88 protein-coding genes, 3 tRNA genes, 1 other RNA gene and 1 riboswitch are annotated in these 95,298 nt (G+C 55.8%); of the genes, 50 read left to right on the forward strand and 42 right to left on the reverse strand.

The window, feature by feature from the left end:
* On the reverse strand, positions 1 to 1,151 hold a 1,151-nt coding region (locus tag C2U68_RS17110), incomplete at its 3' end, for a glutathione S-transferase family protein (RefSeq protein ID WP_140913684.1).
* 376 nt (positions 1,152 to 1,527) lie between these two features.
* Here C2U68_RS17110 and C2U68_RS17115 point away from each other — a divergent pair.
* The 7 genes from C2U68_RS17115 (at position 1,528) to C2U68_RS17145 (ending at position 8,698) form a co-directional block, all read left to right on the forward strand.
* Positions 1,528 to 3,117: an alkaline phosphatase D family protein gene (locus C2U68_RS17115; protein ID WP_140913685.1), complete on the forward strand. Its 1,590-nt coding sequence runs from the start codon at positions 1,528 to 1,530 to the stop codon at positions 3,115 to 3,117.
* Between the two features lie 75 nt (positions 3,118 to 3,192).
* Positions 3,193 to 4,434 (forward strand): glycerophosphodiester phosphodiesterase, encoded by a 1,242-nt coding sequence (locus C2U68_RS17120; protein ID WP_140913686.1) that lies wholly within the window; start codon positions 3,193 to 3,195, stop codon positions 4,432 to 4,434.
* Between the two features lie 209 nt (positions 4,435 to 4,643).
* Entirely contained in the window at positions 4,644 to 5,897 is a 1,254-nt protein-coding gene (locus C2U68_RS17125; protein WP_140913687.1) for an RNA polymerase sigma factor, read from the forward strand.
* A gap of 119 nt (positions 5,898 to 6,016) precedes the next feature.
* The gene (gene parC / locus C2U68_RS17130; protein ID WP_140913688.1) at positions 6,017 to 8,254 is read left to right on the forward strand and encodes a DNA topoisomerase IV subunit A; all 2,238 of its coding nucleotides are present in this window, start codon (positions 6,017 to 6,019) and stop codon (positions 8,252 to 8,254) included.
* 188 nt (positions 8,255 to 8,442) lie between these two features.
* Positions 8,443 to 8,519, forward strand: a tRNA-Pro gene (locus C2U68_RS17135).
* Positions 8,520 to 8,525: 6 nt separating this feature from the next.
* Positions 8,526 to 8,602: transfer RNA gene (locus C2U68_RS17140), tRNA-Arg, on the forward strand.
* A gap of 20 nt (positions 8,603 to 8,622) precedes the next feature.
* Positions 8,623 to 8,698 (forward strand) — tRNA-His (locus tag C2U68_RS17145).
* A 687-nt stretch (positions 8,699 to 9,385) separates the two neighbouring features.
* Here C2U68_RS17145 and xerC read toward each other — a convergent pair.
* From xerC to C2U68_RS17230, 17 genes are all read right to left on the reverse strand, one after another.
* A complete protein-coding gene (xerC, locus tag C2U68_RS17150) occupies positions 9,386 to 10,513 on the reverse strand; it encodes a tyrosine recombinase XerC (protein WP_140913689.1) in 1,128 nt (375 codons plus the stop codon).
* Positions 10,510 to 10,767 carry a hypothetical protein gene (locus C2U68_RS17155; protein ID WP_140913690.1) on the reverse strand — a complete coding sequence of 86 codons (258 nt, stop codon included), beginning with the start codon at positions 10,765 to 10,767 and terminating at the stop codon, positions 10,510 to 10,512. Before C2U68_RS17155 ends, xerC begins: the two co-directional genes overlap by 4 nt.
* A gap of 3 nt (positions 10,768 to 10,770) precedes the next feature.
* Positions 10,771 to 10,974, reverse strand: a complete 204-nt coding sequence (locus C2U68_RS17160; protein WP_140913691.1) for a hypothetical protein — start codon at positions 10,972 to 10,974, stop codon at positions 10,771 to 10,773.
* A 194-nt stretch (positions 10,975 to 11,168) separates the two neighbouring features.
* Positions 11,169 to 12,233, reverse strand: coding sequence for a DUF5131 family protein (locus C2U68_RS17165; protein WP_140913692.1), 1,065 nt, complete (start codon positions 12,231 to 12,233; stop codon positions 11,169 to 11,171).
* A 3-nt stretch (positions 12,234 to 12,236) separates the two neighbouring features.
* Positions 12,237 to 12,431: a hypothetical protein gene (locus C2U68_RS17170; RefSeq protein ID WP_140913693.1), complete on the reverse strand. Its 195-nt coding sequence runs from the start codon at positions 12,429 to 12,431 to the stop codon at positions 12,237 to 12,239.
* Between the two features lie 2 nt (positions 12,432 to 12,433).
* Positions 12,434 to 13,108: a hypothetical protein gene (locus tag C2U68_RS17175; RefSeq protein ID WP_140913694.1), complete on the reverse strand. Its 675-nt coding sequence runs from the start codon at positions 13,106 to 13,108 to the stop codon at positions 12,434 to 12,436.
* Between the two features lie 37 nt (positions 13,109 to 13,145).
* Entirely contained in the window at positions 13,146 to 13,721 is a 576-nt protein-coding gene (locus C2U68_RS17180; RefSeq protein ID WP_140913695.1) for a 3'-5' exonuclease, read from the reverse strand.
* On the reverse strand, positions 13,721 to 14,311 hold the full coding sequence (locus tag C2U68_RS17185) for a helix-turn-helix domain-containing protein (RefSeq protein ID WP_140913696.1): 591 nt from the start codon (positions 14,309 to 14,311) through the stop codon (positions 13,721 to 13,723). The genes C2U68_RS17180 and C2U68_RS17185 overlap by 1 nt, the downstream gene beginning before the upstream one ends.
* A complete protein-coding gene (locus C2U68_RS17190) occupies positions 14,312 to 14,896 on the reverse strand; it encodes a hypothetical protein (protein WP_140913697.1) in 585 nt (194 codons plus the stop codon). It abuts the gene before it with no gap.
* A 115-nt stretch (positions 14,897 to 15,011) separates the two neighbouring features.
* Positions 15,012 to 15,830 (reverse strand): DUF2303 family protein, encoded by an 819-nt coding sequence (locus tag C2U68_RS17195; RefSeq protein WP_140913698.1) that lies wholly within the window; start codon positions 15,828 to 15,830, stop codon positions 15,012 to 15,014.
* Between the two features lie 32 nt (positions 15,831 to 15,862).
* Positions 15,863 to 16,228, reverse strand: a complete 366-nt coding sequence (locus C2U68_RS17200; protein ID WP_140913699.1) for a hypothetical protein — start codon at positions 16,226 to 16,228, stop codon at positions 15,863 to 15,865.
* 10 nt (positions 16,229 to 16,238) lie between these two features.
* The gene (locus tag C2U68_RS17205) at positions 16,239 to 16,529 is read right to left on the reverse strand and encodes a hypothetical protein (RefSeq protein ID WP_140913700.1); all 291 of its coding nucleotides are present in this window, start codon (positions 16,527 to 16,529) and stop codon (positions 16,239 to 16,241) included.
* A 9-nt stretch (positions 16,530 to 16,538) separates the two neighbouring features.
* Positions 16,539 to 16,724, reverse strand: a complete 186-nt coding sequence (locus C2U68_RS17210) for a hypothetical protein (RefSeq protein WP_140913701.1) — start codon at positions 16,722 to 16,724, stop codon at positions 16,539 to 16,541.
* A gap of 67 nt (positions 16,725 to 16,791) precedes the next feature.
* Positions 16,792 to 17,076 (reverse strand): hypothetical protein, encoded by a 285-nt coding sequence (locus C2U68_RS17215; RefSeq protein ID WP_140913702.1) that lies wholly within the window; start codon positions 17,074 to 17,076, stop codon positions 16,792 to 16,794.
* A 185-nt stretch (positions 17,077 to 17,261) separates the two neighbouring features.
* Positions 17,262 to 17,693 (reverse strand): hypothetical protein, encoded by a 432-nt coding sequence (locus tag C2U68_RS17220; protein WP_140913703.1) that lies wholly within the window; start codon positions 17,691 to 17,693, stop codon positions 17,262 to 17,264.
* A complete protein-coding gene (locus C2U68_RS17225; protein WP_222101927.1) occupies positions 17,686 to 18,237 on the reverse strand; it encodes a helix-turn-helix domain-containing protein in 552 nt (183 codons plus the stop codon). The genes C2U68_RS17220 and C2U68_RS17225 overlap by 8 nt, the downstream gene beginning before the upstream one ends.
* Positions 18,238 to 18,887: 650 nt before the next feature.
* Positions 18,888 to 19,649 (reverse strand): XRE family transcriptional regulator, encoded by a 762-nt coding sequence (locus tag C2U68_RS17230; protein WP_140913704.1) that lies wholly within the window; start codon positions 19,647 to 19,649, stop codon positions 18,888 to 18,890.
* 104 nt (positions 19,650 to 19,753) lie between these two features.
* Here C2U68_RS17230 and C2U68_RS17235 point away from each other — a divergent pair, with 104 nt between their 5' ends.
* From C2U68_RS17235 to C2U68_RS17400, 34 genes are all read left to right on the forward strand, one after another.
* Positions 19,754 to 19,954 carry a transcriptional regulator gene (locus tag C2U68_RS17235; RefSeq protein ID WP_140913705.1) on the forward strand — a complete coding sequence of 67 codons (201 nt, stop codon included), beginning with the start codon at positions 19,754 to 19,756 and terminating at the stop codon, positions 19,952 to 19,954.
* Positions 19,955 to 20,172: 218 nt separating this feature from the next.
* Entirely contained in the window at positions 20,173 to 20,421 is a 249-nt protein-coding gene (locus C2U68_RS17240) for a hypothetical protein (protein ID WP_140913706.1), read from the forward strand.
* Position 20,422: 1 nt separating this feature from the next.
* A complete protein-coding gene (locus C2U68_RS21295; RefSeq protein ID WP_186289652.1) occupies positions 20,423 to 20,593 on the forward strand; it encodes a hypothetical protein in 171 nt (56 codons plus the stop codon).
* Positions 20,590 to 21,138: a dephospho-CoA kinase gene (locus C2U68_RS17245; RefSeq protein ID WP_140913707.1), complete on the forward strand. Its 549-nt coding sequence runs from the start codon at positions 20,590 to 20,592 to the stop codon at positions 21,136 to 21,138. Before C2U68_RS21295 ends, C2U68_RS17245 begins: the two co-directional genes overlap by 4 nt.
* Positions 21,139 to 21,154: 16 nt before the next feature.
* The gene (locus tag C2U68_RS17250) at positions 21,155 to 23,626 is read left to right on the forward strand and encodes a VapE domain-containing protein (RefSeq protein WP_140913708.1); all 2,472 of its coding nucleotides are present in this window, start codon (positions 21,155 to 21,157) and stop codon (positions 23,624 to 23,626) included.
* Positions 23,619 to 23,903 (forward strand): hypothetical protein, encoded by a 285-nt coding sequence (locus tag C2U68_RS17255; protein WP_140913709.1) that lies wholly within the window; start codon positions 23,619 to 23,621, stop codon positions 23,901 to 23,903. Before C2U68_RS17250 ends, C2U68_RS17255 begins: the two co-directional genes overlap by 8 nt.
* 82 nt (positions 23,904 to 23,985) lie before the next feature.
* On the forward strand, positions 23,986 to 24,258 hold the full coding sequence (locus tag C2U68_RS17260) for a hypothetical protein (RefSeq protein WP_140913710.1): 273 nt from the start codon (positions 23,986 to 23,988) through the stop codon (positions 24,256 to 24,258).
* 11 nt (positions 24,259 to 24,269) lie between these two features.
* Positions 24,270 to 24,866 (forward strand): hypothetical protein, encoded by a 597-nt coding sequence (locus tag C2U68_RS17265; RefSeq protein ID WP_140913711.1) that lies wholly within the window; start codon positions 24,270 to 24,272, stop codon positions 24,864 to 24,866.
* 245 nt (positions 24,867 to 25,111) lie between these two features.
* Positions 25,112 to 25,678: a terminase small subunit gene (locus C2U68_RS17270; RefSeq protein WP_140913712.1), complete on the forward strand. Its 567-nt coding sequence runs from the start codon at positions 25,112 to 25,114 to the stop codon at positions 25,676 to 25,678.
* Complete coding sequence (locus C2U68_RS17275) at positions 25,659 to 27,146, forward strand: terminase (RefSeq protein WP_140913713.1); 1,488 nt, start codon at positions 25,659 to 25,661, stop codon at positions 27,144 to 27,146. The genes C2U68_RS17270 and C2U68_RS17275 overlap by 20 nt, the downstream gene beginning before the upstream one ends.
* Positions 27,143 to 27,424: a hypothetical protein gene (locus C2U68_RS21300; RefSeq protein ID WP_186289653.1), complete on the forward strand. Its 282-nt coding sequence runs from the start codon at positions 27,143 to 27,145 to the stop codon at positions 27,422 to 27,424. Before C2U68_RS17275 ends, C2U68_RS21300 begins: the two co-directional genes overlap by 4 nt.
* Positions 27,424 to 29,073 carry a portal protein gene (locus tag C2U68_RS17285; protein WP_140913715.1) on the forward strand — a complete coding sequence of 550 codons (1,650 nt, stop codon included), beginning with the start codon at positions 27,424 to 27,426 and terminating at the stop codon, positions 29,071 to 29,073. The genes C2U68_RS21300 and C2U68_RS17285 overlap by 1 nt, the downstream gene beginning before the upstream one ends.
* Complete coding sequence (locus tag C2U68_RS17290; RefSeq protein ID WP_140913716.1) at positions 29,070 to 29,384, forward strand: hypothetical protein; 315 nt, start codon at positions 29,070 to 29,072, stop codon at positions 29,382 to 29,384. Before C2U68_RS17285 ends, C2U68_RS17290 begins: the two co-directional genes overlap by 4 nt.
* A complete protein-coding gene (locus C2U68_RS17295; protein ID WP_140913717.1) occupies positions 29,368 to 30,054 on the forward strand; it encodes a hypothetical protein in 687 nt (228 codons plus the stop codon). The genes C2U68_RS17290 and C2U68_RS17295 overlap by 17 nt, the downstream gene beginning before the upstream one ends.
* Before the next feature lie 9 nt (positions 30,055 to 30,063).
* Positions 30,064 to 31,083, forward strand: coding sequence for a major capsid protein (locus C2U68_RS17300; protein WP_140913718.1), 1,020 nt, complete (start codon positions 30,064 to 30,066; stop codon positions 31,081 to 31,083).
* 30 nt (positions 31,084 to 31,113) lie between these two features.
* Positions 31,114 to 31,566, forward strand: a complete 453-nt coding sequence (locus tag C2U68_RS17305; RefSeq protein WP_140913719.1) for a Bbp16 family capsid cement protein — start codon at positions 31,114 to 31,116, stop codon at positions 31,564 to 31,566.
* Between the two features lie 10 nt (positions 31,567 to 31,576).
* Positions 31,577 to 31,882 (forward strand): hypothetical protein, encoded by a 306-nt coding sequence (locus C2U68_RS17310; protein ID WP_140913720.1) that lies wholly within the window; start codon positions 31,577 to 31,579, stop codon positions 31,880 to 31,882.
* Positions 31,883 to 31,960: 78 nt separating this feature from the next.
* The gene (locus C2U68_RS17315) at positions 31,961 to 33,439 is read left to right on the forward strand and encodes a hypothetical protein (protein ID WP_140913721.1); all 1,479 of its coding nucleotides are present in this window, start codon (positions 31,961 to 31,963) and stop codon (positions 33,437 to 33,439) included.
* A complete protein-coding gene (locus C2U68_RS17320; protein WP_140913722.1) occupies positions 33,439 to 33,693 on the forward strand; it encodes a hypothetical protein in 255 nt (84 codons plus the stop codon). Before C2U68_RS17315 ends, C2U68_RS17320 begins: the two co-directional genes overlap by 1 nt.
* A complete protein-coding gene (locus tag C2U68_RS17325) occupies positions 33,690 to 34,286 on the forward strand; it encodes a hypothetical protein (protein ID WP_140913723.1) in 597 nt (198 codons plus the stop codon). Before C2U68_RS17320 ends, C2U68_RS17325 begins: the two co-directional genes overlap by 4 nt.
* Position 34,287: 1 nt before the next feature.
* Positions 34,288 to 36,345: a hypothetical protein gene (locus C2U68_RS17330; RefSeq protein WP_140913724.1), complete on the forward strand. Its 2,058-nt coding sequence runs from the start codon at positions 34,288 to 34,290 to the stop codon at positions 36,343 to 36,345.
* Positions 36,335 to 36,799, forward strand: a complete 465-nt coding sequence (locus C2U68_RS17335) for a hypothetical protein (RefSeq protein ID WP_140913725.1) — start codon at positions 36,335 to 36,337, stop codon at positions 36,797 to 36,799. Before C2U68_RS17330 ends, C2U68_RS17335 begins: the two co-directional genes overlap by 11 nt.
* Positions 36,800 to 36,801: 2 nt before the next feature.
* A complete protein-coding gene (locus C2U68_RS17345; protein WP_186289654.1) occupies positions 36,802 to 37,473 on the forward strand; it encodes a hypothetical protein in 672 nt (223 codons plus the stop codon).
* Positions 37,473 to 39,893: a transglycosylase SLT domain-containing protein gene (locus C2U68_RS21415; RefSeq protein ID WP_222101928.1), complete on the forward strand. Its 2,421-nt coding sequence runs from the start codon at positions 37,473 to 37,475 to the stop codon at positions 39,891 to 39,893. The genes C2U68_RS17345 and C2U68_RS21415 overlap by 1 nt, the downstream gene beginning before the upstream one ends.
* Positions 39,894 to 39,923: 30 nt before the next feature.
* The gene (locus C2U68_RS17355) at positions 39,924 to 40,124 is read left to right on the forward strand and encodes a hypothetical protein (RefSeq protein ID WP_140913727.1); all 201 of its coding nucleotides are present in this window, start codon (positions 39,924 to 39,926) and stop codon (positions 40,122 to 40,124) included.
* On the forward strand, positions 40,111 to 40,476 hold the full coding sequence (locus tag C2U68_RS17360; RefSeq protein WP_140913728.1) for a Gp49 family protein: 366 nt from the start codon (positions 40,111 to 40,113) through the stop codon (positions 40,474 to 40,476). The genes C2U68_RS17355 and C2U68_RS17360 overlap by 14 nt, the downstream gene beginning before the upstream one ends.
* Before the next feature lie 8 nt (positions 40,477 to 40,484).
* Positions 40,485 to 40,721 carry a hypothetical protein gene (locus C2U68_RS17365; RefSeq protein WP_140913729.1) on the forward strand — a complete coding sequence of 79 codons (237 nt, stop codon included), beginning with the start codon at positions 40,485 to 40,487 and terminating at the stop codon, positions 40,719 to 40,721.
* A 2-nt stretch (positions 40,722 to 40,723) separates the two neighbouring features.
* The gene (locus tag C2U68_RS17370) at positions 40,724 to 46,714 is read left to right on the forward strand and encodes a hypothetical protein (RefSeq protein ID WP_140913730.1); all 5,991 of its coding nucleotides are present in this window, start codon (positions 40,724 to 40,726) and stop codon (positions 46,712 to 46,714) included.
* Positions 46,715 to 46,773: 59 nt separating this feature from the next.
* A complete protein-coding gene (locus tag C2U68_RS17375; RefSeq protein WP_140913731.1) occupies positions 46,774 to 48,213 on the forward strand; it encodes a hypothetical protein in 1,440 nt (479 codons plus the stop codon).
* A complete protein-coding gene (locus C2U68_RS17380; protein ID WP_140913732.1) occupies positions 48,210 to 48,554 on the forward strand; it encodes a hypothetical protein in 345 nt (114 codons plus the stop codon). Before C2U68_RS17375 ends, C2U68_RS17380 begins: the two co-directional genes overlap by 4 nt.
* A gap of 13 nt (positions 48,555 to 48,567) precedes the next feature.
* A complete protein-coding gene (locus C2U68_RS17385) occupies positions 48,568 to 48,759 on the forward strand; it encodes a hypothetical protein (RefSeq protein ID WP_140913733.1) in 192 nt (63 codons plus the stop codon).
* A gap of 117 nt (positions 48,760 to 48,876) precedes the next feature.
* Positions 48,877 to 49,401: a glycoside hydrolase family 19 protein gene (locus tag C2U68_RS17390; protein ID WP_140913734.1), complete on the forward strand. Its 525-nt coding sequence runs from the start codon at positions 48,877 to 48,879 to the stop codon at positions 49,399 to 49,401.
* A complete protein-coding gene (locus C2U68_RS17395) occupies positions 49,398 to 49,892 on the forward strand; it encodes a hypothetical protein (protein WP_140913735.1) in 495 nt (164 codons plus the stop codon). Before C2U68_RS17390 ends, C2U68_RS17395 begins: the two co-directional genes overlap by 4 nt.
* Entirely contained in the window at positions 49,882 to 50,229 is a 348-nt protein-coding gene (locus tag C2U68_RS17400; protein ID WP_140913736.1) for a hypothetical protein, read from the forward strand. The genes C2U68_RS17395 and C2U68_RS17400 overlap by 11 nt, the downstream gene beginning before the upstream one ends.
* Here C2U68_RS17400 and C2U68_RS17405 read toward each other — a convergent pair.
* The 6 genes from C2U68_RS17405 to cysD all read right to left on the reverse strand — a co-directional run bounded on the left by C2U68_RS17405 (position 50,213) and on the right by cysD (position 56,239).
* Positions 50,213 to 50,464: a hypothetical protein gene (locus tag C2U68_RS17405; RefSeq protein ID WP_140913737.1), complete on the reverse strand. Its 252-nt coding sequence runs from the start codon at positions 50,462 to 50,464 to the stop codon at positions 50,213 to 50,215. The genes C2U68_RS17400 and C2U68_RS17405 overlap by 17 nt on opposite strands.
* 368 nt (positions 50,465 to 50,832) lie before the next feature.
* The gene (locus tag C2U68_RS17410; protein ID WP_140913738.1) at positions 50,833 to 52,425 is read right to left on the reverse strand and encodes a tetratricopeptide repeat protein; all 1,593 of its coding nucleotides are present in this window, start codon (positions 52,423 to 52,425) and stop codon (positions 50,833 to 50,835) included.
* 94 nt (positions 52,426 to 52,519) lie between these two features.
* Positions 52,520 to 54,145 (reverse strand): sulfate adenylyltransferase subunit CysN, encoded by a 1,626-nt coding sequence (cysN, locus tag C2U68_RS17415; protein ID WP_140913739.1) that lies wholly within the window; start codon positions 54,143 to 54,145, stop codon positions 52,520 to 52,522.
* Positions 54,146 to 54,207: 62 nt separating this feature from the next.
* Positions 54,208 to 54,549, reverse strand: a complete 342-nt coding sequence (locus tag C2U68_RS17420) for a four helix bundle protein (protein WP_140913740.1) — start codon at positions 54,547 to 54,549, stop codon at positions 54,208 to 54,210.
* 8 nt (positions 54,550 to 54,557) lie between these two features.
* Entirely contained in the window at positions 54,558 to 55,283 is a 726-nt protein-coding gene (locus C2U68_RS17425; RefSeq protein ID WP_140913741.1) for a hypothetical protein, read from the reverse strand.
* 47 nt (positions 55,284 to 55,330) lie between these two features.
* A complete protein-coding gene (cysD, locus tag C2U68_RS17430) occupies positions 55,331 to 56,239 on the reverse strand; it encodes a sulfate adenylyltransferase subunit CysD (protein ID WP_140913742.1) in 909 nt (302 codons plus the stop codon).
* Between the two features lie 89 nt (positions 56,240 to 56,328).
* On the opposite strand from cysD, the gene C2U68_RS17435 reads away from it, so the two are divergent.
* Positions 56,329 to 56,739 carry a hypothetical protein gene (locus C2U68_RS17435; protein ID WP_140913743.1) on the forward strand — a complete coding sequence of 137 codons (411 nt, stop codon included), beginning with the start codon at positions 56,329 to 56,331 and terminating at the stop codon, positions 56,737 to 56,739.
* Positions 56,740 to 56,748: 9 nt separating this feature from the next.
* On the opposite strand, the gene trxC is transcribed toward C2U68_RS17435, so the two are convergent.
* The 4 genes from trxC to C2U68_RS17455 all read right to left on the reverse strand — a co-directional run bounded on the left by trxC (position 56,749) and on the right by C2U68_RS17455 (position 59,494).
* Positions 56,749 to 57,183: a thioredoxin TrxC gene (trxC, locus tag C2U68_RS17440; protein ID WP_140913744.1), complete on the reverse strand. Its 435-nt coding sequence runs from the start codon at positions 57,181 to 57,183 to the stop codon at positions 56,749 to 56,751.
* A 98-nt stretch (positions 57,184 to 57,281) separates the two neighbouring features.
* Positions 57,282 to 58,232: a zinc metalloprotease HtpX gene (locus C2U68_RS17445; RefSeq protein ID WP_140913745.1), complete on the reverse strand. Its 951-nt coding sequence runs from the start codon at positions 58,230 to 58,232 to the stop codon at positions 57,282 to 57,284.
* 2 nt (positions 58,233 to 58,234) lie between these two features.
* Positions 58,235 to 58,546: a chaperone modulator CbpM gene (locus C2U68_RS17450; protein WP_140913746.1), complete on the reverse strand. Its 312-nt coding sequence runs from the start codon at positions 58,544 to 58,546 to the stop codon at positions 58,235 to 58,237.
* A gap of 3 nt (positions 58,547 to 58,549) precedes the next feature.
* Positions 58,550 to 59,494, reverse strand: a complete 945-nt coding sequence (locus C2U68_RS17455) for a DnaJ C-terminal domain-containing protein (protein WP_140913747.1) — start codon at positions 59,492 to 59,494, stop codon at positions 58,550 to 58,552.
* Positions 59,495 to 59,739: 245 nt separating this feature from the next.
* On the opposite strand from C2U68_RS17455, the gene ssrA reads away from it, so the two are divergent.
* The 8 genes from ssrA (at position 59,740) to C2U68_RS17500 (ending at position 70,720) form a co-directional block, all read left to right on the forward strand.
* Positions 59,740 to 60,118: a transfer-messenger RNA gene (gene ssrA, locus C2U68_RS17460) on the forward strand.
* Positions 60,119 to 60,474: 356 nt separating this feature from the next.
* Positions 60,475 to 62,913 (forward strand): EcoAI/FtnUII family type I restriction enzme subunit R, encoded by a 2,439-nt coding sequence (hsdR, locus tag C2U68_RS17470; RefSeq protein WP_140913748.1) that lies wholly within the window; start codon positions 60,475 to 60,477, stop codon positions 62,911 to 62,913.
* Between the two features lie 33 nt (positions 62,914 to 62,946).
* Positions 62,947 to 64,734, forward strand: a complete 1,788-nt coding sequence (locus C2U68_RS17475) for an N-6 DNA methylase (protein ID WP_140913749.1) — start codon at positions 62,947 to 62,949, stop codon at positions 64,732 to 64,734.
* On the forward strand, positions 64,727 to 65,776 hold the full coding sequence (locus C2U68_RS17480) for a YhcG family protein (protein WP_140913750.1): 1,050 nt from the start codon (positions 64,727 to 64,729) through the stop codon (positions 65,774 to 65,776). Before C2U68_RS17475 ends, C2U68_RS17480 begins: the two co-directional genes overlap by 8 nt.
* 130 nt (positions 65,777 to 65,906) lie before the next feature.
* Positions 65,907 to 66,101: a hypothetical protein gene (locus tag C2U68_RS17485; protein WP_140913751.1), complete on the forward strand. Its 195-nt coding sequence runs from the start codon at positions 65,907 to 65,909 to the stop codon at positions 66,099 to 66,101.
* Entirely contained in the window at positions 66,101 to 68,113 is a 2,013-nt protein-coding gene (locus C2U68_RS17490) for a restriction endonuclease subunit S (protein WP_140913752.1), read from the forward strand. Before C2U68_RS17485 ends, C2U68_RS17490 begins: the two co-directional genes overlap by 1 nt.
* A 1-nt stretch (position 68,114) precedes the next feature.
* Positions 68,115 to 69,866 carry an AAA family ATPase gene (locus C2U68_RS17495; RefSeq protein WP_140913753.1) on the forward strand — a complete coding sequence of 584 codons (1,752 nt, stop codon included), beginning with the start codon at positions 68,115 to 68,117 and terminating at the stop codon, positions 69,864 to 69,866.
* The gene (locus tag C2U68_RS17500; protein ID WP_140913754.1) at positions 69,863 to 70,720 is read left to right on the forward strand and encodes a hypothetical protein; all 858 of its coding nucleotides are present in this window, start codon (positions 69,863 to 69,865) and stop codon (positions 70,718 to 70,720) included. Before C2U68_RS17495 ends, C2U68_RS17500 begins: the two co-directional genes overlap by 4 nt.
* 240 nt (positions 70,721 to 70,960) lie before the next feature.
* Here the strand turns inward: C2U68_RS17500 and C2U68_RS17505 are convergent, their stop codons facing one another.
* The 14 genes from C2U68_RS17505 to C2U68_RS17565 form a co-directional block, all read right to left on the reverse strand.
* Positions 70,961 to 71,746, reverse strand: coding sequence for a VPLPA-CTERM sorting domain-containing protein (locus tag C2U68_RS17505; protein WP_140913755.1), 786 nt, complete (start codon positions 71,744 to 71,746; stop codon positions 70,961 to 70,963).
* Positions 71,747 to 71,947: 201 nt separating this feature from the next.
* The gene (locus C2U68_RS17510) at positions 71,948 to 72,706 is read right to left on the reverse strand and encodes a hypothetical protein (RefSeq protein ID WP_140913756.1); all 759 of its coding nucleotides are present in this window, start codon (positions 72,704 to 72,706) and stop codon (positions 71,948 to 71,950) included.
* A 99-nt stretch (positions 72,707 to 72,805) separates the two neighbouring features.
* Positions 72,806 to 72,882, reverse strand: a riboswitch (cyclic di-GMP riboswitch).
* 327 nt (positions 72,883 to 73,209) lie between these two features.
* Complete coding sequence (locus C2U68_RS17515; RefSeq protein WP_140913757.1) at positions 73,210 to 74,217, reverse strand: ABC transporter permease; 1,008 nt, start codon at positions 74,215 to 74,217, stop codon at positions 73,210 to 73,212.
* A gap of 1 nt (position 74,218) precedes the next feature.
* Positions 74,219 to 79,231 (reverse strand): non-ribosomal peptide synthetase, encoded by a 5,013-nt coding sequence (locus C2U68_RS17520; protein WP_140913758.1) that lies wholly within the window; start codon positions 79,229 to 79,231, stop codon positions 74,219 to 74,221.
* Positions 79,232 to 79,306: 75 nt separating this feature from the next.
* A complete protein-coding gene (locus C2U68_RS17525; RefSeq protein ID WP_186289655.1) occupies positions 79,307 to 84,421 on the reverse strand; it encodes a non-ribosomal peptide synthetase in 5,115 nt (1,704 codons plus the stop codon).
* Positions 84,422 to 84,546: 125 nt separating this feature from the next.
* A complete protein-coding gene (locus tag C2U68_RS17530) occupies positions 84,547 to 85,092 on the reverse strand; it encodes an FcoT family thioesterase (RefSeq protein WP_140913760.1) in 546 nt (181 codons plus the stop codon).
* Complete coding sequence (locus tag C2U68_RS17535) at positions 85,089 to 85,985, reverse strand: TauD/TfdA dioxygenase family protein (RefSeq protein ID WP_140913761.1); 897 nt, start codon at positions 85,983 to 85,985, stop codon at positions 85,089 to 85,091. Before C2U68_RS17535 ends, C2U68_RS17530 begins: the two co-directional genes overlap by 4 nt.
* A gap of 67 nt (positions 85,986 to 86,052) precedes the next feature.
* Entirely contained in the window at positions 86,053 to 86,949 is an 897-nt protein-coding gene (locus C2U68_RS17540; protein WP_140913762.1) for a TauD/TfdA dioxygenase family protein, read from the reverse strand.
* Positions 86,950 to 87,071: 122 nt separating this feature from the next.
* Entirely contained in the window at positions 87,072 to 88,649 is a 1,578-nt protein-coding gene (locus tag C2U68_RS17545; RefSeq protein WP_140913763.1) for a long-chain-fatty-acid--CoA ligase, read from the reverse strand.
* A 681-nt stretch (positions 88,650 to 89,330) separates the two neighbouring features.
* Positions 89,331 to 90,179, reverse strand: a complete 849-nt coding sequence (locus C2U68_RS17550) for a HEAT repeat domain-containing protein (protein ID WP_186289656.1) — start codon at positions 90,177 to 90,179, stop codon at positions 89,331 to 89,333.
* A gap of 369 nt (positions 90,180 to 90,548) precedes the next feature.
* Positions 90,549 to 91,511 (reverse strand): hypothetical protein, encoded by a 963-nt coding sequence (locus tag C2U68_RS21305; RefSeq protein WP_186289657.1) that lies wholly within the window; start codon positions 91,509 to 91,511, stop codon positions 90,549 to 90,551.
* Positions 91,512 to 91,809: 298 nt separating this feature from the next.
* Positions 91,810 to 92,850 (reverse strand): hypothetical protein, encoded by a 1,041-nt coding sequence (locus C2U68_RS17560; protein ID WP_140913765.1) that lies wholly within the window; start codon positions 92,848 to 92,850, stop codon positions 91,810 to 91,812.
* Between the two features lie 229 nt (positions 92,851 to 93,079).
* A complete protein-coding gene (locus C2U68_RS21310) occupies positions 93,080 to 93,217 on the reverse strand; it encodes a hypothetical protein (protein WP_186289658.1) in 138 nt (45 codons plus the stop codon).
* 812 nt (positions 93,218 to 94,029) lie between these two features.
* The gene (locus C2U68_RS17565) at positions 94,030 to 95,097 is read right to left on the reverse strand and encodes a HEAT repeat domain-containing protein (protein ID WP_140913766.1); all 1,068 of its coding nucleotides are present in this window, start codon (positions 95,095 to 95,097) and stop codon (positions 94,030 to 94,032) included.
* Positions 95,098 to 95,298: the final 201 nt, after the last annotated feature.

The following is a 95,298-nucleotide window of genomic DNA, read 5'->3' on the forward strand; positions in this document are numbered from 1 at the left end:
CGGATCAACTCGGCTTCGTTGGGCTGGATCACCCGCCGCAATGCGCCCTGCTCGCGGCTGTATTGTTCGGACCGGTCCATGCCCAGGAAGAACGGCCCGTTCAGGCGTTGCATGTTCGGCGCGTTGATTTCGGCGATGGTGAATTCGGTATCGCGCGCCAGCGTCTCGCGCACGTCGGCGTCGCGGGTGACGATGCCGTATTTGCCAAGCACCAATACCGGCTTATGCTCACGCAACCAGGCGAACAATGGCCGCTGCACCTTGGCCCCGGTCAATTGAGCGATACCGCGCGCCAAATAGTACGAAAACAGATTCTGCGGCGTGGTGGAGGTCGGGTGGTGATCCAGCTCGGCCTGGCGTGGCGGCCGGTGTTCGCGGTACATCTTCAAAGCCAGTTCGCCGCTGCGGGTAGCGCGCAACTGTCGGCAAAACGCCTGATATTCTTCAGGCAAACTGGCGAAGGCCGGAAACTCGCCGCCGTATTGGTCCGGAAAAATCACCGGCGCCGACAGCGCTGCCAACGCGTAATCGGCAATTCCCGGTTTTGCGCCGGCAAGATAAGCCCGACCGTCGTTCAACAAGGCGTCGAATTCGCCGAATAGCGTTTCGATTTTGGTCCGGCTGGGTTGAATGTGTTCGGCGCCGACCGGCAGATGTTTCTGCATCGCCGCGCGGATATACGGATAGGCCTTTTCCAGAATGGCTTGCTGCCAGCCCGCAATGCCCCGCCGCCAGGCCGGCAGCAAAATCTGCGGGTGCGGCAGCAACATCGAATAGGCGTAATCGCGAGTCGCCAGGCCCAGGGCATCCAGTTTGCTCAGTAATTCAGCGGTGGCTTGCCGCTCCGCGTTACCGGCCGGGAACAGACGCTGATCGGCCGGCAAGCGGGCGTCGACGTATCCGACGATGTCGCGCCAGTTATCCAGCGTCGCCTCGCTGCTGACGAACACCGGCATGGCCTGACCGCCGCCACCGGCCAGTCGAAACGGCAGCAAATGCAATACCGGCGCGCTGCCTTGTTCGCGGTAAGGTACGCCGCCGGATTCCAAGACCCAGCGTACCAACTCGCAAATATGGGATGTCGGAATCGTCAGCAGGCGATTCAATTTTTTGGAACGGGCTCCGCGCCGCGTGTTTCCGGGTCTGATCATGCTTCCTACCTCGTTGTTTATAGTTATTGTGTGCATTCCCTGCTTGGCAGCATATCTCCGCCACTGCCGACAATGGCTAATTCGGCGGCGTTACCGCCGCCAACCATCGCCCGCCGATTTAAGACCGAAATATGATAGATCAATCGTAACTAATTGAAATAAAAAGTGAAAGTGAAAAATTACCATAAGCAACAACCATGCCGTAAGGAGACTTAGTTCACAAAAACCGCCGCCTTCCAGCAAGCGCGGGCCTAACGCGCAGACGCTTGCTCCACGGTCACCACATTGCAATCTTCCTGTAACCGGACCTTAACCGTCCTGTCATCCCGAGCTTCCTATAATCCGCGGCTTATCAAACCGCTTGGGAGCCTTTCGAATGCGACATTTCCGTAAATTCCGCTTTACCCCGCTAGCTTTGGCCTTGAGTCTTGCCGGATTACTACCGGCCCACGCCGAAACCGCCGACGTGCCGCAAATGGCCCAAGGCATACAGATCGGCGATCTGGCGCCAGGCCGTGCCATCATTTGGAGCCGTGCCGACCGCCCGGCGCGGATGTTCGTCGAGTACGCCTACAATCCGCAATTTATCGACTCGGTGCTGATCCGCGGCCCGCATGCGACGGCCGAGTCCGATTTCACCGCGCGCCAGGATTTGACCGGACTGGAGCCCGGTAAGGACGTTTACGTCAGGGTCTGGTTCCAAGACCTGTCCAATGCCCGCAATAAAAGCGAAGCGGTGAACGGCAAATTCCATACCCTGGGTAAACGCGACAACATCCGTTTCGTCTGGGGCGGTGATATCGCCGGCCAAGGCTGGGGCATCAACGAAAGCTTCGGCGGCATGAAAATTTACGAAGCGATGCGCCAGGTGCGGCCACAATTCTTCATCGAAAGCGGCGACAGCGTCTATTCGGACGGGCCAATCCCGGAAAGCCGGGTAGCAGAGAACGGCCAGCTTTGGACCAATCTGGTCACGCCGGAAGTCAGTAAAGTGGCCGAAACCTTGAACGAATTCCGCGGCCGTTACAAGTACAACCTGCTGGACGCGAATGTGCGCCGCTTTAATGCCGAAGTGCCGCAAATCTGGCAATGGGACGACCACGAGGTGGTCAACAACTGGTCCGACGCCAAAGACTTGAGCAATGACGCCCGTTACACCGAGAAAAACATCCCAACCTTGATCGCCAGAGCCACCCAGGCTTTCCACGAGTACGCTCCACTGCGTCCGCACGGCGCCGAAGAGTCCGAGCGGGTTTACCGCAAACTGTCCTACGGTAAATTGCTGGACGTATTTGTGATCGATATGCGCAGCTACCGCGGCCCCAACACCGCCAATCTGCAGACCAGCGAAAGCCTGGACACCGCATTTCTGGGCGAAGAGCAATTGGCCTGGCTGCAAGAGGAACTGACAAACTCGGATGCGACCTGGAAAGTCATTTCCGCCGACATGCCGATCGGCTTGAACATCGGCGACGGCCAGTTACCGGACGGCACGCCGCGCTGGGAAGCGATCGCCAACGGCAACCACGGCCCGGCCGCCGGCCGCGAGCTGGAAATCGCCCGTTTGTTGAAATTCATCAAGTACGCGCGGATCAAAAACATCGTCTGGCTGACCGCCGACGTGCATTACGCCGCCGCCCATTTCTACGACCCCGCCAAAGCCGCCAGCAAAGACTTCCTGCCGTTTTGGGAATTCGTCTCCGGCCCTTTAAATGCCGGCTCGTTTGGCCCCAACAGCACCGACGGCACTTTCGGCCCGCAAGTGGTATTCAGCAAGGCACCGCCGGCCGGCCAAGCCAACCTGTCGCCGTATGCCGGGCTGCAATTCTTCGGCCAAGTCGATATCGATCAACTTAGCCGCGCCATGACCGTACAACTCAAAGACCTGAACGGCGCGGTCGTGTTCAGCAAAACCTTGCCGGCACAAACCGGCCGCGACCGCAAATACGCGTGGGACCGCGACTAACACTGAGGCCGGACGCTGCGTCGTCCGGCCGCTCCAGTTTTAACTCTGTTACCGAATTACTTTAAGGAACCAACCATGCCAAAATCTTACGCATTCCGTCTATTACCGTTGGCCTTAGCCGCCAGTTTTGCCATGCCAGCAATTGCCGATGCCGATTTCAAACATCCCCACCACCAGCCGCGCAAGCAGGCGCCGCTGGTGATCGGTCATCGCGGCGCGTCCGGCTATTTGCCGGAACACACCCTGGAAAGCTACGCCAAAGCCATCGAGTTAGGCGCCGATTTCATCGAACCGGATTTAGTCTTGACCAAGGACGGCAAAATGATCGCCCGCCACGAACCTATGATAGGCGCCACCACCGATGTCGCCAGCCACCCCGAATTCGCCGACCGCAAAAGCAAACGCATGTTGGACGGCGTCGAAGTCGAAGACTGGTTCGCCAGCGACTTTACCCTGGCCGAGATCAAAACCCTGCGCGCCGTGCAGCCCCGCGCCAGCCGCCCGCAGGCATTCAACGGCCTGTATCAAATCCCGACCCTGGACGAAGTCATCGCCCTGGCCAAACGCCAGTCGCGCCTGAGCGGCCGCACCATCGGCATTTATCCGGAAATCAAACATTCCACCTACCACGCCGATTTGCGCAACGCCGGCGGCCGGCGCCAATTCGGCCGCCATTACTTCGAAAATCGGCTGCTTGCCAAATTGCACGTCGAATACGGCAACAGCGAATGCGCACCGGTCTTCATCCAGTCGTTCGAAGTCGGCAATCTGCAATACCTGAGCAAGAAAACCGAAATCAATCTGGTGCAATTGATCGATGCCGACGACGTCAATGCCGACGGCTCGATCTCGTTGGTACCGCCGTACAAACAACCCTACGACTTTGTCAAAGCCGGCGACTCGCGCACCTTTGCCGACCTGTTGAGCGAGGACGGACTGGATTTTGTCAAATCCTACGCCGACGCAATCGGCCCATGGAAGCCGTATCTGGTGAAAACCGTGGCAGATAACGTCGACCGCAACAACGACGGCGTGGTCAACCTCAACGACCGCCGGGTCGACGGCAGCACCGGCGTATTGGAAATGGCCCACGACAAAGGCTTGAAAGTCCATACCTGGACTTTCCGTAACGACGCTAGCGGTTACGGCTTTGCCGATCCGCAAGCGGAAATGACCTATTACTACGACTTGGGCGTGGACGGCTTGTTTACCGACTTTCCGGACACCGGCGTCGCCGCGCGGGATGCGTCGACCAATACCGGCAGCAATATCGAATCTTGCGGCCACCGTGGCCGGCACAACCGCCAACACCGTTGATGTCGTAAGCGCCTCCGGCCGCGATGGCCGGAGGCGCTATTTTTCCGCAACTCCCAATTCCCCCGAGCCAACTTCACCCGGTCCGGACAAAACCGGCCGCGGCCAGATTTTGCCAAATCCACTGACTTGGTTTGGTAGCATGTAGCGCCAATCGCCATACTGCCTACGCCCTTTACAGCCGATATGCGAAATCCGAATCGTCAACAGCCATGAATCCGACCGCCGAAACCGCCGCAGCCGTCCGCGCCCATATCGATGCGCTTTACCGCTCCGAATCGCGACGGGTGTTTGCCACGTTGATTCGGCTGCTCGGCGATTTCGACGTCGCCGAGGAAGCGCTGCACGATGCATTTCGTAGCGCATTGGAGCAATGGCCGAGCGACGGCATTCCGCAAAATCCGCGCGCCTGGCTGGTTTCCGCCGGCCGCTTCAAAGGCATCGATAAACTGCGCCGTCAAAGCCGCTACGACTTACACGCAGACATGGCCGGTATTGCCGAAACCGAATCGGCGCCGCCCGATCCGGATGGCGACGGCCTGGAGGACGACCGGCTGCGGCTGATTTTTACCTGCTGTCACCCGGCGCTGGCAGCCGAAGCCCAGGTCGCGCTGACACTGCGCGAAGTCTGCGGCTTGGCCACCGAGGAAATCGCCCGCGCTTTTTTGTTGCCGACGCCGACCTTGGCGCAACGCATCGTCCGCGCCAAGGCCAAAATCCGCGATGCGAAAATTCCGTACCGGGCACCGGAACCCGAGGAGCTGGCCGAGCGCTTGCCGCCGGTGCTGCAGGTGGTTTATCTGGTATTCAACGAAGGCTATTCGGCGTCGTCCGGCCCGGAACTTAACCGTCCCGACTTGTCGGCGGAAGCGATTCGGCTGGGCCGGCTATTGCTCGAATTATTGCCGGAAGCCGAAGTACAAGGCTTGTTGGCATTGATGCTGTTGCACGAGTCGCGCCGGGCGGCTCGTAGCGGCACCGATGGCGAATTGGTTTTGCTGGAAGACCAGGACCGGCGGTTATGGAATCGCGAATTGATCGCCGAGGGCCTGCGACGTGTGGAACAGGCCTTGCGCCAGCCGGGTTTCGGCGTCTACAGCCTACAAGCCGCTATCGCGGCGGTGCATGCCGGCGCAAGCGAAGCGGCCGCTACCGACTGGCGGCAAATCGCCGCGTTATACGAGGTGTTGCTGAAGCTGGCGCCGTCGCCTGTCGTCGCATTGAACCGCGCGGTTGCCGTTGCAATGCGCGACGGCCCCGCTGCCGGCCTGGCTTTGATCGACGCCATCCTCGCCGCTGGCGATTTGGTCGACTACCATCTGGCCCATGCCGCCCGCGCCGATTTATTGCGTCGGCTGGGTCAAGCCGACTCGGCACTCGGCGCATACCAAAAAGCGCTGGCATTGGCAAAACAAGAGCCGGAACAGCGTTTTCTGCAGCGCAGGATCGTCGAACTTGGCGGTTAATCCCATCCTGCGCATCATGCTGTGGGATTCGATTGCCGGTTCAAAGTAGCGCCGGTGTGGTATGGTAGCGGCCGCAAATTCGCCGTTCCAAGCCTCATTCCAAGGAAAGCCAGCAATTCATGGGTGCACAAGAAAACTTCGAACAACTCCCTTTAAAAGATTTCACCGAAAAAGCCTACCTCGATTACTCGATGTATGTGATTTTGGACCGGGCCCTGCCGCATATCGGCGACGGCCTGAAACCGGTGCAACGCCGCATCGTTTACGCAATGTCCGAGCTGGGCCTGACCGCACTGGCCAAATACAAAAAGTCGGCCCGTACCGTCGGTGACGTGCTGGGTAAATACCATCCGCACGGCGATTCGGCCTGTTACGAAGCGATGGTGTTGATGGCGCAGGATTTTTCCTATCGCTACCCGCTGATCGACGGCCAGGGCAACTGGGGTTCGCCGGACGATCCGAAATCGTTCGCGGCAATGCGTTACACCGAATCGAGGCTGACCGCGTACGCGCAAACCCTGCTCAGCGAGTTGGGCCAGGGCACGGTGGACTGGGTCGACAATTTCGACGGCACCTTGCAGGAACCGGCCTTGCTGCCGGCGCGTCTGCCCAACGTGCTGCTGAACGGCACCACCGGCATCGCCGTCGGCATGGCCACCGACATTCCGCCGCATAATTTGCGCGAAGTCGCTGCCGCCGTACTGCAACTGCTGGACGAACCGGAAACGCCGCTGGAAGGTTTGTTGGCACACATCAAAGGCCCGGATTTCCCGACCGACGCCGAAATCGTCACCCCGGCCGCCGACATTCAACGGCTTTACACCACCGGCAACGGCTCGGTGAAGATGCGGGCCAAATACGAAGTCGAAGACGGCAACATTGTCATCACCGCGCTGCCGCACCAAGTCTCCGGCGCCAAGTTGCTGGAGCAGATAGCCGCGCAGATGCTGGCAAAAAAACTGCCGATGATCGAGGACCTGCGCGACGAATCCGACCACGAGAACCCGACCCGACTGCTGATCATTCCCAAAACCAAGCGTACCGACGTCGACGCGGTGATGTCGCATCTATTCGCCACCACCGACCTGGAGAAAAACTACCGGGTCAATCTGAACATGATCGGCCTGAACGGTAAGCCGCAAGTGAAAAATCTGCGGCAAATCCTGACCGAGTGGATTACCTTCCGGACCGAAACCGTGCGCCGACGTTTGCAATACCGTTTGGACAAGGTGTTGGCGCGCTTGCATATTCTGGAAGGCTTGTTGATCGCCTACCTGAACATCGACGAAGTCATCGCCATCATCCGCCACGAAGACCATCCCAAACCGGTGTTGATGGCGAGGTTCGGGTTGACCGATGTCCAAGCCGAAGCCATTTTGGAGTTGAAGCTACGCCATCTGGCCAAACTGGAGGAAATGAAGATTCGCGGCGAGCAGGACGAACTGGAACAGGAACGCCAGGCGTTGGAGAAAACCCTGGGCTCCGCGCATTTGTTGAATCGGTTGATTAGAAAGGAAATCGAACGCGATGCCGAAAAATACGGCGATGCCCGCCGCTCGCCGATCATCGAGCGCGAGGCAGCACAAGCGCTGGACACCACCGAACTGATCGCCAACGAACCGGTCACCGTGATCCTGTCGCAAAAGGGCTGGATCAGAGCAGCCAAGGGCTACGATATCGAAGCCGAAGGTTTGAGTTACCGCGCCGGCGACGGCTACCTGTCGTCCGCCAAGGGCCGCACCACGCAACCGGCTTACGTGATGGATTCGACCGGCCGGGTCTATACCGTCACGACGCACGATTTACCGTCGGCACGCAGCCAGGGCGAACCGTTGACCGGCCGCCTGAATCCGCCGCCGGGCAGCCTGTTTACCACCGTGTTCACCGGGCAAGCGGAAGACTGGGTCTTGATGTGCAGCAGCGCCGGTTACGGCTTTCGGGTGCAGTTGAAAGAGCTGTACAGTAAAAACAAGGCCGGCAAGGCAGTACTGACGGTCCCGGACAAATCCAAAGTGTTGACCCCGGCTCCGATTCCGCCCGAACGGGACATGTTGGCAATAGCGACGTTGCAGGGCCGGCTGCTGATCTTTCCGGTTCAGGATTTACCGGAATTGGCCAAAGGCAAAGGCAATAAGCTGATTCAGATCCCAACTTCGGATTTGGCGAGCAGCAAGGATGCCGTAGTCGCTGTCACGGCGATTTCGGCGGACGGCGAGCTGAAGGTGGTCTCCGGCAAACGTTTTGTTACATTGAAGAAAATCGATATCGAACAGTATGCCGGCAATCGCGCAAATCGCGGCGCATCTCTGCCGAGAGGATTCCAAAAAGTCGATGCTCTGGAATTTGTAGCCGAATAGCCGATAAAACCATTTATTTCAAAAAGTTACTACTTTTTTCGGCATGAGTTTTTTGCAATATCGCCGAGAATCGGAAACAGGCAAAGCCGGCTTAATTTAAAAAGTGGTTGACGCGCTTCGAATAACAGCCTATGATGGCGATCTTTCTGAAGCGCCAAGGCTCTTCGGGGATAAAAAGAAGGTCAATTCGGGGTATAGCGCAGTCTGGTAGCGCGTCTGCTTTGGGAGCAGAATGTCGGGAGTTCGAATCTCTCTACCCCGACCAAGATTTGCGCTTGTAGCTCAGCCGGATAGAGCATCGGCCTTCTAAGCCGAGGGTCGCAGGTTCGAGTCCTGCCAAGCGTGCCATCGCAAAAATCATCATAATGGTGAGCGTAGCTCAGTTGGTAGAGCCCCGGATTGTGATTCCGGTTGTCGTGGGTTCGAGCCCCATCGTTCACCCCATCAAATTCAATAGCTTGCGTTGTTTTCCCCTTCATTGCTGTATGCTTTGTTGACAAAGGTGTTGACAAGCAAGCCTCTACAGTCCAGCCATATTTAAGCCTTTTTGATATGGTACCCGCCGATATTCCTGTTTGCTTTTCCCAGTCTAAAAGGGTTTTTGTTTGACCGTTCATGGTCAGGAATACGTTGCTTGTACGATTATTGGCCTGCTCCATAGCGGTTGCCCATCTGCAATTTTCTTTGCAGTATCCTTTGGAATTATCAATCCTATCGATTGAATGCTTTTTAGATGGCCTGACTCCCATGTCTTTTAAAAAAGATTCAAACGAGGATTTCCATTCAACGCATACCGTGATCCCCCTACCTCCATATCTTGGATATGACTTGTTGTTTGGATTCAAACAACGATCTTTTATCCCGTTCCATATTGCATACTCGGATTTGTACTTAAATCCGTGACGAGTTAATCGGTTGCGCTTTAATTCACTGGCAAAGCATCCGCACGATGTTGAAGACCCTCTATTAAGAGCCGCCACATCGACAATTGAGACGTTCCCGCAATCACATTCACACCGCCATTTTGCGGTGCCATTTTTTGTTTTCCCAGCATATTCAAAAACGGTTAGTTTTCCAAAACGCTTTCCGAGCAAGTTTTTAAATTTTGGGTGGTGTTTTTTAGGAATTGACTCAAGATTGATTTCCATTGTTTTTACCTGCGGGATCGACTACGGCCAGCTCTAAATCGTAGATATTCATCATTGATGCTGAGCGATGGCCAGACGCTCTTTGTTTGTCGCCTATCGTTTCTGTTACGCCTTTCTTCTTCAAATCATGAAACGTAAAGCGCACGAAGTCGATGCCGCGCTTTGCGGCTTCTTCTTCTGCGGTTTGGCCGATACGGCTTAGGGCCGTTTTTAGGCTGCTGACTTGTATGCGGTCGCCGGTGCGCTCGCTGATGAATAGGTAGCGCTGGTCGGCTTTGATCGGGTGCGGCTGTTTGCGATCGGCCAGGATGCGGTTGCGTTTGGCGGCGGCAGCGTCCCAGATGGCGCGCAAGGCCGGGGTCCATTTGACGATGTTGTCCCGGCTGTTTTTGCGGCGTTTGACCAACAGGCCTTCGGGCAGGTCGTTGGCGTCGGTCAGATCCAGCACTTCGGCCAGGCGCATGCGGCAGCGGTACGCCAATTCCATGCAAACCGGCACGTACCAATACGGCGAGGCGCGGGCGATGTCGAGCATGAAGAAGTAGTCTTTGTCTTCGGCGTAGTGTTGGCGGGGCTTGACCGTCAGTTTTTTTACGCCGTCGGCCGGGTTGAACGCGATTTTTTCGTATTCGTAAGCCCAGGCAAACAGGCGCTTAATGTAGGCCAGTTCTTTGTTGGCGCGGCTGGGGGATTGTTCGCCGCGCGTGTCTCTATACTGGCGCACTACGCCTACTGTCCAAGCGGCAATATTGGCATCGCCTAATAATGCGCCGCTTTTTGTCGTGGTGCCGCAAATTTGAGCATGGCAATCCAGGTAGTCACGCTGGGTAGTAATGGCAAGCCGGCGCCAGATTGGGGTTTGCTGGAACTCGAGCGACAGGCTAGCAAACGTCACGACACGCGGGGCCGGCTTCTGATTTTCTTCCACCGCTCGCCAGATTTGCGGCAGCGTGGCATCCGGGCCGGCAATGCGCTTGGATCGCCATTTGTCGCCGTCTTTGAATTTGAACATCCATTTGCCTTTGCCGGAGGCCGCCCACCACACGCCGGTCGGCAATTGCGCGGCTTTGATATGGGCCGGGATTTTTGCTTTGCGGGGTGGTGGGTTCATGTTTCCTCCGCTGATATTTTTGCTTGAGTCGTCACGCTGGTGGCTAGTGACACTAATAAATTACGACTCATTTCCGGAAAATATTCAGCCATTAATTTTGCCGCCATGATGGCTTTAACCTCTTTTGGAACCGAGTCGATACCGATGCTCCGTAAAATTTCTTTCGCTTCTCTATCGACATCGCGCGATTTCGTTTTAGTGCCCGGGTTGCGCTCATCTGGTTCGCCAAAAATATCAAACTGAGCAACTGTCATGATTTAAAGCTCAATTTTTTCAATTTCGACCTGTTTCTGTTCCAAGCCCATCGCAGCGTGTAAGGCTTGGGCTGTGGTAACCGGGCCATCTTTGCCCTGCAGGAACTTTACACCGTTTTTGGCAAGGCAGCGTTCCAAGTCGGCCGGGCGCTGGTATTTGAACAACGCCCGGAGTTGGTCGGTATCAATCAAAATGGTTTCTGACATGGATTACCTCAAAATATCGTCCGGGTTTTTGCGGTATAGCTGGCATAGGTCTTCCGCCTGTTTTGGCGTGAGGCCAAGATGGCGTTGTATCGCGGCCGAGCGAGTTATTGCGCGATGGCTTCTAGGCGGCTGATTCAAGTAAGCCATGAAGCGCGCAACCAGGTTTTCGGCAGTAAAGTCTTGGCCTGCTAGTTTCATGGTTTAACCTTCCCTTCTGGATACCCATTGTGCTCGATGCCTTCGAGCAGGCGGCCGGCTAATTTCTTTCCGACGCGTTGCATGTATGCGCTATCGCCGCCATCCTCGTTTTCAAGCATGCGACCGTCTGAACCGTTTTCGTTTAACCTAATACACGGCCATTTCGTTGCGCCTGGATCTAGGTCTGCGAAAGAAATTCCGTCTGATAACGTGTGATAACAAGAACTGCGCGGCGCCCACTCACCCCATTGCTTAAACAAAAACGGCACGTCCGCCGCCGAGCATTGATCGCGCAGGCTGCGCGCCCAATCAGGGTGCATCGGCCGCGCGTTCGGTCCGGATTCGCCTCCGACGACTACCCAGTCAATTCCCATATCACTAGATACGCCGGTGTAGTCGCATTTACCGCAGCACTCATATGCACCAGTTTCCGGATCCATCATGGAATTTTCTGAATTTGGGCATGGCAGGAGAGCTGGATAAAGATCAATCGGCCCAAGCAGCGGCTCGGCACTAATCCACCGCACCGATGCAGGCGTTTGCAGCAATAACGGAATGCGCTCGTCGGCGGTGGATTGGTCTTCCACGGATACGCCGAGCCAGACGTTTGGTAGCTCTTTGTTGACGGCGCCAATATCTTCAAAACCCATTTCTTCAATGGCGTGACGAATGCCAATCCTGATACATGATCCATTTCCGCAACGAATGTAATCTCGCATCCGCTTTGGCCGTTTCGTCAAAACTTGAAATGTGTGATGTTCCGCCAATGCCATCACCGCAAATACCTTGTCGATAAACTCGTTCGGCACCGACTCATGAAACAAATCCGACATCGAGTTGACGAAAATCAACCGCGGCTTTTTCCAGCGCAGCGGGATGTTCAGCCGATCTTCGTGGCACGCCACGTCGGTAAATTTGCGGCCTGCGTAGGCCGGTACGTGCTGCATCCGCGCCCAGTCGCGCTCAGCATAGCAATGCTTGCAGCCCTGGCTGACCTTGGCGCAGCCCGTCACCGGGTTCCAGGTTGCTTCGGTCCATTCGATTCCGGTTTTGTCGCTCATCACTCAATCCTTGCAGTTTGGGCAGCTTTTGGTTAACGGGATATAGCTGTCGCATTCGCCGTTGTCATTGACGGCGGTGGTGACGTAGCTGAACGATTCCGGCGGATCGATGCGGATTGTGAGAAATCGGCGGCAGCTTTGGTTTTGGTTGCACAGTTTGCCGTAGCAGCGGGTGATGTCGGCGGGTAGCGGGGTCATGGTTACTCCGTCGTTTTTAACGCCACGCCATGTTCGGCTTTGGCATTTTGTCTGCGTTGCCAATGCTTTTTTGGAAGCTCTGATATCCGCTGAAATTCGGCGCGCTCTTCCTGATCTGCGTTGATGTTTAGGTGTTCTGCCAATGCCAGCAATGCGACACCGACTTGACCAATTTCTTGGGAGACAACACCTGTATTTCTTGAATACACGTAATCGACTAACTCTTTGATATCGCTAGATGTCATATCTACGGCTTGGGCCAATTCGATAGCTTCTTCCATAAAGCGAGCGATTCGTTCTGCTGTGACGGATGCGGTTTCTCTGCCAAACGTGGCGTTGGCCCATTGCAGGATGCCGGTTTGGCGTTGTTTACGATTAGACAAATCAGGGTGAAGCTCAATAATGTCACTATCGGGGTTTAGAACTATAGATTTTTGGTCACATAACGCAGCCATTCCCCATACCACGCGGCCGATTGAACCTCTGCGCAAGGTATCAATAATCCGGTTCAGTGCAATTTTGCATTGATCAGGATCTTCTCGATCAAACATGGAATCATCTTCATCACCGTCATCATCATGTGCTAACGGCATAAAGCATTTTTCCAACGCTTCCAACTGACCGGAAAGTGCTAATGCCATCTCGATGTCTTTTTCACTGGCTTTGGCAATATTCATGATTCACCTATGTTTTATGTTTTGCGATCGGTATCAATTAGGGTAAAACCGCATTCACTGCCCCACCCGCCAGCAGGCGGTAGGCTTTGCTGATGTAGCGGGCCTGGTGTTTGGCGTCGGCCAGGGCGTTGTGCTTTTCGCCTTCGAAGGGGGTGGTTTTGGTGACGTCTTCTCCGGTCATGCGTTTAGCCACATCAACCATGGTGCGGGTGTCGCGTTCTTGCCAGTAGTTCCAGATGGCGCCGGCAAAGCCGTTTTTCTGGTGGGCTTGGCGCAGAATGACCAAGTCGAAACTGGCGCCGTTGCTCCAGTAGGTTTGGGCGCGGTGCCGTTGGCGGAAGGTGGTTAACTCCATCAAGGCGTCGGTGATGCCGCGGGCGTTTTTATCCTGGAATACCAAGCGGGCGTCGTAGGGTTGGCGCATCCACCAGGCGACGGTTTCGGCGCTGATGTGGCCGAGTCCTGGATGATCGTTAATGCTGATGGCTTGGTAGTATTCCGCGCCGATTTCGCCGGTGGTCAGATCAAACATGCAGGCGCCGATGCTGACAATGGCGGCATTGGGTTGCGTGCTGAGGGTTTCCAGGTCGATCATGAGGTCTTGCATGGGCATTAGATTTCTCCGGTGAGGATGTCTACCAGCCAGTATTTGTCGATGCGGTTGATGTCGATCGATGGCAGGCAGGTTTTGATGAATTCGCGGATGTCTTTGGCGGCGATCAGGTATTCCAGTTGGGTGATGCCTTCGCGGGTTTTTGCTTTGAGGTCGCCGCGTTTGACGTGCCGGGTGATTTTGTTATGGTCTACACCCATCAGGTCAGCCAGTTCGCATAGGGTGTAATAGCCGGCATCCGAGCGGGCTTGGCGCAGTTTGATGTTCAGGCGCTTGAGCTTGCTTTTGATGGCATCCAGGTTGCGGCGCTGGAAGCCGTGTTTTGCCAGGATGCGGTTGATCGAGTCCAGTTCGCGGTGGGCGTGTTGCTCCAGCAGTTGCTCTTCTTCCGGCGTCCATGGCAGCAGCTTTTTGTGGCCCGAGTTGATGACGCCGAGTTCGGCAGCGCGGCGGTGAATGGTGGAGCAACTGACGCCCAGGCGGGCGGCGACGTCCATGACGCCGCCGTGCTTGCGGTTGTAGCCTGAGCTGTATGCGCTACGCACCAGTTTGTCGGCTTGTGCGTCGAATTCTATGCGCCGCTTGAGCATTTATGCGGCCTCGAATTGATCCAGAAACAGGCGGATGCCGGCCAGTTTGGCGCGGGTTTCGCCGCTGTAGATCGGGTTGGTTTCCAGCGATTCGATCAGGGCGATTTTTTCCGCCTTGTCTTCCAGGAGGACGTTTGGCATTTCAGACGCCGCTTTTATCATGCTGACGACGCTGAACAGTGGGCCTTCCAGCTCGTCGTCCAGATCGAACTCGATGCGCTCGATGCGGCCGTTTTCCAGGGCTACGCCGGTGAGTGTATTGGCTGGTTGCATGTCTCGGCAGTCGTCGTCCGGGTGCAGGTCAGGTTCCGGCGCTGGCGGGGCCGGCTCTTCGCCCAGCGCTTCCCGTAATGCGGCCAGGCCGGCTTCGGTGATTTTGTGAATGGCGCCGCCCGCGGCGTCGCTACTGGTAACCAGCCCCGGTTTGGCGTTGCGCATGGAGTAGATCAGTTTGCTGACGGTACTGGCGTCTGGCAGTTCAGATCCTGGTTTTTTTTTGGCGATTTTGAATATCTGCGCGGCTGTTAATCCCTTGGGGTTGTCGTGCAGGGCTTGCAGGATTTCTTGGCATCTGTAGGGAATCATTTTGTCTCCTAGCAATTTGTAATGTTGGATCCGGTATATTTCCGGCAGGGGTATGTGGACGATCATTGGTTTGTCGCCGATCCCAGTGCCCTGGGACCGGGCTGCTGGTTTTGGTTTACGCTTGGTACTGCATGCTACCGAGATAAATCGGCAGGCCTGGGATGGTGATGCCGGCTTTGAGTTTGTCGATAAACTCCAGGCCGATGGCGGTGGTTTCCTGTTCCAACTGCAGAATGCGGTAGCGCAGCAGGACCTGGTTTCCGTCCGAGCGGCCTTGGAGTTTGGCGACGAATACCCTAGTGTCAAAGCCGACGTAAGGCTCTACCGCAAATGAGAACTGCTCGGGTAACTCGGCGCCTTTCGCTTTGACTTCCAGCTGCTCCAGCTTGGTCAGGCCTTGGGTGTAGGCTTGGCTTTCCTGGTTGGTTTCGGAGACGGTTTTGACGGTGAGTTTTTTCAGGGTGTTGAGGATTAATTGCGGCGTCAACATTTCACCATCTGGGTCGGTAAACGTCAGATTGCTGATCCAGTCTTCGACGAACTCGATCAGATCATTTTGCTTCAACCAACGGCCGTTATTTTCCAGCAAGGCGGCAAAGCCTGGGGTTTTGTTCAGGGCGAGTTTGGCTTTATGCCTGCCCCACTCCGGATTGGCTCCATCACCTTGATCGATGATGCCAAGCGCCGTCATGCCGACTTGGTCGATGTAGACCGCGGATTGATCCGTCGCGTTGGCATTGATGTAGGCGATGTATTGCTCCAGCACGTCGGTGCTGAACACGCCGCGGAACGCGCGAGGGAATTGTTGGTATTTTTCCAGCGATTCGATTTTGTGGTCACTCGGCACCAAGGCCAAGGTCAGCTTGTCAATTTCGTTTTGCTGGTAAGCCGAAAGGGCTAAGTCGCGGATGGCTTGTATTGCGGTTTGGTCCATGGTGGTTTCCTTGGATGGTTGAGGTTGAGGCCTTATTTGCTGCGGCCGAATTGCGCGACGTTATCGCCTGGGTTTTCCTGCCGGAACAGGTCTTCCTGGGTTTGCGGCGCGATGGTCAGGTAGCCGAAGTTGTCGACATACATGGGCGTGCTGGTGGTGTCCTCTTCGGTGGCCTTGCCGCGCTTGGTCGGCTTGCTCACTTTTAGCGTGTGGGCCACGGTGACGCTGCTGCTGTCGCCGATTTTGTCCAGCTCGATCTCGATAGTGACTTTGCCCTTTTTCTTGCCGTCGCCACGGATCACGGCCAGGGCTACGTCTTTGAGTTGTTCGTGGGTTTTTTTGGCGAACAGTCCGGCGTCGAACTCGTCGAGGGTTTCGTATAGGGTGGGTTGTTGCATGGGTGCCTCCTTAGGCGGGGTTGAATTCGGTTAAGGCTTGATGCCGGCACAGCAAGGCATCGGCGGTGCTGAGCGCTTCCAATAGCTGATCTATTGCGCTGTTGCCGGTTTCGGTTTTGGCCATGTCGGCCGCCTCGGCGCGGGCTGATTCCAGGGCCTGGGCTTCGGTCTTGCCGCTGACCAGCTCCCGGCTAATGATGCCGGCCAGAGTGTCCAGGTGATGGCGAGCGGTCACGCCTTTGGCCGCGGCGATTTGGGCGGCGCTGTTGACGATTCTGGTTGTCAATTCAAGGTCTTTCATGTCCGATCCTTATCTTGGAGCAAAACCGGATTCAGCCAGGGCGCGCTGCAATTTGGCGATTGCGTCCATCATCCGATAGGCTTCGTCGTCGTTTGAGGCATTGCTGCGGCAATCGCTCCAACCGATGCGTTTGCACAGTTGAGCCAGTGCTTCGGCCTGATATGGCTGCAGTTCTGCGGTTATGCTGATTGGCATGCTTGGATTCATGGCTGACTCGTCCCGTTAAAGCCGGCAGGCGGCCGGCGCGCTTTGTTGTGTCCCGTTACAGGTATACGATCCGTGTGCCAAAAAATGAGGAAAACACATACGCTTGGGCTATGCCTGAGCGATACCAGCGGCCGCAAGCGAAAAAGCTTCCGTTTTTGGCGACTTTTTTCACAATGCAGGACTTATCTTTCGTCGGTATCACCTGGCCGTTTTCTAGTTGCAACCAGTCGGTATGGCGTTGACAGTCTGCAACGCTAATCATGTCGCCCGCCCGTGGCGTCAAACCTCTTTCAACCACGTCGACGACGGCTCTGATTGTTACTTCGTGTTGTGTTTCCATGTTTGTCTCCGTTTTTTGAAAAAAGCCCCGGCCGAAGCCGGGTCAGGTCTACAACGAGGAGGTTTGCTCGCTTGCGCTAAATATTAGCCCCGCTAATATGCCGTGTCAACAGCGTTGCTAATATTTTTTTCTTCAGGCAATAAAAAACCCGCCGAAGCGGGTTTTTGGTGAGCGGTAGAAACGTCTTAGGCGGGCGATGGCGCAACCGAAATCATCAGCTTTGGGCCTTCCAGGGTTTCGGACTCTGTTTCCATAGTAACTGCCAAATACCGGCAGTTTTCTGGAATTTCCAGGCCAATAATATTCATGCCTATGTTCATAATAAATGTTCTCGCTTCTACGGAAGCGGCATCGAGCGATTCTATTGCCTCAGCGGGGTCGTCCATAACCATGTTGCCAACTACGGTGCCATTGTCAAAGCTGATTTTGATGTCCGCTTTTCTAAAGGGTTTATCTATGGGCGTCGTAGCCCATAACTGGCAGCAGAGTTTGGACAATACAAACGGCGCCGCCGGTATTTGCATGCCGCCAATATAAACGCCCATAAACGATGGTTTATTGCCAACTTCTAGGCGGATGTCGTCGCACCAGATGGCATGTAGATAGCGATCAGTCATGTTGATCATCCGGTTTTTTCTGGTTTTTTGAATTTGACCAAGCCTTGTAGAGTGTCTCCATGTCCACTTTCAGCGCAACGGCCATTTGATTCGCCAAGCTGAAAGAGGGTTCATGCTTTCCAGACTCATAACGGGAAATGTGGGATTGGTTAATGTTTAAAATTTGTCCGAGTCGCCTTTGGGAGAGGCCGGCTTGCAGGCGTAGCGAAGCTAAAGTCAGTTGATCGGCGTAAAATTCTGTCGCTACCCAGCGATGGGCGTCCGCCAATTCTTCAGCATATTCCGGAGATTCTTCAAGCTCGGTAAGCAGGGCATCAAAATCGGAAAAAGCCGGCTTTTGAATCGGGTTAGGAAACAAATCTCTTATGACGGGGCGACCAGCTGACCGCGCAATGGGCTCCTGTGGCTTTTTGTAATGTTGATAATAGGTAGTCAATTGTTGGGACTGCATAACCGGTTTTAACAATGACGCATTAGATTCCTGGCAGGTCTCGGCTAACGCTGTTCTTGATCCTAAGCTGTATGGGATGGGTTGGGTCGTCATAATCAATGTCCTCTCGTTTAATCACGGCCATGATGTAGTAATTTTTATCCAGCCAACTGTAAACGTATATGATTCTATAGTTTAGGCCTTGCTTCTCCAGGCTCCATGCTCGCATTCGCCAAGCGGGAATGTTTGCCGTCTTACGCATTGTGATCCATTTGCTAATGGATATGGTGCCGTTTCTGTCGGCCCCAAAACCATGATCCAGTAAATGTGCCTGTAGTGATGGGTCGGCTTTTAGTTGATTAATGAAAGCCACCAGCTTTAATGCATGCGCCTTATTCTCTTTGAGAAGAGATCTTATATCTTGTGATGCATCGTTATGAAGCTCAATCATGATATACCAAATTTGATATGTGTAAAGTCTACATGGCTAAAAAAATGACACCTAAAAAATAGGTGCCTATTTTTTAGAGCAACGTATATTTCGTGTTTTTTCTTAGTTGCTTAGTTTGTATGCAATGCGTTTCGCTACCATGATGACGCCATCGGCCATGATGATTTTGGTTCCGTTGTGCGTTTTCGTCTAAAAGTGTCATATAGGATGCCTTCGAAAGCGTTTCTGGCTTACGTTTTGTAATTGCTGGCTTACATCATTAAACCGGCCGGCGCTCCCGCGCGGGGCGAGATTTTTCAAGCGGCTAGCGCCGTTAAATGTACAGGGTCGGCGGCGGCAGCTTGGCGACCACGACGCCGATGATCTTGGCTTCCGCCAGCGGTTTTTTCATGTCGGCATAAGCGCTGTTTTTCAGCGTTAGCCACCATTCGCCGGCGATGCGCATCAACTGGCGCACGGCAGGATCGCCGTTGATTTCCGCTAACACATACTGTGCGTTTTCTGCGGTGCGGGTCGGGTCTATAGCCAAAATGTCCCCGTCGATAAATTGCGGAGCCATGTCGTCGCCGAGCACGCGGTACTTGAACATGCTGGGGTTAATCGGGATGTTGCTAATCATTCCTTGGATCGAGGTTTGCTGGTGTTGCAAGATGGATTCCTGCCAGTGCAAAACCTCGTTGCGGTCCAGCATCGGCAGGCTGTCCGGTATCAGCGGCAGACGGTAATCGCCGCTGTGTCCGGAGTCTATCGATGCGTCGGTAATCGTATAACCGTTCGGATGTTCCATGACATTTTTGTCATGTGATATTTGCGGCATTTCAGATGCCAGTCTTGGGCTAATACTGTATGGGCTGACACCTAGAACCCGGCAAAACTTAGATAACGCCCCCATGTTTAGCGCAATTTTCCCCCGGGTGTACTGGCTGATTGTGCTTTGGGTTTTCCAGCCGGCGGCGTCAGCTATGGCTTCTTGGGTAGCCTCTGGATGCTTGCGCTGATATGCCTCAATCGCGGCGCTCAGTCGTTTGGCATCTTCCAATTCTTCCAATGTTAAATCGCGTCTTGGCTGCTTCATGCCTGACACTTTATTAGCGCGTCTAATGCGATTCAAACAGCATTGCTGTTGCGGTTGTAAATTAGCGGTGCTAATATTCATAAAAAAAGGCCTTAGTTACTGTTATGACGCTAGAAGATTATTTGAAGACATCGACGCAAACCGAGCTAGCTGAAAGGCTCGGCGTTTCCCAGGGGTTGATCAGTCAATGGCTTTCCGGTGACGTAAAAATTTCTCCGGAGCGTGCTATTGCGATTGAAGAGGCGACACGGGGAATAGTGACTCGGGAGGAAATTCTTCCGAAGTTTTTTCGGCGGGTGGCGTGATGTTATTCGTTTCATTTTTTATTCCTGGTGGTGCGCTTCGCCCGGTTTAGTCGTTCGTTTTTTTAGACGGCTGACCGGGCTTTTTTCTGCTTAGGGGGTTGCATGGCTTTTTCCTGTTTAGACGAAATGGATATTTGGGTGGCTTTGATCAATGAATATTTGAGTCGTCCCGACTTTTCGCCGTCGCTGATTGAAATGCTGCTTGAGAGGGGGAAACCATGTTTTTAAACCTAGATCCAGAGGGCGATATGGGCCGAAAGAAGACCAAACGTACGAATAGCGTGGCATTTAGGACGACCTCCGAAAACGACCTGCATGTGATGGGCCGGGCGGAGTGCATGGGCATTACGCCGTCCGAGTATTTGCATCGGTTGTTGACCCAGGACCGCATCAATGCCGAACGCGAGCTCATCATCATGGCAAAGGCGCACGGCTTCAACGTAAACAAGGCAAACAAGGCGAACTGATATGAACAAGGTTTACGGGATTATTTGGGCCGCCACGGAAGTGGGGGCGGTTGGGGCAATGTGGCTGGTGTTGTGTGCGGGGCTGCTATTGCTGGCGATCAGCAAGGGAATGGATGTGTTGGGCCACAGTTTTTTGGATGCGGTGTTCGAGTGCATGGAGGATTTGGAATGATTATCGGGCTGACCGGGAAGAAGGGTTGCGGCAAAAGCACGGCGGCGAATGCACTGGAGGATATGGGTTTTGAGGTGTTCAGTTTTGCCTACACCTTAAAATTGATGGCGCGGGTGTTGTTGCGCGACTGCGGCTTGACCGAGCATGAGATCCAATATGCGCAAAAACACAAGGAAGAGATTATCGAGGAACTGGGCGTGAGCTATCGGCAGTTGTGCCAGACGCTGGGCACGGAATGGGGCCGGCAGCATGTGCACCCCGATTTGTGGGTGATTGCCGGACGCAATCGGATGGCGAAATCGCTGGAGCCACATGCGGTATTTGACGATGTGCGCTTCGCGAACGAAGCCGACATGATCCGCAGCCTGGGCGGCGTGATTATCCACATCGAGCGGCCAGGCCACGTTAGCGGAGACGACCACGAAAGCGAGGCCGGCATTGCTGCTAAACCCGGCGACTTGCGGCTGGTGAACGAGAGCAGCGCGGCGGTGTGGCTGGAGCGGGTGGAGTATACAGTTGGCTGTTTGATCGATTTGCCGGTTTAGCCCGATCGGTTGACGCATGGCCAAAAAGATTGATTTTGCGCGGATTAACCAAGCCGCGTTGGCGTCGTTTCGCTCGTTAGTCGCGGAGTGGATCCCCGGCGGCGAGTTCTCCGGCGCCGAGTATCGCGTGTTGAATCCGACGCGGTCGGACAATTCCAAGGGTTCGTTTTCCGTCAATATTACAAAGGGCGTTTGGTCGGATTTTGCGACCGGTGATACCGGCAGCGATCCGATCAGCCTGTTTGCCTATCTGTTTCATAGCAACAACCAAGGCGCCGCGGCGAAAGAGCTGGCGGCGATTGTGGGGGTTGACGTGCCGAACAATCCACCCAAGGGGAGTCATCCCAAGCGCAAGCCCGCTTCGGTGCAATCTACGCCGACGGTGGCCACTGCGGAAAAGCCCGGCAAGGAATCGGCGTGGACCTCGATACGGCCGCCGGCCAATGTGCCGGAACGGCACCAGGCGCATCCGGTGCGCGGGCTGCCGGAACAGGTGTGGACGTATCGCGACGTCAATGGCGAGTTGCTGGGGTATGTGTTTCGGTTCCGGACCAGCGACGGCGGCAAGGAGGTGTTGCCGCTGACGTGGTGCAGGCATACCGGCGGTCGGGAGGATTGGCGCTGGATGCAGTGGGCGGTACCGCGGCCGCTGTATGGCCTGGACCGGTTGACGGTGGCTGACGTAGACGATCCGAAACACCAGGCGCCGGTGCTGATCGTCGAGGGCGAGAAGTGCGCGGACGCCGGCGCGGCCGAGCTGACTGACTGGGCGGTGTTGGCCTGGAGCGGCGGCGGCAAGGCGGTGGACAAGGCCGATTGGCAGCCGTTATCCGGCCGGCGGGTGTTTATTTGGCCAGACTGCGACGCCCAGGTCGATAAACAGGGCCAATTGAAACCTGAGGCCGAGCAGCCGGGCATGATGGCGGCGCGTAAGGTCGCGGCGAAACTGACGGGGATGGGCTGCAAGGTCTGGCTAGTGCAGATCCCGGCCCCCGGCGAGAAGCCGAGCGGCTGGGACATTGCCGACGCTATCGCCGAAGGCATCACAGGTGAAGCGTTAGAGTCGTTTATCCGCAGCCGGTTGCTGCCGTTTGAGCCGGCCCCGGCGACAGAAGCCGCCGCCGAGCCGGCCGCGAAACCGCTTTCTACCCCTGAAACCGCTGGCGCTGGCGGCGGGAAATCGCGCAATGATTCCGGCAAGCGGAAAGAGAGGCCGCAGCGCGACGGTTGGCAGGCCAATTTCCATGTGAATGATCGCGGCAAGATCACGCCATGTCGCGCCAACGTGGCGTTGATTTTGGAGAACTACGCCGAATGGCAAGGCGTGCTGGGTTACAACGAGTTTTCGCACCAGGTGATGAAGCTGAAGCGGCCGCCATGGGGCGGCAGCATTGGGCCCTGGGAAAACCACGACGACGCGGCGCTGGATGAATGGCTGACGCGCGGGCCGTTTGGTTTGGTGATTCGGTCACTCGGTACTCTGGCCGAGGTGGTCGATCACGTGGCGCGCAAGCACCCTTATCACCCAGTCCGCGAGCATTTAGAGGGCTTGCCGGCTTGGGACGGTAAGACCCGCACGCTGGATTTCTTGGCCGCGTTTACTGATAACGAGAATTCGGATTATTTGCGCGTGGCCGGCCGCCTGTTTTTGCTGGGCATGGTGAAACGGATTTATGAGCCGGGCTGCAAGTTTGACTACATGTTGGTTCTGGAAGGCCAGCAAGGACTAGGTAAGTCGACATTTTTCAAGATATTGGGCGGCGATTGGTTTAGCGAAACGCCGTTTGATGTGAATACTAACGAAGGCAACATGCGGATTCAGGGCGTGTGGCTGCAAGAGATGGCGGAGATGGACTCGTTCCGCAAAGCGGAAGACACCGCGTTCAAGTCGTTCCTGGCGATCACACGGGACAAGTTCCGGCGGCCATACGATCGGCGGCCGATTGAGGCGCCGCGGGTCTGCGTTTTCGGCGGAACGACCAATTTGCGGCAGTACCTGAAAGACATTACCGGTAACCGGCGCATCTGGCCGGTATGGTGCAACGCGATCGATAACGAGGGATTACGAAAAGACCGGGACCAGCTGTTCGCCGAGGCGCTGCATTTGTACAGGACCGGCGAGCGTTGTTACCCGACGCACGAAGAAGAGCGCGAGCTGTTCGAGCCGGAACAACGCATGCGCTTGATCGTGGAGGGCTGGGAAGAGTTGATCAAGGTGTACTTGTCTAGTCCTGAGGCGGATATTCGAAACTGTAATTTTTTTACCACTATCGATTTGCTGACCAAAGGCGTTGGGCTGGAGCGGTCGAAGGTGGACGAACGCGCCGTGGCCAGGATGGGCCGGATTATGGCGAAAATCGGCTGGAAACGATTGCGAGAGCCCAGCGGCATTAGGCGCTGGGGCTATGTCAGGCCTGAGCATCAGCGCGATTCACAGAGCATTTTCCCGCCATCTATGTTTGCGCCACCGGAGTGGGACGATGATTGATCCCCGCCCTGCTCCCCTCCCCTTGCGGCGCTCGCGCGGCTTTTCCGTCCTGGACTTGTCTCGGTTTGTCCCGGTTTTAAGAGTGATCTGGGACGGCTACAACCCGCGCCAGCAAAGGGTTCGGCTTAAATCCGTCCCAGTTCCCGGTTTTTTTGGCAAAAAACTCGCGCAAAACACACCACGCTTTTTCAGAAAACTCTACGTATTTGTTTTTTTTTTTTTTTTGGTGTGTTTTGCACGTTGTTTTGTGTTTTTTACTGGGACTGGGACGGATTAATAAAAATAACAATAAAAACAAATAGATATAGAGATAGACCACTTTTTAAAACCGAGACAAGTCCAGGACAGAAGGAGGACGAATGAACGCGATTTCGAAGAGTTGCGCAGTATGCGCTTACAGCACGTTGCGAGATGACGACGCCAGCGGCAGGTGCGTGATTAATCCGCCTGTTTTATCCGATGCCTTGCTTGCAATTTATTTGGCAAGATCGCCTGAGCTTGCAGCCAGTGAATTGATAGAGGCCGCGACAATCTGGCCTGCGGTGTGGCGAAACGATTTTTGCGGACGGTTTAAAATACGAGGCGAGGATCTGGTCCGCCGCGTGACGCTGCCGGTTTTGTGGATAGATTGAGAGGCAGGATAATGGCAAATCCAAAAATTATTGCATTGTTGTGTGCCGGGTCGAATCTCGGCGGGAGTGGCGGCGGTCATAGTCGGGCAGTGTTGACGCGGCAGGAGCTGGCCGGGCTGCTGGCCGGGTGCAGCGATACGGCGATGGATTTCGCGTTGGCAAAGTGGGCGCTGGACGAAGCGGCGGAACGGTTGCTGATCGCCAAGTGCCGGGTGTATGCGGCGCATTTGGCACAGGAGGAAGGCTGGCCAGTGGTGAAAGGTCGACCGACGATTGCCAATTTAGCCGCGGTCGCGGTATTTGAGTCGATACGGCCAGCGATTCATTTGGCATGCGGCGGTACTGGTCGGGTGGGTGGTCATTTTGTTTATCAAGGCGATCAGTTGGTGCGGGAGCCGGTGCGGGTTTGCAAAACGTGCGGCGGTACCGGTCGGAAAAAGTTTGGGGTGCGGGATATTGCCGAGGCGTGCGGCTTGGATCACGTCACGTATTGGCGGCAGTGGCGGAATCGCTATGCGGCGCTGTGTGCGTGGATGGGCGATTGGGACAGCGAGGTTAGAGCGCGGCTGGGCCAGGCGGATATTATTGCGGCGAGCGGCTTGCAATAATCGGCTTGACAGTGAAACAAAAAAACACTACATTTTCCCAAAATAGCAAAAGCCTGCCCGGAAACGGAGCGGGCTTTTTTTTTGGATTTTTTCCGTTCGCGGCGTGTGCGCGATTGTCGTCGGTGTATGGCGATGTTTTCCCCCTGCCTTATGTTTACCTTTTTGGCGAATCTAGCCAAAACAGACGGTTTTGATGTAAACAGCGCCGCGAAATTGTTTACTTTTGTTTACTTTTTCCGTTTCCCATGAAAATTGTCACGCCTGATATGACGCTCGATGAGTTGCGCGAGTTGGTCAGCGATAAGGAATGGCAGTTTTGCCATAACCTGCTGTTGACGACCAACGCCAGCAAAGCGGCGATCATGGCCGGATTTTCCGAGAAAACGGCCAAACAGCAAGCCAGCCGGATGCTGACCACGCGCAAAGAGATTCAACGCATCGTGGAGATTTTGCGTGGCGAGCGGGAAAGCCGGTTGCAGGTGCGGCAGGATAACGTGTTGCGTGAAGTGGGCCGGATTGCGTTATGCGATCCGCGCAAGGCATTTGACGAGAACAATTGTTTGTTGCCGCCGACCGAATGGCCGGATGAGATTGCAGCTTCGATTGCCAGCATTAAGGTGATGGAAGTGTTCGATAGCAAAGGCGTAAAAATCGGCGAGACCAAGGAAATCAAGTTTTGGTCCAAAACCGATGCGTTGACGCTGGCCGCGCGGCATCTTGGCATGTTGAAAGACAACGTGACGATCGACATTACCGATCAATTAGCGGACCGCCTGGCCCGCGCTAAATCGCGTGTCGAAACAGGCGATTGATGAGCTGATCGAGCTGGCGGCCGAGTGCCGCTACGATCCGCACCGTTGGAGCCTGCTGGCCTGGGATTGGGGCCACGGCGCATTGGCCGGCAAATCCGGTCCGCGCGAGTGGCAGCGCGAAATCAATCTGGCGATCCGCGATCATTTGAGCGACCCGTCCACGCGATTCCAGCCGCTACAGATTTCCATCGCTTCCGGTCACGGTATCGGCAAATCTGCCCAGGTCGGCATGCTGGTGAACTGGGCACTGTCGACCTGCGACGATGCCAAGGTTCTGATCACCGCCAACACCGGCAACCAGCTGAAAACCAAAACCTCCCCGGAAGTTGGCAAGTGGAATCGGTTATCGATTACCGCGCCTTGGTTTGATGTGCATACGATGTCGATCACGTCGAAAGACAAAGAGCACGCCGCCGAGTGGCGGGCAGACTTTGTGACGTGGTCGAAAGACAACGTCGATGCATTCGCAGGTCTGCACAACCAGGGCAAACGCATTTTGCTGATCTTCGATGAAGCATCCGGTATTCATTCCCGAGTCTGGGAAACGGCGCAAGGCGCATTGACCGACGAAGAGACCGAGATTATCTGGATCGCATTCGGTAACCCGTTGCGCAATACCGGCGAGTTCCGCGAGTGCTTCCGGAAACAGCGCGATGCCTGGGTACATCGCCAGATCGATAGCCGCACGGTGGAAGGCACGAACAAGGCGCTGATCAGCAAGTGGGAGAAAACCTACGGCGTGGACAGCGACTTTTTCAAGACGCGGGTGCGCGGCATGTTCCCGGCGGTGTCTGTAAAGCAGTTGATTTCTACCGAGTACGTCGACGCGGCACGCGGCCGGCATTTACGCACCGAGCAATTTAACTTTGCCGCTGTCGTGTTGACGTGCGATCCGGCTTGGCAGGGCGACGACGATCTGGTCATTGCCAAACGCCAAGGGCTGGCGAGCTGGATCCTGCGGGTTATTCCGAAGAACGATAACGACTTCGAGATCGCGACCATTCTGGCGGCGCTGGAAGACGAGCACGACGCCGACGCGGTGTTTATCGATGCTGGTTACGGTACCGGGATCTATTCCGCCGGCAAGACTCAAGGCCGCGATTGGACGCTGGTGTGGTTTAGCGGCAAGTCAAGCAACCCAGGCTGTTTGAACAAACGGGCCGAGATGTGGGTAGCGATGCGGGATTGGTTACGCGACGGCGGCTCGATACCGGACGATCAAGAGCTGTACGACGATTTGATCGGGCCGGAGACGGTGCCGCGCAGCGACGGCATTATCCAGCTGGAAAGCAAAGCAGACATGAAAGACCGGGGACTACCCTCACCCAACCGCGGCGATGCGTTGGCGCTGAGCTTTGCCTTCCCGGTCAACAAGAAACATCGCGGCCCGCGCGGCAATGTCGCCGACGCTCGCCGCAATTACGATCCGCACAGTGTATTGAACAGAAACCACGGCAAAAGACGATGATCAGAATGTATCTTTTCGGCGCATTGCCGATGACACTCGGCTGCTTTATGGGCGGCGGCGGCTCTGCCCCTGCTGCCCCACCGCCGGCATCGCCACCGCCGCAAATCGCCAAGACGCCGGATGCTCCAGCCGTTAGAGCCAACACGGCTAACCAAAACATTGCGCAAGGCCGCGGCGAGCCGAAATCGACGTTTGTGACCGGCGGCATGGGCGATGCCATCGGCGACGAGAAATTAAGCCGGAAAACCCTGCTGGGCCAAGCCTACGGTAACGCGTAGTGGAACTGATCAAACAGTTAAACAGCCGGATTACCGCGCTGGATAACGAGCGCTCGCCGTTTTTTGCGCATTACCAGGAGATATCGCGCTATGTGATGCCGCGATTGGGCCGGTATTTTGTCGACGACAAGAACGCAAGCCAATTGCGTTACAACGACATCCTGGACAACACGGCCACGCGGGCGCTGCGCATTTCCTCTGCCGGCATGATGGCCGGCATGTCCAGCCCGTCGCGGCCGTGGTTTAAGTACGGCATCCCCGACCAGGATCTGATGAAGTATCGGCCGGTCAAAATCTGGCTAGATACGGTGACGGCGCGCACGCAGTACGTGCTGAGCAAATCAAACGCCTATCGCGTATTGCATAGCATGTACGACGAGTTGCTCGCATTCGGTACGGCAGCGGCTTTTAACGCCGTGGATTTCGGCAACGTGCTGCATCTGCACGGCTTCACCGCCGGTGAATATTTCATTGCATCCAATTTCAAAGGGGACGTCGACACGCTCTATCGGAAGTACAAAGTCACTGTTGCGGCGTTGGCAAAGGAGTTCGGCTTGCCGGCTGTGTCCGACAATGTCCGCGGCATGTACGACCGCGGCAACTATGATGCTTGGGTGACGATTTGCCACGCAATCGAACCGCGCCTGGATCGCGATGCAACCAAAAAAGACGCGCGCAATATGCCGTTCCGGTCGGTGTATTGGGAAGAAGGCAAAAATGACAAGGTGCTGCGGGAGAGCGGTTTTCGCCGTTTCCCTTGTCTGGCACCACGCTGGTTGCTGCGTCCTGGCGATGTCTACGGCGACTCGCCGGCGATGGACGCCCTAGGCGATATCAAACAATTGCAGACCGAGCAATTGGATAAATCCAAGGCCATCAATTACCAAGCCGATCCGCCGATCCAGGTGCCAAGCTCAATGCAGAATCGGGATGCCGATTTTCTGCCGGGCGGTGTGACGTATTACGACCCAATTGCCGGGGCGCACCCGATCAAGAATGCGTTTGAGGTGCCGCTGGATATCCGGAACTTGGTTCTGGACCTACAGGACATCAGGCAGCGCATTAACAGTGCGTTTTATACCGACCTGTTTCTTATGATCAGTCAGCAGAACACCACCATGACCGCGACCGAAGTGGTTGAGCGCCACGAAGAGAAGTTGATGGCGCTGGGCCCGGTGCTGGAACGGCTGGGTAATGAAATGCTCGATCCTTTGGTAGAAACCACCTTCGAGCGTTTGCTGGATGCCGGCATGTTGCCACCGCCGCCAAAAGAGCTGGAAGGCAGCGATTTAAACATCGAGTACATCTCGATTCTGGCTCAGGCGCAAAAACTGGCCGAAGTGAACAACGTCGACCAGTTTGTCAGCCGCATCGGCCAATTCGGCGCGATCAAACCCGAAGCCCTGGACCGGCTTGACGGCGATTATTACGTCGAGCTGCTATCCGACAAACTAGCGACCGATCCGCGCTTGATTGTACCGATCGAGCAAGCGATGGCGATCAGAGACCAACGCGCCAAAGCCATGGCCCAAGCCCAGCAACAAGCCGCGTTGGTGCAAGGCGCCGATGCCATGAGCAAGCTGGGCCGAACCCCGACCGCCGGCACCCTGGCCGGCAACGTCATCGAAGGACAATTTAACCGCGCATGAGCAACCACGACACGGAAAGCCTGAAGCGGCAACGCGAGCAGGAGGATAGGCAGCGCGCGTTGCAAAAGCTTAACCAAGCCAAAGACTTGTCGGTATTGCTGAGCATGCCTGAGGGGCGGCGTTTTTTGCGGCGATTGCTGCACCTCTGCGGCGTGTATCGGATCAGTTACGTCGCCGGCGATACCCATGCCACGGCCTACCGCGAAGGCGCCCGCAATATCGGCAATTTGTATTTGGCGGAAATCCAGGCCCAACCCGAACTGTTTTTTCAACTGATAACCGAAGACGACCCACATGACTACTCAAAGTGATACCAGCGCCGACACTGGCGCAACCGGAACCACCGGCGGCGAAGGCCAAACGACGAGCGAATCCACCAACACCAACCCAGCGAGCACGTCTGCTGCCGCTACCGGTACTGACACCGGTAGCGGCGCGGCCGATAGCACAGATGCAGGCGCCGACGGCGCCGAAACCGGCAATACCAGCGGCAGCGAACAGCAAACCGGCGCCCCGGAGACCTATGCCGACTTTACGGTACCGGACGGCGTCGCTGTCGATCAGGAATTGCTCGGCGAATTCACCACCACCGCGAAAGCGTTAAATCTGAGACAGGAAGACGCGCAAAAACTGGCGGACCTGGGCGCGAAAATGGCGCAAAAAATCAGCAACGACATGTATGCCCAGCACCAAGCCAACGTTGAAAGTTGGGTTGAGCAAGTCAAGGCCGATCCTGAGATCGGCGGCGATAAGTTGGAAGCCAGCCTGGCAGTGGTGCCGCCGGTGTTGAAAACCTTCGGCAGCGACGCGCTAGTCGAGTTGTTAGACCAAACCGGCTATGGCAATCATCCGGCCATCGTCAAATTCTTCGTCAACGTCGGCAAAGCCATCGGCGAAGACACTCTGGTGCCGGGTGGCGCCAATACCGCGGGCGGCGAAAAAACCATCGCCCAACGCATGTATCCCAATATGAAACCCTAGGAGAAAACTATGGCAGTGTTAAGCACTGGCCGGTTAACACTGGCCGACGTGTCAAAACGTTACACCCCGGACGGCAAGATCGATCCGCTGGCGGAATTGCTCAGCCAACAAAACGACATACTTGAAGATGTCGTGATGGTCGAAGCCAATCAACCCACCAGTCACGTGGTGAATATTCGCACCGGTCTTCCAACCGTTTATTGGCGTTCTTACAACGCCGGCGTGCCCAGCAGCAAATCGACCTCGGCGCAAATTACTGAGCCCTGCGCAATGATGGAAGCGCGTTCGACCATCGACGCCAAGCTGCTGCAATTGAACGGCGGCGGCCCGGAATTCCGCTTATCGGAAGAATCGGCGTTTATCGAGGCGATGGGACAGGAATTTACCGGAAAGCTGTTCAACGGCAACGTGGGCCTGGACCCGAAAACCTTCACCGGCTTAGCCACCCGATACAGTTCCACCAGCGCCGGCAACGGCGGTAACGTGATCTTGGGCGGCGGCGCCGGCTCGGACAATGCCTCGATGTACCTGATTGTTTGGGGACCGCAAACCGTATTTTGTACTTATCCGAAAGGCTCGAAAGCCGGCTTGGTCAATAAAGATCTCGGCATTCAGCAAGTGGCGGATGAAAGCGGCAATCGCTTTGAGGCCATGGAATCGTTGTTCCAATGGGATTGCGGTTTGGTGGTCAAGGATTGGCGCTATGCGATTCGGATTGCCAATATCGACGTCTCGGACTGGGTAGGCGTAACCGGCAGCCAGGCGGCCTCTGCGTCGACCAATTTGCTGAAGCTGATGGCCCGCGCAATCGCCCGCATCCCCAATATGAACATGGGCCGGGCCGCGTTTTACGCCAACCGTTCGATTCGTGAAGGCTTGATGATCCAAGCTTTGGACAAATCCAACGCAGCCTTGGGCGTGCAAGAAGCATTGACCCAATTCGGCAACACCATCCACGAACTGCGCTATCTGGGCATCCCGATTCGCGGCGTCGACGGACTGGGCATCGCTGAAACGCTGGTGTCTTAATTTACCTGCGCTGATTCTTTAGGAGGAACCATGCTCACAGACGCATTATTGCAATTATCCGCCGCGCAGGCCGTCACCACGACCGCGGTATCCACCAACACCATCGATCTTGGCGTCAACCGCGACATGGGCCAGGGTTCCGATTTGTACGCGGTATTTACCGTGGACGAAACGGTGACCGCAGCCGGCGCGGCGACGGTAACGTTTCAAATCATCAGCTCGGCGGCGTCCAACCTGTCGTCGCCGACGGTACTGATCGAATCGGCACCCATCGGCAAAGCAGAGCTGACGGCAGGACGCGATCCTATCGCGATCTGCCTGCCGGAAAGCTTTTTGAACGCCCAGCCAATTGGCCAGCGCTATCTCGGGGTGCAGTACACCATTGCCACCGGTCCATTGACCGCCGGCAAGTTCACCTGCTCCATCACGGATAGCGAAGTGTCCAGCAACAAAAACTATCCATCCGGATTTACTGTGTTTTAACGGGTGAACCATGCCTAAGTACATAGCCCACAGTAAAACCTGGCTCAGCCACGAAAACCGGTTGGTGGACGCTGGACAAGAGTTTGACACCACGTTTCCGGAGGGCATGAAGCTCGCCGGCAACATCGAGTTGGTGGAAGACAAGACCGCGCCGACCAGGACCCGCCGGCCGCGCGTAGTTAAAACCGGCAGCGATCAAGGCGGAGACAGCGATCAAACCGGCAGCGACACCGACAACACCGGCGACGACGATCAAGGCCAGGACGACGGCAGCGATGCTGATACCGGCGATCTTGACGATACCAGCGGCGATTGACGCCATACGGGCAGGCTGAAAGGCCTGCCCGGTTTTATTTTATTAGCATAATTAGCAGCACCAATACGGAGCAACGATATGTCTAGACAACATCCTGGCGGGGGTATTTTTTTAACAGACGACGCTGGCGAGAAAGTTATTGGCGCCAAAAGTCCGGACGGAAGTGAGTCAAGTATTATTGCAAAATACAACCCGTTTGCTGCTTTGCCGTCTCCATTTGTGACTGGTGACGGTGTTTTACAACATGGAAATAAGCTGGTTCTTGTTCACAACAAAGAAGCAACAGAGGTCGCTACTTATAAACAGCAAAGCGTCAACCGCATGGTGTGCGACTGGTCGCCGTCGCTTGGCACGCTTTCGGCTATAAACGGCACGTTTGCGCTGGATTCCACTGTAACCATTCAAGGCAAGCCCGCAATTAAGGCCACTGGATCGGCGACAACGCCCTTCACTGGAACCCTGACGTTTACAAACCCGATCAGTTTTGCCACGTTTAAAAACATTACCATACCGGTAATCATTACGTGCAACGAAACTGCATCTGGTATTGCTGCAAACTCAATTAAGTTTGTACTGACCACTAGCACGGGGAAAACCATTTCACTGACGGTTCACCACACACAAGACATGACGCCGGGGGTTCCGTATGAGTTTAACTGGAACCGTGATTACGACTACAACAACGCCAACTTTTTCAACTATACGGGCGGTGCTACCGTTGCAACGCTGGATTCAGAGTCAATTACCAGCATTGCATTAACATTCACGACCGGAGCGAGCTCTGCTAGTTATCCGATTTGGCTTGGCCCAGTTAAATTGGATTGCGCTCCGGCTGACCAAAAAGGCCGAATTTATTTGCGGGTAGACGGCCCCTATGCCACGCACATGAATGTGTTGGACGTGCTAAATAAATACGGCGTCAATGCGATTTTTGGCTTGCGTAAGCAATTAGTCGGTTCCGAGTTAACCGAATCGCAAATGAACACTATTTATGAGGCCGGCAATGATTGGTGGCACCACACGTTTGCAAGCAACAAAACCGGCGGCTATGTCAATGCAACAGACTGGCCTACAGCGTTTGACATCATTAACGACCACTTGAATCAATGGGCCTACATGGCTTCAATGGGCTGGACTCGTGGTATCGGTTTCAGTGTGCGGGCGTTTACCGATTTGTTCCCGTCATCTGTAGGCATGGCGCGTCAATTTTTGGTTAGGGATGCATTGCTGGCATCTGGAATCAAGTTAATGAGCGGCTCACAAACCGTTGTTGGTCGAAAAATTCCTATCGGATATGGCCCGATTGCCGGTTTGCCAATATTGAAATACGCCATATCAACCAGCGACTCCACCACGCTGCAGAACCTGATCGATGTAGCCGACATTGCGGCAACTACAAAAACCGGTCAAACCATCTTGATGCATGGCGCTGGCGGTGCTCCTGGGAATCAAGGCCTATCGGTTAGCGTGTTAGATCAATTCATCGCCCGCGTCAAGGCCCGCTCGGATGTGGAAATCGTCAAGCTTACCGACGACGCTTACAAGTACTACCTGTAATGACCTACCAAGAACTCTTCAACATCGCCATCACTCTGGCGGGGATTTTGGGCGGGTGGATACTCAAGACGGTTTGGGAATCGATCAAGGATTTGCAAAAAGCCGACCGCGAGATATTCGACAAGATTCACGAGCTGGACAAGGTCGTTGCCGGCGACTATGTGCGCAAAGACTATCTCGAGCGCATCGTCGACGCCTTATTTCGCAAACTTGACTCCATGAACGATAAGCTAGACGGCAAGGTGGATAAATGAATCCGGTCGCATTGTGCAACCTCGCCTTGGGCAAGCTGGGCGATGCGGGCGGCGTGGTGTCGATCGATCCGCCCGACGATTCGGTGCAGGCCGGCCATTGCGCCCAGTTTTACCCGATCGCTTTGGCGTTTGCGCTGAGCCAGCACAATTGGAGCTTTGCCACCCGCACCGTGACGCCGTCCGCGCTGGTCAACGATAACGGAGCCTGGGCTTATGCGTTTGCATTGCCGGCCGGGTTTGCCAAGCTGGTAAATATCTCCACCTCTGAAATTGAAGAAGTCACCGAATACAGTTTGGAATTGTCCGACAGCGGCCAATCCGTGCTGTATGTAGACGAGGAAAGCATCACGCTGGAATTTGTCACCAGCAATCTCAGCAGCGACAATTTTCCCGGCTATTTTATCGGCTACTTCACTACGCTGTTAGCAAGTTATCTGGCCGGGCCGATCTTGCGCGGCGATGTCGGCGTGTCGGCGGCCAAAAGCTTGACGCAAACCGCGCTGGGCGAATTGGCCATCGCCACGGTACACGATAGCCGCAACGTGCGCCGCCGCCGCAACAAAATCCCCAAATACACCCAAGCCCGCCGCTGATATGCCCAGTACTCGCGATCTGCGTAACTCGTTCAACGGCGGCGAGGTTAGCCGGCGCTTGCTCGGCAAAACCAATCTGGCTAAGTACCAGACTGGGCTGGAAACTTGTTTGAATTTTATTCCGTTGCCGCAAGGTTCAGCGATCAATCGGCCGGGGACGTTGTTTGTCAATGTGACCCGGACGCCGTCGCGCAAAGCCCGCTTGATTCCGTTTGTATTCAGTACTGGACAGGCGTTTGCAATTGAAATGGGCGTGGGATATTTCCGCTTTCATACGCTGGGCGGCACACTGCTCGATGGATCGGTTCCGTATCAGATCAGCAGCCCATATGGCGAAGACGACATCTTCGATATCGTGATCAGCCAGTCCGGCGACGTGATTACGCTGACGCATCCGCTGTATGCCGTGCGCGAATTGACGCGCATCAGCAATACCCACTGGACATTGACCACGGTTGGTTTTTCCTCGCAAACGGCCGCACCCACCGGAGTTTCAGCGGTGGCAACGTATGCTACGGCGGGCAATCCGAAGACGGTGACTTATAAAGTCACGGCGCTGAACAGCCGCGGCTACGAAGAGTCGGTCGGTTCGGCCGCTTCCGGCAATGCTACCAACGACCTCACTATCTCCGGCAATTACAACACCGTCACCTGGAGTGCCGTTACCGGCGCGGCGATGTATAACGTGTACAAGTCGGCGGCCGGCGGTTACGGTTACATCGGCCAAACCTCTTCGCTTTCGTTCGTCGACGACAACATCCTGGCCGATATGAGCCACACGCTGCCGATTAGCGAAGACCCGTTCAATGGTACCGACAACTATCCGTCGGCCGTGGGTTACTTCGAGCAGCGGCGGTTTTTCGGCGGCACAAATAACGACCCGATGAACGTCTGGAGCACGCAAAGCGGCTCGGACTACAACATGAACTACACCATCCCGTCGCAAGACAGCGATGCGTTGCGGTTCAAAATCAAGGCGTACAGGTCCGACGTGATCCGGCATATTGTGCCGCTGCAGGATCTGGTGATTCTCACCGCCGCCAACGAGTGGCGCATTGCCCAAGCGCAAAACGGCGCGCTGGTACCGAGTACGATCAACCCCAAGCCACAGGGCCAAAACGGCGCATCCAAGGTGCAACCGGAACTGATCGGCAACCGCATGCTGTACGTGGCGGCGCGTGGCGGGCATTTGCTGGAGATGTCCTACGACTGGCAAAACAACGGCTATATTTCGCAGGACGTCAGCATCCTGGCGACACACTTGTTCGATTATCTCGACGTGGTCGATATGGCTTTTGCCAGCGCACCGTGGAAAGTATTGTGGTGCGTCAGTAGCAACGGTCAATTGTTGGGCTGTACCTATGTGCCGGAACAGGATGTGCTGGCCTGGCACCGGCACCAGACCGACGGCGAAGTCGAGAGCTGTTGCGTGATTCCGGAGAACAATGCCGACGTGTTGTATCTGATCGTCAAGCGCATCATCAACGGTGAAACCAAACGCTACGTGGAAATGTTGGATCTACGCAATCCGGCCACGGCGGCAGATGCGTTCTTCGTCGACAGCGGCTTGACCTACAGCGGCGCGGCGACCAACGTCATCAGCGGCCTGGAGCACCTGGAAGGTAAAACCGTCGCGATCCTGGGTAACGGCCAAGTCATGACGCCTAAAGTCGTCACCGGCGGCCAGATTACGCTCGACGACGGCGTGACTGTCACCAAGGCCCAAATCGGCCTGCCGATTACGGCCGATCTGAAAACGCTGCCGTTATGGTTCCAGGATTCGACTCAGGGCCAAAGCCGCATCAAGAACGTCAACAAAGTATGGGCGCAAATCTTGAACTCGGCGCCGTTCTATGCCGGCCCGGATTTTGACCAATTGACGCCGATCAAAACCCAAACCCTGGCCGCGATGGCGACGCCGGGGCAATGGTATTCCGGACTGGTGGAGTTAGTGGTAAAGGCCGACTGGAACAGCACCGGCCAGACTGCCATCCGCCATACCGACCCAACGCCGCTGGAAATTGTGTTTATCGCGTCCGAGGTGGCCATTGGCGGCTAATGTGGTGTTCCGGCCGCCGACCGCGGCGGATGTGGAGTATCTGGTCGGCCATTTGCGCCAAGCGGAACGGAACGATCTGCAAGCGATGGCCGCCGATGCCCGCCAGGCCTTGACGCAATCGATCAAGCTATCGCCGGCCGGGTTTTGTTATGCGGTGGAATACGACGGCGAACTGTTGTGTATCTGCGGTTGCGGCGCGTTGACGCTGATATCGCCGGTCGGCTTTCCCTGGCTGGTCGGTACGCCGGCGCTGGATCGGCATGCGGTAAAGTTGACTCGCCTGAGCCGGCGCGGCATTAAAACCATGCTGGAACGCTGGCCAACCCTATGCAATTACATCGATTGCCGCAATACCCGGACGCTGGCGTGGTTGCAGCGGTTGGGGTTTGCGCTGGGCGAACAAAAAGAAGTGGTACCCGGGTATCCGATGGTTAAATTCGAAATGAGGGTGTAACGATGTGTTTTGTAGCTTTGGCCCCGTTGGCGGCAATGGCGGCCTCGGCGGCCAGCACGGCTGGCGCCGCCATCGCTGCCGGCGCCAGCGCAATCGGTTCGGCAGCGGCGGCGGCCGGATCGGCCATCGGTACTGCAGCGTCGGCCGCTGGTTCTTTTGTCGCGGCCAACTCCGGCGCGTTCATGTTGGGCAGCAGCTTGCTGTCGGCCGGCATGTCGGCCTATCAGGCCAGCGAACAAGCCAGCGCAGCCAAGAAACAGGCGCAGTACCAGGCGCAGGTCGACGCCAACAATGCCAAGATGGCCGAGTGGGCGCGCAGCGATGCGTTGCAGCGCGGCGAGATCGAGGCCCAACGTTCGATGCAATCCCGCGCGCAATTGATCGGCAGACAACGGGCGGCGCTGGCCGCCAACGGCGTCGAGCTTAACCAAGGCTCGGCATTGGATTTGTTGACCAGTACCGAGTATTTAGGACAACAGGAAGTCGATACCATCCAGAACAACGCCCTGCGCGAGGCGTGGGGCTATTCCAACCAGGCGGCGGAATTCCGTTCCGGTTCCGCGTTTGCCGATTGGCGGGCGCGTAACACCAGCCCCGGCAAAGCGGCGTTGCTGTCCGGCGCGTCGTCGCTGATCAGTTCCGCCAGCCAGTTTGCAATGATGAAGGCACGATAATGGCGTTAAGAGTCCCTACTGCCGACGGCGTCGGCGTTTCGTTGAACCGATTGCCGCAAGTCCAGCAGCGCGGCCGCAGCGTCGCGGATTTCATTAATCCCGACAATGCCATGTTTGCCGAAGCGGCCGGCAATGCCGCGCAAACCCTCGAGCGGGCCTCGATGGCGCTGAAAATGCGAGAGCTGCAGGATATCGACCGCACCCGCACCCAGGACGCCATCAACCAGACCTTGGCATTCGATCAGGATCTGGAATTCGGCGAAAACGGTTGGCGCAAGCAGACCGGCGCGGCGGTGCTGAGTCAGGCTAACAGCAAACCGCTGACCGACAACGTGCTGGATACCAGGCAGCAGCACATCAACCAGATCATTCAAGGCCTGGGCAACGATAGCCAACGGTTGGCGTTTCAAGAATGGGCCGACCGCAGCAGCCTGCAATTGCGCCAGCAGTTGATGAGCCACGAAAACGAACAATACCGGGTATACAAGCGCGGGGTATTGCGCGGCGGCATCGACACCGCTACCCGCGATATCGAGCTGTTCAATAACGATCCGGCCCGGATCGGCGAATCGTTGACCAACATCAAACGCTATTCGGAAGATTTAGGGCTGCTGGAACACGGTAGCGCCGAAATCGGCCAAGTCGACGGCCGCCGCCACGTGTCCGCCGCCATTATTCAAGCCATCGACACCAGCCTGCAACAAGGCAACATTGCCAACGCCTGGCAGTTGCACAAACAGTTCGGCCAGGAAATGGATCTGAACGATTACGTGAAGGCAGCCAAGGTGCTGAACACGGAACACGAGCGGCAGACCGCGTTGCAAGTCGGCCAAACCGTGATTGGCGAATTGTATCCCCGGATGCAAACCGGCGACGGCGACCGGGCGTTTAATATTTTGCTCAATGCCGAATCCGGCGGCCGGCAATTTGCACACGATTATGGATATGGACTTAGGCCAGATGGCACACCAAAAGGCAAAGGCTTTTTGGGTGAGCTTAAACGTCCTGATGGCGGAGTTATGACTGAGTTCAGTGTAGGCGTGAATATTGATGGAAAGGAAATGGATATTCCAACCATTGTTCCAACATTAAGCAAAAACGAGCTTGAATTTATTTTAAATATAAAAGATGGAGAAGAAATACCAAACTCTATTATCGACAAAGCAGTAGAACACGCAAAAAAAAGGATTTCTCAAAATAAAAGTGTTTTTGCCGATCCAGAGCCCATCACCAGCCGCAAAGGTGCGATCGGCATTGCTCAGATCATGCCGGACACCGGACCGGAAGCGGCGAAGCTGGCCGGCCTGCCCTGGGACGAGCAACGCTTTAGAACCGATGCCGAGTATAACAAGGCCTTGGGCAAAGCCTATTTTGCCAAGCAGTTGCAAGACTTCGATGGCGACCTGTCCAAGGCTTACGCAGCCTATAACGCTGGCCCCGGCGCCTTGCGCAATGCGCTGAAACTGGCGGAATCCACCGGCCTGCCCTGGTCCGGATTTTTGCCGGACGAAACCCAGGCTTACGTGGCAAAAAATATGAAAGCCTTTGCCGCCGGCCAAGGCCAATATCAGCGCCCTACCCTGGCCGACGCCCAACAAACCGCATTGGACAAACTGGGCCCAAATCCCAGCGCCGAGCTGGTCAAGTTGACGATGGATGTAGTGGAAAAACACTACAACGACCAGACCAAAGCGATTAAGCAACGCCAGGAAGAAGCCACCGGCAATGCCATGCGCATGATCCTGGAGAACGGCGGCGATTTCGCCGGCTTGCCACCCCAGGTGCGCGGCTCGGTGCCGATCGAGGATGTGGACAAGGTGATGGCGTTTGCCAAGAAGATCAACGCCCGCGAACCGATCGAAACCGATTGGGGCCTGTATTACCGGATGAAATCCAACCCGCAGTTGCTGAAAGATACCAACCTGATGGCGTTCCGTGACAAGTTGAGCGACAGCGAGTTTAAAGGCCTGTCCGAAGAACAGCAGCAGTTGAATAACCGAAACAGCAGCATGACTTCGGTACGCTCGCCTAAGCAGATTCTGGATCAATTCATGCTGGAGGCCGGCATCGATCCATCGCCGAAAGCCGGCAGCAAGGATGCCGAGAAAGTCGGCCGTCTGTGGGCTGCCTACGAGCAGCAAGTCGGGCAAGCGGAACAGGACACCGGCAAGAAATTATCCAACGAAGAACTGCGCCAAGTCGCGGCGCGGTTGTTTGTCGACGTGCAATTGAAACGCTCGTTCTGGTTCGACGAAACCCGCCCGGCCGGACTGATCGGCAGCGACGAGTTGAAAAACATTGTGGTACCGGCCGCAGAACGCCAGGCCATTATTGACGCCTGGAACCAAGCCGGCCGCGGCCGAGCCATCACCGAAAACGACATCGTCACGATGTACGCCCGCCGGCAGGGGCTGCTGTAACGACCATTTTCGTGACGCCACGAAAATGATATGGCCAGCGATAAACCCACACCGGCCGAACAAGACTTCGCCTGGTTTACCGGCCAAACCGGATCCGTGGACGAAAACACCAAGGAATGGTTTTTGGAGCGCGTCTCGATCAGAACCGAAAGCGGTTTTACCTCGATGCAGGCGCGGAATTTAACGTATAGCGAGTATTTGGCGCGAGAGAGTAATAATGAAAAGCACTGACACTGAAATTGAACAAGAAATCCAGGCAAAAGGCCTGACTGCGCCGCGTGTTACGCCGGACGATATTGAGGACAATATCTCCAGCGAGTGGTATTTCACCGCGCACGATGGGGTTTGCGCGACACAAGGCCATAAATTTGAAACAGGATCAAGGCCAGAATCTCTCGACTTGTTGACATTTTGCGTGCTAATTCTGAAAAACGGCTTCACCGTTACCGGCGAGAGCGCCTGCGCCAGCCCGGAAAACTTCGACGCCGAACTGGGCCGCAAGATTGCACGCCAGAACGCGGTCAATAAAATATGGCCGCTGATGGGTTACGAGTTGAAGCAACGGCTTTTTGTGAACGGTTAGGTTTTACCATGGGCGACATCTGCAACTTCCGGCCGAAAAATGCGGCTATCGATCCGGATGTCGTTCTGCAAGAAGCCGCCGGCCAATTCGACAGTTTAGTGATTATTGGATGGGATAAAGAAGGCTTGCTGGATGCGCGGGCATCGCTAAACCTCAACCATGCTGAAATCCATTTTTTAATTTCAGTCTTTCAACACAAGTTATTGTCCAGCGACTTTTCCGGCGACATTGACGACATAGATTAACCATGCCCAGCCCAGAAGACTATTTAGCGCTGATCCAACAGGACGGCGAGGCTTCGCTACGCCTGTCCGCCATGAATGCGGTCGACAAACAGCCCGACAGCGAGGCGGCCTTGCGCAAGTTGGCGCAGGATTACCGTTTGCCGTTGGAGGCGGTGCGGTTGGAGCGGACGCAGGTCGAGCGCCGTTCCCGATTGGATGCGATAGATTACGGCAAACTGGCGCGGGAGATGCCGGCCACGGCGGAACTGTTCCGCGATCCGAACGTGGCCGGGGTAATCCATGACGATGTCGACAATCTGGGCGCATTGGAAAAAACCTTGCAGACAGGGAAAAACCTGGGCAAGGCGGCGGCGTCTGGTTATTTCGGTTTTGGCGAGGGTGCGGCCGGCGTGATGCAGGCCGGCGCCGATGCGCTGGCTGGCGTGACCGGGCCCATCGCCGACTTTTTCGGCACACCTGACGTACTGGGCCGGCCGTTAGCGCGGGATATGGCCGCATTGCGGCAAAACCAAACCGCCTGGCGCGAATATTTGATGCCAAAAGGCGGCGGCAATATCGAATCCGGCGTGTATTCCGGCGTGCAATCGTTGACGCAAAACCTGTTGACCTTGCCGCTGGCCATTGCCGCCAATAACCCGGCGCTGGCGCTCAATACCATGGCCGGCATCACCGGCGGCCAATCCTACGGCAAGGCCCGCGATAAAGGCCTCGATCCCGGACAGGCCGCGCTATTCGGCGCCGCCGATGCCGCGGTCGAGTACGGCACCGAAATGATTCCGGTCGGCCGGTTGTTCGGCGACTTGAACGCCGGCGCGCCGTTCTTCAAGACCCTAGCCAACCAGTTGGCGACGGAAATCCCCGGCGAGCAGGTTGCCACCGCGTTTCAGGATCTGAACGAATGGGCGGTGCTGAATCCGGACAAAACCTTTGGCGATTATTTGGCGGCGCGGCCGGATGCGGCCATCCAAACCTTAGTGGCCACGGCGGTGGGCACCGGCGGCACGGTCAGCGTGTTGAAAGGCGCGGAAGCGCTGGCTACGCGCGGCATAGACCAAGCCGAGCAAAACGGCGGCTACTTCAACCAACTCGGCAGCGCGGCCAGCGCCAGCAAGACGTTGAACCGGGCGCCGGATTTGGTCGAAAAGCTGGTCAACGACGCCTTGGGCGACGATGCCCACAATGTCTACATCGACGCCAACGCCTTTATGCAGTCCGGCGTGGCCGACCAGGTGCAGGCGTTATTGCCGGAGGTGGCCGAGCAGTTGCCGCAAGCCATCGCCAGCGGCGGCGAGATCCGGATACCGGTCGGCGACGTAGTCGCCAAACTGGGCAATACCGAGTTTTTCCAGCCGCTGGCCGACCATATGCGGCTGGCCGATCAGGAGCTATCCGCCTTTGATGCCCGCCAGTTGCGCGACAACATACCGGCCGCGATCCGCGATGCTGCCGATGCCGCGTTCACCCGGGCGCAAACCGAACAAGCCCTGGCCGCCGGGGCCGATCAAGTCAAAAACCGGGTGCTGGAGCAACTGGCCGCCACCGGCCGCTTCCAGGGTAACGCCAACGAAAACTATGCCACGCTGGTCGGCCAATACTACGCCACCCAGGCGCAACGCTTCGGCATGTCGCCGGAAACGATGTTCGAGCGTTATCCGGTCAATGTGGATAGCGTGATTGGCGGCGGGCGGTTGTTGAATCAAGCCAATAACAACGATGGCCCTTTCGGCCCAATCCTAACCGATTACGCACGTAACGCCAGCGCAGCGATTGCCAAGCTGACCGAGTTGCAAACCGGTGAGGCCGTTGGCGCGTTGCATCATCCGGAAATCGGCGATATCGATTTGGTGTGGGGTGAGGCCGGGACTGGTGCGAGCGACGGCTATGGTTTGGCCAAGCTAGTAAAATTCCATCCGGAAGTGGTTGGCAATTTACAAGAGATCATTTCCGGCATGCAGGTTGTTAGCCGCAGCGATAACCGAATCAATTTGGAGTCAGCAGACCACAAGGCCGGCGTGCGGTTGACTTGGGATAATCAAGCCAAACACTGGCTGATGACCGCGTTTGAAAAGCGAAAAAAAGGCGCCGCCGGTACCAGGACAGACACTACCGACGCAACGGGCAAGGATGACACAGCTAGCCTCACCAGCGCCTCGGATGCCATTGTAGACCAAACCCTAAATAAGTTCTATCAAGACGCCCGCGGCGCCTACAGCCCCGATACCAACACCATCGCCCTGCTGGAAAAAGCTGATTTGAGCACGTTCCTGCACGAATCCGGCCACATGTTCCTGGAACTGCACATGAACATGATGGCCAACCTGCTGACCGAAGACGAACTGGTCGGCACCACCGAGGCGCAAAAGCAGTTGATTGCCGACACCAACACGCTGCTGAACTGGTTTGGCCTGCAAGACGTGCGCGAGTGGTTCAATCTGGACTTCGAGCAAAAGCGGGCCTATCACGAGCAATTTGCCGAGGCTTTCGAGAAATATCTGTTCGAGGGGCAGGCGCCCAGCCTGGAGCTATCGCGGATATTTGCTACCTTCCGCGCTTGGCTAAAACATGTTTATCAGCACATCACGCGCTATTTTGACAACGCGCAATTAAATCAAGACGTGCGTAGCGTGTTTGATCGGATGCTGGCGACCGACGAACAAATCGAACTCGCCCAGCAAGGCCGCAGCCTGATGCCGCTATTTAGCGAACCAGAGCAAAGCGGCATGTCTGATCAAGAATTTGCCGAGTACCAAGCGGCATGGAAACACGCGATCAATGACGCCAAAGAGCAACTGGCCCTGAAAGGCATGCGGGACATGCAATGGCTACAAAATGCCCGCAATCGCACCCTGAAACGATTGCAGCAACAGCACGACGATTTGCGGCGCGAAACGCGCGCTGAAGTACGCATGGAAGTGTACGCTCGCCCCGTGTATCAAGCCTGGCAGTTTTTAACGCGCAAGTTAACGCCCGAGGACAAATTACCGACAGACAGCGACGCCCCGGAAATCTCGCAGATCGGCAACTTATTAGGATTGCAAGCCGGGCGATTGGAATTTGCCGCGCTATCGGACATGGACGACATATCCGAGGACCTCGTAAAAGTACTGGTTGAGCGGAAAATGACGGCGCAGGATGGCTTGCATCCGGATATTGTTGCCGAGCTATTTGGATTTAGCTCGGGTGACGAGCTGGTAAAACAGTTAGCCGCGGCAATTCCACCGAAAGAGATGATCGAGCAATTGACCGATCATCGCATGCTACAAGAACACGCCGAGTTATCCAGCCCCCAAGCCATACAAGAAGCGGCACACCGGGCCTTGTTTAACGAAGCGCGCGCCAAATTTGTGACCACCGAAGCCAACGCTTTGGCTAAAGCGACCGGCGGAGTGCGGCTGGTAACCAGCGTAGCCAAGGAAATGGCTCACAACATGATCAGCAGGGTAAAGATTCGCGACTTGTCGCCTAGCGTGTATACCCGCGCAGAAGCCCGCGCAGCCAAGGCCGCGTTACAGGCCGAGAAAAAAGGCGACATTGAAACAGCCGCCGCCGAAAAGCGTAACCAGGTGTTGAACGTCGAGGCGAGCAAAGCCGCTTACGAAGCCAAGGATGATATCGAAAGCGGCTTAAAGTACCTGAAAAAATTTGACGGCGGCGGCTTGCCGACGATAGCCGCCGATTACAACGATCAAATTTTAGCGATTCTGGACCGCTACGATTTCCGGAAAATGAGCGACGCCGAGCGCAATCGACGGGAACTATCTTTAGCCGAATGGCTAGCCGAGCAGGAAAACCAAGGTCTAACACCGAATGTTCCGCCAGAATTATTACGGGAGCATCAGCGCATCCCCTATAAAGATTTGACCGTGGAAGAATTGCGCGGGCTGATCGATACGGTCAAGCAGATTGCGCACATGGGCCGCGAGCAGAAAAAGCTGCTGGTATTGAGCCAAAAGCGCAATTTCTTGGAAATGGAAACCGAGGTAACCGATAGCATCGTATTGAATGCCAGCGAGCGCGTCGCCAACGATCGGTCAGCACAGGATGCGTTGGGGAAGTTCAAGGAAGGCGTCGGTGGGTTTTTCTTTAGTCATATTCGGGCATCATCAATTGCCCGCGTATTGGATGGCGGCAAAGAAAACGGGCCGATGTGGGATTATTTTATCCGGCCCGCCAACGTGCGCGGCGAATGGGAAACCAGCAAGCGCGCAGAGTACACGCAAAAATTGAGCGAGATTATGTCGCCGGTATTCAAAGGCGACAAACTGGGCGGCAAAGGCAAGTTTTACCCCAGCATCAACCGCAGCTTGAATAAAACCCAAGTACTGGCGATGGCCTTGAACATGGGCAACGAAAGCAATATGCAACGATTGCTGGGCGGAGAGGGCTGGACGGAAAGCCAAATTAGACCCGTGGTTGCCACATTGACCGCCGATGATTGGCTTACTGTGCAAAAAGTATGGGATTTGTTTGAGGAGTTCAGGCCGCTAATTGCCGAAAAAGAGCGGAGGCTGTACGGGAAAGAGCCCAATTGGATACCGCCAAGACCCTTTACCGCGATGTCCGTCGATGGCCCGATTGAGATGGCCGGCGGTTATTACCCTGTTAAGTACGATCCCCGCGCCAGCATCGGCGCCGAACAACATGCCGACGCCGAAGAGGCGAGAGCTATGCTGAAAGCCGCCTATTCCGCTGCAACGACGCGCCGCAGCTTTACCAAAAACCGGGTTGATGCCGTACTGGGCCGGCCCTTGTTGTTATCGCTGGATGGGGTATTTAACGGACTGAATGAAGTGATTCATGATTTGGCGTGGCACGAATGGCTAATCGACATGAACAAGGTGCTTGGTTCTCGTCGTATTGATGGCGCGATTCGGCAGCATTATGGGCCGGATTACGTGCGAGTGCTTAAGCAATGGGAAAAGGACATTGCCGGCGGCGATACGGCAACGATGCGCGGGTGGGAAAAAGCCGGCGCCTGGATGCGGCAGAACATTAGCGCGGCCGGTTTGTCGTTTAACCTAATGTCGGCGGCCATGCAGTTTACCGGCATTACACAATCGTTTGTACGTGTAGGCGCCCCATGGATGACGCGCGGCATACTGCAAATGATGAACCAGCCGAAGCAAACCATGGATTTTGTCAATGAACGCTCGGTCTTTATGACCAACCGTTCCAGAACCCGATTCCGCGAATTATCCGAGTTGCGCAATCGCATTCAATATCAAAGCGAGGCCAAGGCGGGGTTTGACTCGGCCAAATTCTGGTTGATCATGCGCGCGCAGGGGTTGGTCGATTATCCAACCTGGATAGGCGCTTTTTACAAAGCACTGGCCGACAATCACGGCGAAGAGAAAGCCGCGGCGCTAGCCGATCAAGCGGTAATCGATGCCCAAGGCGGCGGCGAAACCAAAGACTTATCGGCCATTGAAAACGACAAAAACCCCCTAAGCCGATTGTTTACCCTGTATTACAACTTTATGGGTACGTTGTTGAATCTGGGTTTTGTTGAAGCGCAAACCGAAAAAAACAAAGGCAAGCTGGCCGCCAAGATGCTACTGCTGTTTGCCGTACCGCAAGTGCTGGAGCACGCGATCAGGGCCGCGATTACACCCGATGGCGACGACTGGGACGAAGTTGACTACGCGAAACATGCCCGCGAGGTGCTTGGTGAGATGGTTGATCGCATGACTGGGTTACTTGTGCTGGTGCGCGAGTTCAGGGAGCCTATCAAGTATGCCATTGGGCTAAGCGATCAAGTGCGCAATTATGAAGGCCCAACTGGTTTGCGACTGGTCGGCGATGCCGGCGACTTGGCGACACAAGTCAGACAAGGCGAGTTTGACGCTGCATTTCGCAAAGCGTTTATCAATGTCATAGGCGACGTAACCGGCCTGCCTGCCGCACAAATCAATAAAACCTGGACCGGAGCGGAAGCCCTGGCCGACGATCAGACAGACAACCCGGCGGCAGCAGTGTTTGGGTACCGGCAATAAGCGCAACCCGTCACAATCACAACGGCCCTTCGGGGCCGTTTTCGTTTTAAGAGGAACCCATGACCATATCCAGCGAGAACCGAGTATCCGGCCCGTATCCTTGCAACGGCAGCCAGACGGTGTTTGCCTTCAATTTTAAAGTCTTCAAAAAAGCCGATGTGCGCGTCGTGCGCGCGATCGACGGCGTGGAAACCGATCTGGTATTGGATACCGATTTTACCGTGACGCTCAACGCCGATCAGGACGTCTCGCCCGGCGGCAGCATCACCACGCTGACCGCTTACGCCACCGGCGTGACCGTGACCATTACCAGCCAGGTCGCTTACACCCAGCCCACCGACATGAAATTGGCCGGCGGTTATTACCTGTCCGCGATCAACGACGCGCTGGACCGGTTGGCGATGCAAGTACTGCAGCTAAAAAGCGCCATGGATCGGGCCGTTACGCTGCCGATCTCCGGATTGGGCGGGTTGGACCCGACCAGTTTGGTGTTTGGTGTGGACGGCTCCGGCGAGCCGATCCTGCGGCTAGTGAGCGATATCAACCTGGACACGCTGACCTTGACGCCCTTCGCCGCCACGTTGCTGGACGATGCGAACGCCGCCACCGCCAGGTCTACGCTGGGGCTGGGTACAGCGGCGACGGCGAACGTAGGCACGGGCGCCAATCAGTTGGTGCAGTTGGATGGCAGCGGCAAGTTGCCGGCGCTGGATGCCAGTCAGCTAGTCGGCATCGAGACTCAGTCCTTAGCCGATTACATTGGCTTGCGGTTTTACACCACCGGTTCCGATACCGGCGTGTATATCTATATCGATCAGTTGCTGTTGCGCGACACCAGCGGCAACGTGGTGTTAAAGCAAAATTTGACGCTGGGCGTGGATTTGACCGCGCTGGGCGTAAATGGCCTGGATAGCGGGTCCAACACTGCAAACACCAACTATATGGTGTATGCCATCTATAACCCAACGACCGACACCGTGGCGGCGCTGGCGTCGACAAATAGCAGCAATCCGATAATGCCGAGCGGGTACACCTATAAGTCCCGCCTAGGTTGGGTAAGGTCAAGCAGCGGCGCATCGCCGGCAGCTCGCTATCTGTATGCCATATTCAAGATCAATCGGGATGTGTTTTTCCGGGTTGTCGCCGGCACCATTTCTGCAGCGCTGCCGAAATTATCATCCGGCACCCAAGGCAATCCAACGACGGGCCCGACGTTTGTGCCGATCACGTCGGTGATGATTCCGGAAACGGCAGCCGAGGTTGAATTCCTGGCATACAACGGCGGCGGTGCGATTTTGATGTCGACCGAGGGCGCCGGCGGCGTCGTCAATAGCACGACCAATCCTTCCGAGCTGAGTTTTACTTCGACCAATACCGAGTGCCGGTCTGTAGTTCTGCCGAATCGCGTTATTCCGGCCGGATTTTCCGGCCAATGGTATTACGCCGCATCCAGTGCCACAGCCGGGCTGTATTTGAAGGGTTATCGGGATTCCATATGAGTTATGCGATTCGCAAAGACGGTCTGGGCTGGCGCGAGGTTTTAGAATCCGGCGAAGTCCTGGAGCATGAGACATGGTCTGAAACACTTCCCGCCACCGATAGTCAATGCCCTGATTCGGTGTGGTCGTGGCAATTTGCCAGGGCTTTAACCCAAATGGGGTGGCGCGATCAGTTCGAGCAACTGGTTGCCGCAGCCGATCAGGACACGCGGGACATGTGGCAACGTTCGCCGACCATCGAACGCTATTCGCCGTTTGTGTTGAGCATTGCCGACCAAATGGGAAAAACCAGTGCCGACGTGGATAGCGTATTTATCCTGGCGGCGTCGATTATTCAATAAAACGAGGTGAGATATGACTGTATTCGGCATGAAAATCAAAATCGACTGGCGCCAAAAATCGACGATACGCGGCGCGATTCTGGCGTTTTTTTCGGCGGTGGCTTTGGTTGGTTACATCATTACCGGCGATCCTGCTTTTCCCGGCGTGGTTACGGCCATCGGTACCAGCCTGGCCGGCAATCTGGGCTTACTGGTTAAAGACTGATGTGGCGGGCGATTCTGTTGCTTGCGCTAGCGGGCTGTAGTCGGCCGCAGCCGACGGTGTGCCGGTTTTATATCTATCCCGATTTTCAACCTTTAACCCAGGAACATTGGGCAAGCCATGATCAACGATAGCCAATTGAAAAAAATCATGCTTTTGGCCACCACGGGCAATATCGCCAAGTTTGCCAAACCAATTAACGATGCCTGCACGATGTTCGCGATCGATACCTCGCTGCGCCAAGCGGCGTTTTTAGCGCAGGTTGCCCACGAATCCGGAGAACTGCGCTACGTCAAAGAGTTGGCTGACGGCTCGGCTTATGAGGGCCGGATCGACCTGGGCAATCTGCATCCGGGAGACGGCCCACGCTATAAAGGCCGCGGCTTACTGCAAATCACCGGCCGCGACAATTATTACCGGCTAGGCAGGTATTTGAATATCGATCTGATCGAGCAGCCGGAGCTATTGGAGCAGCCCGGTCTAGCCGCGACTTCTGCCGCCTGGTTTTGGACCGAAAAGGGGCTTAACGATTTGGCCGATAAGGGACTGTTCGAGCGAATTACCCGGCGCATCAACGGCGGCTTGAATCATTATCAAGAGCGGCTGGCATATTACCAGCGGGCGCAGCGGGTGCTTGAGTCATGATCGGCGCGGCATTGTTTCAACGCGTGGCGCCGGCGCTGGTGTTTGTGCTGTTGCTCGCTGGCGTTTGGTGGCATGGCTATTTGACCGCAGACCGTTTGCGCGTCGAATTGGCCGCCACGGTAAAAGCCAGCTCCGATGCCGCACTGACTATTGCCATGACCGATAACCAGCGCCAGCGCCAGCGCTTAGTCGCGCTCAATCAACACATTCAACAAACGGATACAGCCTATGCCAAAGTTATCGAAGACCTGGCCCGCGATAATCGCGCTCGCATTACCAGCGTGCAGTTCCACCGTGCGCTATGTCCAGACGCCGCAGCCAAAGGCCCCGCCGCCACCAGCGGAAGCAATGCGGACGATTCCCCAACCGGGATATTTCTCTCAGGCGTTGAAAAACGACATGAAGAAGCTGATGACGTGGCCAGAGTCGCCGTTGCCTGCCAAGCCTACGTCGCAGGATTAAAGGCCGAGGGGTTTATCGATGATCGTTGAAGTAATCGACCACGCCACGCTCTATGGCCTGGACAATGGCCAATGCGTCGAGAACAAAGACCGTTATTACGTGACCGGGCAGGCGTTCTTCGTCGGCAAGGTTGCTGTGTTTAAAGGTTTCCACGGCGCGTTGACGCTGGACGATATTCGTGAAGTCGTAGCGGTGGCGCTCAAACACGATTGCCAGTTTTTAATGGCCGAACGCCCTGATGAAAGCTTAATCCCGCGCGGGCAGATTATCGAGGCCGGCCCATTTATGGGTTGGTGGTATGTGGTGCTGGACGATCTGATCGGGACTAAATTCAGGTCGATACACCGGCCTAATAAGCAAATCTGATACCAATACGAACGTCAGGCAAAATGCAGAACTCGCCTTCTTTAAGCGGATCTGAAAAAGCGAGTGTATCTTCTATTTTAAATCCATGTGATTGAATAATGCGCTTAATTAGAGCCAGCCGATCATTGCTGTACCTGCCCGCAAAAATAAACACTTCTTCCGGATGAACTTGTATTAGTGGATCTAGTTGATGCAGTTCTTGTTTTAGTAAACGCAGACTTTGTATTAATTCCATGCCATTTCCTTTTCAGACCCGTCGCCAACAGGAGCGCAGTTAATATACTGTTGACAAGAACTTATAAATCTCTTGAAAAACAATGCCATAATTTTTGCATTGTTGACAACGAAAAAATATAACATGCTGTTTTTCTGACATATGGCGCTTAATTGTGATTCCGGTTGTCGTGGGTTCGAGCCCCATCGTTCACCCCACCATACTCTTGACAGTCAAGCCTTTGTTCCAATCCAGTCACCGGCCAATATTTTGCCTGCCCCCTGACTGAACTGTTCAAAAAGACAAGCAATCCTCACCTGCTCCACCTAAAACAACCCGTATCCGCAAACGATTTGTTTTCGCCTGCAGTAGCTTCAAGACTCTAAATCCTATCTATCCGGCTTAATATCAAATGCAATACAAATTCGTTCCTGGTCGGAATTGAATGGAATTGTGCGGTGGAACAATGACGATGGAAACAACACCAGGTCACCAACTTTTTGGTCGACGATTTGGGTCGGAAAGTCGTCGTGCAGCCGAGGGTAGTCATCACCATCGGTACCGTATTCGAAACTGCCTTCATGGTTGTTGCATTTGTCCGGTAGTTGCAAATAAACGCAACCGCTGATCCAGCCTTCTTCGTGGATGTGCGAGGTCAAATAGCCGCCCTGGTCCATGCGTAAATACCAGGAGCTGGCGAATTCCAGCGTTTTCGGAAACAAGCGAATCAACGCGTCATTACTGCCGGCAAAGTGTTGTTGGTAGGCTTTGACCTTGGCGCGGATCAGTGTCGCCAACCGCTGAAACGAGGCTTCCGGCCGCTGCAATAAATTTCCTGCCGACTGCATGCCGTAATACAAACGGCCCTGCTTGCGCTCGGCGATGGCCAGATGTTTGACGTCATCCAGCAATTGGTTCAGCAAGGCGCTGCCGGGTTCCGTCAGTTCGGCTATCCGGGTGTGCTGAACGAACGCCATCGGATCGCGACAGTAGCCGTACACGTCGGATTGCCGGAAATTGGTGGCGTAGTGGGTCGCCAAACTGCCCAGCAACACCGAGTTGTGGCGGTCTTGGGCGATCAATTCATCCAGGCGCTGTTTGAATGCGTCGAATTGACTGGTTTTATACAAACACAGCAACACCCGCTCTTGAGCGTCGGCGAAATCCGACGCCGAGAAGTAAGGGATCGCCTGCTCGAACTGTCCTCCCAAACAATAACTCTCGCCCAGATTGTAATTGGCACGGCCGTGCTCGGGATTGGCTTGCAGCGCGGCGCGGTAACAACGTACCGCTTCCTCCATGTTGCCTTGGTCGCGGTAAATCTCACCCAGGTCGTTCCAGGCATCGGCGAATTGCGGATCCAGGCGCAACGCTGCTTTGAAAGCGTCGATGGCTTGGCCGTGCGCGCCTTGGTCGTAAAGATTGGTGCCGAGATTGAAATAGCCCAGCGCATCGGCATTGATCTCCAGGGCTTTGCGGTAACACTGCTCGGCCGCTTTCAGGTCGCCAAGCGTTTGCAGCACCGCGCCCCAATTGGCCCAAGCCTGGTAATAACCGGGTTGTTGCTCGACGGCCGTTCGATAATGCTTGGCCGCATCCTGCCATTGGTTTTGCTGCTGCAACAGCGCGCCCAAATTGAAATGCGCAACGGTCAGATCGGGCTTGATTTGCAGAGCCTTACGGTAAGCGGCGATGGCGCCTTTGGCGTCGTTGAGTTGGGTATAAATCGCGCCGAGGTTGAAATGGATTTCGGCAATATTGGGATCGATGGCGATCATCTTGCGGAAGCTGGCCGCCGCCTCGCGCAACTTGCCTTGCACCTGTTGGCACATGCCCAGCAGATTCAGTAAAGGCAAGGATTTGGGGAACGCGTTCAGCAAGCCTTGCGCCTTGATTTCCGCCAATGGAATTTGGCCGACCTGGTACAGTTGATGGATGGCCTGTAATTCCGCCGGTTGCGGTTGTTTGGGCTGGGCTTTCATCGTCAGTCGATACCCGTGTGCTGGTTACAGGTGGTTGAGCAGCAAACTCGCCGCCGGGAACCGCCAGGTCACAAGGACCTGGCGGCAAACGGATTTAACGCACCACTTCGCGCTGTTTCAATGCACCGTAAATGTCGTCGACGCTCATTTGGTCAGCGTCGAAGGCCAAATCGGCGGCATCGTCTGCCAAACCTACCGCCAAGCAGATCAAACCAGCGTTTTTAATCGCGGCGGCCAGTGCCGAATCGGCTTGCTCCAATACCGTCGCGGCGTGACCGGTGTCGAACAGGCGGCGCTCCAGATGATAAGCCATAGTTTTGGCATCAGCGCCAGCGAGGGCGACGATGGTGGCGGTTTGGCCGAAGCGGCTGGCGCGTTCCTCAGCAGTGACCGGCGCCCATTCGTCCTTGCTGGCATCGCCGACGATCATGCCGGCGCCGACCGTGACGTTGGTCAAACGGTCGATGATGATGAACGAGCCGGTGGCTTTATTGCGCTTATAGGGTTCGAACACCACTGGCGCATTGACCGCCACGGTGCACAGGCCGATTTCGTTCAGTTTCAATTCGTCGGCGTCGTGGTGTTCCAGGGTGTTGACGTCGATGCGATGGTGAATCGTCGCCACCGAACCGGACACGCTGCGAGTGGCCAGTTTGATCACGTACTGGCGACCGGGCAACATGGCTTGTTCGGTCATCCAGACAATGTTGGCCTTGAATTTATCGGCGACGCTGGGTGTGGTTTGTTGCTGGCCCAGGATGACGTCGCCGCGGCTGATGTCGATCTCGTCGTTCAGCGTCAAGGTCACGGCCATGCCGGCGAAAGCTTGTTGCAGATCGCCGTCGAAAGTCACGATCGATTTAATCGTGCTGGTTTTGCCGGACGGCAGCGCGGTAATCGCATCTCCCTTATGAAAAATACCCGACGCCACGGTACCGCAGAAGCCGCGGAAATCCAGATTCGGCCGGTTGACGTACTGCACCGGAAAGCGGGCGTCGTCGAAATTATGGTCGCTGGCGATTTCGATGCTGTTCAGCAATTCCATCATCGGCAGGCCGCTGAACCAAGGCATATTGGCGCTGGGGTTGACCACGTTGTCACCGTCCAAAGCCGACATTGGAATGAAATGGATATCATGCAAATCCAGATGTTTGACGAAAGCCATGTAATCGTCGCGAATCTTTTCGAAGGTTTCCTGGCTGTAGCCGACCAAGTCCATTTTGTTGACCGCGACGATGATGTGCTTGATACCCAGCAGCGAGGCGATGAAACTGTGGCGTTTGGTTTGGGTTTGCACGCCGTAACGGGCGTCGATCAGGATCACCGCCAAATCGCAGGTCGAGGCGCCAGTGGCCATGTTGCGTGTGTATTGCTCGTGGCCCGGCGTGTCGGCGATGATGAATTTGCGGGTCGAGGTCGAGAAATAACGGTAAGCGACATCAATGGTAATGCCTTGCTCGCGCTCCGCTTGCAGGCCGTCGACCAACAAAGCCAAATCGATCTTGCCGGCGCCGGTGGTGCCGGACTTGACGCTGTCGGCCTGCACCGCGGCCAACTGGTCTTCGTAGATCATCTTCGAGTCGTGCAACAAGCGGCCGATCAGTGTGCTCTTGCCGTCGTCGACGTTACCGCAGGTCAAAAATCGCAGCAACTCCTTGCGTTCGTGTTGCGCCAAGTAGGCGTTGATGTCGGTGGCGATGAGGTCGGATTGATGGGACATGGTCTTAGGTTCAGGGTAAAAGGTTCAGGGCGGTTGCTCAGTATTCAGGGTTAAAACGCTGTTTAAGATTGGCGAGCTTTTATCAGAGCTGAAAGCATTTTTGAAATTTGTTCGGCTTCTTCTTTAAAATTCATTCCGATTTGTTTGGGGATGTAACCAATTTTTATGCCAATGTAAAGTTGTGTGCGTAATTCACCAGCCGAGCCTCGAGCGTAATAAAAAAACTTGATAGCATCTTTGTTTGTGCCGCGTTCATATCCCTCTGCTATGTTGCTTGGGATAGAAAGAGCGCTACGAGTTATTTGATCTTTGAAGCTAAAGTCTCGACATTCATTAAGTTGTTGATAAATATCAACACACAATCTGCATGCTCTTTGCCAAACTTCAAGATCTTCAAAACGCATAGTTTGAGTTAAAAGACATTTTTAGTTAGCCAATCAGCTCCTTTTATCAATTCCTCTACCTGCTCTTTTGTAGGGTCTACATCTTTTTTGTGAGAGCACAAATTACGAAGGTCTGCCAAATAGCTGATTTTTCGCCAGGTGGGAGTATCGATGACTAACGCGGTTTTAAGTGGCTCATTCAAATCGGCAATGGTTGGGCTTTTCTTTCCAATCTTAATGCCATGAGAGTTTGCAACCTTTTGTAGGTGAGTTTCAATAATAACCCCGACAAGCGCACCGGCTGCCCTAGGGCTAATTTTTATTAGTAACTTTGCTGTAGCAATTTCATTATCTTGCAGTTCAGCGTAAAGCTCTCCTTCTATATTGCCCAAAATTGAATCGCATCGGTTCGTTATTGAGTTCAGAATTGCGAGCTGATTTGAAAAGCAATTTATAACTACTCCTCTGCGATTAAAATCGAAGTTACCATTCGGAATTATCATTTTCAAGTAATCTTGAATGACATATGTTCCGTACCCTAAAGACTTTCTTTTAGGATTTATTTCATAATAACTTCTGAATTCCTCGTAGCGGTCTGGAGCAAGCGAGTCCACTACCTTGAGTGCTTTTGTATACCAGTTTTGGTAGCCAAAATTAAATGAAGTCTCTTCGTTTTTTTCAAAAGCAGCGCCCAACAATAATCCTTCATCATAAAGAGCAGAAATCGAAGCAATGATTGCTTCCCGTTTATTCATGAGACCTCAACGCTGTTTTGAACCCTGTGCCTTGAATCTTGCACCTATTAAAAATACCCTTCCCGCTTCTTCTGTTCCATAGACCCGGCCTGATCATGGTCGATCAAGCGACCCTGACGCTCGGACGTGGTGGTCAGCAACATTTCCTGAATGATTTCCGGCAAGGTGGTTGCGGTCGATTCGACGGCGCCGGTCAGCGGGTAGCAGCCCAAGGTACGGAAGCGCACCATTTTCATTTCGACTTTGTCTTCGGGGCCGATCGGCATGCGGTCGTCGTCGACCATGATCAGCATGCCATCCTTGTTGACCACCGGACGCTCCTTGGCGAAGTACAGCGGCACGATGGGGATGTTTTCCAGATGGATGTATTGCCAGATATCCAATTCAGTCCAGTTGGACAGCGGGAATACCCGAATCGATTCACCCTTGTCGATCTTGCCGTTATAGATGTTCCAAAGCTCCGGGCGCTGGTTTTTTGGGTCCCAGCGGTGGTTCTTGTCGCGAAACGAGTAAACCCGCTCCTTGGCACGGGATTTTTCCTCGTCGCGGCGGGCGCCGCCGAACGCGGCGTCAAACTGGTATTTGTTCAAGGCCTGTTTCAGGGAGTCGGTTTTCATGACGTCGGTATGCTTCTTACTGCCGTGGGTGAACGGGCCGATGCCCTGGGCGACGCCTTCCTGATTGATATGGACGATCAGATCCCAGCCCAGATCTTTGGCCATGTTGTTCCGAAACTCGATCATTTCCCGGAATTTCCAGGTGGTATCGACGTGCAACAACGGAAACGGCGGTTTGCCGGGAAAGAAGGCTTTGCGGGTCAGATGCAGCATGACCGCCGAGTCCTTGCCGATGGAATAGAGCATGACGGGCTTTTCGAATTCCGCTGCCACTTCGCGGATGATGTGGATACTTTCGGCTTCGAGCTGTTTCAGGTGGGTCAGTTTATAATCGGTCATCAATTATCCGGGGCGCGCGGCCTGTTTGCATGCAAAGGTTAGTGCGCTATTTTAATGGCAAACCCCTATCGACGCCATCGGCAAAGCTTATGAGACAGTACCACGGCTTGGAAACTCTACGGGCAGCAATCTCCGGCCGGCCGACACTGGCAAAGTTGGCGGAATGCTTACTGGATGACCTGCGCGAATGCCGTTGCACGATATTCGGCAGCATTGGTGACGACGACCGCGTCGTGCTGGCCGAGCTGAGCTTGGAAGCCGATACGCTGCTTTACGAACACTTCGAACAACGCCTCGACTTGCAGATGGCCGGGCCGATTTTGCGCGACGATTGCGTGCCGCTGACCTTTCGTTTGGCCGGCGAGCGATTTGCAATCACCGGCCGCTGTTCGGCTTTACCGCACGTCTGCGGCCGGGATTTATATTTGAGCCGTTACAGCGGCCAAATTGGCGACATTGCCCGGCAACGTTTTCAAATTCCGCTGAAACAATTGCCGTAACAAATCAGTTCAAGCGTGACTTTTTGCCCAGCGCACGATGTCTTGGGCTGACATCGCCCCGGCCTGGCGGGCAATTTCGCGGCCGCCCTTGAACAAGATCAGCGTCGGGATGCTGCGGATCTGGTAATGCGCGCTCAACTCGACCTGGGCTTCGGTGTCGATTTTTCCCAGGCGCATCGTCGGTTCCAATAAGCCGGCCGCCTGGGCAAAGGCCGGCGCCATCATCCGGCAGGGCCCGCACCAAGCCGCCCAAAAATCCACCAGCAGCGGTATCTCGCTAGAACGCAGATGTTTGTCGAAATTGGCGGCGGTCAATTCCAGCGGATGGCCGGTAAACAGCGCTTGATGGCATTGGCCGCATTTTGGCTGCTGAGCCAGCCGCGCGGCAGGCAGGCGGTTGATGGCCGCGCAATGCGGGCAGGCTAAGTGAATCGATTCGCTCATATTTGGCCTCGGAATAGGGACGGCTAGCCTTCGCGGCGGCGAAGGGATTGCCGCTTAAACTTAGGGCGGTGCTGCTAAAAACAAGAGGCTGATCGAAATTATCGCCACAAACCGCCGATTCGCCAGCGCGGCGCCCGCCGTACCGGAGTTACGCGGTAACCCAGTAACGGTGCATAGTCCAGCCAGTGACTCGGCGCCGCCGGCATCAAGGCCTGTAGCCGACGAATCCGTTCTTCGGTCGGCGGATGGGTGCGCAGCCAGGACGGTTCCGGGTTGCCCCAACCGGGAAACAACACGGCCAGCCAGCCCTTGCTGGCTTGTTCGATATGGGCCAGCGCTTGCGCCAAACCCAGCGGGTCGCCGGTCAGCAAGGCCGCATTCAAATCGGCGTCGTATTCGCGAGTACGGGACAAGCCCAGTTGCGCCAGCAGAGCCAAGTGCGGCGAAAACAACAATAGCAGTATCGCCGGCCAGTTAAACTCGAATACGACGTCGGCAAGCAGCATGGCCGGAATACTTAGCAGTAGAAACAACTGTCCTAAACTCGCAAACACCGCAGTGATGCGGCTAACCGCATCAGCCAGACTCATCACCCGCAAATCGTTGTTGGCAATATGCGAGATTTCGTGGGCCAACACACCCGCCAGTTCTCGGGTCGATAGGCGCTGCAACAGGCTGTCGCTCAGCGCGATCGCCGATTGCTTGCGGCTGCCCACGGCAAAGGCGTTGATGACCGGACTGGGGAAGAAGTAAGGCGTCGGTGCGCTGGGCAGTTCGGCACGTTCGGCCAGCGTTTCCAGCATTTGCCAAAGTACCGGGGCTTCTTGCGGATAAATCGGCCGGGCCCGATAGAAACTCAAGGTCAGACGCCAAGCGGTGCTGGGTGTAATCAACAAACCGAAGCCGGCCGCCGCCAGGGCCATCCAGATACCGTCGTCGCCGAATAACAGACTGCCGGCCAGCGCGCAAATACCCAACAACGCGGCAACCAATAAAACGGTTTGCAGCCGATTCAGCCAGCGATGGCTGCGGCGAATAGCGCGATTCATGACTACTCCAAGCCGGCGCGGCGGAGACGACGCCGCAGGTCGTCGATTTCTTCCTGCATGTCGGCGACCAGCGCCGCCAATTCCGGTATCGCCTCGAACTGGCGCTCAATGGCGGCGATACGCTTTACCCGCAGCAGCGTGGCACTGGAGAAGCGCCACTCTTCGCCGTGTCGGCTTGGCGTCAGCAAGCCCTCCGCAACGTGGTGGCTGATCCATTCGTGGTCCACCGCGGCCAACGCGGCAAGCTGCCGTAACGTCAGGCCGTGCTCTTCAAGAATGGCGTCTATGGCGATGGCGGTCAACGATCCGGACATGGCTCAGCTCCCGTGTGCGGCGCGCGGATCGAAAGCCAATTCGCGCGCCATGGTTTGGTAAAGTTCTCTGGCTTTGGCGGTGTTGGCCGGCGGCAGCACCACGTGTATATCCAGCAGCAAATCGCCGGGCGTCGCGCTGGGGATGCCCTTACCGCGCACGCGCAATTGCTGGCCGCTCTGGGTGCCCTCCGGAATCCGCACTTTCAATCCGGTCTCGAACAAATTGACCGGCAACACCGCGCCGAGTGCCGCTTCCCATGGCGTCACCGCCAAAGTCATATGCAGATTGTTACCGTCGACGCGCAATTGCGGATGCGGATTGAAATGGACTTCCAGCAACAGGTCGCCGGACTTGCCGTTGCCCACGCCCGGCGAGCCCTGACCGGCCAGGCGAATGATCTGGCCTTCGTAGACGCCCCTGGGGATTTTGACGTTCAAGGTGCGGGTATTCAGTGTAACGTGGCCGCCGGCATCCATCGCCGGCACCCGCAGACTGATCTGACGGGTGGCGCCGCGGAAAGCATCCTCGATATCGAGCAACACTTTGGCATGATGATCCTCGCCCTGGGCATGAAAACTACCGGCGTGAGCTTCGAACGGACCGCCGCGGCCGCGCGCGCCCATGCGACCGAACAACTGGCTGAAAAAATCGCCGAAATCCGCCGTATCGCCGCTGGAAAACTCGAAGCCGGCGTCCCAGTTCGGCGGCGGATGAAACTCCTGGCCGGAACGGTAACCACGGCCGAGTTGATCGTAGGCCGCGCGTTTCTCGGTGTCGGACAAGACGGCATATGCCTCGTTAACTTCCTTCATCCGCGCTTCGGCATCCGGCTCTTTGGATATGTCCGGATGGTATTTACGGGCCAATTTACGGTAGGCCTTTTTGATATCCGCCAAAGCCGCATCGCGGCCGACGCCCAAAATCTGGTAATAATCTTTGTATTGCACGCCACGCCTCCAGTGACTGAAGCCGCCAAACTCAGCTGAGCCGGGTTCTTATAAACGATAGCGATCGGATGGACAATCGGCAAATGCAGACCACCCTCCTCCCGGCTCGATCATCGAGAAATGAAATGTCGGCCATTCGAATAAAAATCAAGAGCCTGGCTTGAAGCGCAAACGGCTTGAACCAATCGGATCAGCACCCATCTTACGCAGCAATTCTTTTATCGATTTGATAGAATGAAGGTTCCGGGGGTGACATGGCTTCGACGTGGGTAGCAAAACCTCAGGTGCATGCCGAGCACAGTACAGCTCGTAAAACCTACTGAAAACAAGTATTCGCAAACGACGAAAACTACTCAGTGGCCTTAGCAGCTTAAAACCTGCACCACTTCTCTGACCAGATGTACTTATGCGTCTGGAGTCCTTTCGGGGACGCTCAGGGATCATATTACATAAGATCGCGCCAGGGCTTAGTTCGGAGCCTGAAGCGCTAAATCCAATCGAAATCGCTGTTGATCCTCTTGGCCCGACGGGTAGTCAACAGTTAAATTAAAAGCGCGGGATAAGCATGTAGAGCTTGTGGCGGAGTGCTTGCGGACGGGGGTTCAATTCCCCCCACCTCCACCAAATACAAGGGCTCGGATAATCTCCGGGCCTTTTTTTTGCCTGAAATCCCCGCACCACTCGGGTTCCGGGCATCTGTGTTCAGGGGAATCGGCACTGATGCAACTAACTGGTAGATTTTCAACGCTCGTTGCCGGCTCTGCTTATACCTGCTGAGCGCGGACGCCACGAATCCTAAACCGTGGCTTATCGCCGAGGATGTCGCCCAGCACTTAGACGCGCTGGCGCGAACGCAAGGGATTACCGGCACGCAAAATTGGGCGACTTTGGAAATTTCAATTGTCTGAGGTCGATGAATGGGTGCGCGCGGGCGGCGCGAGTGAAAAGCAAGAGCCCGATTTACGGGAGAGCAATCGGCCATGGACAAATATCAACTCAGTGAGCGCGACATATGCACTAAGTTCATTACGCCTTCCATCGTACAGGCGGGTTGGCAACAGCATCAATTTCGCGAAGAAGTCAATCTCACCAATGGTCGCGTGATGGTGCGCGGCAAGCTGGCCGCGCGCATCAAAAACCCGGAAGTCAAAGGTGGACCTAAACGTGCCGATTACGTGCTGTATGCCAGACCAAACGTCCCAATCGCCGTCGTCGAAGCCAAACAGGCCAAGTTTTCGATTGGGCATGGCATGCAACAGGCCTTAGCCTATGCAGAAATGCTGGATGCACCGTTTGCCATCAGCAGCAACGGCGACGGTTTTCTGTTGCACGACCGCACCGGTCTCACCCAACCAGTGGAACGCGAACTGCAACTCAACGGTTTCCCCTCATTGGATGATCTGTGGCCCTTGTACCAGGAATGGAAAGGACTGGCCGCTCCCGAAGCAATCAAACTCGTTGAGCAGCCTTTCCATACTGACGGCAGCGGTAAGGAACCCCGCTATTACCAACGCGTGGCGATTAATCGTGCCATAGAGGCAGTCGCCAAAGGGCAGCAACGCGTGCTGCTGGTTATGGCCACCGGCACCGGCAAGACCTACACCGCGTTCCAGATTATCTGGCGACTGTGGAAAGCCAAATCCAAAAAGCGCATCCTGTTCCTGGCCGACCGCAATATCCTGGTTGACCAAACCATGCAGCAAGACTTTGCCCCGTTCGGCGAAGTGATGCACAAGGTCACCAATCGCGAAGTCAAGAAAAACTATGAAATCTACCTGGCACTTTATCAAGCAGTAACGGGCAAAGAAGAATGGAAGCAAATCTATCGCCAGTTTCCGGCCGACTTCTTTGATCTGGTCGTCATTGACGAATGCCACCGTGGCAGTGCCGCAGAAGACTCCGCGTGGCGCGAGGTGCTCGCCTACTTCAACACCGCCACGCACTTGGGTCTCACCGCCACGCCCAAAGAAACCAGAGACGTTAGTAATACCACCTATTTTGGCGATCCGGTTTACACCTACTCGCTAAAGCAGGGGATTGAAGACGGATTCCTCGCGCCGTACAAAGTCGTCCGTATAGCCACAGATGTCGATGCGGTTGGCTACACCCCGGAGAAAGGCAAGTCCGACAAACTCGGCCAAACCGTGGAACAGCGGCAATACAACACCAAGGACTTCGACCGCAATCTGGTGTTGGAAAAGCGAACCCAATTGGTCGCCAGCAAGGTATGGGAATATCTCAAGGCCACCGATCCATTGGCCAAGACCATAGTATTCTGCGACGATCAGGATCACGCAGAACGTATGCGCCAAGAGCTGGTCAAGATCATCCCGGCTGCCGCCAGCAATCGTCGTTATGTCATGCGTATTACCGGCGACGACAACGAAGGCAAAGCCCAGCTCTCTTACTTCATCGACAATGACGAGCTCTATCCTGTCATCGCCACCACGTCCAAACTGCTCACGACCGGCGTGGATGCCAAGACTTGCAAGTTGATCGTACTGGACCAAAACATCAACTCGATGACCGAGTTCAAGCAGATCATCGGCCGAGGCACCCGCCTGCGCGAGGACTACCAGAAGCTCTACTTCACCATCATGGACTTTAAAGGCGCAACCCGCTTGTTCGCTGACCCGGATTTCGATGGCGAACCGGTAGTGATCTACGAACCTAAACCTGACGAACCCGTGGTACCGCCGGAGCTGATCGAACCGCAGGGTATCAGCGATCCCGAACCGCCCCCCTATACCCCAACCCCAACGAGCGGTGACGATACAGAACCCGCCGACGTCGCTGGCGGCGTTATTAGCGCGGAAGGTCGGGTCAAGTACGTCATCGACGACGTGAACGTGCGCGTGGCGGTCGAACGCTCCCAGTATTTGGACGCCGACGGCAAGCTCATCACTGAGGACTACCGTGTTCTACTCAAGGAGGACATCAAAAAAGCACTGCAAGCCGAATTCGGTACCATGACCGACTTCCTGCGCCGCTGGAACGGTGCCGAACGCAAGCAGGCCGTACTCGAAGAGCTGGCCGAACACGGTGTACCGCTGGAAATCCTCCAGCAGGCGGTGGCCAACGGCAGTGAGCTGGATGTTTTTGACCTGGTGGCCCACGTCGCTTTCGACCAAAAACCGCTCACCCGTCGCGAGCGGGCCAACAACGTCAAGAAGCGCGATGTATTTGGCAAGTACGGCGAGCAGGCCCGCGCCGTGCTCGAAGCCCTGCTCGACAAATTCGCCGATCACGGCGTGCAAGACATTGAAGACGCCAAGGTGCTGGAATTGCCGCCCTTCGACCAGTTCGGCAGCAAAACCCAAATCCGCCGCGGTATCTTCGGCAGCGTGGAGCAATACAGCCAAGCCGTGCACGAGCTTGAACAAGCTCTCTACGACATTCCTTTACAAAAACAGGCGTAACCGAAGCGCCGGATTAGTAATACGACATACCGAATGAATCTGAGCAGCACCATCAAATCCATCCAGGACATCATGCGCAAGGACGACGGCGTCGACGGCGATGCCCAACGCCTCGGCCAGCTGACCTGGATGCTATTCCTTAAAGTATTCGACCAACGCGAAGAGGAATGGGAAGACGACAATGCCGACTATCAATCGCCCTTGCCAGAGCGCTTCCGCTGGCGGAATTGGGCAGCCTACAAAGCCGATCACGAAGGCAAGAAAAAACCGCAAATTGCCGCCAGCGATTTGATCGGCTTCGTCAACAACGAACTGTTCCCAGCGCTGAAAGACCAGATCGACGCCGACCGCAGTTCCCAGCATAAGGTCATCCGCGAAGTCTTCCGCGACGCCAACAACTATATGAAATCCGGCCCGCAGATGTTGGCCGTGATCGAGAAGCTGGAAGATGCCATCAACTTCCACGAGTTCACAACACGCTCGCAACTCGGAAAAGTGTACGAACAATTGCTCAACGACCTGCGTGGTGCAGGCAATGCAGGCGAGTTCTACACCCCGCGCGCCATTACAGAATTCATGGCGGATCGTGTCAACCCGCGTCTGGATAAACGCGAAACCGTGATGGACCCGGCTTGCGGTACCGGCGGCTTTTTGACCGCCGCCATTGACCATTTCCGAAATCAGCGCACCACCAAATCCGGCGCCGAAGACCAGCGCGCCATCGAAGCGCTGATCCACGGCATTGAAAAGAAGCAGTTACCCCACCTGCTGTGCACTACCAACATGCTGTTGCACGGCATCGACGTGCCCAGCCAGATTGAGCACAAAAACACCCTGGGCATCGGCTGGAACGAATGGAACGCCAACGACAAGGTCGATTGCATCATCACCAACCCGCCCTTTGGCGGTTACGAAGATGATGGCGTCGGCAGCGACTACCCCGCCGACCTGCGCACGCGGGAAACCGCCGACATGTTCATGGCGCTCATCATCAAGAAGCTGCTGAAAGAAAACGGCCGCGCCGCCGTGGTGCTGCCCGATGGCTTCCTGTTTGGCGATGGCATCAAAGGCACCTTGAAAAAACTGCTGTTACAAGAGTGCAAGCTGCATACGATTATTCGCCTGCCCAAAGGCGTATTTGCGCCCTACACCACCATCAAGACCAACCTGTTGTTCTTTACCAAAGGTGCCAGGGTGGATGATGGCAGCGAGCACTTCCATACCGACACCATCTGGTTCTACGAACACCCCTACCCGGCAGGCTACAAGAGCTATTCCAAGACCAAGCCGATCCGCTTGGAGGAATTCAAACCGGAACAAGAATGGTGGGGCAGCGAAGACAACAATTTTGCCGATCGAGCGGAAAATGAATTTGCCTGGAAGGTAGACTTTAAAACCAAGCGCGAACAAGCCGAAGCGGCCGCAAAGCCGCATTGGCAACGTGCCGAAGAATTGAACAACGCCGCTGCCAACCTGGAGAACGAAGCCGGCGATTTGCGCAAAAGCCTGGTCGGCACCACCGACACGGCCTACCGCGCAAAGATCGACACCCAAATTGCCGAGCTGCGCGCCAAGGCCGAACCGCTACGCCTGCAAGCCCGTGATGCCCAAGCCGCGGGCGACCGCCTCTACTGGCCGATCTTCAATCTCGACATCAAGAACCCCAACGCCCCGGAAGCAGAAACCCACGACCCGGACCTGCTGCTGGAGAAATACAAAAAGCTGCTGGGCGAAATCGAAGAAACCGAAAACCAGCTCAAGAGCGAACTGGCCGCCGCGCTGGCACATCATTTCACGAACCAGGAGGCGGCTGATGCCTGATATCGTACCGCTGCCGCCGGACTATGCCGACTGGCTTGCCGAGCTGAAAACACGCATTCACAGCGCCCAGCAACGTGCCACCCTGGCGGTCAACCGGGAACTGGTTCTGCTCTATTGGCAGATCGGGCGTGACATTCTGGCGCGCCAGGCACAGCAGGGCTGGGGGGCCAAGGTGATCGAGCGGCTGGCGCAGGACCTGCGCGCGGCCTTTCCGGACATGAAAGGCTTTTCCCCCCGCAACCTCAAGTACATGCGCGCCTTTGCCGAGGCCTGGCCGGATGCCGAATTTGTGCAAGCGGTGCTTGCACAATTGCCCTGGTACCACCAGTTGGCGCTGCTGGACAAACTGCCCGATGCAGAAGCCCGTTGTTGGTATGCGGCCAAGGCAATAGAACACAACTGGTCGCGCAATGTACTGGTGATGCACATTGAAACCCGCTTGCAAGCACGCAGCGGCGCGGCGCTGACCAACTTTCCGGCAAGCTTGCCCAAGCCCCTGTCCGACCTGGCGCGCGAATCGCTCAAAGATCCCTACCGCTTCGATTTTTTGGGCTTGACGGACGAGGCGCAGGAACGCGAAGTTGAACACGCTCTGGTCAAGCACGTCACCCGGTTTCTGCTGGAACTGGGTGCAGGCTTTGCCTTTGTCGGGCGGCAGGTGCTGCTGAATGTGGGGGGCGACGAGTTTTTCATCGACCTGTTGTTCTACCACCTGAAACTGCGCTGCTATGTGGTGATTGAACTCAAAGGCGGCAAATTCAAGCCCGAACATCTGGGGCAACTCGGCTTTTACCTCACCGCCGTGGACATGCAGATCAAGGCCGAGCAGGACAACCCCACCATTGGCCTGCTGCTATGCAAAAGCAAGAACAAAGTCGTCGCCGAATACGCGCTGCGCGACACCGCCCAACCCATGGGCGTAGCGGAATATCAACTGATCGAGTCGCTGCCCGCCGAACTGCAGACCAGCCTGCCCAGTATTGAGCAAATCGAGCAAGCCCTGGCTGACGAAGCGCGGGCATCCGAGGATGACCATGTGTAACCTACCTAAGACGCCGTTTACCGGCCGACCGCTGGCAGCCCCCCTCTTTGCCGAAGTGAAAGAAGGCGGGTACGCCGCCTGCAGAATGCCGATTGCCTCCGCTCTGAGGAGACAATCGGCACAGAGCCTCATGCGCTACAGCAGCATCCACGGCGCCGAATGTCTCAGCAGCCAGCCTCCCAGCGAGATGCTGCAAGCCAAACTGCATGAAGCCAACGCCCGCTCACGCGCCCGGCTGGAAAATCGTGAAGTCGGTCATTCCCGCGAAGGCGGGAATCCAGAACACGATGCCCAGCCAGACAACCCCAATGAGGAGCAAGTCTGATGGACGCGCAGCAGTTTTTGGCGGAGTTTGGGCATATTGCGAATGCGCCGGGGGGCGTGGCGCGGCTGCGGGAGCTAATAATCCAATTGGCCATTTCAGGGCGGCTTGTAGAGCGTATCGAATCAGAAATTACTGCTTCGCAGGCTATCGAAGCGGCCGCTGAGTTGCGTCGTGCCTATGAAGAAGAGCTTGATCTGCGAGCCACGCGGATGCACCCACCATTGCATTCGAAACCATTTTCGGTGCCCGATCATTGGCAATGGACTCGCCTAGAACAAATCTGCCTTTATATCCAACGAGGCAAAGGCCCTAAATATGTGGAGAAAAGCTCTACTCACGTTATCTCACAAAAATGCGTGCAGTGGTCTGGGTTTGATTTGTCATCCGCACGCTTTGTGGCGGACGATTCATTGGCTTCATACGGCAAAGAGCGCTTTCTTTGCGCAGGTGACTTGTTGTGGAATTCGACCGGAACCGGTACTGCCGGTCGTGTGGCAATTTATCAGCCTGATGAGAGTGTCACCGCCGTAGCAGATTCTCACGTTACCGTTGTGCGTCTCGCTAACTGTTCCCCGCGCTATCTGTGGTGTGTAATCGCTTCGCCTTGGGTACAGTCACGTATTGAGCCGTCACATTCTGATTCGCTGGTGTCTGGCACTACTCAGCAGGTGGAATTGAATACCAGCACAGCACGGGCGCTTCCGATTCCTCTTCCTCCAATCCAAGAACAATCCCGCATCGTCGCCAAAGTCGATGAACTGATGGCCTTGTGCGACAAGCTGGAAGCACAGCAGCAGGCCCGCCGCTTACTGCAAAACAAGCTGCGCCAGGCCACCCTGCAAGCCGTCGCCAGCGCCACCAGCCCGCACGAACTTCAAACCACCTGGGCACGCCTGGCCGACAACTTCGGACGGCTGTTTCATGCGCCGGAGGATGTGGTTGAGCTTCGCAGGCTGATATTGGATATGGCCATGCGCGGCCACTTAGTTCATCAAGACGCCATCGAAGAGCCTGCGGTGACTCTTTGCGCACATATCGAAACAAAGAAGCGTGAGCTCTCGCAAGTTAAGAAGCTCAAACTGCAGAAATCGCTCTCCAAAATAGGTGAGGATGAAATTCCATTCGATATACCTAAGGGGTGGGAGTGGATTCGACTTGGGCAAATTGCAGAGCTCATCAATGGAGACAGAGGTAAAAACTACCCTAACAAAGATGAATATGTATCCGTCGGTATACCTTGGATAAATACTGGTCATATTGAACCCGATGGCACACTGACCCGACATCACATGAATTTCATAAGTCGTGGGAAATTCGATAGCCTAAATAGCGGAAAAATTGAGCCCGGCGATCTCGTCTATTGCCTAAGAGGCGCAACTTTTGGGAAGACGGCATTCGTTACGCCGTATAAAGAAGGTGCAATTGCTTCTTCGTTGATGATTATTAGACCAATCATTTCTAACCTGAGTCGCTTTCTTTACTACTATCTGATCAGCCCATTGGGCAGAAATCAGATATCCCGTTTCGATAACGGCACTGCGCAGCCGAATCTCTCTGCAAATAGCGTGGGACTCTTTTCATATCCGCTTCCTCCACTTCAAGAGCAAAGCCGAATTGCGGACAAGATAGAACAACTAATGCGGGTTTGCGATGCGCTGGAGCTGCAGCTACGGCACTCAACCGAAGTCGCCGGTCGCCTTGCAATTGCCGCCATTTCCATCCTCACCGGCATCGCCATCGAACAAAAAGAGGAACCCATGAAAGCCCCGCAAACCGAATTGATCGCTCCGCTGCGTTTGGGCACTGCCCCCGACATCAAGACCCAGGCGCCGCTGGCTACCATTCTGGCCCGCCAAAACGGCGAAATGAGCGCCAAGGATTTGTGGCAGCGCTTCGGCGGCGAGATCGACGCTTTTTACGCGCAACTGAAAACCGAGGTGGCGCACGGCTGGATTCTGGAACCGGCGCCCGCCGAAATGCGCGAAAAGCCAACCGAAACGGTGAGCGCCTGACATGCAGCTACTGCGCATCCGTATCCCGGCCTTCCGCAACCTGCGCGATCTCGACATTGGCTTCGAGTCGCATTTGCCGCCTGCTGCCGGCGCGTCGGCGGATGCGCAGCCCAAACCCGTCCGCAGCCACGCGCTGATCGGCCAGAACGGCACCGGCAAGTCGAATCTGATCGAAGCGCTGATCACCATCTTCCGCGATGTCGATCTGGACCGCGAAGCGGCGTTCGATTACACGCTGGAATACACCATTCGCGGCCACACGGTACGCATCGAGGCGGATACCGCCAAACAGAAGCGGCCTTACGTGTGGGTGGACGGCAAGACCGAGTCGCAAGGCTATTTGCTGAAAAACCGCGAACTGCTGCCCGCCCACATATTTGCTTATTACTCGGGCCGCAACGAGCGCATCGAGGCCTTGTTTCAGGAGCATCAGCGCCGCTTCAACCAGCGTCAGGAAATCACCACCGACGAGGTGTTGTCCGAACAGCTGCTGGAAAACTTTACCGGCTCCGAAGCCGATATTCGCGCCGTCGAAGAAGCCAAACGCCGCCGCGAGTCGCGGCTGAAGCAAGCGGGCGACGACCGCCTGCGCCGCCTGTTCTATTGCCGGGGCGGCCATAGCCAGCTGGTGCTGCTGGCTTGCCTGCTGTCCGACGACCCGGTGTTTCAGAAGGTGCTGAAGAACCTGCATATCGAGTCGCTGGAATCCGCACTGTTTGTGTTGAAAGAACCGCACCGCCTGCGCGAAAAACGCCGCAGCGGCAAATTCGACGAACAGGAGCTGAACGAAGGCGATCCGCGTTTCTGGTATGCGCGCGGCAATGTGGTCAGCGAGTTCCTCGACAAGCTTTGGCAAGTGGCCTGGGCCCCGATTGAGCAGGAAGCCACCAAGCAGATCGACTTCCGTGGCCGCAGCGAGAAACAGAAACAGCTTTATCTATTTGTACCCAGCCAGGACAAGCTCAAGCAACTCGGCGAGCTGGTCGGCGGCACCGACAGCTTCTTCCGCTACGCCGAGGGCGCTTATATCGGCGACCTGATCGACGAAGTGCGGATCACCGTCAAGAAACGCGATGAGCACGGCGGCAAGGTGAGCTTCACCCAGCTTTCGGAAGGCGAGCTGCAAATGCTCACCGTGCTGGGCCTGATGCGCATCACCCGCGAAGACCACTGCCTGTTTTTGCTCGACGAACCCGACACCCACCTGAACCCGATCTGGAAGCTGCGCTACTTCGACGACATTGAAAGCGTACTGAGTCCGCGCGAAGGCACAGTGCTACAAGGCGAGTCGCAAATCCTGATAACCACCCACGACCCGATGATGGTGGGCAGCCTTAAGCGCGAGCAGGTACACATTTTGCGCCGCGATGGCGACAGAACCGTAGTGGATGTGCCGGATGAGCATCCGCAAGGCATGGGCGTGACCGGTTTACTGAAAAGTGAGTTATTCGGCCTGTCGTCCACGCTGGACATCGAAACCGAGCGCCGTTTGTTCCGTCGTAACGAGTTGTTCGTGAAATCGCCGCGCACACCCGAGGAAGATGCCGAGCTGAGCCGCCTGTCTGCCGAACTGGCCGATCTGGGTTTTTCCACAGCCGACTTCCGCGACCCGGATTACGCGCTGTTCGTGCGCAAGATGGCGCAACACCGCCGCTTTCGCAAACCCGTACTCACGCCCGAGGAGCTGGCCGAGCAGGATCGCATTGCCGATTCCATCATTGCCGAAATTCTGCATGAGGAGGATGGCCTGTGATCTGGATTGATCTGGCGCACAAGCGGCCCACCGATACCAACATCCCGAACTGGGAGCCGTGGAAGCAAGCGCAGTGGGATGCCTGGCTGGCGAAATCCGCCCAACTGGTGGCCGATCTGGCCGCTATGGATGCGGCGGGCAAGCGCGATGAGCGCAACGCACTGATTGACGCCAACAGCGCTCACTGGGGCGCCTTGAAAGAATGGCTGTTGGCCTTGTCGGCTGGCAAATGTTGGTTTTCAGAAGTGCGCGAGCTGTACTCACACTACGACGTGGAACACTTCCGCCCCAAGAAAGAAGCCAAGGCCCTGGATGCCAGCCTGCGCGATGGCTACTGGTGGCTGGCTTTCGATTACATGAATTTCCGCGTCTGCGGCAATGTCGGCAACCGCAAGAAAGGCGGTTGGTTTCCGCTCAAAGATGGCTCGCTGTGCTCCACACATGCCCAGCAATGCGAAGAATCCGAAACGCGCTACCTGCTTGACCCGATTGACGACGACGATGTGGCGCTGATCGCCTTCGATGAAGAAGGCAAGGTCATTCCGATGCCGGGTTCTTCGGCGTGGGAGCAGGAACGCGTCAACGAAACGGTAAAGCGGCTCAAACTCAATGATCATGCGCCGCTGGCAGAAGCCCGCCGCAAGGTGTGGCAGCAAGTGAACGGTTTGGTCGAAGATTTTATGAAGGCCAAAGCCCGATGCGGCAATGGCAATAACCCGGCGGCCAAGGCGAAGCTGAGCGAAATTCGGGCCCGCGTGCGCGAGATGACCAATCCAACAGCGGAACTGTCTGCGGTAGCGCGTTGGTGTTTGCTAATGCGTAACGATCCACAGCTTTCCCGATTAGTTGGGTAAGGCGCAGATACGGCCGAACTCCAAGCCCCCAACCCCGGCGAGTTTCTGCGCTACGAAACTGCAGTTGGCCGCAGCCGCGTCGAGTGCCGTTTCGCCGAAAATAGTGGCCCTCGCCGCCACGGATGCTGCAGCCCGACGGCCAACCGACGACACGACATGGCGGCGATGGCTACGCTCAGGCCGTAACAACGCCGATGAACGACTCGGAATAACCCAGCCGTTCGTTTATCGACATCCGCATCACGCGGCTTTTTTCCGATAGCCGGCCGCGCCCAATCCGAGTGCGCCGCTCAGGAACATCCAGACGGCGGCAGGCAGCGGGACTACCGTGGTTTGAAAACTGAAGGTGCCGATGCGGGCGTTGGCGGCTCTAGCGACTTCGGCGCCCAGATGATCGAAGCCCCAGCCATACCCCAAACTGCCGTTCAAGGTCAGAACATTGCCGGTTAACTGCGTTGTCACGTCGAACAATTCGAAAGCGACGGCGGAAAAACCGACTTGGTTATAGATTACCCACGCCGAACTTTCCGGCGTTTTTTGCTGCTCCGCCGGGTTATATGCCAGGATCATATCGGCCATTAAGACTCTGTTGGTCGGTGGATCGACATCGACTCGATAACGCATCCCGCCGGCCAAGCCGATGTTTCCGGTCGCGGTGGCGGCGATGTTATTGGGGTCGAAGCTAAAAGTCGTCGGGCTGTTGTGCCGATTGGTCGGATTGGGTGCGACGCTTGCGCCGTTCACGGTGAACTCAAGACCGATTGCGGAGATTTCGTTCGCCGCATAGTTCGTGAGATCGACCGGCGTGTTGGAGTCGCGCAACTGGGCAAATGTTTTCGAAGCCGCCGAAGCGTCGAAATACTCTTCTACATAAATCGACGGCGCCGGCGTGTTATCCAAGTCGATTCCGGCAGCGAACGCGTTCCGGTCCAGGTTGAGGATCAACGAACCGCCGGCCACGGTGGCCGCGTGCGCGGATGTCGCGAGCAGCGATGCGGCGATCGCGACAACGTTTAAAGATTTCATTTTGTTTCCTTGTTTTAGAGGTGATTTCAATACCGGCCCTAACTGAAAATCCCAGGCGCACCGCGCCATTGCTGGCGGAAGCGTTCAACGCTCGGCGCTATATCCGCGCCGGGATTGAACCGGTGTAACTGGCGGCTGGGATAAATTGGCTCGGCACCGCCGATATTGCCGGGCAAATCGGCGACGGTGCCGGCTGGCGGCTTAGGCGGACAATCTGATTTTTCCGCGCGCTGAACCCAATAGCCCCAACAATCCGCTGCCGAATAGCCAAACGGCGGCCGGCACCGGTACTGCCGATGGCGTCAGGCTGAAAGTGCCCAGCTTGACCGACTGGCTACCATTCAACAGCAAGTTCCAGGAAAAGGATTGAGCCGTGAAATACACGTCGCCGCTCAGCGATAACTCGCCGTTGGCGTTAACCGATTCCGAGGCATTGACCAAACGGAACAGTGCCGGTTGGCCAAAGCCGTTGCTGTAGGTAAAGATGTCCCATTGACCGGCGGTTTTTTTCAAAAAGAAATCGGCGGGATTGAGATAAGTGCCGCCAGCCGCCGGCTCCATCCGGAAAGCGCCGCTCAAGCCGATTTGACCGGCCGCGGTGTTGCCGGCGTCCATCGTCGTGGCTTGTTGCTTGCGAGCGGCCCCGTAGTTGATGGTCGAAGTATTGCTATTAACCGCCAACGACACGCTAAAGGTTCCGGTCTGGCTCAGCGCGACACCTCCGGTTGTATCCAGAGTGATCGGCGTGGCGTTATGGTTTTTATCCCAAAAATTAGCGATATACCAACCTTCGGCACCTGGTACAGCCGAAGTAAAGGCGGAATTGTCGATTGTTAAATTCGCCACGCCGCTAACAAGAGCCGCGTTGGCATCGGTTGTTGTCAACAGTCCGCCGAATAGACCGATTGCCAGAACGCCGGCCGAGGCCAATTTGTGGCTATGTTTTTTAAATAGATACATGGTTTTTCCTTGTAGATTGATCGATGGTTAAGTTATGCGGCGGGTTCCAAGTTTGTAAATCGACGCGGCCGACGCCGTGTCTATCGGCAAACCTTGCCCGCCGGTAACCCGGCCGTCTTGTTCCAAGACCCGTGGCTTTCCGGCTCCGCCTCGCGGCGGGTGTGGCGTTGCGCCGCAATCCTTGCGGCATCGCTGCTTCCGCGAACGATTACTGCCTGAGCTTCCAGCAATTCCTTCCAATAACTCGAGCTCCCGACGGTCTCTTCACAAAACGCAGGCGGAGTTGCGGCGTAGCGACGCTGCAACGGAAAGGCCGCGAAGGCAGATTAAAGTCGGGTTTTCGAATCAATTAGCGACGAGCAAACACTAGGCCAAATCTGATTCGCCTGGAATAACAAGGCTTGGCACGGCGAATCCGGCGCCGGTCCTCGAAAACTAAGTTATCTCACGCAATCGCCGCGTGAAATCCCGCGTCGCCGCCGGAACTGACGCGATTCCGGGTGCTAGTCTTCCACCCATCTGAAGCGCAGCGCAGCGCTGGTCAGAAACAGCAGTGTCATTGCCGACAGCGTCAATAACGCCGGTGCAATATCGCTTAATCCGGCACCGTCTATCATCACGGCCCGCGCGGCTTGCAGCATGTGGGTCAGCGGAAAAATCAGCGTCAGGTTCTGCAACAGCGCCGGCGCGCCTTCCAGCGAAAACCAGACCCCGGACAGCAAAATCATCGGCAAGGTCAGCAGGTTCAGGATGCCCAAGGCCAATTCTTCGCTGCTGGTCCTACTCGCCATCAACAAGCCGAGGCTGATCAGGGTTACCGAACCGAGTACCGCAATCAGCACCAACAGCGCAAAAGCGCCCTGAACTAAAAAATCGAACAAGGCGTGCATCGCCACAAATTGCAGCACGATCGCCAGCATCAACATCGCCAACCGACTGACGACTTGCGCCGACAGGAATTCGAAGGCGTTGACCGGTGAGGCTTTCAAGCGTTTAAGCACGCCGTTTTTACGGTATCTGACGATGGTAAAACCGACGCCGAACAAACTGCTGTGCATGATATTAATGGCTAGAATGCCGGGCAAAACCCAGTCGAGGTAGCGCACCTGCCGCCCGGACACCACTTGCTTTTTCCAGGTCGTAGCTTGATCGCCGGCCAATAGGATTTTCTCCAGCAGATAGCCTTGTGCGGCACTGTCGTTGATCCAGTAACCGTCTTCCGAGCCACCCTGCACCACCATGTCCAACTGATGATGCTGCAGTTTGGCTAGCGCCTTATCCAGCTCGGGGTAGTGGATAAATTGCAAATATTGGGTGGTCTTGAATGCGGCGATCTGCGGACTCGCCTCGCCGACCACGCCCACTTTGAACAGCGCGGTCTCCTTGTCGTCGAATATCGCCGCGATGCCGACGATCAACACCACCGGAAACACGAAATTCCAGACCCAGGTGGCTTTGTCGCGGATCAATTCGATATTGCGGGCTGTTAGCAATGCCAAAAAATGCTTCATCTCAACTTCTCAATGAGTGGCCGGTTAATTTAAGAAACAGGTTTTCCAGATTCGGCGTGGCGACCGTCAAGCCTGCCAACGGCACATTCAGCCGAGTCAGTTGGGCGATCGCCGCTTCCACATTGGCGGTGACGAACTCCACCGTTTCGGCGCCGGCACTCACCGCGAACGGCAAGCCTGGAAGCTCCGCCAGCCCGCTGGCCCGCGGCAGGCGGATCAGCACGCCGTCGAAATGCTCCTGCAACAGGTTCTCCGGTGTGTCCTGGACGATGACCCGGCCTTGATCCATGATCGCGATTTCGTCGCAAAGCTGCTCGGCTTCCTCCATGTAATGCGTGGTCAACACAATGGTCTTGCCGCGCTGTTTGATGTCCCGAATCAAGCTCCAGAAGTTGTGGCGCGATTGCGGGTCCAGACCGGTAGTCGGTTCGTCCAGAAACAAAATGTCCGGATCGTTGATTAAGGCGATGCCCAGCAACAAGCGTTGCCGCTGGCCGCCGGACAGCTTGCGGGAATCGCGGTTGATATAGTCCCCTAAGGCGCAGGCCTCGATAATGTCGTCGAGCGGCAGACTACGCGGGTAAAGCTTCTGAAACAGTTGCAAGCATTCCTTCACCGTCAAGGTTTCCGGCAAGGCGGTATGTTGAAACTGAATCCCGATGTGCTGGCTGTAGCCTCTATCGATCGGTTTGCCGCGAAACAGGATGTCGCCTTTGCTCGGCTTGAGTATGCCTTCCAGCATTTCCAACGTGGAGGTTTTGCCGGCGCCGTTCGGTCCCAGCAAGCCGAAGCACGTCCCGGCTTGCAGCTCGAAACTGACCCCGGCAACCGCCGTCGTTTCGCCATAGTGTTTCTCCAAGCCTCTGACGCTCAGCAGACTACTAGTCTGGTCCGGCTCGGCCAGCGGCGGCGCGGCGAGCGTTAACGGTTGAGCGGCCGGCTCGGGACTCAGCGCTCGCAACCAAGCCGCGCAATACGGCTGCTTGACCACCGTGAAATGCTCACCCTTGGCCTTGATGACATTGACGGCTTGAAAATAATCGTTCCACTCGTTGGCCGCCAACCAACCTTTACTGCCTTCCGCGATCACCAGCGTCACCCGATACGGCAACTTGGCGGTGTAACGGTAACGGGCGGTAATCGACGCCTCGGTCACTTGCCAGATTTTCAGAAAATGCCCGGCGTCCAGATTCGGAAGGATGTCCGCCAATAATGACGCAAAGCAGTCTTTCCACTCCGCATAGGGCTTGGTTTTTAAAATTTCGGCAATCGCGCCGCGATGGGGCTCGGGCGAAATACCGGCGTTAGTCAGCATGAAGTTGCAGAATGCCTTGACCGAGGCCTGGTCCACGCTGCTTTGCCGCAGCAACAAACCGCTATCGATCAACACCACTTCGCCGATTTCGTAAGCCGAATCTTGCAACTGGCGCAACATTTCGTAGACCACGGTGCCGCCGTAACTGTGCGCGTACAAATTGATCCGGCCTTGCGGCCAGACGCGTTCGATCTGGGCGATATTGTGCGCGGCCATGTCCTCGACCGTGGTCGCCGGCGGCTCGTCGCTATAGCCTTTCATTTGCAAGCCGTAAACCGGCCCTTCCCGCTTCAGGCACTCCGCCAGTTCGAAATAGCCGTCGCTCAAGCCGGGCATGCCCGGCACGATAAACGTCGGAATCCCCGAGCGCAGATTGAGCAAATACGCTGAATTGGTCAGTTTTTCCAGCGGGCGCTCTAGATAATCGGTCAACGCTTTTATCGTCGGATATTTGAAAATATCGGCGAGATTCAGCGAGCTGTCGGGGAGAATGGCATTGATGCGACTAATCAGTTGCACGGTCAGCAAGGAGTGGCCGCCCAATTCAAAAAAATTGTCGTTCACGCCGACCCGCTCGATGTTCAACAGCGCCCGCCAAATTTCGGCCAGTTGTTGTTCCAGTTGGCCGCGTGGCGGGCTGAAATCCCCGCGCCCGGCCAGCCAACTCTCGGCTTGCTGTGCCAGTGCCTTACGGTCGATTTTGCCGCCCGGCGTCATCGGCAGGGTATCGAGTGCCAGCACCGCCAGCGGCACCATGTAGTCGGGCAAGGTTTGGCGCAGAAAAGCCTTCATGACTTCTTGCTCGGGCGGTTGGCCGGCGTGGGTATAAAACGCCAACAATTGTTTGTTGCCTTGGCGTTCGCTGACGATGACGACGGCCAAGCGAACCGCCGGATGCTCGGCCAACGCGCTTTCAACTTCGCCCAATTCCACCCGAAACCCGCGAATCTTGACCTGATGGTCGCGGCGGCCGATAAAGGCCAGATTGCCGTCGTCCAGCCAGCGCACCAGATCGCCGGTTTTATACAGTTTGTCGGCCCCAAACGGGTTGGCAATGAATTTTTCGGCGGTCAATTCGGGCTGATTCAGATAGCCGCGAGCGACGCCGGCACCGGCGATGTGCAGTTCGCCCGGCACGCCGATCGGCACCGGTTTGAGTGCGCTGTCCAGCACATAGACCTGGGTGTTGGCCAGCGGCTTGCCGAGCGGTATCGCTTGGTCGGGATCGTGGGCCGGGTCTATCGGGTGCAGCAACGAAATGACGGTGGTTTCGGTCGGGCCGTAGGTGTTGATCACCGCGATGTTGGGGTTGCGTTGCCGCCAGGCCCGATACTTTTGCGCTTCGGCTTTTTCGCCGCCGATCACCACCCGGCTCAGCGCGGTGTGGCTGAAGTCTTGCTCCACCAGCGTATGCCAATAGGCGGTGGGCAGGTTGATCAGACTGACTCGGTGGCGTTGCAGCAGGCTTTTTAAGTAAGCCACATCGGTGAAACGCTCGCCGTCCATCATCACCACCGCGCCGCCGCTGAGCAGGGTCGGAAACACTTCCTCGACGAAGATATCGAAGCTGATCGTCGAAAACTGCAACACCCGGTCGCGCTCGTTGAGACGGTAGGCGGCGATGACGGCCAGGTTGTGATTGACCACGTTGCGGTGTTCGACCATCACCCCTTTGGGCTGACCGGTGGAACCGGAGGTATAGATCACATAGGCCAGATGCTCGGGAGCCGCGCTGGGACGCGGTTGCCCGGTGCTTTGGGCGATCAACGGGCAGTCGCTATCCAGCGCCACGGTCTGAATCGCCGGACCGGTACCGATTTCACGCAAGCCTTCGACCAGGCCGGCTTCGGTCAGCAGCAGTTGGGCGCCGCTGTCCAACAGCAAGACTTTGCTACGTTCGGCGGGGGTATTGGCGTCCAGTGGCAGATAGGCGCCGCCGGCCTTGAGGATGCCCAGCAAGCCGACCAGCATCAGCGGCGAACGGCGCAAACACACCGCCACGAGGGTATCGGCCTGGACGCCTAACTTTTGCAGATAAACGGCCAGCCGGTCACTTTGCTCGTGCAGTTCTCGGTAGCTGAGCGAACTCTCCTCGCCGATCACCGCCACCTGTTCCGGGGTTTTCAAGGCTTGGCGGACGAACAGGTCGTGAAGGCAGGCGTCGGAAACCTGATTGGCGGTCGAGCGGCCCCAGTCGTCCAGTATCTTGCGCTGCTCGTCCGCATCCAGCAAATCGAGTTCCGCGAGCATGCCGTTCGGCGACTCGACCAGGTAGCGCATGATGCTGGTCAGATGCTCCGCCATCCGCTGCACCGTCTGCGGCCGATACAGATCGGCGGCGTATTCGATCCCGATCAGCGCATGCTCGTCTTCGAATTCGTTATAGGTGAAGGTCAACTCGAACTTCGCTTCATTGATCTCGAAATCGAACAAGGGCTCCAGGCGGCAATTGCCGAACGGTAAGCCGCTGAGCCGAAGCGGGGTGTAGTTGATCAGGACTTGAAACAAGGGGCTGCGGCTTAAATCGCGCTCCGGTTGCAGCAAATCGAAAATCTTCTCGATCGGCACCTGCTGGTTTTCCTGGCCTTCGACAATCACGGTGTGAACCTGCTCGAGCAAGGCGTTCACCGTCAAACCGGTTTGTTCCGGCGGGTTAATCCGCATCACCACGGTATTGACGAAAAAACCGACCACAGCTTCGATTTCGCGCTGATTGCGGTTGGCCACCGGCATGCCCAAGCAAATGTCGTGTTGGCCGCTGTATTTTTTTAACAGCAGATAGACCGCGGCCATAAACAAGGTGAACGGAGTGGTTTTGCGCGTTCTGGCCGCTTGTTTAACCAATTTGCCCTGCTCCGAACTCAACTCGAACTGGAGGTAAGCGCCGCGCCCGCTGGCGCTGGCCGGACGCGCAAAATCCAACGGCATCTCAAGATTCTGGTAACCGGATAACTGGCGTTGCCAGTAAGCCAGTTCGCGCGTCAGTTTGGCATCCGTGTGGGTTTCCCGCTCCCAACCGGCATACTGGGCGTAATCGACCGGCAAGGTCGGCAACGCGGGCGGTTTACCTTCGACAAACGCGGCGTAGGCTGCCGCCAGATCGTTCAATAACACCCGCATCGACCAGCCGTCGGTCACGATGTGGTGCAAGCACAAGGCCAGGATGTGGGTTTCCGTCGCCAGGCGCAGCAGCATCGCCCTGAATAGTGCGGAAGTCTCCAGATTGAATGGCTGCTCGATAAAGCTTTGCAGCCGTTGTTTTTGTTCGCGACGTTGCAGTTCGCCGCTAAACCGGCTGAGATCGTGTTGCTCGATAGCGACTGCCGCCGCCGGCCGGATTCGTTGTAACGGCGTGTTGTCCAGCACCGAAAAATTGGTGCGCAAGGCTTCGTGCCGGGCGTAAATAAAATCCAGCGCCTTGGCCAACGCGCCGATATCCAGCGGCCCTTCGATCTTGCCCAAACCCGGCACATGGTATTGGCCGCCGAAACCCAGCCGATCCAGAAACCACAAGCGCTCCTGCGAAAACGACTGACAGGCGATCTTGTCGCCGGCCAGATAGCTGAGAACCCCGGCCTTCTCCGCCTTTAGCGCGGACTTCACCGCGTCGGTCAGCAGGCCGGCGCCGGCTTCGACGCACAAATCTCCGGCCGGCGATCCGGTCAAGCGCGCGCCGTTAGCGATCAACTCGCTCAACATGGACTTGCTGCCGCGAATTGGATGAATCCCAGGCTGCGATCAGAAACCGAATCGCACCACCGATGCCGTATGCCGTTAAACAACGAATGCCTCCAGATGTTTCAGATAGTTAGCCAACGAATCTTCGGCCGGGGCGCAGCCGCTGTTCGCAATCGCCACGGCCAGTTGTTGAATGTCCGCCGCCTCGAACAAAGTACTCAGCGCCAGTTCGACACCCAACGCCGCCTTGGCCCGCAACACGATTTGGATCGCCAGCAAGGAATGGCCGCCCAACGCGAAAAAATTGTCCTGAATCCCGATCCGGCCGATACCCAATACATCCTGCCAAATGTCGGCCAAAGTGGCCTCGATGGCGTTGCTCGGCGCGACGTAACCCGCCTCTGCCGAGCGCTCGACCGGCAGCGCCAGCAACGCTTTGCGATCGACCTTGCCGTTATCGGTCAACGGCATTTGCGCCAACGCCACCCAGGCGGCAGGCACCATGTAATCGGGCAAGCGCTGGCGCAAATACGCGATCAATTCCGCCGTCTCGAGCGCTATCCCGGCCTGGAAATAGGCAACCAACTGCTTGCCCCCGGCAAATTCCCGGGCAACGACGACGGCGTGGCGAATGTTCGGATGCAACAGCAAGGCCTGTTCGATTTCGCCGAGCTCGACTCGAAAGCCGCGAATCTTCACTTGCTGGTCTTGCCGGCCGATGAACAGCAACTGGCCGTCGTCGCGCCAGCGTACCAAGTCGCCGGTCTTGTACAGCCGACCCGGACCGAAGGGGTTGGCGATGAATTTCTCGGCGGTCAGCTCCGGCTGGTGCAGGTAGCCGCGGGCAACACCGGCGCCGGCAATGTGCAATTCGCCGGGTACGCCGATCGGGACCGGTTGCAGGTCGCTGTCCAGGACGTAGACTTGGGTGTTGGCCAGCGGCCGACCCAGCGGGATCGGCTGGTCGGCGGCGACGGCCGCTTCGATGGGGTACAGCGTGGCGATGACGGTGGTTTCGGTCGGGCCGTAGCTGTTGATGACCCGGATATTCGGGTTGCGTTGCCGCCAGACCCGATACTTTTGCGCTTCGGCTTTTTCGCCGCCGATCACCACCCGGCTTAGCGCGGTGTCGCTGAAGTCTTGCTCCACCAGCGTATGCCAGTAGGCGGTGGGCAGGTTGATCAGGCTGACCCGCTGCCGCTGTACCAGGGTTTTCAGGTAGCCGGCGTCGGTAAAGCGTTCGCCGTCCATCATCACCACCGCGCCGCCGCTGAGCAGGGTCGGAAACACTTCTTCGACGAAGATATCGAAGCTGATCGTCGAAAATTGCAGCACCCGATCGCTGCCGCTGAGTTGGTAGGCGGCGATGACGGCCAGGTTGTGATTGACGACGTTGCGGTGCTCGACCATGACGCCTTTGGGCCGGCCGCTGGAACCGGAGGTGTAGATGACATAGGCCAGATGCTCGGGACGCGCCAATTGCCGCGGCGGCTCGTCGATTTGGGCGATCCGCGGCCAGTCCCGGTCCACGGCAACCCGCAGCAGGTCCAGGCCCTGGGTTATCTCGTCGGCACCCGGCTCCAGCGCCGCTTCGGTCAATATCAGTTTGGCGCCGCTGTCCGCCAGCAGCAGTTTGCCGCGTTCGGTTGGGGTGTTGGCGTCCAGCGGCAGATAGGCGCCGCCGGCCTTGAGGATACCCAGCAAGCCGACCAGCATCAGCGGCGAACGGCGCAGACACACCGCCACCAGGGTATCGGCCTGGACGCCAAGCTGTTGCAGATAAACGGCCAGCCGGTCGCTTTGCTGGTGCAGTTCCCGGTAGCTGAGCGAACTCTCCTCGCCGATCACCGCCACCTGTTCCGGGGTTTTCAACGCCTGGCGGACGAATAGCTGGTGCAGGCAGACGGCGGGAACCGCGACCGTCTGCGTCGCATTGAACCCGGTCAACAGACGTTGCTTTTCGGCCGCCGGCAGGATTTCGATGGCGCTGACGGCTTGATCCGGATTGGCAACCACACCGGAAATTAACTGTTTGAAACAGGCCAAATGCCGGACAACGCTGGCATCGTCGAACAAGCTGCGCTTGTACTTGATGTTGATTTGCAGGCTGTGCCTGAAATCGTAAATTTCGAGCGTGTAATTGTCCTCGGTTTGCTGAAACACCTCGTACAAAGTCTCGACGCCCTGCAGCGCGTCGGCGTTATGTAACAGCTCGTCGAAAAAATTCTGGTAGGTGTAGGACACCGGAAACGGGTTTTCCTGGGGATTGGCCAAATGCAAGCCCAAGTCCGACAACAGCCTGGGAAACGGATAGTGCGCATGGTCCAGGCACTCGAAAAACCGGCGCCGGGCTTGCTGCATCAACTGATTGAAGGAAGCTGCCGGCTGCACTTGGCACGGTACGACCATGACGTTGATGTAACAACCGATACTGTGTTCGTAGGCCGATTTGGGCCGCCCGCGTACCGGCGTCGTCACCGCCGGCGCCGCGTGCCGGGTCAGCTTGTATAAAAAGACTTGAAACAGCGCCAGGAACAACACCGCCAAGCTGGTTTTACCACGCGTCGCCAAGCGCTTCAGGGCTGCCAGCTCGGCACCGTCCAGCCTGAACTTTTGACAACCGATACCGGCGGCCGACAAACTGGCTTGCGGCAAATAATCGTAAGGCAGATTCAAGGTCGCCGCTCGATCGGCCAATAATTCACGCCACCAGCGTGCGTCTGCCGCCCCGTCAGCGCCGGCCAGATAGCGCCGTTCCCAATCGACAAAATCCAGAAACGCCAGATCGGGAGCGCGGCAAACCAAGGTCGCACCGGCCCGTAAGGCGTGATATTTCTGCCAGAACGCGGCGATAAACAAGGCCCCGGAGGTGCCGTCGAACACAATGTGGTGAATGACGAAATAGACGTAAGTCCCGGCCTCGGCCGCATCGATCGCATACAGCCTGACCGGCGCGTCCTTGGACAAATCGAAAGGCTGCCGCAACAATTCCCACAAGCAGGCGTCCAGCACCGCCGCCGATTCCAGTCGCATTTCGTGACAGTTGATACATGCTGCGACCGGCCGAATCCGCTGCACGCAAGCGCCGGTCTCGGCGTCGACCTCGAGCGCCACGGTAAGCATGGGGTACTCGGCCAGCATCGCCGCAAGCGCTTGCTGCAATAAGACGGCATCGACGTTGCCTGAGACTTTGAACGTCAACGGCACGTTAAACGCGATCGACTCCGGCGCCAGTTGATTGACGTACCACAGACCCTTTTGCACCTCCGACAACGGACCGCAGATAGCCGCATCGGCCAAACCCGGCGTCTCCCCGCTTGAGCCGGTGCTGCCGGCCGGCGTTTTTTGCTGCAGTTTCAGCGCCAACAGCGCAAAAAACCCGGCAAAGTCGTCGACACCCAGCACCTGGCTGAATTTGATGTCCAACCCCAGCGACTCGTTCAAACGGCCGACGAACTGCACCACGTCGATGGAATCGAAACCGTAATCGATCAGGGAAAGCGACAAGTCGAGCGAGCCCAGCTCCAGCTTAAAAATGTCTTGAACCAACTCGGCTAGCACCGCGGCGCTGGATGGATCGAGCCCCAACTCCGCCAAGGGCCGATCGGAGGCCCGCGCTGCGCGCTGGGCGATGCCGCTGGCGGCAACCGCGGCGTCGGCCCGGTATTCCTCCAGAACGACATGGGCGTTTACCCCGCCGATGGCATAGCTGTTCAGGGCCGCGCGTTTCGGCTGATCGGAACTCGGCCAAGGCCGGCCCTGGCGTTGCAGAATCAACGCATGCCCGGCGGCCAAATCGCTATTCACCGCATCGAGACCGGCGATACCGGGCAACAGAGCGTGCTCGAAAGCTTTTAACACTTTGATAATCGACGCCATCCCGGAAGCGGCTTCCGGGTGGCCGATGCTGGGCTTTACGCTGCTGACGTGCCAGCGTTTGCCGGAATCGGCGCTGGCTTGCCGGTAGCTTTGGTCGACAGCGCCCAATTCCAACGCATCGGCCATCGGATTGCCGATACCGTGCGCCTCGACGTAATCGATCGAGTCGGCGCTGCAGCCGGCATTGGCGAGGCTCAATCGAATCGCTTCCTTAAGCCCTTGCGGATTCGGCGCCTCGAACGAATAGCCGCGGCCGCCGTGGTAAACCGCCGATCCTTTGACCACGCCCAAAATGCGGTTGCCATCCTGCTCGGCATCGGCCAAGGGTTTCAGGATCAACACGCCGCCGCCTTCGCTACGCAGATAACCGTTGGCGGTAGCGCCGAAACTTTTGGTCTGGTTGTCGCGGCTGAGAATATCGCGGTAAAGTCCCTGTCGCGCCGCCTGAGCGAATTCGTCCGCAGCAATCAGGTTGACGCCGCCGACAATTGCCTGCCGGCATTCCCCGGCCCGCAAACTTTGCACCGCCCGGTGCAAGGCCAGGTAGACACTGATGCAAAAGGAATTGACCGTCTCGCTCGGCCCTTTCAGGTTCAGCCGAAACGAAATTTTGTTGGCAAGCGGAATCCGATACGCCACGTCCGCCGTCGGCGCCGTTTCCCGGCAGCCGATGAAAACCGCGGTCGGAGTGTTCGCCAATCCCGCAAGGTCGAGCCGATACTCCAGCAAAGCGTCCGCGATACATCGATACAGCAATTGCTCCTGCCGCGGCAAGGCTGCATACTCGGCTTCCGAGATCGGCAATGCCTCCGGCGCGTGCCGCTTGCCAAGGTCGATTCGGCCATAGGCAAGTTCCGGCGCTTCCGAACGGCCCGAGACCTGCAACGGCACCCCGGACACCACCTTTTGCCATAACGCAGCGGCATTTTCGGCTTCCGGGAAAATCCCGGCCATGCCGACCACGGCAATCGCCATGGCGGCTTGCGCCGGCTGCGGTCGCGCCACCAATGCCGCCGGCACAGTCACAGGCCGGCAGTCCGTAGCCACCGCCGCCAAGTCCAACACCTCCGCAAGCAAATAATCCGCAAGCAAGTCCAAACGCGGATAATCGAACAGCACGGTCGACCGCAACGCGCAGTGCAAGCGCTGTTCCAGTTCCACTTTAAAGTCGACCGCCTGCATGGAGTCGGCGCCGAGTTCGCCGAAGTTCCGGTCGTCGGCGACATCGTCGGGATCGTCCAATTCCAAAAACTCGACCAGCAAACCGCGGATAAAATCGATCAAGATGCGTCGGCGCAAATCCGGCTGCGCTTGGGCAAGCCGGTCTAACACGCTGAATGCTTCATGCGTTTCGCAGTAGGCGTCCGCAAACTGTATATCCGTCCCCATTGTGGTCTGAATAGAGTCAAAAACTATGGATAGTTGGCGCAAAATCGATGTGCGGAATCGACGTTCCGTCAAGCATCCGGGCGTAACACCGCCAACGTTACCTCGCCTTTGGATTTGCCAAGCTTGTCGTCGTGAAAATGGCAGAACGTCTTCAAAAACGTGCAGCGAGAGGTTTTCTTCACCAAACTAATGCCGAAGGTTCCGTAAAACCGTTTGGCATTAATAAAGCTTTGATAGCTGGAATTTAAATTCGCAATTAGAAAGTTGGACAACTGCTTCTCGAAAAAAGAATCCGGCTCGTATTCGTTTAACTCCGGAATTAATCCGTGCTTGATGCAATATCCCAAATGAACATAAGCGATTTGGTTGTAACAAATATTGTATTCGACGGCGTTAAAATGTCCGGTATCGTCGATATAGCAGGATTCCGGAATCGAAAACTCGCCGTTCATCAACATACCTTGTAATCCCAGCCCTTCTTGCTGCTGAAAATAAGCCTTCTTCAGATATTGGCAGTGCTGCCGATACGGCGACAATACCTGATTGACGAAGGAACCTTCGATATCGGTTAACGTCAGCGCGTCGCATTCCGCTAATTCAGTGATTGCACTCATGAGTTTATTCCTACATAAAAAGGTAAGTCGTCGTAAATACCGATGCGATAGCTCTTGCTTTGCTCGCCCGGTTTTACCGAAGAGGCTTTATGCACCAGCGGCCGGTTATCCCAGATAATCAAATCGCCTTCCTCCCAATAATGCGTATGAATATGTTCCGGCTGCTCGGCGAAGTCGAATAAGGCCTGCATTACCTTTTGATTTTCTTCGTAAGTTAAACCGGCCAATTTGGTGGTAAAACCGCTACTGATATAGAGAATCTTTTCGCCTGTGACCGGATGCTGTATCACCGCCGGATGAATAACCGGCGGTACTTCGTTATGGATCCGGTCGAGTAACTCGGCCAACGACTTGTCGATATCCGACGCTTGAACTTTGTAACGCAGTTTGCCTTCGTGAACGGCGCTTGCCGTTTCGACATAGGCTTTTAATTCGGCCGGCAATTTTGCGTATACCGCGGCCATGTCGATATAAGACGTTTCCCGGGCGGATTTCGGGAATACCAAGGGATAGACCGACGTGAAAGACAGCGGGTGGGGTTCGAACGCGCAATCGGTGTGCCAGTAGCGCCCGGTGCCCGCCACGCCAAGCTTTTTGCCGTCCGCCTCAATCACGTTGGACGAGACGAAGATCTCGGCATGGTCGGGATGATGGTACTGCGGCTGAAAATACACTTGCGGCCGACCCAGTTTGCGGGTGAACGCCACATAACGTTCCGCCGTCAATTCTTGACCGCGCAACACCACCAGTTTGTTTTTATAAATCAACTGCCTTATCAGCGCTAACTCCGGCGCATGGTCAGACAATTCGTTAACATCCAATCCAATAATTTCGGCGCCGATATTACCGGGCCTTGCTTCTTTAATTTCCAGGCCTGAAGTTTCAGTAGTCATTCGCTTATTCCAATTTCAATAATTTCGCCAAAAGTAAACAGTATTACCGGCAAGATATTCTCGAACGTCAATTGCCGATACCAACGTAAAAAGGCAAATCGTCGTAAATACCAACCCGATACATTTTGCTGGTCTCGCCCGGCTTAACCCCCGAGGCCTTATGAATCACCGAACGGTTATCCCAAATGATTAAATCGCCCTCTTCCCAATAATGGGTATGCACGTGCTCCGGACGCTCGATAAAATCGAATAATGCCTTCAGCGCCATTTGATTTTCTTCATGGTCCAGTCCGGCGATTTTTATCGTAAAACCGCTACTGATATACAACGAGAATTCGCCGGTTACCGGATGTTGAATGACGGCCGGATGTTCGACCGGAGGCACTTCGGCATTGATGCGCTCGAGTAACTCCGCCAGCGATTTATCGATATCGCTGGCCTGAACCTTATACCTGAGTTGGCCGGCGTGAATATAGGTTTTGGCGTCGACATATTGCTTTAATTGCGCCGGTAGATTTTTCAACACCTGCACCATATCGATGTACGAAGTTTCCCGCGACATTTTCGGAAATACCAAGGGATAAACCGAGGTAAACGACAAAGGATGTTTTTCGAAAGCACAATCGGTATGCCAATATTTTCCGGTACCGGACACGCCGATTTTGTTGCCGTTTTGATCCGGCACGTTGGACGAAACAAAAATTTCGGGGTAATTCGGATGGTGGTACTGCGGTTGGAAATAAACCTGCGGCCGACCCAGTTTACGGGCGAATGCCACATACCTGGCTTCGTCCAGTTCCTGGTTACGCAACACGACCAGTTTATTGCGGTAGATCAGACTGCGAATCATCCCGAGTTCAGGCGCTTCGGCGGACAAGGCGTTTATGTCCAGGCCGCGGATTTCGGCACCGATTTTGCCGGGTTTAGACTCGATCACTTCGATTTCGATGGTTTCAACGCTCATTCAGGCACTCCTATAAGCTCCAGTGATGGTGGTGGGTTGGTACTCCCGGCAGGTGTCGACTGGCGCACGACGCTACCGATTTGGCCCTGCAATCCAAGTCGGCCGCCAATAGCGGGCGCGGCCTAATTGACTTGCCGGGATTGTGCGGTCCAATAAGGCGTCCTCAATTCCCGCTTCAATATTTTTCCGCTTGGATTCCGAGGCAGCTTTTCCAGAAAGTCGATCGATTTCGGCGCCTTGAAGTCGGCAATGCGCTGGCGGGTAAAATTGATCAATTCTCGCGGCTTGATCGTCCAACCCGGTCGCAACACCACAAACGCCTTAACGACTTCGCCCCAACGTTCGTCCGGGACGCCGATAACCGCCGCCTCGGCGACGCCGTCGTGCTCGCATAGCGCAGCTTCGATTTCGGCCGGATAGATGTTCTCGCCGCCGTAAATGATCATGTCCTTGAGCCGATCGCAGATAAACAAATAGCCCTGGTCGTCGAGATAACCGGCATCGCCGGTGCGGACCCAACCGTCGACGGACAGACATTCCCGCGTTGCCGCCGGATTGTTCCAATATCCGACCATATTGGCCGGCGACTTGATGCAGATCTCGCCTATCGCCAGCGGCGGCAGACAACGGCCTTCGGTGTCGATCACCCGCAGTTCCACCCCCGGCAAAGCCCGGCCGGCAGATTCCAAACGCTTGGGGTTTGCCGGCTCATGGTCCTCGGGGCGTAAGCAGACCGCCATATTGCCGGTTTCGGTCATGCCGTAGATTTGGAAAAAGCCGCAACCGAACCGCGCCATCGCCTTTTTCAGCAAGGCCGGCGCGATCGGCGAACCGCCGTAGAGAAAGCCCTTTACCGACGACAAATCCGTGTTATCGCAGGTCGGTTCCGCCAGCGTGGTCTGAATCATGGCCGGCACCATCGGCACTTTGCTGATCCGGTGGCGCTCGATCAATTCCAACACTTTCCAGGCCACAAAGGTGTCGATGACAATGCCTTGCGCGCCGGCAATGAATCCCTGTATCGCCCACCAGATCCCGCCCATATGGAATTGCGGCAACGATATCAACAGCCGGTCTTCCGGATTCAGATCCATCCAAAGGTCGCCTCGTTCGCGCATGCCCCGCATCAGCCTGAAGAACGCATGATTCGGCAACTGCACCCCTTTCGGATGGCCGGTGGTACCGCTGGTATACATTTGCACCACCACATCTTCCGGACGAGGCTGCAAAGCCGGCGGCGTTGGCGGAAACCGGTCCCGCCAACCCTGAAAGCTTGGGTATTCGCCCAGTTCCGCGTCTAACACGACAATTGTGCGCAGCCGCGGCAGTGCGTGTTTTGCCGCGGCAACACGTTCGAGAAAATCTTTAGCCACAAACACTATTTCGACTTCGCCGTTTTGCAGGATATAAACGCTTTCCGCCGCGGACAGGCGCCAGTTAATCCCGATCAGCACCGCCCGCGCCTTGGCGCAGCCAAATAAAATTTGATAGCTGTCGATACTGTCCTTGGCCAAAACCGCAACCCGAGCTTGCGGCATAATCCCCTCGGCGACTAATCCGGCAGCAACTTGATTGGCATGCCGGTCGAACTGGCTAAACGTCGAACGACAGTCTTCGAATACGAAAGCGGTCGCATCGCCACGCTGTTGCGCTTGCCAAGCCGAGATTCCGGCCAGAGTTTCCGGGGCTGATAACGTCATTGTGCTTGCTAGAGATAAGTATGATGCTTTTACATAAAGCAACTAGAATGCCACCCGGAATTTCTGTAGCAGCATAAATCGGCACATAAAACTCAATATATTGATTTAATTAAATTTATTTAATTAAAAACCGACTAAGGTCACCGGGCTTGAACCGGCAAATCGGCCCCGCTCAGCGGCGTAACCGGCCGCCAACATATCTAGCAAGAAAAATGGGTGTTTTGGCGTAATTTTTTTGAGTCAAATCACATAGCTCAAAAACCGCGCTCGTTTTCAGCCAGCCCGAGCATCGAAGCGGACGATAAAACCTTTCCGCATCGCAATTGGAGAGCAACCTTTCCTGGCTGTTGCCGAAATATCGGAATCCGATCTCAGGGAATTTTTCGCCAAGCCGGCTGCCCGGCATCTATGGCCAACACTGCAGCTTGGCGATCGGGAGGAGGATCAGGCTGATGAAATGAAGATTGGTGCCCGCCGCGCGGGAGCGGCTTGAATCAGCCACGACCAGGAAGCGGAATTGGTTCGGAATTTGGTTTAGTTGAAACTCAAATTGGCTTGAGCCAGGGCGCCGGCAGCCAGATACCCTTAATAATTCGGATCGTCGGCATCGGCCTGGCCTTGCTCCCGTGATTCCAACCCGCCACTACTTCAAGCAGGGTAACTGCCCAGTCAGCCTTGACTTCAATTAAAAGCGCCGCTTGCGCTGCCTCCTTCCGTTTTAACGCTTGCCATGTACTCCTGATAAATTTTGAGCGCTTGTTCGTCCAATGGAAAACTCGAAAGGGCCTGTTGAGCGGCGGCTTGGACTTTTAGGTCTTCGCTCGGGTTTTGGAGTACGGCTAACAAGGAATCGCGGACATTTTCGTAACTAAAGCTGCCGTTACCCAGCGCCGATACCGCCAAGCTGCGCACGCCGGTATCGGAATCCCGCGCGGCTTTGGTAAAAATTTCCAGCGTGGACTGGTCTTTGCCGGTCCATTGAGTCAGAACCTGTAAGCTATTGCGGCGCACTTCGGGATCGGCACTGGCGGCCAGCGGCGAAACCGCTCGAATCACGTCCTGATGCTCGGTGCGGGTGGAGACGCCTTGCCGATTTAAACTGGAAATCGCCGCGCTGGCCAGCCGGGGATCGCTATCGGCAACCTTGTGCAGCATGTCTATGACTTGCGAGCGAAGTTTAGGATCGTTGCCGGCCGCGCCACCGATCAACTGCAAGGCATTCAAGCGTTGCTCGTCGTTGCCGTCGCGCAGGAGTTGCGAAGCCGCGTCTTTAAGCTCCGGCATCACTTCTACGCCGCCGGACATGGCCAATATTTCGCTCAAGGTGTTGCCTAAATCTGTGCCGCTGGCATGCAGGAATTGGGAGATGACTTGGTTGCGCGCAGCCGGATCGCTTTGTAAATGCGCGATGAGTTGCTGGAATTCCGGGCTATTGCGCAAAGCGTCCATATCCGGATTTTGCGCCAGTTTGGCGTCCAAAGCCCCCAATAATTCATGCGTGTCCCGAGGGGCTGCTTCAGTCTCAGCCATGGGTAAAGCCTGAGTCCGAGAAACAGCGGCGCCACGGTTTACAGCCTGTTCTGAAAGGCGAATGCCGGAGGCCGATGCTGCCAGCCGTGAAGTTTTGCCCGATTGCTCGCTTTTGCGGTTGGCGGCAAGCGGGCGCGGCGTCGTGGGCTGAGAGGCGCTTTGATTGGCGAGACTCGCTGCGTCTGAGAAATCAATTCCGCGAACGCAATACCCGGCACCGAATGCCGCCATCAGGAGAGACAGAGATAAAATTTTGGAATTAGGCATAATTCTTAAAGACTCCCGCGAAGCTTCGCAAACGAACGGTATCTCGCCGAAGCAGGCGTGCTGCGTCCATTGCCGCCTGCTCCAAGCCACTAAAAACGTCTATCAAGCAAGTACTGCGGTACGGCGTTTAAAACCCAGCCAGCCCGCCAAGGCACTTCCGAATAACCACACGGCTGCCGGCACCGGCACCGGTGCCGTTTCCGCGCCGAGATTCATCGTAATATGCCCCAGCACTTTTTCGGTGATATCTCCAGGTTCGGCACCGAATCTAAAAAAATTACTCCATTGAGACGCGCCCCATTTGTAATCCGCGCTTAAGGTCGTAAAGCCAGTTGTCGGATCGACGCCGAACACCGGGTTGATTAGTTCAAATATGCTTCCAGGCGCCACGCCGCCACTGCTACCGATGTACCATTTGTATTCCTGAGTCATCCGATCTTGTTGCAGGCGGATATCCAGGCTGGCAAACCACAGCGAAGCGCCCGGTGCGATAAAATCGCTGTGCAGGCGCAGTGAGCCGCCCAGGCCGATTGTTAAAGGCGTTTCCTCGCCCGGATAGGGATTATAACTGCTGGGTACCCAACCGGATTTTTCAGGCCACCAGACCCCTGCTCGCAAATCATCGACTTGCATGGTAAAGCCGCCTGGCGGTTGATCCAGAGGCACCCAATCATCTTGATTGTAGATACGCCATTGCGCCACGGCTTCCGGATCGGCTGTGCCATTGGCTATACGCGCCTCCGAGGCAAGCTCCGAACGCTTAATGGCGGTAGGCGAGTTATGATCCAAAAATAGCTGCGGATATAAAAAACGATTGCCCTTGGTATCCGACGTCGGTCCTTCAGACCCCTCTATGGGGATACCATGGATATTGGTTCGAGACCACCTCGGCATCATGGTGGCCCAGGCTTGGCGGTCATAGGTCAAACGCGCTTCCCCGCCTATAAACCCTGGAGGGAAATAAGTGGGTTCGAATACTGTTGAGGAGAAAACTTGCGTGGATAGTAGCAGCGAATTTATCAAAACTAATAATGCGTTTTTTTTAACGGATTTTGTTGATGGCATAGTCAATTTTCCTTTTAAACTAAGATGGACAAAAAGGGTGCAATGAATTTAAAGCTAATTAAAAATTATTGAAAATAAATCAGGCTTGGCTAGCTGCAGGTATGGTGGATTTTTGCAGGTGGTGGGTGAGTTTGCGAACCCCCAACATTTGCAGCTTCGAATTATTGGGCTTCACTCGCGGTAACCTCAAACTACCGCGCTTTAAAACTGAAACCACCCGAGATGTTTTGCTAATTCACTCAAGTGGTTTCAATTTATCGATCAACCGCAGTCTATGTAAAACTGAATCAATAGACTTTTAGTTGTAGGTATATGTCACAGAGATTCTACCGACTAAAGCAAGTGCCTCTGAACCAGTAGGGGTTGCGCCTGCTGAAGTTTTATAGGCATTGGGAACAAGCCCTGTTAATACACCTGTACCTGTTGGCGTGGTAAGGCCGGTGCCGGGACCCATCATTAGCGCATTATCCGTTGAATTTAGGCCGGAAGTGATCCACCAAGTGCCTGTGCCGCCATCGGGTGCAGCGCATGGAGCACTGTTTGGCGTCCCCCGGTAGCATCGTCCCCAATCGGTGGTGTTGGCAGACGAAGGGTTGGCCCAGTTATCAACGGCATCGGCAAAACGAAGGTTGGCTTTCAGGGTGACGGTTTTAGTTGCCGCGGTATGAACATAGTTAACTTCAGTAAGCTTGAGGAAACTCAGCCCATTATGATCATCCCATAGCTCCCAGTCTGTACCTACTTTGGTAAGCCTGAGTTTACCCATTCTTAAAGATAGGGTTGGATTTTGAAATGAGCTGCGAAATTTGAACACCCCAGCCAATCCAATATTACCTGTTCCCGTAACGCCGCTGTAGTTTGAAACGGTATTACCAACTTTAAACGTCGAAGTGTAGTTAGGCGTCGCCGAGGTTGCGCATACCACGGGCAGGCTATAAGGGCCGTAATAGTCGGTTCCTGCCGCATCGCCGTTTGCACCAGGCGCGTTAGTGGTAGGGACGGTATTGGACGGGACCGTGCTTGAATAATTCCATGTGGTGGGTGAAGGTGTTGCGCCGGTTCTTTCTTCGATAAAGGCATTCAGATAGATGTAGCGGTTGCCATAAGTTGACCATGCGCCTGTGCCGGTATCGCTGTTTGAAGGGACTGGAGAAATGACTGAACCAGCAGGTATGCGTTTAGTAGAATCCCCTTGCATTGAAGCTAAAACACCCTTGTTCAAGGTAACGGATGCCGATCCACCGCAAACCGCACTTGCATCGAAAGCCAACAGAGCGCTAGACAATCCGGTTAAGGTAAAAAGTCCGGCTTTAATCATTTTTAGATTGACGTTTTTCATTAATTTTTCCTGATAAATGGATTAACTATTTAGGTTTGCTCATAAACTACCGAGGACGACAAACCCATTGCAGGATTGGCGGTTAATATCGCGCATACCATTACTGCGCCTACTTTGGGTACAAAACTCTTGATCAGTATCAAGCTCCAGATTAGTTTTATACCTGCATTTTCTATCCCTGAACCGCTGATCCTGTTTTAACAAATGCAAATCTTTTGCGTAATTTTGTTCATAATTCTGATGGATACTTTGAGTTTTCAGGGGGCGGTGCCTGCTCGTCGGCCACATTGGCACCCACTGAAATTAACGTGACGGAAATCGCGCTCAGCGCAAACAGGCTTAAATGCTTTTTGTTGCGGATATTCATTTTTTCTCCTTTGTTTTGACTGAAAACTTTAATTTCCAAATCAAACATAAATTGGCGATTATTAATTTGGCCGCCAAGCGATTAAAGAACTCTAACACTCCCACTGACTCCATCGGAGTCGGCGCGAAGTTTCCACCGAGATTTACAGAGTTTCAATGAGGCAAATTGTCGCACCACAAACCAACTCGGCAACACTATCCATACTGTGTTAAATAACTATTTTAAATACCGCACTTTTGGCCGATTTTACGGCATATGCCGCAATTACTATAAATAGGAAAAATTTCTATTTGAAAATATTTTTTACCGCCAACAGGTGCCGAAACGAACTAACACTCAAGCAAATTCCATAGAAGACGCATCGAGACCATCTTATCAGCCATAAGACGCCATAATTTTCGGAATATCGTCAAAACGCATCATCCGAACAGCTCATCTTAAAAGCTAATATATATTATTTAATTATTTATTTTTAATACCTAAAGTAAACGGCGATTTACCTTGGTAAAAATCTATATCTCAGACAATATTTACGAACCTACAAAAATAGCCACAGCAGGCAGATAATCACTTAGCAACCGACCAGACAGCTTAAATATTTAGTTTTATCCGTTAGTGCCAGCGCCGCCGGCATTATTCAACCCACTATTTACCTTGCCGCTGTGTAAATATAGAAACTCCGCATATCACCGAAAAACTGCTTTTTCCGATGGCGAGGAGGATCAGGCGGATGAAATGAAGCTCGGTGCCCGCCGCGGGGGAGCGGCTTGAATCAGCCACGGCCGGTAAGCGGAATTGGTGCGGAATATCGTTTAGTTGAAACCCAAATTGGTTTGAGGCGGCTGATAGGACTCGCTTGCCATATACTGCTGAATGGCGGCTTGCGCTTGCTCATCCAACGCAAAACGCGCCAACGCCCGTTGCGCAACCGCTTTTATTGCCGGCTCTTCATCCGGGTTATGCAAGGTGTCGAGCAAAGGTTGGCGCACGCTGTCGTAACTAAATTCGCCGTTGCCAAACGCAGAAAGCACCCAGGTTCGCACCTGAGGATCGGGATCGTTAGCGCCTTGGGCCAAAGTTTGCATGGCATCCGGGTCTTGGGCTCCCCACTTGGCGATTACCTGGAAACCGTTCAAGCGCACTCGCGAATCGTCATGCCCGACGAACGGCGTCACCTCCTTGATGATCGCCTGCCGCTCGACCTCCGAGGCTCCACCTTGCCGCACCAAGTTGTCCATCGCCGCCACCGCCACCTCCGGATCGCCGCCATCACGTTTCAGCGCCTCCAGCAACGCCGCGCGGGTTTGCGGCGTGTAACTGGGGGTCGAACCCAGCAGTTGCAAGGCGTCAGCCCGCTGTTCGCTGTTACCGTGTTTCAGCAGCCATTCGGCCGAACTTTTCAACGTCCCCATGCCAACGCCCGCGCCGGATGTCGCCACAGCCAGCACCAAGGTTTTACCGAGCGGCGTGCCGCTGGTTTTCATGATCCGCGCCAATACGGCTTGCCGCGCTGCGGGGTCGGATTGCAGTTTTGCCATCAACAATTGATAACTTTCGCTGTTTAATAGCTCGTCGTGACTAAGGCCCTGTCCGGCCAGATCGTCGAGGACCAACAATATTTCCCCGACGGCCTGGGGTAGAGGATTTTCCGCCAAAGCATCCTCATCCTCGGCAACTTCTGCGAATCCCGGCTCCGGCTGGTCAGCCGCCCAACCCGGCAGCACCACGGAATCGACGGACCGGCTGACGCGAGATGCCGGCCCGGCGGAAGCCCTACCGCCGACTCTAAGCGACTGGGCCGTCTCGCCGCCGCCGAAAAAATAGATCATCAAACAAGCCAGCAGAAACGCGGGGATCACAATCGCGCGGGTTAGCTGCATATACGATGTCTCCTTGTCATTCGATTTTCGCGAGTTGTAGATTCAACAAACCGTTGAGCCGAGAATGCTGCCCAGAACCTAGGAACCGGGCTAAACACCATGATGCGCGGTTGCAAAGCAACATTAACCCCTCTCGAATCGCCGCAATCCGCCGACGCCAAGCAGTGCGCCGCCGAACAGCCAGACCGCGCCCGGCAGCGG

The organism is Methylomonas koyamae, assembly GCF_006483455.1.
Lineage (GTDB): Bacteria > Pseudomonadota > Gammaproteobacteria > Methylococcales > Methylomonadaceae > Methylomonas > Methylomonas koyamae_B.

Coding starts and splice junctions, on each gene's coding strand:
- C2U68_RS17485 (WP_140913751.1), top strand. CDS start 65,907: ATGCGCTACAGCAGCATCCACGGCGCCGAATGTCTCAGCAGCCAGCCT.
- C2U68_RS17310 (WP_140913720.1), top strand. CDS start 31,577: ATGCCTAAGTACATAGCCCACAGTAAAACCTGGCTCAGCCACGAAAAC.
- C2U68_RS17120 (WP_140913686.1), top strand. CDS start 3,193: ATGCCAAAATCTTACGCATTCCGTCTATTACCGTTGGCCTTAGCCGCC.
- C2U68_RS17395 (WP_140913735.1), top strand. CDS start 49,398: ATGATCGGCGCGGCATTGTTTCAACGCGTGGCGCCGGCGCTGGTGTTT.
- C2U68_RS17215 (WP_140913702.1), bottom strand. CDS start 17,076: ATGGAAACACAACACGAAGTAACAATCAGAGCCGTCGTCGACGTGGTT.
- C2U68_RS17370 (WP_140913730.1), top strand. CDS start 40,724: ATGCCCAGCCCAGAAGACTATTTAGCGCTGATCCAACAGGACGGCGAG.
- C2U68_RS17535 (WP_140913761.1), bottom strand. CDS start 85,985: ATGACTACTGAAACTTCAGGCCTGGAAATTAAAGAAGCAAGGCCCGGT.
- C2U68_RS17270 (WP_140913712.1), top strand. CDS start 25,112: ATGAAAATTGTCACGCCTGATATGACGCTCGATGAGTTGCGCGAGTTG.
- C2U68_RS17450 (WP_140913746.1), bottom strand. CDS start 58,546: ATGTCCGGATCGTTGACCGCCATCGCCATAGACGCCATTCTTGAAGAG.
- C2U68_RS17475 (WP_140913749.1), top strand. CDS start 62,947: ATGAATCTGAGCAGCACCATCAAATCCATCCAGGACATCATGCGCAAG.
- C2U68_RS17405 (WP_140913737.1), bottom strand. CDS start 50,464: ATGGAATTAATACAAAGTCTGCGTTTACTAAAACAAGAACTGCATCAA.
- C2U68_RS17180 (WP_140913695.1), bottom strand. CDS start 13,721: ATGCCCATGCAAGACCTCATGATCGACCTGGAAACCCTCAGCACGCAA.
- C2U68_RS17550 (WP_186289656.1), bottom strand. CDS start 90,179: ATGGCTGAGACTGAAGCAGCCCCTCGGGACACGCATGAATTATTGGGG.
- C2U68_RS21300 (WP_186289653.1), top strand. CDS start 27,143: ATGATCAGAATGTATCTTTTCGGCGCATTGCCGATGACACTCGGCTGC.
- C2U68_RS17325 (WP_140913723.1), top strand. CDS start 33,690: ATGAATCCGGTCGCATTGTGCAACCTCGCCTTGGGCAAGCTGGGCGAT.
- C2U68_RS17375 (WP_140913731.1), top strand. CDS start 46,774: ATGACCATATCCAGCGAGAACCGAGTATCCGGCCCGTATCCTTGCAAC.
- C2U68_RS17305 (WP_140913719.1), top strand. CDS start 31,114: ATGCTCACAGACGCATTATTGCAATTATCCGCCGCGCAGGCCGTCACC.
- C2U68_RS17510 (WP_140913756.1), bottom strand. CDS start 72,706: ATGTATCTATTTAAAAAACATAGCCACAAATTGGCCTCGGCCGGCGTT.
- C2U68_RS17235 (WP_140913705.1), top strand. CDS start 19,754: ATGACGCTAGAAGATTATTTGAAGACATCGACGCAAACCGAGCTAGCT.
- C2U68_RS21310 (WP_186289658.1), bottom strand. CDS start 93,217: ATGAATATCCGCAACAAAAAGCATTTAAGCCTGTTTGCGCTGAGCGCG.
- C2U68_RS17205 (WP_140913700.1), bottom strand. CDS start 16,529: ATGAAAGACCTTGAATTGACAACCAGAATCGTCAACAGCGCCGCCCAA.
- C2U68_RS17515 (WP_140913757.1), bottom strand. CDS start 74,217: ATGAAGCATTTTTTGGCATTGCTAACAGCCCGCAATATCGAATTGATC.
- C2U68_RS17530 (WP_140913760.1), bottom strand. CDS start 85,092: ATGAGTGCAATCACTGAATTAGCGGAATGCGACGCGCTGACGTTAACC.
- C2U68_RS17560 (WP_140913765.1), bottom strand. CDS start 92,850: ATGAAAAACGTCAATCTAAAAATGATTAAAGCCGGACTTTTTACCTTA.
- C2U68_RS17520 (WP_140913758.1), bottom strand. CDS start 79,231: ATGTTGAGCGAGTTGATCGCTAACGGCGCGCGCTTGACCGGATCGCCG.
- hsdR (WP_140913748.1), top strand. CDS start 60,475: ATGGACAAATATCAACTCAGTGAGCGCGACATATGCACTAAGTTCATT.
- C2U68_RS17170 (WP_140913693.1), bottom strand. CDS start 12,431: ATGACCCCGCTACCCGCCGACATCACCCGCTGCTACGGCAAACTGTGC.
- C2U68_RS17240 (WP_140913706.1), top strand. CDS start 20,173: ATGTTTTTAAACCTAGATCCAGAGGGCGATATGGGCCGAAAGAAGACC.
- xerC (WP_140913689.1), bottom strand. CDS start 10,513: ATGAACCCACCACCCCGCAAAGCAAAAATCCCGGCCCATATCAAAGCC.
- C2U68_RS17115 (WP_140913685.1), top strand. CDS start 1,528: ATGCGACATTTCCGTAAATTCCGCTTTACCCCGCTAGCTTTGGCCTTG.
- C2U68_RS17260 (WP_140913710.1), top strand. CDS start 23,986: ATGAACGCGATTTCGAAGAGTTGCGCAGTATGCGCTTACAGCACGTTG.
- parC (WP_140913688.1), top strand. CDS start 6,017: ATGGGTGCACAAGAAAACTTCGAACAACTCCCTTTAAAAGATTTCACC.
- C2U68_RS21295 (WP_186289652.1), top strand. CDS start 20,423: ATGAACAAGGTTTACGGGATTATTTGGGCCGCCACGGAAGTGGGGGCG.
- C2U68_RS17445 (WP_140913745.1), bottom strand. CDS start 58,232: ATGAATCGCGCTATTCGCCGCAGCCATCGCTGGCTGAATCGGCTGCAA.
- C2U68_RS17300 (WP_140913718.1), top strand. CDS start 30,064: ATGGCAGTGTTAAGCACTGGCCGGTTAACACTGGCCGACGTGTCAAAA.
- C2U68_RS17125 (WP_140913687.1), top strand. CDS start 4,644: ATGAATCCGACCGCCGAAACCGCCGCAGCCGTCCGCGCCCATATCGAT.
- C2U68_RS17155 (WP_140913690.1), bottom strand. CDS start 10,767: ATGACAGTTGCTCAGTTTGATATTTTTGGCGAACCAGATGAGCGCAAC.
- C2U68_RS17160 (WP_140913691.1), bottom strand. CDS start 10,974: ATGTCAGAAACCATTTTGATTGATACCGACCAACTCCGGGCGTTGTTC.
- C2U68_RS17195 (WP_140913698.1), bottom strand. CDS start 15,830: ATGGACCAAACCGCAATACAAGCCATCCGCGACTTAGCCCTTTCGGCT.
- C2U68_RS17165 (WP_140913692.1), bottom strand. CDS start 12,233: ATGAGCGACAAAACCGGAATCGAATGGACCGAAGCAACCTGGAACCCG.
- trxC (WP_140913744.1), bottom strand. CDS start 57,183: ATGAGCGAATCGATTCACTTAGCCTGCCCGCATTGCGCGGCCATCAAC.
- C2U68_RS17265 (WP_140913711.1), top strand. CDS start 24,270: ATGGCAAATCCAAAAATTATTGCATTGTTGTGTGCCGGGTCGAATCTC.
- C2U68_RS17380 (WP_140913732.1), top strand. CDS start 48,210: ATGAGTTATGCGATTCGCAAAGACGGTCTGGGCTGGCGCGAGGTTTTA.
- C2U68_RS17230 (WP_140913704.1), bottom strand. CDS start 19,649: ATGAAGCAGCCAAGACGCGATTTAACATTGGAAGAATTGGAAGATGCC.
- C2U68_RS17250 (WP_140913708.1), top strand. CDS start 21,155: ATGGCCAAAAAGATTGATTTTGCGCGGATTAACCAAGCCGCGTTGGCG.
- C2U68_RS17540 (WP_140913762.1), bottom strand. CDS start 86,949: ATGAGCGTTGAAACCATCGAAATCGAAGTGATCGAGTCTAAACCCGGC.
- C2U68_RS17435 (WP_140913743.1), top strand. CDS start 56,329: ATGAGACAGTACCACGGCTTGGAAACTCTACGGGCAGCAATCTCCGGC.
- C2U68_RS17175 (WP_140913694.1), bottom strand. CDS start 13,108: ATGAATATTGCCAAAGCCAGTGAAAAAGACATCGAGATGGCATTAGCA.
- C2U68_RS17390 (WP_140913734.1), top strand. CDS start 48,877: ATGATCAACGATAGCCAATTGAAAAAAATCATGCTTTTGGCCACCACG.
- C2U68_RS17385 (WP_140913733.1), top strand. CDS start 48,568: ATGACTGTATTCGGCATGAAAATCAAAATCGACTGGCGCCAAAAATCG.
- C2U68_RS17365 (WP_140913729.1), top strand. CDS start 40,485: ATGGGCGACATCTGCAACTTCCGGCCGAAAAATGCGGCTATCGATCCG.
- cysD (WP_140913742.1), bottom strand. CDS start 56,239: ATGACCGATTATAAACTGACCCACCTGAAACAGCTCGAAGCCGAAAGT.
- cysN (WP_140913739.1), bottom strand. CDS start 54,145: ATGTCCCATCAATCCGACCTCATCGCCACCGACATCAACGCCTACTTG.
- C2U68_RS17410 (WP_140913738.1), bottom strand. CDS start 52,425: ATGAAAGCCCAGCCCAAACAACCGCAACCGGCGGAATTACAGGCCATC.
- C2U68_RS17185 (WP_140913696.1), bottom strand. CDS start 14,311: ATGCTCAAGCGGCGCATAGAATTCGACGCACAAGCCGACAAACTGGTG.
- C2U68_RS21415 (WP_222101928.1), top strand. CDS start 37,473: ATGGCGTTAAGAGTCCCTACTGCCGACGGCGTCGGCGTTTCGTTGAAC.
- C2U68_RS17255 (WP_140913709.1), top strand. CDS start 23,619: ATGATTGATCCCCGCCCTGCTCCCCTCCCCTTGCGGCGCTCGCGCGGC.
- C2U68_RS17225 (WP_222101927.1), bottom strand. CDS start 18,237: ATGACGACCCAACCCATCCCATACAGCTTAGGATCAAGAACAGCGTTA.
- C2U68_RS17495 (WP_140913753.1), top strand. CDS start 68,115: ATGCAGCTACTGCGCATCCGTATCCCGGCCTTCCGCAACCTGCGCGAT.
- C2U68_RS17545 (WP_140913763.1), bottom strand. CDS start 88,649: ATGACGTTATCAGCCCCGGAAACTCTGGCCGGAATCTCGGCTTGGCAA.
- C2U68_RS17190 (WP_140913697.1), bottom strand. CDS start 14,896: ATGATTCCCTACAGATGCCAAGAAATCCTGCAAGCCCTGCACGACAAC.
- C2U68_RS17295 (WP_140913717.1), top strand. CDS start 29,368: ATGACTACTCAAAGTGATACCAGCGCCGACACTGGCGCAACCGGAACC.
- C2U68_RS17320 (WP_140913722.1), top strand. CDS start 33,439: ATGACCTACCAAGAACTCTTCAACATCGCCATCACTCTGGCGGGGATT.
- C2U68_RS17505 (WP_140913755.1), bottom strand. CDS start 71,746: ATGAAATCTTTAAACGTTGTCGCGATCGCCGCATCGCTGCTCGCGACA.
- C2U68_RS17245 (WP_140913707.1), top strand. CDS start 20,590: ATGATTATCGGGCTGACCGGGAAGAAGGGTTGCGGCAAAAGCACGGCG.
- C2U68_RS17480 (WP_140913750.1), top strand. CDS start 64,727: ATGCCTGATATCGTACCGCTGCCGCCGGACTATGCCGACTGGCTTGCC.
- C2U68_RS17565 (WP_140913766.1), bottom strand. CDS start 95,097: ATGCAGCTAACCCGCGCGATTGTGATCCCCGCGTTTCTGCTGGCTTGT.
- C2U68_RS17400 (WP_140913736.1), top strand. CDS start 49,882: ATGATCGTTGAAGTAATCGACCACGCCACGCTCTATGGCCTGGACAAT.
- C2U68_RS21305 (WP_186289657.1), bottom strand. CDS start 91,511: ATGCCATCAACAAAATCCGTTAAAAAAAACGCATTATTAGTTTTGATA.
- C2U68_RS17330 (WP_140913724.1), top strand. CDS start 34,288: ATGCCCAGTACTCGCGATCTGCGTAACTCGTTCAACGGCGGCGAGGTT.
- C2U68_RS17290 (WP_140913716.1), top strand. CDS start 29,070: ATGAGCAACCACGACACGGAAAGCCTGAAGCGGCAACGCGAGCAGGAG.
- C2U68_RS17490 (WP_140913752.1), top strand. CDS start 66,101: ATGGACGCGCAGCAGTTTTTGGCGGAGTTTGGGCATATTGCGAATGCG.
- C2U68_RS17220 (WP_140913703.1), bottom strand. CDS start 17,693: ATGACTGATCGCTATCTACATGCCATCTGGTGCGACGACATCCGCCTA.
- C2U68_RS17425 (WP_140913741.1), bottom strand. CDS start 55,283: ATGAATAAACGGGAAGCAATCATTGCTTCGATTTCTGCTCTTTATGAT.
- C2U68_RS17200 (WP_140913699.1), bottom strand. CDS start 16,228: ATGCAACAACCCACCCTATACGAAACCCTCGACGAGTTCGACGCCGGA.
- C2U68_RS17355 (WP_140913727.1), top strand. CDS start 39,924: ATGGCCAGCGATAAACCCACACCGGCCGAACAAGACTTCGCCTGGTTT.
- C2U68_RS17315 (WP_140913721.1), top strand. CDS start 31,961: ATGTCTAGACAACATCCTGGCGGGGGTATTTTTTTAACAGACGACGCT.
- C2U68_RS17345 (WP_186289654.1), top strand. CDS start 36,802: ATGTGTTTTGTAGCTTTGGCCCCGTTGGCGGCAATGGCGGCCTCGGCG.
- C2U68_RS17420 (WP_140913740.1), bottom strand. CDS start 54,549: ATGCGTTTTGAAGATCTTGAAGTTTGGCAAAGAGCATGCAGATTGTGT.
- C2U68_RS17210 (WP_140913701.1), bottom strand. CDS start 16,724: ATGCCAATCAGCATAACCGCAGAACTGCAGCCATATCAGGCCGAAGCA.
- C2U68_RS17360 (WP_140913728.1), top strand. CDS start 40,111: ATGAAAAGCACTGACACTGAAATTGAACAAGAAATCCAGGCAAAAGGC.